Origin of the sequence: Actinophytocola gossypii (genome assembly GCF_025165815.1) — a bacterium.
Classification (GTDB): Bacteria; Actinomycetota; Actinomycetes; order Mycobacteriales; family Pseudonocardiaceae; genus Actinophytocola; species Actinophytocola gossypii.
Map to the genome: position 1 here is coordinate 1 of NZ_JAFFZE010000020.1, position 83970 is coordinate 83970.

The window sequence follows — 83970 nt, forward strand, 5'->3', positions numbered from 1 at the left end:
GGGGGGTGGTTGTGTGTGCGGGGGGGGCCGGCGCGCCCGCCCCCACGGCCGGAACGCGGTTACCTCGGGCGCAGGGTCGTCGACCAGAGCGATTCGCCGCGGCCGTCGCGCAGGTGCACGGTCAGGTCGCCGGTGCCGCCGTCCACGTCGACCTCGCCGAAGTGCTGGTAACCCTCCAGCGGCGACAGGTTCGCCCTCGGCGGCGCGTGCGTGAACACCGCCTCCGGCCCGAACGTCGGGTCGAGCGTGTTCGGCCCGAACGCGCCCGCGTGCAGCGGCCCGGACACGAACTCCCAGAACGGGTCGAAGTCGGTGAAGGCCGCGCGGTCGGGGGAGTAGTGGTGCGCGGCCGTGTAGTGCACGTCCGCGGTCAGCCACACCACGTTGCGCACCCGCCGGCGGGCCAGCGCCCGCAGCACCCCGGCCAGCTCGTGCTCCCGGCCGCCGGGCGCGCCGGGCAGGCCGTTGGCTACGCCCTCGATGTCCGTACCGTCCGGCACGGTCAGCCCGATCGGCAGGTCGGCCGCCACGATCTTCCAGGTCGCCGAGCTGCGGGCCAGCCCGTGCTCCAGCCAGCGGGCCTGCCGGGCGCCGAGCACCACCCCCGGCTCGGTCCGGGACGAGGTGTTGGCGTCCTTGTACGACCGCATGTCCAGCACGAACACCTCGACGTGCCGGCCGTACCGGAAGCTGCGGTACACCCGCCCGTCGACCGCGCGGCGCCGGTCGATCGGCTGCCACTCGTGGAACGCCCGGAACGCGCGCGCGGCCAGCACGTCCACCCGCTTCTCGGTGTACTCGGGCAGGTCCAGGATCTCGCCGGGGTACCAGTTGTTGGTGACCTCGTGGTCGTCCCACTGCACCACCGACGGCACCCGCGCGGCGAACTCCCGCACGTTCTCGTCGAGCAGGTTGTAGGCGAACTGGCCGCGGTACTCGTCCAGGGTCTCGGCGACCTTGGTCTTCGCCTCGGTCACGACGTTGCGCCACACCCGGCCGTCGGGCAGCGTGACCGACTCGGCCAGCGGGCCGTCGGAGTACACGGTGTCGCCGCTGTGCAGGAAGAAGTCCGGGCGGCGGGCGAGCATGGACCGGTAGGCGGTCATCCCGCCGATGTCCGGGTTGATGCCCCAGCCCTGCCCGGCGACGTCCCCGGACCAGGTGAACCGCACGTCCGCGCGGCCGACCGGGGCGGTGCGGAACGAGCCGACCAGCGGCTCACCGCGGCCCCGCCCGTCGAGGTCCTCGGCGACGACCCGGTAGTGCACCTCGCAGCCGGGCGGCAGGTGGTCGAGCCGCAGCCGGCCGGTGCCGTCGGTGTCCGGGGTGAGGACCGGGCCACGCAGCCGGCGGGCGTGCCGGAAGGAGGGGTCCCGGGACACCTCGACCAGCATCCGCGCCGGCCGGTCGGCCCTGGTCCACAGGATCGCGCCGTGGCTGGTCACGTCGCCGGTCTGCACCCCGTGGGTGAGCACCGGCCGCCCGCGGCGCGCGAACGCCACCCCCGGCCCGACCAGTCCGGTGGCCGCCACGCCGACGGCCCCCGCACCTCCGGCGCGCAGCAGCGTCCGCCGGGTCAACCCTCGCTCGTTGGTCATGCCGCGTTTCTAGCGCGCATCGGCGACGCGCGGAACAACGCCGGCTGACCAGCGGGCGAACCGCCTACAGCGCGCCACCGGCCGCGCGCGGGGCCAGCGGGTCGTTGCCCTCGTCGCCGACGGTCTCGCGGGCCAGGTAGTTCTCGATGTCGAACAGGTTGCCGTTGGCCCGGCGGACCACGTTGAGCAGCGTGGTCATCTGGGCCACCTCCTCGACCTGCTCCTTGAGGAACCACTGCATGAACTGCTCGCCCTTGTAGTCGTCCTCGTCGCGGGCGGTCTTGGCGAGCTTGATGATCTGCTCGGTGACCTCCTTCTCCTGCGTGAGCGCCAGCTCGATCAGGTCGGCGGCGGCGGAGAAGTCGTTGCGGACGTCGTCGATGCCGGGAATGGTCACCGGAACGTCGTTGTCGAGCAGGTACTGCACGATCATCATCGCGTGGTTCCGCTCTTCCAGCGACTGGCGGTAGAAGTGCTTGGCGAGACGGGGCAGGTCCTGCCCGTCGAACCACACCGCCAGCGCCACGTACTGCTGTGATGCGTTGAACTCGTGCCGAACCTGCTCGGACAGCATGGAATGGAACTTCGAAAGGTTGCTCGTCTTCGCCATGAATTTCATAATACCCAAGAATAGATGCGACTGCCATTCCGTGCAATTTTAGGCAAGGCATCTCTAATGCAATTCAGGTAAGGCATTCCTAAATCGATGGTTCTGCGTTACGCTCCAGCTCTGTCTGTGTGTAATTACCCAACTACAACAGCAGGGAGGAAGCACATGGCAGTCTTGCGTCGGTCCGCGCTGGTCGCCCTCGCGACCGGTGCGCTCCTGCTGGCCGGCGGCGCCACCGCGAGCGCGGACAGCGAGCGGTGCACCTCGGGCAGCGGCTGTGCCGGCCGGGTCACCTTCCAGTCCTACGGGGAGGTGTTCAAGGTCTACGACCAGGACCCCGACGGCCACTCCGCGGTGGCCATGTACTGGCTGCCGGACGGGTCCGGCCCGCACCTGATCTGGAACCCGAACGGCAACGGCAGCACCGTCACCGCGAACCTCGAGTTCGCCGAGGGCAGCTGGGTCACCTACCGCGCCTGCCTCGGCGAACACGGCCCCAAGGAGATCCTGCAGAACACCTGCGGCCCCACCATCACCGACCTCGCCTGAGGAGGCGGTCCTCATGACCAAGCTGAACCGAAGGCTGTTCATCGTCTCCGGCCTCGCCGCCGCCGGGGCGGTCACGGTGCCCAACCTGGCCGGCGCGGCCTCGTCCCGCCCGCGAGCCGCCGCCGGCGACCCGTTCGGGCTCGGCGTCGCGTCCGGCGAGCCGCGGTCCGACGGCATGGTGCTCTGGACCCGGCTCGCGCCAAAGCCACTGGACATCGGCGGCGGGATGGGCGACCGGACGGTGGCCGTGGAGTGGGAGGTCGCCACCGACGAGGCGTTCGGCAACGTCGTCGCGAGCGGCACCGAGCAGGCGGTCCCCGGCGAGGGGCACAGCGTGCACGCGGAGCCGAAGGGGCTCCAGGCGGGCGCGGAGTTCTTCTACCGCTTCCGCGCCGACGGGTTCATCTCACCGGTCGGTCGCACCCGCAGCGCGCCCGCGGCCGGCTCGACGCCGTCGAGCGTGAAGTTCACGATGGCGTCCTGCCAGCACTTCGAGGAGGGCTGGTACCACGCGCACCACTTCATGGCCCAGGACGACCCGGACCTGGTGCTGTTCCTCGGCGACTACATGTACGAGAAGCAGTCCGGCCGGGACGACACCGTCCGCGGCTACGTCGACTTCGACGAGGTGGACAACCTCGCCGAGTACCGCCTGCGGTACGCCCAGACCAAGCTCGACCCCGGCCTCAAGGCCGCGCACGCCGCGGCGCCCTGGCTGGTGGTGTTCGACGACCACGAGCTGGCGAACAACTGGTGGGGCGACGGTTCCGGCTGGCCGGCGACCCGCAAGCAGGCCTCGTTCCAGGCGTACTGGGAGAACATGCCGCTGCCCAAGGCGATGAAGCCGACGTCGCCGGCGATCCCGCTGTACCGCCGGTTCCAGTGGGGCACACTCGCCCGCTTCCACATGATGGACACCCGGCAGTACCGGTGGAAGCAGGCCCCGAGCGCCGACTGCGACGAGATCCGCCGCGAGGACCGCACGCTGACCGGGGCCGCGCAGGAGCAGTGGCTGCTCGACGGCCTCGCGCAGGGCGGTACCCGCTGGGACCTGTTGGGACAGCAGGTGTTCTTCGCCTCCCGGGACGACGACGGCGCGGAGTCCACCTGCGACCTGAGCGAGGACTCGTGGGACGGCTACCAGGCGTCGAGGCGGCGGATCACCCAGGGCTGGGTGGACCGGCAGGTGCGCAACCCGGTGGTGCTCACCGGTGACGTGCACCGGCACTGGGCGAACTCGCTGCGGCTGGACTACTTCGACACCGACTCGCCGTACGTCGGGGCCGAGCTGGTGACGTCGTCGGTCACCTCCGGCGGCGACCCGGGGTCCAGCGACCCGCCGCCGGACTACGTGGAAAACGGCCCGCACCTGAACTACGTCGGCAACCAGCGCGGCTACGTGCGGGTGACGGCGAACGCCTCCGAGCTGTCCGCCGAGTTCATGCGGGTGTCGTCGGTGTCGGCGCCGGACCCGGTTGACGTCACGCTGGGCGTGCACGAGCGGTTCACCGTGCTGGACGGCGTACCCGGCCTGCGGTAAAGGCGTTGCGACCGGGGTGCCGGCCATCGACGATATGGGGATGGCCGGCACCCACGTCTTCCCCGACGACGTCCCGATCCTCACCGACGGCGAGGTGACCCTGCGCGCCCACGCGTTGTCCGATGTGGACACGCTGATGGGTCAGTGCACCGACCCGCTGAGCATCCGCTGGACCACGGTCCCGGTGCCGTACTCCCGCGACGACGCCGTGCACTTCGTGACGAAGATCGTCCCGGCGTGCTGGACCGACGGCAGCGAGCTGGCGTTCGCCGTCGAGGCCCCGCACGCCGACGGCGTCCGCCGGTTCGGCGGCACGGTGAGCCTGCGCATCCGAGGTGACGACGTCGCGGAGGTCGCGTTCGGCCTGCATCCGGGCGTGCGCGGCCGGGGGGTCGGCGCGACCGCCGTCCGGCTGCTTGCCCGCTGGGGGTTCGAGACCCAGGGCCTGCAGGTGATCACCTGGTACGCCGAGGTCGGCAACTGGGCCTCCCGCCGGGTCGCGTGGGCGAGCGGCTTCAGCTTCGACGGCACGGTCCCCGCCCTGTTGCTGCAACGCGGCGAGCGCAAGGACGCCTGGGTGGGTTCCGTCCGCCTCGGCGAGGAGCTGGCGCCCCGGCACGAGTGGATCTCACCCCCGGCGCTGGAGACCGACCGCCTCCGGCTGCGCCCGTTCGCCGACGCCGACGCCGACCGCTTCGCCGAACTGCTGCGGGACGAGCGGTCCCGCCACTTCAGCGGCCGGGTCGCAGCGGTGCGGGCGCTGCGCTCCGGCGCGGAGGCGCTGCACCGGGTTCGGGAGGCCTGCGCCGCCGGGGAGCGCTACGAGTGGGCGATCGCCGACCGGACGACCGACCGCCTCGTCGGCCACCTCCAGCTGCACGACCTCGGCGGCGTCGACGACACGGAGGCCAAGCCCGCCTACAAGATCCACCCCGACTCCCGCGGCCGCGGCTACCTGACCGAGGCCCTGACCGCGATGACCGAGTGGACGTTCCGGCCGACGGCCGACGGCGGCCTCGGCCTACGCCGGGTCTCCCTGCTGACCGCGGCGAGCAACACCGCCTCCCGGTACGCGGCCGAACGCGCAGGCTACGTCCACATCGCCACCGAGCCGGACGCGTTCCCCATCGGCGACACCGACTTCGACGCCATGGCCATCTACCACCGCCTCAACCCCGACTGGCGACTTTCGCCGGCATGAAAGCACGCCGAAAGCGGCGGCGGCATCGTTCTCCCGGCACCATCGATGACCGAGGGGAACCCGAGAGATGCGAACGATCACCTATCGAGTGGGCACCATGCTGGCCGGGGCGGCCGCCGTGCTGGCCCTCGCGGGCTGCGGCGACGACGACCCGCCCGCGCCGCCGGACCTGCCCGACATGGAGATGCCCACCCTGAGGCAGACCGAGCCGCTGGGCGGGGACGGGGCGGACGGGCCGCCGGAGCCGCCCGACCCCGACGACGGGCCCACCCTGAACCAGACCAGGCCGCTGGACGGTCCCTGATCCTCAGAGCGCGGCGCGGGTGATCGGGCAGGACATGCACCGGGGGCCGCCCCGGCCGCTGCCCAGCTCCGAGCCGCTCATCCGGAGCACCTCGACGCCGGCGGCCTCGAGCCGCTCGTTGGTCTCCACGTTGCGCTCGTAGGCGACCACCACGCCGGGGGCGACGGCGAGCGTGTTGTTGCCGTCGTCCCACTGCTCGCGTTCGGCGGTCACCGGGTCGAGGCCGGTGTCGATCACCCGCAGCCGGTCGATGCCCATGGCCTCGGCGGCGGCGTCCAGGAACGGCACCGGTCCGGACACCGCGACGCCGCCGTCGGTGCCGGGGCGCAGCGGGTAGGCGACCAGCGTGTCCCGCACCGCCGGGTACATCACGACGGCGTCCCGGTCGACCATCGTGCACACGGTGTCCAGGTGCATCGTCGCCCGGTCCTGCACGATCGGCACCGCCAGCACCGTGTGCGCCAGCCCGTCGGCGAACACCGACCGGGCCAGCGACTCCGCGCCCGCGGGGGTGGTGCGCTCGCCGACGCCGATCGCGAGCACGCCGGGGGCCAGCAGCAGCACGTCGCCGCCCTCGACCGGCGCGGAGTGCGCCCCGTACGCGCGACCGGCGGCCCGGAACCTCGGGTGGTAGGCGTAGATCAGGTCCAGCAGCGCGGTCTCCCGGTTCCGCGCCGGCATCGCCAGCGACGCGATCGCCACCCGGTTGCCGATCCACACCGACGAGTCGCGGGTGAACAGCAGGTTCGGCAGCGGGTCGACCACGAAGTCGTGCGGGTGGTGCATCCGACGCACCAGCGACGCGCCTTCGGCGGCCGGCAGCTCCTCGAACGTCATGCCGGCGGTCAGCACGTCCGCGAGGCCGGCGGCGTCCAGCCCGGACAGGTGCGAGCCGAGCGCGTCGGCCAGCTCGTGCCCGACCCGGCGGCGGTCCACGGCGGTGTCGGCGGCCGCGGCGTGCGCGCGCTCGTCGGTCAGGGCGGTGACCAGGGCGTCGGCCAGCAGCATCACCTCGACGTCCCGGGACACGAGCGTCTCGGCGAACGCGTCGTGCTCCTCCTGGGCGCGGTCGACCCACGGGATGCTGTCGAACAGGAGCTGGTCGTTGTTGCGCGGGGTCAGCCGCTTGAGCTCTGCGCCCGGCCGGTGCAGCAGGACCGCGCGCAGCGGCCCCACCTCGCTGTCCACCCTGGGGGCCGGCAGGTCGTGCGCGGCCAGGTCGGATGCTGGTTGTGCGGTCGTCACCCGGCGAGCGTACCTAGGCCTCCGGCAGCGGAGGCCGGTCGCCGGTCAGCAGCGGGGCCAGCAGATCACCGTGTGCCTCGACCCGTTCCAGCACGTCGTCGCTGGTGAAGACCAGGTCGTTGGGATGGCGGCAGGCCGCGACCTCGTCCCAGGTGATCGGGGTCGACACGGTCGGCGCCTCCCGGCCGCGCAGCGAGTAGGGCGCGATCGTGGTCTTGTACCGGTTGTTCTGGCTCCAGTCGATGAACACCTTGCGCGGGCGCAGGTCCTTCGCCATCCGGGCGACGACGAGCTTCGGGTCCTCGCGCGCCAGGTGCTCGGCGACCGCCTTCGCGTACTCCGAGGTGCGTTCCGCGGCGGTGGTGGTGATCGGCGCGTACAGCTGCATGCCCTTCGAGCCGCTGGTCTTGGCGACCGAGGTCAGGCCGTGGCCGGCGAGGACGTCCCGCAGCAGCAGCGCCACCCGGCAGCACTCGACGATGGTGGCCGGCGGGCCGGGGTCGAGGTCGAACACCAGCAGGTCGGGGGTGCGCCGCTCGCCGTCGGCGTCGACGGTCCACTGCGGGATGTGCAGCTCAAGGGCGGCCATGTTGGCCGACCAGACCAGCGACGGCAGGTCGGCGAGCACCACGAAGTCCAGCGTCTCGTTGCCCCGGGTGCTGCCCGGCGTCTCCACCCGCACCTGCCGGATCCACTCCGGCGCGTGCCGGGCGGCGTTCTTCTCGTAGAACGGCTGCCCGGTCACCCCGTCCGGCCAGCGCCGCAGGGTCACCGGGCGGTCCCGCAGGTGGGGAAGCAGCACGGGCGCGATCCGGCTGTAGTAGTCGATCACCCGAGCCTTGCTGAACCCGGCCTCCGGGTACAGCACCTTGTCCAGGTTGGACAGCCGCAGCCGCCTGCCCTCGACCTCCACCAGCACGTTCTGCGGCCGGGGCTCGCCGTCGTCCACGTCCTCTTCGACCATCGGTGGCTCCTCGGGCTCGGCGTCCGGCAGTGGCTCCGGCTCCAGGTCGGCGCGGTCCTTGTCCGACCGCAGCCCACGCCAGGAGGGTGCCCGCAGCCGGCCGTCCGGGGTCCAGTTGCGGAACTCGACCTCGCCGACCACCTCGGGGGACACCCAGGTCGCGCCCTTCGCCCGGTCGCGCGGCACCTCGTCGGCGAACGGCGAGCCGTCCCGGACCAGTGGTGTGAGCCTGCGCAGCAGCGCGTCCAGCGCCTCGTCGGTGAACCCGGTACCGACCTGGCCGACGTAACGCACGCCGCCGTCGGTCGGCACGCCCAGCATCAGCGATCCGATCATCCCCGAGCGCCGGCCCTCACCCGGCCGCCACCCGCCGATGAGCACCTCGAGCGTGAGCACCTCGGTGATCTTCACCCAGTCGGCGGACCGTCGGCCGGGGTAGTACCGGGACGACCGCCGCTTGGCGATCACGCCCTCCAGCTCCTGGTCGTGCGCGGTCTCCACCACCGCCGGACCGTCGCCGACGAAGCTCGGCGAGGTGTTCCAGTGCGGCCCGCGCAGCTCCAGTGCCTCCAGCAGCTCCCGCCGCTGGGCGTAGGGCAGGTCCAGGCAGGAGTGCCCGTCGAGGTGGAGGACGTCGAAGACCAGGTAGGTGACCGGCACGGCGTTCGCGAGGTTGCGGGCCTGCCGGTCGTTCTGCACGTGCATGCGCTGCTGGAGCGCGGGGAAGCTCGGCCGCCCGTCGACCATGGCGACGATCTCCCCGTCCAGCCACACCTGGGTGGCGCCGAGCTCCTCGCCGAGCAGCCGCAGCTCCGGGTAGGTGACGGTGATGTCGTTGCCCTTGCGGGAGTGCAGCGTCAGCCGGCCGCCCTCGACCCTGGCCAGCGCGCGCACCCCGTCCCACTTGAACTCGTAGGCCCAGTCGTCCGGGTCGTCCGCGGTGGGCAGCGTCCCCGGCGAGGCCAGCATCGGCTCGACCAGCTCCGGCAGCCGCGTGAACGTCGGGTCCGCGGGCGGCTCCGAGCGCCGGACCATCCAGTCCTTGCCGTCGCGGCCGCTGCGGAAGAACGTGTACCGGCCGCGGGCACGCTCGCCGTGGAACACCACCGCGACCTCGCGATCGGACCACTTCAGGGTCTCGTACCGCCCCCGGTCCCAGATGAACATCCGCCCGCCGCCGTACTCACCCTTCGGGATCGTCCCGGAGAACGTGGCGTACTCCATCGGGTGATCCTCGGTGTGCACCGCCAGCCGGATGTCGCCTGGCACGTCCGGGAGCCCCTTCGGCACCGCCCAGGACACCAGCACCCCGTCCCGTTCCAGCCGGACGTCCCAGTGCAGCCGGGTCGCGTGGTGCTCCTGGATGACGAACGTGTCGTCGTTGCCGGTCGGCAGGGCGCCCTCGGCCGGCACGGGCTCCGGGGTGCGTCCCGGATCGCGCTTCCTGCGGTACTCGTCGAGGTCGCCCATCGGGATCCATCGTGCCCTAAGGCAGCCAGCCGAGGTGATCGCGCAACAACGCGTACCCCACGAAGGCGACCACGTCGATCAGCGTGTGGGCGACCACCAGCGGCCAGAGCCGGTTGGTGCGCTGCCAGTACCGCCCGTACACCAGGCCCATCACGACGTTCCCCAGGAACCCGCCGAACCCCTGGTACAGGTGGTAGGACCCCCGAACCACGGCCGCGAGGACGAGCGAGGCGTTCTCACCGAACCCCAACTGCCGCAACCGCGTGAGCACGTACCCGACGACGAGCACCTCCTCCGCCCACGCGTTCGCGGCCGCGGCGATCGTCAGCACGATCGGCCGCCACCAGCTGTCGTCCAACGTCGACGGCAGCACGGTGAGGTTCGCCCCCACCGCCCTGGCGAGGAAGTAGAACCCGAGCCCGGGCACCCCGATCAACGCGGCGAGCCCCGCACCGGCGAGCACGTCCTTCCCCCGACGCTCCCGGTCCAGCCCGATCTCCCGCAGCCGGATCCCGGTCCGCCACAGCAGGTAGACCCCGAGCGCACCCCAGGCGAACAGCTGGGCGGCCCCCAGCAGCTGCCGCAACAGGTCCAGCAGCCCCAGCTCCGCCTGCGGCACGTTGATCGCGACCCGTTGCTCGCTCAGCGGCTCCGGCCGCAACAGCGAGTCGAGCAGCGACAGCAGGCTCCGCAGCCCCGCGAGCCCGAGCGTCACGGTGAACACGATCACCAGCTCGACGACGATCGCCCGCCGCTCACGCGGATCGGCGACCGGTGTCGTCGGCCGCACGGGTGCCAGCCAGGCTCGCAACGTGTTCACCGGCCGCACGCTACCGGGCGTCGTAGAGTGGTCGGGTGCCGAGAATCGCCACCACCGACCGGGTGGACCGCCCCGCCATGGAGGACTTCGTCCGCCCCCGCCACCACGCCGTCCTGACCACCACCCGCGCCGACGGCACCCCCCAGCTGTCCCCGGTGACGTGCGGCCTGGACACCGAGGGTCGCCTGGTCGTCGCGACCTACCCGCAGCGCGCCAAGACCCGCAACGTCCGCCGTACCCCCACCGTCTCGGCCCTGATCCTCTCCGACGACTTCGACGGCGCCTGGGTCCAGCTGGACGGCACCGCCGAGGTCGTCGACCTCCCCGACGCCGTGGAACCCCTGGTCGACTACTTCCGCGTCATCTCCGGCGAACACCCCGACTGGGACGAGTACCGCGAGGCCATGCGCCGCCAGGGCAAGTGCCTGATCCGCGTCACCATCACCCGCTGGGGCCCCATCGCCACCGGCGGCTTCCCACCCGAGCTGGCCTGATCAGGGCTGCCCGCCCGGGGTCGCGGCGAGGAACGGGCAGCCGACCATCCGGCGCAGTTCGACGGACAGCTCCCGCTGGGTCGTGATCGGGCGTTCGAACGCCAGGCGCACGTCGTGGTCGCCGTCGATCAGTTCCACGCGGAGGCGCAGGCCGAGGCGGTCCAGGCCGAGCGGTCGCAGGTCACCGCCGCGCAGGTCCGCTGGCAGGTGGCGGCGCAGGGTGTGCAGCACGTCGGTGTGCGACAGCTCCAGGTGCCGCAGCCAGCCCGCCTCCTGGTGGCAGAACGGGTCCGGCTCCGCCTCGGCGAACGCGGCCGGGGTCAGCGGGTGGGTGCCGTCCGGGTCGGCCACCACCATGGACAGCGGCTCCATCGTCAGCATCGTCGCGCCGTGGCCCAGGTCCAGCAGCCGCGGGTCGGGCTTCTCGGCGGCCAGTTCGACGGCCCTGGCCCGCGCGTCCGGCTCGGGCAGCGCCGCCAGCCGGCCGGTGATCCACAGCAGCCCGCGGGCCGGCTCGCGCAGTGGCACCGGGGCCAGGTCGACCAGCTCGACCACGGTCACCTCGCCGGCCAGCGGGTGCCCGTCGGGCAGCAGGACCGTCACCGTCGCGTCCGCGTGCACGTGGTGCAGCAGCGGCGCGACCCGCTCCTGTTGTCCGGGCGGCAACAGGGTCGCGGGTCCGCGCGCGGCGATGGTCCTGGCGCGCTCGTCGGCGCCGGGGATCGGCGGTCGGTCCGTCACGTCACTTAGGCTAACCTAAGTTCGGTCAACAGGTGAAGAGGCACAGCTGGTAGTTCGCCCGGTACGTGGTCGCGGCCGACGGCGCCACGATGTTGTGACTGCGCGCCCCGCCGTCCGACCAGTTCGCGAACCGGAACCGCAGCCCCAGCAACAGCCGCTGCGGGGTCGGCGCCACGATCGAGTTGTTCGACCCCACGATCAGCGTCCTGGTGAACGGCGCCGTGCCGGTCACCGTACCCACCGTCAGCTCCGCGCCGCTTGGACTCGACGTGAACGTCAGCTCCACCGTCCTCGGGTCCAGGCGCACGGTCGCCGAACCCGTGTTGCCGTCCGAGTCGGTCGCGGTCAGCGTCAGGTCCAGGTACGACGGGTACTCGTGGTCGGGCGCCACGAAGCTGCCGGACGCCACCCCGTCGAAGGACTGCACGTCGTGCTCGTGGCAGTTCGTCGGCGACGTGCAGTGCTGCAGCGTCAGCTGCCAGTGCAGCGCCGAGGCCGGCAGGTCGCCGTCCTGCGCGTCGCCCGCCCGGCCGGAGAACGGCACGGTCTGGCCGACGGCCCACCGCAGCGCCGTGGTCGGGTCGTCGATCGTGACCACCGGGTCCTGGCTCGGCGGGTCGCCGACGGTGATCCGCACCGTGTCGGTGTCGCTCAGCCCGTCCTCGTCGGTCACCCGCAGGCTCACGTCGACGGCCTGCTGGCTGACGTACGTCCACTGCGGCTGCGGCGACGTCGAGTCGTCGTGGGCGCCGTCGCCGTCGAGGTCCCAGGCGTAGGTCAGGGTGTCGCCGGCGTCCGGGTCCGACGAGCCGAGGCCGTTGAAGGTCACCGCGAGCGGCGCTGCGCCGGAGGTCGGGTCGGCCGTGGCGACGGCGGTCGGGGCGCGGTTCGAGCCGGTCGGGTAGCTCACCCGGCGCAGCTCGCCCGCGCCGAGCGCGATGTAGTACAGGTCGCCGCCCGGGCCGGTCAGCACCTGTACCGGGATGTTCACGCCGGTCACGAACGGCACGATCCGGTTCGGGTCGGGCAGCCCGTTCGCGCCGGTCTGCATGGCCCAGATGCAGCCGCGGGAGCTGTCGGAGAAGAACAGCGCGCCGTCGTACGCGGACGGGTAGCCGCTGTCGGTCTCGAACGCGATGCCGCTGATGGACGAGCCGCCGGTCGGGCAGCCGTCGCCGGGCACCACCCGGTCGGCGTGCCGGTAGGCGTGGTACGGCGCGGTCTGCCCGCCGCCCGCGTACAGCGACTCGCACAGGGCGAGGTTCGGGCCGTCGTAGCCGGACTGCCGCCCGGTGCCCTCGAAGCACGGCCAGCCGAAGTTCTCCGCCACGCCGTCGGTGGCGTCCGGGATCCGGTTGATCTCCTCCCACACGTTCCACCCGACGTCGCCGGCCCAGATCTCGTCGGTGCCGGGGCGGAACGCGAACCGGAACTGGTTGCGCATGCCGTAGGCGACCACCCGGCGCGCGTTCGGGTCGGGGTGGCCGGCGAACGGGTTGCCGGGCATCGCGGCGCCGGTGTCCGGGTCGATCCGGCTGATCGTGCCGTCCAGCGAGACCGGCTCGCCGGCCGGGCGGCGGACCGACTGCGACCGCAGCGCGCCACCCCTGGCGTCCGGCGGCGACAGGTTCACCCCGGCCGGGCTCGGCGGGTCGGCGCACGGGTTGCCGCGCTGGCCCCAGTCGGCGAAGTTGAAGCTGGCGCCGTCGCCGCCGCCGACGTAGAGGGCGCCGTCCGGGCCGAACGCCACGGTGCCGATCGAGTGGCTCGGGTACTGCTGGCACCAGTCGGTGAGCAGCACCTGCTCGCCGCCGGTGGCCACGCCGTTCGCGCCGATCGTCAGCCGGGACAGTCTGCCGGTGACCACGCAGCCGTCCTCGGTCGCGCCGGGCGGGCTCGGGCACTGGTCACCCCAGCGGGGCGCGGTGCCGCCCGGCATGGCGTCGTGGGTGTAGAGCACGTACAGGTACGGCCGGGTGGGGTACTGCGGGTCGACGGCCAGGCCGAGCAGGCCGCGGTCCCAGAAGTCCTGCACCTGGGGCCGCAGGTCGGCGGTGACCGCCGCGGTGGTGTCCGCGATCGAGTCGAACGTCTTGACCAAGCCGCGCTTCTCGGTGACGAACAGCCTGCCGTCGGGCGCGAACGCCGCGTTGGTCGGGTTGGACAGGCCGCTGATCACGACGGTGTCGGTGAACCCGGGTGGGACCGCGGCGACCGCGGTGGTGGTGGACACCGCGGTGGTGACGAAGCCCGCGGCCAGGCAGACCGCGAGTGGCCCGGCCAGGCGGGCACGAAGTAACGGACGACGCAACGGACGACCCCTATCCAGACTGCCCCGACCGGGTGAACTTGTCCGGAGCATCGGTGCGGGCTAGCCGCCTGTTATCACTGGATCGGGTCGAAACATGACAATCGCGTGGATCTCACCCGTTCGGGCCGCGACCGGACCAGGACCAGGCGTACCCGGGGTCCTCGCAGTCGGCGGCGGCCTCGCCGAGGTCGAGCGGGCGGAACGTGTCGACCATGACCGCGGTCTCGTCGAACCGCTCCGCGCCGAGCGACGCCTCCGCCGCGCCCGGCTGCGGGCCGTGGGTGAACCCGGACGGGTGCAGCGACAGCGAGCCGAGCCCGATGCCGGAGCCCTTGCGTGCCTCGTAGTCCCCGCCGACGTAGAACATCAGCTCGTCGGAGTCGACGTTGGCGTGGTTGTAGGGCACCGGGACCGCGAGCGGGTGGTAGTCGACCTTGCGCGGGCAGAACGAACAGACGACGAAGTTCGGGCCCTCGAACGTCTGGTGCACCGGCGGCGGCTGGTGCACCCGGCCGGTGATCGGCTCGAAGTCGCGGATGTTGAACACCCACGGGTACAGGCAGCCGTCCCAGCCGACCACGTCGAACGGGTGGTTGGCGTAGGTCATCCTGGTCAGCCCGGCGCGGTGCCGGACCAGTACGGGCACGTCCGTGCCGTCGGCCAGCAGCGGCTCGCCGGGCCCGCGCAGGTCGCGCTCGCAGTAGGGGGAGTGCTCGAGGAACTGGCCCTTGGCCGACAGGTACCGCTTCGGCGGGCCGATGTGCCCGGTGGCCTCCAGGACGTAGAGCCGCGTCTCGCCGTGCGGGAGCACCCGGTAGGTCGTCGACGTCGGGACCACCACGTAGTCACCCTCGGCGACGTCGAGGGTGCCGTACACCGTCTCGACGGTCGCCGAACCGGTCTGCACGTACAGCAGCTCGTCACCGGCGGCGTTGCGGTACAGCGGGCTCGGCGCGGTCGCCACCGCGAACGCGATGGTCACGTCGTTGTTGCCGAACAGCGTGCGCCGCCCGGTCACCGCGTCGGCGTCGCCGTTCGCCTTGAGGTCCTGGCTGCGGAAGTGCCTCGGTTTGAGCGGGTGGTTCGGCGTGAGGGGGCCGCGATGGTCCGGCACGACCTCGGCGTTCACGATCGCGGTCGGCAGATGGCGGTGGTAGAGCAGGGCCGAGTCGGAGGAGAAACCCTCCACGCCCATCAGCTCCTCGGCGTAGAGCCCACCCTCCGGGGAGCGGAACTGCGTGTGCCGCTTTCGGGGGATCTCTCCGACGCTGCGGTAGTAAGGCATCGCCCCTCCGAGTGTCCGCATGTCGAACGTCTTTGTTCAGTTGCCGATACGCTACTAGCGTGTCAGCCGTGTCAAGCGCCGCACCCGTGCCCCCGCAAGGTCAACGCGATGTTCCTCCCCTACTCGCGCGACTCGTCGACGACGCCGCTCTGTTCCCGCCGGGCAATGCCGCCATGCCCGAAGCCGTGCGGATGCACCTGGACGGGAGAACCAACGACCGGTCCGATCTGGTCGGGTTGTTCCTGTGCCCGGCGTCCCGGCTGCCGGAGCTGATCACCGACCTGATCAAGGTGAAGCCGCCGCGCCCGGTGGAGCTCTCGCTGGTCATCGACACCGGCCTGGGCGGGGTGCCCAAGGCGCTGTCCATCGTCGAGTCCCGCGCGGAGCTGCTGGCGCTGCGGATGGTGGAGATGCCCGCGCCGACCGACGTGGACGAGGTGTGGCTGGAGCGGGTGTCGGAGTTCGTGCCGGAGGACGTGATCCGGGTGATCGAGCCCCGGCGCGGCGGGGTTGGCTGGCTGGACGGCCTCCAGCGGGTGATCGAGCACGGCAGCTGGCCCAAGATCCGCTGTGGTGGGCTGTCCCAGGAGAACTTCCCGACCACCGGCGAGGTCGCCGACTTCCTGTCGGTGATCAGTGCCGGCAACGCGTCGTTCAAGGCCACCGCCGGCCTGCACAACGCCGTCCGGCACACCGACGACGGGACCGGGTTCACCCACCACGGGTTCCTGAACCTGCTGGTCGCGACCGCCCGGGTGAACGCAACCGGCGGCGTCGGCCCGGAGGTGCACGAGGCCCTGGAGTCCACCGACGGCAAGGCGCTGGCCGCCGAGGCCCAGGCCCTGACCGAGGACGAGCAGCTCGCGGTCCGCGCGATGTTCGCCTCCTACGGCTCCTGCTCGCTGACCGACCCGGTGACCGACCTCGAGGAACTCGGACTGCTGTGAGCGAAGTGACGGAGCGTCCACCGGCTGGACTGAGGAGCGCGCGCAGGCGCGCCAGCGCCGAGCACGTGACGAGGGAAGCCGGTGGGTAGCGGAGGAACGCAGCGAACCATGAATTCAGCTACCTGGATCGAGGACCCCGCCTTCACGCGGGACCGGCCGTTCGGGCCGCAGACGTTGCCGTACGGGGTCGTCGACGACGGCTCCGGGCCGCGGGTCGCGGTGCGGGTGGGGGACCACGCGCTGCCGTTGGCCTCGGTCGCCGGTGCGCTGGGGGAGCTGGCCGACCTGGTCACCGGTACCTCCCTGGACCCGCTGCTCGCCGCGAGCCGCGCGGAGTGGAGCGCGCTGCGGGCCCGGCTCACCGAGCTGGTCACCTCGGCCGACCGCCCGGCCGGCGCGGAGCTGGTGCCGCTCGCGGGGGTGCGCGCGCTGCTCCCGTTCACCGTCGCCGACTACGTGGACTTCTACTCCTCCCGGCACCACGCGGAGAACGTCGGCCGCATCATGCGCCCGGACTCCGACCCGCTGCTGCCGAACTGGACCCACCTGCCGGTCGGCTACCACGGCCGCGCCGGCACGGTCGTCGTCTCCGGCACCGACGTGGTCCGCCCGCACGGCCAGCGCCGGGGCGACCCGCTGCCGAAGTTCGGGCCGTCGGGCCGGCTGGACATCGAGGCCGAGGTCGGCTTCGTCTGCGGCGGCCCGGTCACCGCCCGGGTGCCCACCTCGGACGTCGCCGAGCACGTGTTCGGCGTCGTGCTGGTCAACGACTGGTCCGCGCGCGACATCCAGGGCTGGGAGTACCAACCGCTCGGCCCGTTCCTCGGCAAGTCGTTCGCCACCTCGGTGTCGGCCTGGGTGACCCCGCTCGAAGCGCTGGCCGGCGCCCGCGTTCCGGTGCCCGACCCCGGGCACCCCCGGCTGCCGTACCTGGTCGAGGACCAGCCGTGGGGCCTGGACCTGCGGCTCGAGGTGACCTGGAACGGCACCGTCGTCACCCGGCCCCGGTTCGCCCACATGGCGTACTCGTGCGCCCAGCAGCTCGCGCACCTGACCGTCAACGGCGCCACCGTGCGCCCGGGCGACCTGTTCGCGTCCGGCACCGTGTCCGGGCCGGAGCGGGAACGGCTCGGCTGCTTCCTGGAGCTGTCCTGGGGCGGCCGCGAGCCGATCGCCCTGGCCGACGGCGTGACCCGCACGTTCCTGGAGGACGGCGACACCGTCGTCATCACCGCGACCGCCCCCGGGGCGGACGGCTCCGTCGTCGGCCTCGCCGAGGTCGCCGGCACCGTGCTCCCGGCGGACGAATAGCCGCTCGTGTCCAGACCCACCCGGCCGATCCCCTCCACCCCGCGCCCACCGGCAGCGGGGTCGTCCTCCCATGGCCGGGAGAGCTCGCTGACCCTCGACCGCGGCCTCGCGCTGCTCCAGGCCGTCGCCGACGCCGAGTCCGAGGCCCCGACGATCAGCGAGCTGGCCACGGCGATCGGCGCCAGCCGCGCGGCCGTGTACCGGCTGCTGGTGCCGCTGGCCGAGCGCGGCCTGGTCCGCCGGGACGGCTCGAAGGTCCGCCTAGGCCTTGGCCTGCTCCGGCTGGCCGCCCGGGTGACCCCGCAGCTGCGGCTGGCCGCGCTGCCCGCCCTGCGCGAGCTGGCCGAGGCCGTCGGCGCCACCGCCCACCTGACCGTGGCCGACGGCGACGAGGCCCAGGCCATCGCCGTGATCGAACCGTCCTGGACGACCTACCACGTCGCCTACCGCGTCGGCACCCGCCACTCGCTCGGCCGAGGCGCCGCCGGCAAGGCCATCGGCCTACGCGACGAGCACCCCGGCTGGATCGCCACCACCGGCGAGCTCCAGGACGGCGCCTCCGGCATCGCCGCCCCCGTCCGCGGCGTTCCCGGCCTGCGCGCCAGTGTCGGCGTGGTCAGCTTCCACGCCCTGGACGGCGACGTCGTCGGCCCCCTCGTCCGCACCGCCGCCGTCGCGGTCGCCGACGCCCTCCGCTAGGCGGCTTTCACCATCTCGGTCAGCACCTCGTCCAGCGGCGTCGCGGTGAGCCCGAACGTGCGAGTGGTCAGCGCCGTACCCATGACCGCCGGACGCTGGTAGAGGTACTGCATCTCCGGAACCTCGGCCATGATCGGGTCGGTCCGCGCCGCCTCCTGCAGGGCCAGGGCCGACATCGGCACCAGCTCCGGTTCCGGCAGACCGGCCAGCTCCGCCATCCGGTTCACCACGTTCCGCAGTGGCGCGTCGGACATCGCCGGCGGGTGCCACGCGCGGCCCCACGCGCGCTCGTGCCGGACGATCGTCGCGATCGCCCGGCCGGCATCCCTGCGCCAACCGCCCCTGGCCTATCTGACGTGGTGGCGGATGACCACCGCCGCCCGCCTGCTCCGCGAGTCCGACGCGCCGTTGCGAACGGTCGCCGCCCGGTGCGGCTACAGCTCGGAGTTCGCCTTCGCGAAGGCGTTCAAGCGCGAGTACGGCCTCGCCCCTGGGCAGTACCGGCGCGCTACCTAGGCCGTCGCGCCAGCGCCCGGTCGAGTGCGTGGCGGGCCCGCTCCACCCGGCGCGCCTCGTACGCGATCGGGAAGTACCGCAGCCGCTCCGGCAGCAGCGGCACCACCCGGCCGACCACCCGGCCCAGTCGCCGCAGCCGGCGCTCGTCGGCGTCCGTCCAGGTCAGGCCGAGGATCTCCCGCGCCCGCGGCGGCAGCGTGCCGACCGTGACGAAGTGCTGCAGCCGACCCGGCAGGTACGCCAGCGCCCGCCACACCGGCCGCAGCACCCCCGGCCACCCGGGCGGTGGCGGGATCCGGCGGGTGGCCCGCAGGAACTCGTACGCCGTCGGGTGCGCGACCAGCGTGTGGGCCAGCACGTCGTCGAACCGGGCGCGGTAGGACTCGTAGGTCGGCGGGATCTCCTTCTCGGCCACGTGCAGGTTCCGCATCAGCTGCCGGACCTCCGCGTAGAACGCCGCCGCCTCGTCGGGGCGCGGCGGGCGGCGGGAGAAGTACCTGGCCGACGTCTCGTACGCGTAGGGCGCGGTCAGGATGATCCACGCCCACGGCCCGGACGCCAGCGCCGAGTGGGTCACCCCGTCCGGTCCGGTGGCCCGCAGCGGCGCGTGCATCGCCCGCAGCCGGTCGCCCTCGGCCAGCGCCGCCTCGCCGCCGTACACCCAGGTCATCACCGACGCGATGCTCCGCCTGGCCCGCCCGATCGCGTCCGTGCGGAACACCGAGTGCTCGCCGACCACCGCGCCAACCGCCGGGTGCATCACCTGCAGCGCGAACGCCGCCCCGGTGGTCAGCGAGAACGTGACCAGGCCGGTCTCCGCCCACAGCCGGCTCCCCGGCTCGATCGGCCGCCGCGTCACCCGTTCAGGTTAGAAGACCACCTGCCCCAGCGCGAACACCGCGAACCCGGCGAACACCACCCCGGCGACCCGCTGCACCAGGTGCGGCTTGATCCGCTCCCGGATCTTCGCGCCGAGCAGCACCGCGATCCCGGCCACCGCGGCCAGCGCCAGCCACGCACCGAGCCCGACCCACACCGGCGCGGAGAACCGCGCGGACAGCGCCGCGGTCGCGAACTGCGACGCGTCACCCCACTCGGCGGCGAACAGCACCCCGAACGACGTCAGCGCCGCCCGTACGAACGACACCGTCCCCGGCCCGGCGCCGTCCACCGAGGAGTCCGCGTCGTGGTCCTTGCCGAAGCCCTCGCGCAGCAGCAGCACCGCACCCAGCCCGAACAGCACCGCGACCACGCCGGCCACGACCTTGTCCGGCAGCAGGGTGAGCACGCCGCCGAACGCGGCGGCGATCACGCACTGGATCGCGAACGCGGCCGTGACGCCGACGAACACCGGCAGCGGGCGGTACCGCGTGGTGAGAATGAGCGTCGCCACCATCGTCTTGTCCGGCAGCTCGACCACGAAGACCAGGCCGAAGGCCGTCAACAGGGCGATCAGTGTGGGGTCCACCAGGTTCCTCTCCGTCCCAACCCGGACGGAGGCAGCACGACCCCGACCGGGCATGCCTACTACCCGGCCGGAGGTCTCGTTCGCCCGCTGACAAGCGGGTGAGGCGCCGGACCCGGAACGGGTCAGTATGTCGACGCACTCGCCGGATGGCCGAAGCCATACGCGGGAACTACTCCCCTCAGGCGCCACCATTGTAACGGGGGACCAAGGTCCCGGAGGTCCGGGACCGGCGGACCTGCCGCGGACACCCCCTCGGGCGGGACCGTGGGTACGTGGACGTACTGGATCTCGCGCGCTGGCAGTTCGGCATCACCACCGTCTACCACTTCCTGATGGTGCCGCTGACGATCGGCCTTTCGCTGCTGGTCGCGTGCATGCAGACGGCGTGGGTGCGTACCGGGAACCGGCGCTACCTGGCGATGACGAAGTTCTGGGGCAAGCTGCTGCTGATCAACTTCGCGATGGGCGTGGTCACCGGGATCGTCCAGGAGTTCCAGTTCGGCATGGCCTGGAGCGAGTACTCCCGGTTCGTCGGCGACGTGTTCGGGGCGCCGCTGGCGATGGAGGGGCTGGTCGCGTTCTTCGTCGAGTCCACCTTCCTGGGGCTGTGGATCTTCGGCTGGGACCGGCTGTCCAAGCGGGCGCACCTGGCCTGCGTGTGGGCGTTCTCGCTGGCCACCGTGGCGTCGGCGTACTTCATCCTGTCGGCGAACTCGTGGATGCAGCACCCGGTCGGGGTGGAGCTGGTGGACGGGCGGCCGCGGCTGACCTCGATCTGGGAGGTGCTGACGAACTCGACGGTGCTGGTGGCGTTCCCGCACGCGATCGCCGGCGCGCTCGCGGTGGCCGGCGCGTTCCTGGTCGGCATCGCGGCCTGGCACCTGTGGCGGCGGCGGGACGGTGCGCACGACGACGTGTGGCGGTCGTCGCTGCGGCTGGGGACCGTGGTCGGGGTGCTGGCGTTCGGCGGCCTGGCGATCAGCGGGGACCTGCAGTCGAAGCTGATGTTCGACCAGCAGCCGATGAAGATGGCGGCGGCGGAGGCGCTGTGCCACACCGAGCGGCCGGCCGGCTTCTCGGTGTTCGCGGTCGGCGACCTGGCCGGCCAGGACTGCGAGAACGTCACCTCGATCACCGTGCCGGCCCTGCTGTCGTTCCTGGCCAACGGCGACTTCGACTCTGAGGTGACCGGGATCCAGGACCTGGTGGAGCGGTACCGGGCCGAGTACGGCGAGTTCTACCCGGTCGACGAGCGGTTGGGTGAGCTGTCCGGGCAGCCGATCGACTACGTGCCGAACCTGCCGGTCACCTACTGGGGCTTCCGGCTGATGATCGCGTTCGGCGCGGCGGGCGCCGCGGTCGGCGTGGTGGTGTGGTGGCTGACCCGGCGCGGCCGGGTACCGGAGTCGCGGTGGTTCCCCCGGCTCGCGCTGGCCGGGATCGCGGCGCCGTTCCTGGGCAACAGCTTCGGCTGGATCTTCACCGAGATGGGCCGGCAGCCGTTCGTCGTCGCGCCCAATCCGTCCGGTGTCGACGGTGTGTGGATGTTCACCGCGCAGGCCGTGTCCGGGCTGACCGTTGGCGAGGTGCTGACCTCGCTGATCGCGCTGACGCTGGTGTACGGGGTGCTCGCGGTGGTGGAGGTGGTGCTGATCCGCCGGTACGTGCGCGGCGGGGTGGCGGCCGTGCTCCCACCCCCCGAGCCGGAGAAGACCGCCGAGGACGACGCCGAGGACGACGACGTGCTGTCGTTCGCCTACTGATCGGGGAGTTCGATGGACCTGGCGACCGTGTGGTTCGTGCTGATCGCCCTGCTGTGGCTGGGCTACCTGTTCCTGGAGGGCTTCGACTTCGGCGTCGGCATGCTGCTGCGCGTACTCGGCCGCGACGAGCCGAGCCGGCGGGTGCTGCTGAACACCATCGGCCCGGTGTGGGACGGCAACGAGGTGTGGCTGATCGTGGCCGTCGGCGGGACGTTCGCGGCGTTCCCCGGCTGGTACGCGGGCCTGTTCAGCGCGGCGTACCTGCCGGTGCTGCTGGTGCTGCTGGCGCTGATCGGGCGCGGGGTGGCGTTGGAGTACCGGGGCAAGGTCGACACCGTGCGCTGGCGGGCCGGCTGGGACACGGTGCTCGTGGCCGGTTCGGCGGTCGCCGCGCTGGGGGTGGGGCTGCTGCTGTCGTGGAACGTGCTCGGCCTCCCGATCGACGCGAACGGCGACCGGGTCGGTTCGCCGTTCGCCGCGTTCCGCTGGGACACCCTGATCGGCGCGTTCGCGGTCGCCGGCTTCGCGGTGGTGCACGGCGCGGCGTTCGTGGCGTTGAAGACCGAGGGCGAGGTGCGGGCGCTGGCGCGCTCGCTGGCGCTGCGGATCGCGCCGCTGGCCCTGGCGCCGCTGGGGTTGACGCTGCTGATGGTGCAGCTGCGCGAGGGCTCCGCGTGGACGTGGCTGCCGCTCCTGGTGGCCTTCACGGCCGCGGTCGGAGCGTGGACGCGCCTGGCCGCCGGTCGTGAGGGGCAGGCGTTCGCCCTGCTCGGGGTGGTGATCGCGGCGACCGTGGCGACCTGGTTCGGCGCACTGCACCCGAACGTGCTCCCGTCCACAGTGGACCCGATGTTCTCGTTGACCATCGCGGACACGGCGTCCAGCCCGTACACGCTCACCGTGCTGTCGTGGGTCGCGGCGTTCGGCACCCCGGCGGTCCTGGTCTACCAGGGCTGGACGTACTGGGTGTTCCGCCGCCGCATCGGCACCCGCCACATCCCCTCGGTGCGTGTCCCGTGATGAATGGGTCGCTCCGCTCATCCGCTAAGGCGCCGTCTTCCCTCGTCACGTGCTCGGCGCTGGCGCGCCTGCGCGCGCTCCTCAGTCCAGACGGCACCCGCTCCTTCGCTCCCGCTCCCGTGAAACGACCCGGCCCGCTCGGCGCGTTGTGGCTGTCCGGCGCGGCGCGTCGAGCACTCGCCGGCTGCGGGGTGCTGGCGGTGCTCCATGCCGCGGCGCTGGTGGCGCAGTCCTGGGCGCTGGCAACGGTTCTGGCCGACGTCGTGCTGCGGACCGGTGCCCCGGTCGGCGGGCGGCTGGGGGTGCTCGCCGGCGCGGTCGCCGTCCGCGCGGCGCTCGGCTGGGCCACCCAGGTCGTCGCCGCCCGCGCCGCGGCCGGCGCCAAGGAGGAACTCCGCGCGATCCTGCTCGACCGCGCGCTCGCCGCCGGTCCGGAGTGGACGGTCGAGTACGGCCCGGCCGAGCTGACCACCCTCGCCACCCGCGGCCTGGACGCCCTGGACGACTACTTCACCGTCTACCTGCCCGCCCTGGTGAACGCCGCGGTCCTCCCGCTCGGCGTCGGCGCGGTGTTCCTGCTGACCGACTGGCCGTCGGCGCTCGTCGTCGCGCTGACCCTGCCGCTGGTGCCGCTCTTCGCCGTCCTGATCGGCCTGCACACCCGGGACCGGGTCGCCGCCGCGGCCGACAGCACCGCCCGGCTGTCCGGCCGGTTCCTGGAACTGGTCCGCGCCCTGCCGGTACTGACCGCGTTCCGCCGCGCCGCCGCCCAGGCCGACGTCGTCCGCACGGTCTCCGACGCCCACCGCCGGGCCACCATGGACACCCTGCGGGTGGCGTTCGCCTCCGCCCTGGTCCTGGAACTGGTCGCCACCCTGTCCGTGGCCCTGGTCGCGGTCGTGATCGGCCTCCGCCTCGTCTCCGGCGACCTGGCCCTCGCGGTCGGCCTGTTCGTCCTGATCCTGGCCCCCGAGTGCTACCTCCCCCTGCGCACCGCCGGCGCCGCCCACCACGCCAGCGAGAACGGCCTGGAAGCCGCCCGCCGCGTCGCCGACCTCCCCACCCCACCCGCACAACCCACCCGCGAGCCCCCGCACGGCGACATCGTCGTCCAGAACCTGCGCGTCCGCCGCCGAACCACCTTCGCCCCCGACGGCCTCACGTTCACCGCCCGCCCCGGCACCATCACGCACCTGACCACCCCCAGCGGCACCGGCAAGTCCACCGCCCTGGCCGTCCTCCTCGGCTACGTCGAGCCGACCGCCGGCACCGTCCACATCGCCGGCACCCCCCTCGCCGACCTCGACCCAGACGCCTGGCGCCGCCACCTCGCCTGGGTCCCCCAACACCCCACCCTCACCGCCCCCACCGTCCGAGCCGAACTGGCCCAACTCCGCGAGTCGTACGCTCCCGTCGCGCGAGTCGTACCTTCCCGTCCCGCGAGTCGTACCTTCCCGGACGAGCTGGCCGACGTCACCGCCCAGGTCGCCGCCGAGCACCTCCTCGACCGCCCCACCGCCGCCCTCTCCGCGGGCGAACGCCAACGCGTGGCCGTCGCTCGCGCCCTGCTCCGGCTCCGGCTCGGCGCCACCGTGCTCCTGCTGGACGAGCCGACCGCCCACCTCGACGCGGCCACCGCCGGCACCGTCATGGCCGCGATCGAGCGCGCCGCCGCCGACGGCGCCACCGTCATCCTCGCCAGCCACCACACCATCCAACCCACGCCGGACGCCCCCGCCCCGGCCCCGCGCACCCGGCACACCGCGCCGGCCGAACCCCGCGGCACCCGCCTGCGCGCCCTGCTCACCCCCCGGCTCCTCGCCGGCGCGGCCCTCGGCGCGGCCGCCCTCGTCGCCGGCGTGGCGCTGACCGTGACGTCCGCGTGGCTGATCGCCAAGGCCGCGCACCAGCCCCCGATCCTGACCCTGTCCGTGGCCGTCGTCGGCGTCCGCACCTTCGGCCTGGCCCGCGCCGTGCTCCGCTACGCCGAACGCCTGGTCACCCACGACGCGGCGTTCCGCGCGGCCGGCGAGCACCGGGTCCGTCTCTGGCACCGCCTCGCGCCGGCCCAGCGTGCCGACGGCCTGGCCCACGACGTCGACACCGTCCGCGACCTGACCCCGCGCGTCCTCACCCCGCCCCTGGTGGCGGGCCTGGTGATCGTGGCGGCCGTGGGCGTCCAGCTGGTGATCCTGCCGGCGGCGGCGCTCACGCTCGTCATCGCGGTCGCGGCGGCCGGACTGGGTGCACCGGCCGTCGCGCTCGCGCTCGACCGGCGGGCCGGTACCAAGCAGGCAGCCGCCCGCCGGAGCCTGGCCCAGGGCGTCCACACGCTGCTCGCCTCGGCCGCCGAGCTGATCGCGTTCGGCACCCACCGCGGGCACCGCGCCACCCTGGCCGACACCGACGCCGCCCTCGGCCGCACCGCCCGCCGCGAGGCCCTCGGCGCCGGTGCCGCCACGCTCGTGATCACCCTCGCCACCGGGGCCGCGGCCGTGGCCGGCACGATCCTGGCCGCCGCCGCGGTCGCCGACGGCACCCTCGACCCGCTGCTCGCCCCCGTCCCGGCCCTGCTGCCCCTGGCCATGGCCGAGGTGCTCGCGCTCCTCCCACCAGCCGCCCAACACCGCGACGCCCTGACAGCGGCCCTCGCCCGCCTCGACCAGAAGCCCTGGCGGCGCCCGGAGATCACCGGCTCCGACCTCGCACTGCGCGACGTCGACGCCCGCTGGCCCGGCGCCGCCGAACCGGTCCTGCGCGGCGTCACCCTCGACATCCCCCGCGGCACCCACGTCGCCGTCACCGGCCCGTCCGGCGCCGGCAAGTCGACCCTGCTGGCCCTGCTCCTCGGCCTGCTGCCCGCCGAACGCGGCACCGTCCACGCCCCCGCGAGCGTCGCCTGGTGCCCGCAGGACCCGATGCTCGTCGCCACCACCGTCCGGGAGAACCTCCGCCTCGCCGACCCGCACGCGACCGACGAGCGCCTCGCGCACGCCCTCCGCCAAGCCGCCCTACCCCACTGGACCAGCCGCCTCGACACCCACCTGGCCGGCGGCGCCGCCACCACCTCCGGCGGCGAGGCCAACCGCCTGGCCCTGGCCCGCGCCCTGCTCGCCGACGCCGACGTCCTCCTGCTCGACGAGCCCACCGCGCACCTCGACGGCCCGACCGCCCGCACCGTGCTGGCGAACCTCCGCGCCACCGGCCGCACGATCGTGCACGTCACCCACCGCCCCGAGGAGGCCGCCGACGCGGACGTGGTCCTCGACATCGACGCCGCCGGCCGCGTGCACACCGTCGCTCGACGCTGAAGTGGGTAGGTTCGCGGAGGTGGAACCCGACCTGGCCGCCCGTGCCCTCGGCGCCGCGACCGAGATCGCCACCGCCGCCCTCTCCGGCGACGACCCCGAGGCGGTCCTGCGCCTGGTCGTCCAGCGCGCGGCGGACCTCGCCCAGGCCGACCTGGGCCTGGTGATGGCCCGCGCCGACGACGGCACCCTCACGGTCGAGGCCGCCCACGGCACCGACGACGTACGCGTCACCAACCCCGTCGGCCTGGTCCTGTCCGCGCGTTCCTCCGCCGCGAGGGTCGCCCGCAGCGGTGTGGCCCTCACCGTCGACGACGTCTGGGCCGACCCCCGCACGGCCCCGTTCGTTCCGCGCGAGCTGCGGGTCTACGGCCCGTTCGCGGCCGCGCCGTTCGGCACCGCGCAACGCAGGCTCGGCGCGCTGACCGTCTACCGACACCGAGGCGCCCGCCCGTTCGAACCAGCCGCGATCGACCTGCTCTCCGCGTTCGCCGCCCAGGCCGGCCTGGTCATCGTGCTGTCCGAAGGCGCCACCGCCCGAGCGAGGATCGCCCTCTACCAGGAACGCGAACGCATCGCCCGCGACCTGCACGACGTGATCGTGCAGCGCCTCTACGCCGCCGGCATGCAGCTGGACCTGCTGGCCCGCCGCCCGGCCAGGAAACTGGCCCGCTCCGACGCCACCCGCCTCGCCGAAGCGGTGGACCAGCTCGACGCCTCCATCGCCGACGTCCGCGCCGTCGTCCGCGCCCTCCGCACCCCCGAGCCGGACGCCACCGGTACGGATCTGGCCGAGTCCGTCCGAGGCGAGGTGGCCATCGCCGGCGAACTGCTCGGCTTCCCACCCACCCTGCGCATGGACGGCGACCTCACCGATGTTCCGGCCGACCTCGCCGACCACACCCGCGCCGCCCTGCGCGAGGCACTGTCCAACGTGGTCAGACACTCCGGCGCCACCCACGTCGAAGTCCACATCGGACGCGACCGCGACCTCACCCTCACCGTCACCGACGACGGCTGCGGCATCCCAGAAGGCGTCACCCACCGCGGCCTCAAACACCTCCAAGAACGCGCCACCCAGGCAGGCGGCCGCTGCCAGATCGCCTCCTCCTCCCGCCGAGGCACCACCGTCACCTGGTCCGCCCCGTTGGAGTGAACCCCAGGTGACGTGATGTCGAGTTGGCCGTATCCGGTCAGGACCCTCCCGCTCCAACAGCGACGTCGCCAGCCTGTGTCTGTCGGACGCGATGTGGGAGGGACTTGCCATGGGGGCGAACGCAGACCGGATGCACATGGATGTCGACGCGGTCCTGCATCACATGGCACAGGTCGCGGACGTCGGGCAGGAGATCGCGACGGCGTGGGCCGTACGGCGCCAGGAGTTGGAGGCACTCGAACCAGGCATCGGTTCAGGGGTGATCGGGTCCGCCATTCGGGCCGCCTACCGCGTCCCCAGCCAGCAGGTGAGCGACGCCGTGACGAAGATCCCCGAGTTGTACGCCGCGATGTCGGAGGCGGGCAGGTCGGCGGTGAACGAGTACGTAGCCGCCGACCAGGCTGGTGCGGCCGGCATCGCCAAGGCGACGCCCGACGTCGACCCGAGAACGCTCTGATGGCGGTCGCCGAGCCTCCGTCCGACTTCGGCTTCTGGCCCAAGGTTCGAGCGTTGTCGGGCTGGCCGGACACCGACGAGACATCGCTGGGTGCGATGTCCGCGGCGTGGGCGGGAGGTGCGGGCGGGCTGGAACAGGCGGCGAGCGTGAACTTCGATGGCGTCCAGAACTCGTGGGACGACGCCGTCGGCCGGAGTTTCGCCTCGGAAATGAGGGGAATCTCCGGAACGGTCGATGGCCACGCGCAGGACATGCGCCAGTTGGAGACCTACACCGACGACGCCGAGGCCGTGGTCCTGCAGACCAAGGTCGAGATCAACGACGTCATTCGGTCGATGGCCCCGACCTACGGTGCGATGGAGTTTCTGCCCCCGGGGATACGTCAGGCCGTGCAGCCGGCCTGGATCGTGGCCGCCGCCCGGATCGTCATCAAGCTGATCGAGAGGGCGGCTCGTTGGCTGTCGAGAGGCCCGAAGGTCAAGGACCGCGCACCGCGACCTCCGGCCACACCGACAGCCCCGCGACTGACGCCCAAGCAGCTCGACGACGCGATCACCTACGCCAAACGCCCGGCGAAACTGGACCACGTCTTCGTGCCCAAGCACAAGCTCGACGCTTTCGTGCAGCAGTCCGGTGGGCGGGAAGCGGCGATGGAACGGATCATGCGTAGCCTTGACCCGCCGCCCGGGCCCGGAATCTTCGAGGTGCAGCGCGACATCGGCGGACACCTGATCACGATCCGCGGCTTCGTGGTCGACGGCGTACCCAAGATTGGAACGGCATTCATCCCATGACCACCGCCCCCGGACGTCCGCTCAGGGACCGCGAACGTCGTGTCGCGGCCAAGATCCTGTCCGCCGCAGCGGGCACGGACGAACTCGTTGCTCAGCTCCCGGTCGCCCGGGTCCGTTCAGGCGCGGTCACCTTCCTGAACCTGGCCGTGCCGGCCGAGGTGCCCCACGCCAGCGTCCCCGACGGACCGCTCCCGGTATCCGCCGTAGTGAACGACCCGGACGGACACCCTCTAGGCGAGATCATCGTGTGGGTCGAGGGCGGTTTGCTCTCCGCGCTGGAGTACGCGTGGGTGACCGACGAGGAGCCAGGCGAATGGCCGGCCCCCGAGCACGTCTCCACCTCGGGTCAGAGCGGTCCGTAACACAGAACCGGCCGCGGCCGGTTCGAGCGGCGAGTGCCACGGCGGGCGCAGAGCGGTTGGGATCCGCAGTGGTAGGGCTGGCCCCACCACGGATCTCCTGGTTCGCACCAGTGTTTTCGGGAGGTGGAGGGGCGAGGCTTGTTCTCGTGCGACACACGAACGAGAACCACCCGAGCGCGGTCGTCCAGTTGAACGACGTGCGCAGGACCTACGGCGGCAAGCGCACCAGCGTGGCCGCCCTCGACGGCGTCACCGCGGGCTTCGGCCGCGCCAGCTTCACGGCGGTGATGGGGCCCTCCGGCTCCGGCAAGAGCACCTTCCTGCACTGCGCCGCCGGCCTCGACCGGCCGACCGGCGGCAGTGTCCTGATCGAGGGCCAGGACCTCGGCGAGCTGTCCGAGGTCGAGCTGACCCGCCTGCGCCGCGAGCGCGTCGGGTTCGTGTTCCAGGCCTTCAACCTGCTGCCCGCGCTCACCGTGCAGGACAACGTCACCCTGCCACTGCGGCTCGCCGGGCGGCGGCCGAAGCCGGCGCTGGTGCGGCAGGTCCTCGACCAGGTCGGGCTCGGTGAGCGGCGCAAGCACCTGCCGGCCGAGCTCTCCGGCGGCCAGCAGCAGCGGGTCGCCATCGCCCGCGCGCTGGTCACCCGGCCGGCGGTGCTGTTCGCCGACGAACCGACCGGCGCCCTCGACACGCACACCGCGCGGGACGTCCTCGGCCTGCTGCGGGGCTCGGTCGACCACGCCGGGCAGACCGTCGTCATGGTCACCCACGATCCGGTCGCCGCCTCCTACGCCGACCGCGTGGTGTTCCTCGCCGACGGGCGGCTCGTCGGCGAGCTGCCGAACCCGACCGCGGAGGCCGTCGCCGAGCGGATGACGCACCTCGGCGCCTGGGCCGAGCGCACCGCCACCGGGGTGTACTGATGCTCCGGCTCGCCTTGCGCACGTTGCGCTTCCGCAAGGGCGCGTTCCTCGCGACCTTCCTCGCCATGACGTTCGGCGCCGTGATCGTGCTGGCCTGCGGCGGCCTGATGGAGACCGGCATCCGCTCCGAGGTCCCCGCCCAGCGGCTCGCCGGCGTCCCGATCGTCGTCACCGCCGGGCAGTCCTACCAGCTGCCCAAGGAGAACCCGGACGACCCGGAGGAGGACGTCATGTCCGGCGTGCTCGCCGAACGCGTCCGCCTCGACACCGACTTGCTGTCCTCTGTGGACTCCGTGCCGGGGGTCGCGAACGCGGTCGGCGACGTCACCTTCCCGACCGAGGTGGCCGGCGCGCCGGTCGAGGCGCACGGGTGGGCCGCCGCTCCACCGGACCTGCGCACCGGCGAGGCCCCGGGGCGGGGCGAGGTCGTGCTCGCCGGGGACCACCGCGTCGGCGACGAGGTCGAGGTCGTCGTGCACGGGCGGGCGGAGACCTTCACCGTGTCCGGGATCGTCGACGGCGGGATGTACTTCGCGGACCCGGACGCCCGCCGGCTCGCCGGTCACCCGGACACCGTGGACGCGTTCGCGCTGCGCACCGAACCCGGCGCGGACGTCGGCCAGGTGGCCGCCGCGGTCGACGAGGCGTTGCGCGGCTCGGGCGCGGTCGTGCGTACCGGCGACGAGCGGGGCGTGGCCGAGTTCCCCGAGGCGGTGGCCGGCGGCGAGAACCTGATCGTGCTGGCCGGTGTGTTCGGCGGACTGTCGATCAGCGTCGCGCTGTTCGTCGTGGCGACCACGCTCGGCCTGTCGATCCAGCAGCGTGCCCGCGAGCTGGCGCTGCTGCGCGCCATCGGCACCACCCCAGGACAGCTGCGCCGGATGGTGCTCGGCGAGGCGGTGGTGACCTCGCTGTTCGCGACCGCGTTCGGCGTGCTGCTCGGTGTCCTGTTCGGACAGTGGCTGTTCGACCGGCTCGCCGACGCCGGCGTGGTGCCCCGGGAGATGGTGTTCCACCTCGGCTGGATCCCGATGATCGTCGCCGTCGGGTCGGCGCTGCTGATCACCCTCGCCGCCGCGTGGGTCGCCGGGCGGCGCGCGGCCCGGGCGCGGCCGACCGAGGCCCTGGTCGAGGCGGGGATCCAGCGGCGGTGGCTGTCGCCGGTGCGGCTGATCCTGGCACTGCTCAGCTTCGGCGGCGGGATCGCGCTGTTCGTGGTGACGATCGCGGTGATGACCGGGCCGATCGCGGCGAGCACGGCCGGGCCCGCGGTACTGCTGTGGGCGATCGGGCTCGCGCTGATCGGGCCGGGCATCACCCGGGTGATGCTGGCGGTGTTCCGCGGCCCGGTGCGCGCGGTCACCGGCGTCGGCGGCTACCTGGCGACGCTGAACGCCCGCACCAGGACCGTCCGGATGGCCGCCGTGGTCACCCCGATCATGCTGGTCACCGGTGTCTCGACGGCCAACATCTACCTGCAGACGACCACGGTCGAGGTCGCCAACGAGGCGTACGCGGAGAGCCTGCGCGCCGACCTGGTGCTGCGCTCGGCCACCGGCGGGCTGCCGACCGACCTGGTCGAGGACGTGCGTGCCGTGCCGGGCGTGGCCGCCGCGTCGGAGTTCGCCAGCACGACCGCCTACGTCGCCGCCCCGTACGACGACTCGCAGACCGAGGAGGGCTGGCCGGTGCAGGGCGTCAGCGCCGACGGCGCCGGCGAGACCACCTCGGTCGCCCTCACCGAGGGCTCGCTGGCCGACCTGCGTGGCGACACGATCGCGCTGCCCGTCGACCACGCCGCCGAGTTGGGCCGGGGCATCGGTGACGAGATCACCATGACCATGGGCGACGGCGCCGAGGTCGACGTGCGGATCGTCGGCCTGTACCCGGCCCGTGAGGGCTTCGCGACGCTGCTGATGCCCGCCGACCTGGTCGCCGAGCACACCACGTCCGGCCTGCCGGCCCAGATCCTGGTCCGCACGGCCGACGGCGCATCGACCGACGCCGTGTCCTCGGCGCTGGCCGGACTCGCCCCCGGGGTGGCCGTCGCCGGGCGCGACGCGCTGACGTCGGACTACGCCGAACAGCAGGAGCTCGGCGCGTTGATCAACTACCTGATGGCCGGGATGATCATCGCCTACACCGCGATCTCCATGGTCAACACCCTGGTGATGTCCACGTCCGCGCGCCGCCGCGAGTTCGGCCTGCAACGCCTGACCGGCTCCACCCGGGCCCAGGTGCTGCGGATGATGGGCGTCGAGGCCCTGATGCTGGCCGTGATCGGCGTCGTCCTCGGCACCGTCGTCACGGCGGCCACGGTGATGCCGTTCACCATCGTCACCGACGGCTCGCTGTTGCCGTCCGGTCCACTGTGGATCTACCTGTCCATCGTCGGCGCCACCACGGTGCTGACCCTCGGCGCCACCCTGTTGACCACCTGGCTCTCGCTGCGCCCCCGTCCCGCGGAGGCGGCCGTCGCACCAGCGTGAGCCGGGCCGGCGGAGGGGCGCCCACGACTCCGGTCGCGGGCGCCCCTTCCGTTCGTCGGGCAGTGCGCGCGGGGCGGCACGCCGTCACCGCTACGCTTCCGCGCGTGACCAATCGCCGGTGGGTACCGGAGTGGTGGAGCAGGTCCAGTGTCACGGTCCGGGATCTCCCGCTCGCGTTGCTGCTCCTCGCGATGTCGTTCGTGCCGACGTTCCAGAGCCACGGAACGCAGCTCGGCGGGCTGCCCCACCGCGCGTTCGACGCGCTGGCCGTGGTCGCGGTCGCCCTCCAGTGCCTCCCGCTCGCCGGACGCCGCCGCTGGCCGCTCGGGTGCCTGGCGCTGGCGTCGGCCGGCTTCGCGGTCGACCAGCTGCTCGGCTACCACTCGCTCGGCGGCACCGGGTTCGCCATCCTGCTGCTGAGTGCCGGGGCGCACCTGGGCCACCACCGCCGGACCACCGCGATCGCCCTCACCGCGGCGTACCTGCCGCTGGTGGCCGCGCTCGTCCTGCTCGGCGGGACCGAGAAGCCGGACGGGTACGTGACGTTCTACCTGGCGTCCGCCCTGGTGTGGGCGATCGGGACGTGGCTGCGCGGCACCCGCGCCGCGGAGGCCGACCGCCGCCGCCGGGTCGCCGAGGAGACCCGCGCCGCCGAACGTGCCAGGATCGCCCGCGAACTGCACGACGTCGTGGCCCACCACGTGACCGCGATGGTCATGCAGGCCGAGGCGGCGCGGTACCTGACCGACGCGCCGGACCGGGTCGACGCGGCCCTGTCCTCGGTCACCGACTCCGGCCGCCGGGCGATCACCGACCTGCGGCACCTGCTCCAGATGATCAACCCCGACCACGGCACGGGGACGGCCGCCCCGCTCAGCGCCCTCGTGGAGCAGACCCGCCAGGCCGGCCAGCCGGTGGACTTCACCGAGAACGGCACCCCGGCGGCGTCCACCGGCGACGTCGACCTCGTGGTCTACCGGGTGGTGCAGGAGTCCCTGACGAACGCGCTCAAGTACGCCCACGGCAGCCGCACCTCGGTCCGGGTGGACCACGGCGAAACGGAGGTCACCGTGCGGATCAGCACGGACGGTTCCGGTGCACGGGCCGGTTTCCCCGTCGGAAGCGGCCGCGGCCTCGCCGGCCTGCGCGAACGCGTCGACGTACTCGGCGGCGAGTTCAGCGCGAGCCCGCGGACCGACGGCGGCTTCGTCGTACACGCCCGAGTACCGGCCGGGATCTCGTCGTGAGCGCACCGACGCGGGTGCTGGTGTGCGACGACCAGTTGCTGGTCCGCGCCGGGCTGGTGACGATCATCGACGCCCAGCCGGACCTCGAGGTGGTCGGCGAGTGCGGTGACGGGCAGGCCGCCGTCGACCTCGCCGGCCGGTTGCGCCCGGACGTCGTGGTGATGGACGTGCGGATGCCGGTACTCGACGGCATCGAGGCCACCCGCAGGCTCGCCGGTGCCGGAGTGGAGCGGCCAGGCAAGGTGCTCGTACTGACGACGTTCAACCTGGACGAGTACGTCTACGAGGCGCTGCGCGCGGGGGCGAGCGGGTTCCTGCTCAAGGACGCCCCGCCGCCCCAGCTCCTGCACGGCGTGCGGACCGTGGCCACCGGCGCGGCGCTGCTCGCCCCCGAGGTGACGCGCCAGCTCGTGGGCCGGTACGCCGCCCGGATCCGGCCGGCGGAGGACGACCACCCGGACGACATCCCGGTGACCCCGCGCGAGCTGGAGGTGCTCCGCCTCATCGCGGACGGGCGCTCCAACAGCGAGATCGCCGCGACCCTGCTGATCAGCCAGGAGACCGTGAAGACGTTCGTCTCCCGCATCCTCACCAAGCTCGGGCTCCGGGACCGGGTCCAGGCGGTCGTCTACGCCTACCGCCGGGGCCTCGTGACCTGACGGTCGCTCAGCCCTGCTCCGCGACCTGCCCGGCCACCTTCTGGATCTTCTCGACGACCAGGTCGGGCGCGTCCCGGTAGACGTGGTGCCCGCTGCCCTCGGCGGTGCTCAGGTTGCTGTCGCTGGAGAGCGCGAGCCACTTGCGCTGGCCGTCGGCCCAGGCCTGCTCCAGTCCCGGCCCGTACTCGGGCACGCCCTGCGCGAGGTACTGCTGCCCGTGCTGGATCACCTCGACCGGGACGTCCCCGGCGGACCGGACCTCGCCGTCGGTGATCTTGAGCAGTTCCGGGTTCTGCCCGTCGAATCCCGCCAGATTGCCGTCCCGCAGCTGCACCGCCGGCCCGGTGGCCGACTCGGGGATCTCCCGGAGCAGGTCCGCGCGCTGGGTCGGGGAGGTGGCGTCCATCAGCACCAGACCAGCGACCCGGTCCTGGTGCTCCGGGGCGTACCGCCCGATGATCAGCCCGCCGAGCGAGTGCCCGGCGAGCACGGCCGGCGCGTCCCCGGCGACCTCGTCGAGCACCGCGGTCAGCACGTTCCCGGTGGTCTCCATGGTCTGCGGTCCGTCGGGCTTGTCGCTGGCGCCGGCGCCGAGCCGGTCGTAGGAGCAGACCCGGTTCTCCGCGCTCAGGGCCTCCTGGATGCCGGCCAGATCCTCGACGTCGTCACCCCCGCCGTGCAGCAGCACGACGACCGGCTCGCCCTCGGCCGCCTCCCCCGAGCAGGACACGTTCACCGACTTGCCGTCGACGTCGATCTTCTTGGTCCCGGTGAAGACGTCCTCCTGGTTCGCGGTCGTATCCGCCCCGCCCACCGACGATCCCTCACAGCCGACGAGCGCGACACTGACGGCGCAGCACAGCGCGAACACAGCAGACGTCCTGCGATGGCGGATCACAAAGCCCTCCTGGGGTGAAGCAAGTTCGGAACAGGGAAAGAGGAACCCGGCGTAGGTGCAACAGGCCCCTTCGACTACGCCGAACGCTACTGATCCGATACCCCGAAATCGTCACCACGAGGTGGACACCCGCACGTAGCTCTCACGGGGGACAGGCGGCCGCCCGCTCCTGCGCGGCCAGCAACTCGTCCCCGTGCTCGGCCGTCCACCGGGCGAGTGCGCGCATCGGTCCGTCGACCAGGCTCGCGCCGAGCGCGGTGAGCCGGTACTCGACACGCGGCGGCGCGGCGCGATAGCTGAGGCGTTCGACCAGGCCGTTGGCGACCAGTCGACGCAGGGTCTCGGTCAGTACCTTGTCGCTGAGACCGCCGACCGCACCGAGCAACTCGACCCGCCGCCGCGGTCCGGTGTGCAGCCCGGCGAGCACGACCGGGTCCCAGGTGTGGGCGAACAGGTCGGTCGTCGACCGCAACCGGCAGTCCGCGAGCATCTCCACGCAGGGGCCGCTTGGGTCATCCGCCATGCCGCCATTTTCGCGCGCCGTTCCCTACCGGTTGGTGGGTATCGGAATTCCTACGGTGGCCCCATGCGAATCGGAACCTGGGCACCGGCAACCTCGCCACCGCACTGGGTGCGGCGTGGGGCCGGGCCGGGCACGAGGTGTTGGTGGGCGGGCGGTCACCGGACAAGGCGGCGACCGCGGCCACCCGAATGGGCGGGCGGGCCGTGACCCCGGCCGAGGCGGTCGCCGGTCGGGACGCGGTGCTGGTCGCCGTCTCCTGGCAGGGGCTGCCGCACATCCTGAACGACGCCGGAGCGGCGGGTGGTTCGCTCGCCGGTACCCCGCTGATCGACCCCACCAACGCCGTCGAACACGGCGTCGGCGAGCTGGTCACCGCGGACCGACGGGCGATCGCCGAGCACATCGCGGACTGGGCACCCGGTGCCCAGGTGGTGAAGGCGTTCCACATGTTCCCGGCCGACCAGTGGCGGGAAGGGGCCGAACCGGTGACGGTCGTGCTGGCCGGTGACGACGAGAACGCGTTGCGGGTCACCTCCCGCCTGGTCACCGACGTGGGCGCGCGGCCGGCCGTGCTCGGACCCCTGCGGCGAGCCCGTCAGCTCGAGGAGGTCGCCGGGTTCACGATCGGGCTCGCGTTCTCGGGCGTCGACCCGAACGCCGCCGTTCCCCGGGTACCCACGAGCTGAGCGCGGCGAAGGGGCGCCCCCGCCTCCGGTCGTGGACGCCCCTTCGCCCGCCGGGTCACCCCATGTCCTCGGCCTCGACGATCTGCCGGATCTCGACCTCGACCTCCATCGTGGCGAACAGGTCGAGGTACTCCTTGGCGAACTCCACCGCCTCCGCCCGGTCCTTGGCGTTGATCAGCGCGAAGCCACCGATGACCTCCTTGGCCTCGGTGAACGGGCCGTCGGTCACTCTGGTGTCGCCGTCGACGGGCTTGCGCACCAGCGCGCCCTTCTCCGACGGGTGCACGCCCTCACCGCTGATCAGGATGCCCTTCTCGGCCGACGCCTGGATGAACGCGCCCATCCGCGCGACGAACTCGGGGTTCGGGTTCCACGCCTCGGCGTTGCGCTCGTCGAGCCGGTGCATCATCAGAAACCGCATGGTCGCTCCTGGGTCCATGGCTGGGGTCCGGTGTGTCGATCCGGACGCGATGACCAGCCTTCACCGACGCGTCGGACGGCGGCGGGTCCGATCGACACGCGCGCCCGAGAATTTTCAGGTGCGTGGTTCTCGCCGGGCGAACCAGGCCACCGCCTGGGTGCGGCGCTCCATCCCGAGCTTCGCCAGCACCGAGGTCACGTAGTTCTTCACCGTCTTCTCCGCCAGGAACAGGCGCTCGGCGATCTGCCGGTTGGTCAGCCCCTCGCCGACCAGCTCCAGCACCTTCCGCTCCCGCTCGGTCAGCGCCGACAGCTCGTCCGGCTCGGCATGGGATTCGGCATCCCGGCGCATCCGGTCCAGGACGCGCGCGGTGGTCACCGGGTCGAGCAGCGACCGGCCGGCCGCCACCTCGCGCACCGCGTCGACCAGGTCCTGGCCGCGCACCTGCTTGAGCAGGTACCCGGACGCCCCGGCCGCGATCGCCTCCACCAGCGCCCGCTTGTCGTCGAACGCGGTCAGCACCAGGCACTTCGGCGCCGGTTCCCGCTCGCGCAGCGCGCGGCACAGCGACACCCCGTCGCCGTCCGGCAGCCGCACGTCGACCACCACCACGTCCGGCCGGGTCGCGCCGACGCGGACCAGCGCCTCCTCGACCCCACCCGCCTCGGCGACCACCTCGATCCCCGGTTCGCCGTCGAGCAGGTCCCGCAGCCCGCGCCGGACCACCTCGTGGTCGTCGATCAGGGCCACCCGCACCGCCATGCCCCAAGACTATTGCGTGGCCACCCCCAGCAGCCCGTGCAGCTTGCCGACCGCGCCCCGGTTGCCGTCCAGCTCGACCACCTCGTTGCCGGCCCGGCGCCACAGCCAGCGCAGCGCCGCGTCCGCCGAACCCCGAACCACCGCCTCCGCGTCGGCCTGGCCTCGTTCCACCGTCACCACGTCCGGGCCGAGCCGCACCAGCCAGCTCGCCTCCGGCACGTCGATCCGCACGGTGTCGCCGTCGCAGCTCGCCAGCTGGTCGGCGAGGTACTCCGGGTACTCCGAGGCGGCGAACGCGAGCATGCACACCAACACCTCATCGATGCCCGGCACCGCCAGCTCGGCCGGGATCGGCTCGGGAGTCACGCCGGCCGCCAGCTCGGCGTCGACCCGGTGGATCACCGTCTCGAACGCCATCCGCCGCATCCAGAACCCGACGGTCTGGTCCGGGGTGTACCAGATCACCGAGTGGTCCGCCGGCTCGCGGACGGCGAACTCCGACGTCAGCTCCCGGTAGGCGCCGTCGAGCGCGGCCAGCGGGTCCCGGCCGAGGTCCGGCGGCCACGGCTCCGGCTCCGCGCCCCGGCGCATGGTCTCGGTCTTGTGCAGGTACACCTCGGCGACGTGCCCGGCCAGGTCGGCGCCGGTCCAGCCGGGGCAGCTCGGCACCGGCTCGCCGAGCGCGCCGGCGACCACCGATCGCAGCCGGCGGTGGTCGGCGTCCAGGTAGTCGAGGTAGGTCTTGTCGTCCACGCGGCAAGCCAACCACGGGGCGCCGACAGCTCAGAGCTTGCGCAGCCGGACCCGGCTGATCCGGTGGTCGGCGTCCTTGCGCAGCACCAGCGTGGCGCGCGGGCGGGTCGGCAGGATGTTGTGCACCAGGTTCGGCTCGTTGATCTCCTGCCACAGCCGGGTCGCCTCCGCGCTCGCCGCCTCGTCGGACAGCGTCGCGAAGTGGTGGAAGTGCGAGCCGGGGTCGGTGAACGCGGTGTCCCGCAGCGTGCGGAACCGCTCGACGTACCAGCGGGCGATGTCCTCGGTGTGCGCGTCGACGTAGACGGAGAAGTCGAACAGGTCGGCCACCGTCAGCCCGTGGCCCGGCAGCAGCACGTTGAGGCCCTCGACGATGAGGATGTCCGGCTTGCGCACAACCTGCGTCTCGCCGGGCACGATGTCGTACGCCAGGTGGGAGTACACCGGCGCGGACACCTCGGGCGCGCCGGACTTCACGTCGGAGACGAACCGCAGCAGGCCGCGCCGGTCGTAGCTCTCCGGGAAGCCCTTGCGGTGCATGATTCCGCGGCGGGTCAGCTCGGCCTTGGTCAGCAGGAACCCGTCGGTGGTGACCAGGTCGACGTGCGGGTGGTCCGGCCAGCGGGCCAGCAGCGTGCGCAGCAGCCGCGCGGTGGTGGACTTGCCGACCGCGACACTGCCCGCGATCCCGATCACGAACGGCACCTTGCGGTCCGCGTCCGGGTCGTCGCCGAGGAACGACGTGGTGTCCTCGTACAGCCGCTGCCGCGCGGCGACCCGCAGGCTGATCAGCCGGGACAGCGGCAGGTAGACGTCGACGACCTCCTCCAGGTCGACCGGGTCGCCCAGGCCGCGCAGCGCCACCAGCTCGTCCAGCGTGAGCGTCAGCGGCGTCGCCCGGCGCAGCTCCCGCCACTGCTCGCGGCGCAGCTCGACATAGGGGCTCAGGTCGCGCGCTCGCTGGTGGGTGGCCCGCACGCCTTGAAACGTTAGGCGGTCGTGGCAGCGTGGGCACTGTGACTCGTGTGACTCCGTACACGTTCCGGCGGCTGACCCCCGCCGACAAACCCGAGGTGACCCGCCTGCTGGTGCGCGAGTGGGGCGCGGTCGAGGTCGTCGCGCTGGCGCTCGGCGGCCTGGTCGACGCCAGCGCGCTGCCTGGCTGGCTGGCCGAGCGGGACGGCGAGGTCGCCGGCCTGCTGACCTACCGGACCATCGGCACGAGCGCGGACCTGGTCACGATCAACGCGTTCGCCGGCGGCGGGGTCGGTGCGGGGCTGCTGGCGGCACTGGTGGACGACCTGCGCCGGACCGGCGGCACGCGGCTGACGGTGACCACGACCAACGACAACACCCGCGCGCTGCGCTTCTACCAGCGCGCCGGGTTCCGGCTGGCCGCGCTGCGGGTGGACGCGGTCGCCGAGGCCCGGCGGATCAAACCCGGCATCCCGGAGTTGGGCGACGACGGTATCCCCATCCGGGACGAGATCGAACTGGTCATGGAAGTCCGGTGATCAGCGGTTCGCCGACTCCGGGCTCGTTCAGCGCAGGCCGCGCGGATCGAACACCTCGTCCCACGCGGCCATCACCTGCCGCGCGCAGTTCCTCGGCGGCACCCCGCCGACGCCGGTGCCCAGGCCAGGCAGCGCGATCGTGCGCACCACGCGCCGCACCGGGCGCTCGTCCTCCAGCCGGCCGCCACGCCACAGGTGGAACACCGCCCTGGCCGCCAGGTACGGGTGCACGGTGTCCGGCGGCAGCACCTCGCCCGGCTCACGCATCGTCGGCGCGCTGATCAGCCACGCGGGCGCCGGCTCGCCGGTCGGCACGACCAGCGCCTGACCGACCGGCAGCTCGCCGCCGTGGTAGGCGAGTACCGCACTGCGCACGTGCTGCTCGACCGCCGGGAACGCCCGCGCGTACACCGCGTCGATGCCACCGCGCATCAACCCGAACGAGTTGGCCGGGCTGACCACCGCCTCGGCGTCGATGTCCAGCACCGACCCCCGGTGCACCTCGACGTCGGAACGCCCCGCCACGGCCTCGGTCCAGGCGTTCGCCAGCGGCTCGTCGACGGCGCACAGCACCAGCCGCAGTGGTTCCTGGCCCCCCAGCTCTCCGGTCGCGATGCCCGCGGTGTCAGCTCCCGAATCGGCGGTCACGGCCCCCAGCATGGCACCTCGGGGGCACCGGGCGTAACCGCACTCCCCGAACTGGTGGTACCCCATAGTGGCGCTCGCGCAAGGCGTTCACCCACCGCGACCACACGGCCTTCGGCCGATCGGCGGGAGCCACCTGCGTAGGCTCATCCCGTGCCGAGCATCGCCTACTTCGGACCCCGGGGAACCTTCTCCGAACAGGCCGCCCGCGTCCACGCCGGCGCCGACGACACGCTGGAGCCGATGCGCACGGTCCCGGCCGCGCTCGCCGCGGTCCGCGCCGGCGAGGCCGACCTCGCCTGCGTGCCGGTGGAGAACTCCGTCGAGGGCGCCGTGTCGGCCACCATGGACGCGCTCGCGGTCGACGAGCCGCTGGTCGCCGTCGCCGAGGTGGTGCTGCCGGTGCGGTTCTCCGTGCTGGTCCGCCCGAACCTCACCGCCGACCGGGTGCGCACGGTCGCCAGCCACCCGCACGCGCTGGCCCAGGTCCAGGGCTGGCTCGCCGCGAACCTCCCGGACGCCGCGCAGACCGCCGCCAACTCCACCGCCGCCGCCGCGGTCGGCGTGCTGGACGGCAGCTGGGACGCCGCGGTCACCGCGCCCGTCGCCGCCACCCACTACCCGCTGGACGTCCTCGCCACCGGCATCGCCGACGTCGAGGGCGCGGTGACCCGGTTCCTGCTGCTGCGCCACCCCGGCACGCTGCCCGGCCCGACCGGCTCGGACCGCACCTCGATCGTGGTCACCGCGGCCGCCGAGCGCACCGGCGTGCTCGCCGAGCTGCTCACCGAGCTCGCGCTGCGCGGCATCAACCTCAGCCGCATCGAGTCCCGCCCGCTGAAGGGCAGGCTCGGCCAGTACCGCTTCTACCTGGACTTCGACGGGCACGTGCACGAGCAGCGGGTCGGCGACGCGCTCGCCGCGCTGCACCGCCGCTGCCAGCACGTCCGCTTCCTCGGCTCCTACCCCAGGGCGGAACCGAGCCCGACCTCGACCGCCGCGGCGGCCGGCAACACCGACGCCGACTACGCCGCGGCCGGCGAGTGGCTGGCCGCCGTCCGCAACGGAACCGGCGGATAATTCGCGCGGCGTTGTCGTCCCCGCGCTCTAGGCTGCCCGCATGACAGCAGCGGTGCGCGCGGAGGGGCTGGTGAAGACCTACGGGTCCACCCGCGCCCTCGACGGCGTCGACCTGGAGATTCCGACCGGTACCGTGCTGGGCCTGCTCGGGCCGAACGGCGCCGGCAAGACCACGGCGGTCCGGATCCTCACCACCCTGCTGCGCCCGGACGCCGGCCGTGCCTGGGTCGCGGGGCACGACGTGCTCGCCGACCCGGACGCGGTACGCCGCGCGATCGGGCTGTCCGGCCAGTACGCCGCCGTCGACGAGCAGCTCACCGGCTTCGAGAACCTCTACCTGGTCGGCCGGCTCTACGGGAAGAACAAGACCGACGCGCGGGCGAGGGCGACCGAGCTGATCAACCGGTTCCGGCTCGACGACGCCGCCGGCCGTCCGGCGAAGACCTACTCCGGTGGCATGCGCAGGCGGCTCGACCTGGCCGGCGCGCTGGTCGCCGAACCGGCCGTGGTGCTGCTCGACGAGCCGACCACCGGCCTCGACCCGCGCGGCCGCCTGGACACCTGGGCGGTGATCGGCGAGCTGGTCGCCGACGGCGCCACCGTGCTGCTCACCACCCAGTACCTGGAGGAGGCCGACCAGCTGGCCGACACGATCCTGGTCATCGACCACGGCCGGGTCATCGCCAGCGGCACCGCCGACCAGCTCAAGACCGAGGTCGGCGGCGAACGGCTGGAGATCGTGGTCGGGGAACCGGCGGAGTTGCCCCTCACCGCGCGCGTGCTGGCCGACGTCGGCGCCGGCGAACCGAGCGTCGACGAGCAGCACCGGCGGGTGCGGGTGCTGGTCGACGCGGGCACCAAGTCGCTGATCGAGGCGCTGCGCCGGCTCGACGGCGAGGGGGTCGCGGTGCTCGACGTGAGCCTGCACCGGCCGACGCTCGACGACGTGTTCCTGTCGCTCACCGGGCATGCCGCGGAGGAAGAATGACCGTCCTGACCCAGGGCATTCGCGACGGCGGGATCATCGCCTGGCGCAACCTGCTCAACGCGCGGCGCAACATCGACTGGCTGTTCGCCGCGGTCGTCCAGCCGATCATGTTCGTGCTGCTGTTCGCCTACGTGTTCGGCGGCGCGCTCGGCGGCGGGGAGTACCGCGAGTTCCTGATCGCCGGGATCTTCGTGCAGACCATCGCGTTCAACTCGGCGTTCACCGTCATCGGGCTGTGCAACGACCTGCAGAAGGGCATCATCGACCGGTTCCGCTCGCTGCCGATGTCGCGGCTCGCGGTGCTGCTCGGGCGCACCACCTCGGACCTGGTGGTCAGCTCGCTGGCGCTGCTGATCATGTCGCTGTGCGGGCTGCTGGTCGGCTGGCGGATCCGCGGCAGCCTGCTGGACGCGGTGCTGGCGTACCTGTTGCTGCTGCTGTTCGGGTTCGCGATGTCGTGGATCGGCGCGCTGATCGGGCTGTCCGCGCCGAGCGTGGAGGTGGCGCAGAGCGCGGGGCTGATGTGGCTGTTCCCGCTGTCGTTCATCTCCTCGGCGTTCGTCGGCGCGGGCACGATGCCGGGGCCGCTGAAGACGATCGCGGAGTGGAACCCGTTCACCGCGGTGATCCAGTCGGTGCGGGACCTGTTCGGCAACGAAGCGCCGCCCGGGATGGCGCCGCCGGAGGGCTGGCCGGCGGACAACGCGGTGCTCTACGCGCTGGTGTCGTCGCTGGTGATCCTGGCGGTGTTCGTGCCGTGGTCGGTGGCCAAGTACCGGCGGGTGGCCAGCAAGTAGTCCCGTTTTTCTTTTGCCGGACACGGGTAGTCCTGGTTGGCAGGCAACCACTGAGGGGGGTCATCCGTCCTCTCAGTAACCAGCTCCACTGGTTTCGGGGCCAGGACTGGAGGCGAAAAGCCATGCGCAACAGGATGATGGTCGTCGGCGGGGTCGCGCTCGCGATGCTGGCGGTCGGCTGTGACACCACGTCGAACGATGCGGCGAGCCCGCCGGTGCCGACGATCAGCGATGCCGCCGGGGCGACATCCACCACCGCACCGACCAGCGAGGCGCCCACCTCGACGAGAGAACCGGCGAAGGAACCCGCCACCCCGGCGCCCGCTCCGGCGACCCGGGAACCGGTGAAGGAGCCCGCGAGCCCGCGCGAGTGCCAGACCAGCGAGCTGAAGCTGAGCCTGGGCAGCGGCCAGGGCGCGGCCGGCACGGTCTACCGCCCGCTGCGGTTCACCAACGTCGGCGACCGCACCTGCGTCATCCAGGGCTTCCCCGGGGTGTCGTACGTGACCGGCGACGACGGCCGCCAGGTCGGCCCGGCCGCCTACCGCGTCGGCACCAAGGGTCCGGCGATCTCGCTGGCGCCCGGCGCGACCGTGCACGCCCCGGTCGGGTTCACCCAGGTCGGCAACTACGACCCGGCGGAGTGCCGGCCGACGCACGTGCGCGGCCTGCGGGTGTACCCGCCGCACGAGTACGACTCGATGTTCCTGCCCGCGCCGGGCACCGGCTGCGCCGGCGACCCGCCGGGGCACCAGCTGGTGGTGAAGACGGTCACCCGTTAGTGCCGTTCATCAGCCCGGTGCGCCACGCCCACGCGGCCACCTCGACGCGGTTGCGGGCACCGACCTTCGCCTGCACCGCGGCGAGGTGCGTCTTCACCGTGGACAGCGACAGGTAGAGCTCCTCGCCGATCTCGGTGTTGGTCAGCCCGCGCGCGGTCGCGCGCACCACGTCCAGCTCCCGCTCGGTCAGCGGCTCGGCCGGGGCCTCGGTGGCGGCGGGTGCCGGGGCGCTGCGGGCGAAGTGCCGCAGCAGCCGCACGGTGATCTGCGGCGACACCAGCGCGTCGCCGCGGTCCGCCGCCCGCACCGCCTCCAGCAGCAGCGCCGGCCCGGCGTCCTTGAGCAGGAACCCGTTGGCGCCGTTGGTCAGCGCGGCGTTGACGTACTCGTCCAGGTCGAACGTGGTGACCACGACGACCTTCAGCGGGTCGGCCACCCCCGGCCCGGCCAGCGCCCGGGTGACCTCCAGCCCGTCCATCCCGGGCATCCGGATGTCGAGCAGGCACACGTCCGGGCGCAGCTCGCGGGCCCTGGACACCGCCGACACCCCGTCCGGCACGTCCGCGACGACCTCCATGTCGTCCTGGGTCTCCAGGATCATCCGGAACCCCGCCCGGACCATCTCCTGGTCGTCCGCGATCAACACCCTGATCATGTGGCGTCCTTCCCCCGAACCGGTAGCCATGCCTCCACCGACCAGCCGACGTAGCCGCTCGGACCGGCCTCGAACCGGCCGCCGAGCAGCTCCACCCGCTCCCGCATGCCGACCAGACCGTAGCCACCCGAACCACCGGCGGGTTTCACCGGCCGCCGCGCGCCGTCGTCGACCACCCTGATGTGCAGTGTCTCGCCGAGCCGCGCCACCCGGACCCGCACCTCGGTGGCGTCCGGCGCGTGCTTGCCGACGTTGGTCAGCGACTCCTGCACCAGCCGCAGCACCGACCGGCCGACCTCGTGCGGCAGCTCCTCCGGCAGGTCGAGGTCCAGCGCGATCGGCGGCCCCGCGTAGTTGTCGACCAGCGCGGCCAGGTCGGCACGCAGGTCGGTGGTGGCCTGACCGGTGGCGGCGGGGTCGGCGGTGGCCGCGGTGCCGTCGCGGAGGCTGCCGACGAGCGTGCGCATCGCGGTCAGCGCCTCGGTGCCGCTGTACTCGATCTTCTCCAGCGCGGTGACCGCGACGCCCGGGTTCTTCGCCGCGACCAGCAGCGCGGCCTGCGCCTGCACGACGATCCCGGTGACGTGGTGGGCGACCACGTCGTGCAGCTCGCGGGCCAGCGCCATCCGCTCGCCCTGCTGCGCGGAGTTCACCGCCGCCCGCACGGTCTGGTTCCGCTCGCGGTCGCGGGCCCGGAAGTACCAGCCGGTGACGATCGCGACCCCGAGCAGGAACAGCAGCAGGAGCACGCTGCTGGAGTTGGTGACGAACATCGGCGAGCGAATCCCCAGCGCGAACCCGTTGGCCACGACCAGCGCGAGCGTGCTCCAGACCGCGTCCCGGCGCGAGGCCTGGCGCACCACGTACGCGACCAGCGCCATGCTGGCCGCGAGGTTGGTCAGCGTCATCGGCTGGTCCGAGGTGGCGGACAGCCCGGTGATCAGCGGCAGTCCGGCGATCACGCCGGCCGCGATCAGGGCGTTGCGCTGTGGGTTCCTCGGGGCGAAGAACGCGCACACGCCGGCGATCACGCCGCTGAACACGCCGGGGAGACCGTCGCTGCCGGACGGGGGGAGCTCGAACAGGGCGACGACCGCGAGTGCGACGGCGAGCGGCCACTGCTTGCGGACCAGGGTGTTCATCTCGGTCTCGACCCGCTGGCCGCCGGCGCGCCGCAGGTACACGCCGACCGCGATGGCGGCACCCAGCAGGAAGAACCCGAGCATGCCGGTCACGGCCAGGTCGCGGGCGCCGAGCGTGAGGCCCGGGTCGCAGAAGTAGACGTGGCAGCTGCGCAGGCCACGGACCACGACGGCGGCGAGGCAGCCGACGACCAGTGCCGCCGTGCACGCGGTCGCGGCGACCGGCGTGCCCCGCCAGACGACGAAGACGGTCAGCACCGTGCCGGCGACCATCTCGGTGAGCGTGATGTTGGTCAGCCCGATCGACCGGATGTACAGCTCGGCCGACGCGATCAGCGCCGACGACAGCAGCAGCGTCAGGACGCCGAGCAGGGCGCCGACGACCGGCCGGGTGAGCGCGAGGAAGGCGCACAGCGCGATCAGGGCCGAGCCGGGCAGCACCAGCACGTTGCGGGCCCCGCCGTAGGACTCGATCGCGATGAACGCGTCGAGCACGAACGCCACGCCCAGGATCGCGGCCAGCCAGCGGTGTGGCACCGGCATCGGTGTCATGCCCCGAAAGGTATTGGACCGGACGTTCCGGCGCCTCGGCCGACCGGCGGCGGCGGGTCGGCCGATCGGCCAGGGGCGGCGGCTCGCCCGGTGGCCGGTCGGCCGGCGCGGGCCACCCGGTCGACCGATCCGCCGGGCGCCCTCCGCGAGCGAAGCTGTGACCAGCACGTTCAACGGAGGTGGGAGAAATGGTTCAGGCGGTTCTCTTGTGGGCCGGAGTGGTCGTGGGGCTCGGACTGATGCTGGTGATGGCCCTCGGCCCGGTGATCGTGGAGGCCGACGCGCGGCGCTACGAGCGGCGGCACGACCAGCGGCGGGTGGCCCGCCGGGAGGCGGCGAAGGCGGCGGTGGAGGACCCGGCCGCGTCGGCCCCGGTGGTGCGGCACGCGGCCTGAGGCTCAGGTCGAGGTGGCGAGCACCGTGGACACCAGGCCGGGGAACCTCGTGTCCAGCTCGTCCAGGCGCAGGGTGTTCATCCGCTGCCGGCCGTCGTCGTACTGGCGGATGATGCCGGCCCGGCGCAGGGCGCGGAAGTGGTGGCTGAGCGTGGAGGCGGCGACCGGGAGGCCGAAGGTGCCGCAGGCCCGGTCGCCGTCCGCGATCAGCATGCGCACGATCGTGCGTCGGGTCGGGTCGGCGAGGGCGCGCAGGACGTCGTCCAGCTCGACCTCGGCGATCTCCGGGTGGGACACCGACGCCCACCGGCCGATCGGCACGGCGGCTCCCTTCCTGACAACCTTCTCAGGACTTTTCGACAACTAACGAAGACTGTACGCCCCGACGGGACTATTCGACATGTATCGAAAACACCCCGTTGGAGGTAGCACGTGCGTATCCGACTCCTCGCCGGCGCCGGCCTGGCCGCCGCCGCGCTCGTCCTGACCGCCGTCCCCGCGACGGCCGGTCCCGAACCCGCGCCGCACCCGGCGCCGCACGGCCCGCAGCGGCCCTACGAGCCGGACGTGCCCGGACCGGTCAACTACGAGGGCGGCGACGCGACCGTCACCCGGGACGGCGGCTCCCGGCTCGGCGTCGAGATCTCCTTCGACACCCACCGGTACACCGACACCGGCGAGAAACCGGCGGCGCCGAGGGAGTTCGTGTTCCTGTTCGACCGGTCGATCCGGTTCAACACCTGGGCGTTCCCGACCTGCGCCAGGTCGACCATCGAGGCGGGCGGCATCGAGGCCTGCCCGGCCGGCTCGCGGGTCGGCAGCGGCCGGGCGGTGATGTACGGCGGCGGCACCGCCGAGGTCGCGGTGTTCAACACGAAGTACCGCAACGGCATGCGCGGCGTCCTGATCACGATCCCGGCCACCGGCGCGATCCTGGAGAACACGCTGGAGCGGGTCACCGGCGACTACCGCCGCGACTACCGGTGGGGCCTGCACGAGATCATCCAGCCCGACGGAACGCCGCCCACGGAGCGCGGCTCGACCAGCGAGTTCGACATCACGTTCGGCGCCACCCGGCACGGCCGGAGCTTCGTGGTGAGCACCGAGCGGCCCGGCCGGGAGCTGTCCATCGGCGTGTGGAGCCACTACGTGACCGGGCAGGTCACGCTGCACGAGGGACGCACCCCGCGGCCGTAGCGCTCGGGCCGCGCCGCGCGGTGGGCGGTCAGCCGACCACCGCGCGGCGCAGCCGGCTCAGCGCCCGGTGCTGGGCCACCCGGACCGCGTCCGGGGTGGTGCCGACCGCGGCGGCGGTCTCCTGGGCGCTCATGCCGAGCGCCACCCGCATCACCAGGATCTCCCGCTGGCGGGGGAGCAGCGTGCGCAGCAGGTCACCGGTGTGCTCGACCAGTTCGCGGCGCAGCGCGATCTCCTCGGGGCTCTCCTCGACCTCGGGCGGCTCCGGGGTCGACGCAGTCGGCAGCGTCCGGTCCCGCGCGGCCGCCCGGTGCACGTCGGCGACCTTGTGCGCGGCGACGCCGAAGACGAACGACAGGAACGGCCGGCCGAGGTGGCGGTAGGTGGGCAGGGCGCGGAACACGGCCAGGCACACCTCCTGCGCCACGTCGTCGGGCGAGGTGATCCGGCGGACCCGGCCGAGCTTGCTCCGGCAGTACCGGACCGTGATCGGGCGCAGGTAGGCGAGTAGCTCGCCGGTCGCGGCCGGGTCGCCGGCGGAGGCGGCCGCGGCGACGGCGTCCACGTTCTCCCGGGAGACGGGCGGGTTCCACGGGGTGGCCAGGGGTTCGGCAACGCACGACATCGGCGCCTCCATGGTGCGGCTCACACCAAGAGAGGGCGCTCGACCGGTACGGATACACCGATCGTGTGATGCGTTCGGCCCGTGGCCGGATGGCTACCGTGAGCGGCCGGGAACCAGCACGTCGACCCGGACGAGGTGGTGGTCGGAGGCGTCGTTCAGCCGGGCGAGCGGGGAGTGCGCGGTCGGCCAGAACACCGCGCTGCCGGTGGGGATCAGGCCCCGGGACGGCAGTACGTAGTCGACCCGGAGGTTGCCCGGTGCCTCGTCGTTGAAGTCGGCGGTGTCGAAGTACGGGTTGCTCTCGTGGCCGGTGTTGGCGCCGCCCTGCTCGCGCGCGGCGAGGTACCCGCCGAGGCTGCCCGGGTGCGGGTCGATCACCCGCGGGGCGTCGAGCAGCCGGTCGATGGCGCCGGGCACGCTGTCGCCGTCGCGCGGGTCGGAGTTGTTGTCACCGGCGACGACGAACCGCTCGCTCGGGCGCAGGCCGCCGCGCCGGCCCTGGTCGTCGTAGATGTAGCGGCCCTTGCCCGGGGTGACGTAGTCGGCCCAGAACCGGATCTCGTCGTGGTTGCGGGTGCCGTTGCGGTCCTCGGCGCCGTCGAAGGTGGGCGGGGTCGGGTGGGAGACCAGGAAGTGCACGTCGCCGCGGCCGACCCGGATCGGCACGTCCCAGTGCGACTTGGAGGACAGGCGCAGCACGTCGAGGATCTCGGGGGAGTACCAGTCGTGCGGGGTCGGGGTGGCGGGGTCGTCGGGGAGCATGGCGCCCGGCATGTCGGCCCAGCGGAAGTGCTGGAACGTGCGGACCCGGTCGGTGTCGATCGGGTACTTGGAGAGCACGAGCATCCCGTACTGGCCCTCGAACAGGCCGAACCCGTGCGCGTCGTCGCCGGTACCGGTGCGCCCGTCCCGGTTCAGGTCGAACCCGGTGGGCACGCCGGTGTTGGACGGCGCGATGAACGCGTGCGGGTAGTGGATCGGGCGGGCGCCGTGCTGGCCGCGCTCGAGGTAGTTGTCGCGGAACAGGGCGACGGCCTCGGGGGCGTAGTCGAACTCGTTGATGAGCAGGACGTCCGGCCGGTTGCGCTGGATGACCTCGGCGACCTCGCGGGCCTGCGGGTCGTCCGGGGTGGCGAGGTCGGCGACGAGCTCCCCGACGGCGCCGCGGTTGAGCGAGGCGTTGTAGGTGGCGAACCGCAGCTCGGCGAGCCCGTGCCTGGTCGCACGATCGGCCGGGTCGGCCTGCGCGGCCGGGGCGGTGAGCACGCCGGCGGCGAGGGCCAGCGCGGGGACGAGCAACAGGCGGGCGCGGGTCATGTGGATACCTCCGAAGGTCGGCGCGCCACCCTGGCATGCCGTGACCACGAACGGGTGATCTGAGAGTGAACACCGTGGTGCCCGCGTTGACCACCCCCGAACGGATAGCGTGGGTTCGTGGAGGACGAGGTCCGGCGGCCGAAGAGCGAGGCGACGCGCACGCTGATCGTGGAGACGGCGTTGCGGCTGTTCCAGGAGCACGGGTACGCCAAGACGACGATGCGGGCGATCGCGAAGGAGGCCGGGGTATCGGTCGGCAACGCGTACTACTACTTCAGCTCGAAGGAACAGCTGGTCCAGGGGTTCTACGACCGGATAACGGAGCTGCACGAGCAGGCGTGCGAGGAGGCGTTGCGCACCGAGCGGGAGTTCGCGCCCCGGCTGCGGGCGGTGATGCACGGGTGGATCGACGTGGCGGCGCCGTACCACGAGTTCGGCAAGCAGTTCTTCGTGAACGCGGCGGATCCGGAGAGCCCGCTGAGCCCGTTCTCGACGGAGTCGAGCCCGGCGCGGGAGTCGCAGATCGCGCTGCACCGGCGGGTGCTGGACGGGTCGACGGTGAAGGTGGACACGGGGCTGCGGCCGGAGCTGCCGGAGCTGTTGTGGCTGTACGAGATGGGCGTGGTGCTGTTCTGGGTGCACGACCGGTCGCCGGGATGCCGGCGGACCAGGTTGTTGGTGGACCGCACGGTGCCGTTGATCGATCGGGTGATCGGCCTGTCGAGGCTGCGGTTGCTGCGCCCGGTGACCAGGGAGATCGTGCAGCTGGTCGGTGACCTGACCCGGCCGGACCTTGACAGCGAGGAGCCGAGACGGGAACCTGGGTAACTGTTACGCGAGGTAACACTTACTCGGGAGGTCCCAGGATGGCCCGCGCGCTGCAACCGAAGGACCGAGAGGTCACCGCCGAGCGGCTGCTCGACTCGTCGGCCAGGAACTCGTACTCGCCGGACATCGATGTCGACTGGACGGCGCCGCTGCACGAGGGCAAGGCGTTCATGCCCTTCGAGCGGGTGTCGCTGTACGGCACCGAGCTGTGGGAGCGGTTGACGCCGGAACAGCGGGTGGAGCTGTCGAAGCACGAGATCGCGAGCATGGCGAGCGTGGGGCTGTGGTTCGAGATCGTGCTGATGCAGCTGTTGGCGCGGTACGTGTACGACCTGGACCCGAGGACGGCGCACGCGCAGTACGCGCTGACGGAGCTGGGGGACGAGACCCGGCACTCGATCATGTTCGCGAAGGCGGTCAGCAAGACGGGCGCGCCCGCGTACGGCCCGAACCGGATCACTCGGGCGCTCGGCCGCTGGTTCGGCGGCCTGGCCAGCGGTCCGCCGATGTTCGCCTCGGTGCTGGTGGCGGAGGAGACCACGGACCGCGTCCAACGCGCGATGATGGATGACCCCGAGATCCAGCCGATGATCCGGATGGTGAACCGGATCCACGTGATCGAGGAGGCCCGGCACGTCCGGTTCGCACGCGAGGAGGTCGTGCGCGGCCTCAAGGGCGTCGGTCGCCTGCGCCTGGAGTTCTACCGCCTGGTGACCGCGTTGACCGCGTACGCGGTGGTCGACTGCATGATCCACCCCAAGGTGTACGCGGCGGTGGGCATCGACCCCCGCGAGGGCCGGCGGGTGGCGTTGGCGAACCCGCACCACCAGGAACATCGCCGCTGGATGTCGGAGAAGGTCGTGGAGTTCCTGACCGAGGTAGGCCTCATCGGCGGCCCGAGCAAGCGCATCTGGAAGCGCGGATATCTGCTTTGAGCGGGTCCTAGTCTGAGGCCATGGCACCCACCACGGTCCCCGGCAAGCACGTCGACATCCGTCTGTGGACCCGACCAGAAACGGTCGAGGACCAGGCGATGCGGCAGCTGCACAACATCGCCGCGCTTCCGTGGACGTTCAAGCACGTAGCCGTGATGCCCGACGTGCACTACGGCAAGGGCGCGACCGTAGGTTCGGTAATCGCCATGCGAGACGCGGTATCCCCCGCGGCGGTAGGCGTCGACATCGGCTGCGGCATGACCGCCGTACGAACGTCGTTGCACGCCGAGGACCTCCCCGAGGATCTCAGTCGTATCCGGTCCACCATGGAGGCCGCGGTCCCCGTGGGTCGCGCCCAACACAAGGCGAGCGCGTTCACCGGCCGCGACGCCGACGACTGGGACACGTTCTGGCGCCGTTTCGACGACCTGACCCCCGCGGTGAAAGCGAACGCGGGCCGAGCCCTGCACCAGATGGGCACCCTGGGCGGCGGCAACCACTTCATCGAGATCTGCCTGGACACGAAGAAGCAGGTCTGGGTAATGCTCCACTCCGGCTCCCGCGGCATCGGGAACTTGTTGGCGCAACACCACATCGAGGTGGCGCAGAGCCTGGCGCACAACCAGGAGCTGCCCGACCCAGACCTGGCCGTCTTCCTGGCCGGAACCCCGCAGATGACGGCGTACCGCCACGACCTGTATTGGGCCCAGGACTACGCCCGCCGCAACCGAGCCGTGATGACACGCCTGGTCTGCGACGTACTCCGTCGCCGGTTCCCCCAGGTGACGTTCGACGATCCCATCAGCGCCCACCACAACTATGTGTCCGAGGAAACCCACTTCGGCGAGGAGGTGCTGGTGACCCGCAAAGGCGCGATCCGAGCCGGCAACGGTGACCTGGGCATCATTCCCGGCTCAATGGGAACAGGCTCGTACATAGTCCGAGGCCTGGGAAACCCCGATTCGTTCGAGTCGGCGTCCCACGGCGCCGGCAGACGAATGTCCCGCAACAAGGCCCGCAAACACTTCACAGAAGCCGACCTGGCGGCACAGACGGCAGGCGTCGAATGCCGCAAGGACGCAGGTGTAGTGGACGAGATCCCAGGCGCCTACAAGGACATCGACGAGGTCATCGCGAACCAGCAGGACCTCGTGGAAGTGGTGGCCAAACTGAATCAGGTGGTCTGCGTCAAAGGCTGACCCAGCCCTCCCCAGCGTCCCCAACCCCCCCGACCACAAAGCCCCTTCGACGGACGCCGGCACGCCCACCGCTGGCTCCGTCGATGCTTGCGTGCCAGCTTGCGTCGATGGCTTGCGTTGCCGGCTTGCGTTGCCGGTCGCGTTACCGGCTTTGCGTCGATGGCTTCCGTCGACTCGTCTGGCTACCCGCCACCATGCCGAAACCCGCCGCCCAACCCACCAGTCCGCCCACCGCTCCACCGGACCTGAAGCAAGCCGCCAATCAGCCAAGCCGCACGACACGTTTGACGATCGTCCCAGCGACCCGCCGCCATGATGCCTGACAGCTCTGCCTGTCCGACGCCCCGACGCCCCGACGCCCGATGCCCCGCCGTCGGATGCTCCGCCGCCGGATGCTCCGCCGCCCGAAGGCTCGCCGCCCGACGGCCCGCCGCCCGACGGCCCGCCGTCGGATGCTCCGCCGTCGGATGCTCCGCCGCCCGACGCACCGCCGCCCGACGCACCGCCGCGCGATGCCGTCGCGCGACGGCACCGGTTGCCCGACCCCGACGGTCCGGTCTCTCCGGTCGGCCCGGCGTGTCAGGTCTTCTTCCAGAAGGTGCTGCGGGGCGGTGGCTTTGGCCTGGACACCGTGTACAGCGTTGCGAGGGCCATGTACCAGAGGGAGTCGGCCATGTTCGGGTTGTCGGTCGGTTCGGAAATGTCTTTCGCCAGAACGGTCATGGAGTGGCACGCGGTCTCTCGCTCGCCCGTGCGCCGCCAGTGGTCGAGGAGGGGTTTGATCCGTTCGGCGAGTTCTCCGAGGATCGTGAGACGCGTCCAGACGTCCTTGTCGTCCGCGTCCATCAGCTTCCTGAGTTCGGCTTCGGCGAAGACGGCCAGGGCCGGGGGTTTCGGCTCGGGCGGCGATGTGATCGGGAACTGTGGTTCCTCGATCGAAGGCAACGCGAACTCCCGAACAGAGGGGGACGCTGGCGGCGGGGGTGCTTGTGGCGTGCGCCTGCGTTTCGGCTGGTTTACCTTGCCGAATCCGGTACCCGGGGCGGATGCCCGGAAGGTGCCGCCCGCCGACTCGACGGCCATCCGGCTGGCGGCGAACGGCATCGCTCGAGCTGCCATCGGCTGCGTCCCTCCGAAGACCGCCCCGGGTGGTTCCCAACCGCTGGGGAGGTCGACAGGTTGGGTCACGCGGTGAACCTCTCCGCCTTCGTTCACCACTCGCTGATCGACCGCGACGAACGCGGTGAAGCGGGACAACACCCCGAACCGCAGCGAGGTGTCGACGATGCGCTTCTCCAATGCCGCGTGGTCGTCGCCGCCGACGACATAGCGGTCCTCCAGGTCGCGGAGCCGCGCCCGCGCCCACAGCGCGGCCAGACCCGGATTATCGCTTCGACCTGCGGCGACCGTGGCGCGCCAGTCGCTACCGGAGACCGTGATCGAGCCGGCCGGTGCACCGGTGTAGCGGCCGGTGATCACAGCGGGAGCACCCTCGAACAGATCGGGCAGGGGGGCGGGGGCGACGGATTCGGTGTCGATCACCAGGCCGTCCGGAGCGAGCCGAAGGTCGGTGACGACGGGAGCGGTGATGCGGCGATGTATCTGGGTCATCACCTCGTCCAGGCGGTCCTCGGACTCGACCAGTTCGTAGCGGCCCTTCGAACCCGCCAACCGTTGCAGGAACGCCTCGTTGACGGCCCGGTCGATGCCGACCGTGTGCACCCGAACGTTCGTGAGCGCGGGGGACAGGTCGCGCAGTAGCTGGTCCTCGTTGCCCACCTGCCCGTCGGTGACCAGTACGAGGACCCGGTCGCGATCGGCAGCGGAGTCGGCGAGCATGGCGCCGGCCCTCGTCAGTGGCTCGAGCATCTGGGTGCCGCCCCTGGCGTCCACACCGGACAGGAACTCGACCGCGCGAAACCTGTTGTGGTCGTTCGCGTCCACCAGCGCCTCGGGCAGCGACGGTGGTGTGGTGACGGTGTTGTCGAACGCCAAGGCCGCGAACCGGTCGTCGGTGCCGAGCGTGTCGACGATGCGCGCCGCGGCTCGTCGTGCGGCGACCATCTTCCAACCACCCATCGAACCCGAGCGGTCGAGGACGAGCACGACGTCACGGTGGCGTGCCGCGGTCGACCTCGCCGGCGGCAGAACGGTCACCGCGAACGTGCCACCCGCGCTCTCGTCGTCCGGGTCGTCCGGCCGCACGACCAAGGAGGTGCGGATCGCGGACGAGTCCGCGAAGCGCAGGCGTAGCAGGAAGTCCCGGTCGGCGCGCTCACCCGGATCGAGTCGTACTCGCAGGCCCGTCGGACTGTCGTCCGTCGTGGCCGTGGCGTGCAGGCTCGTTGCGACACCGGCCAGCGGCAGGCCGGCCGGATCGACATCGACCGCGACGGACAGCCGCACCGGGTTCGGGAAGCCCGGCAGCAGGATCGGCGGACTGATCCGGGAGGCGTCCGGAACGGCGTCGGTGTCCGGTGCCACGCCGTCACCAACCTGACCGCCGCCGATCGGCTCGCCGGGGATGAACCGCGGCGCGACAACGAGCGGGAACCGGAACGTAGCGGCGTCGTCCTCGTAGGACAGTGAGCCGGCGAGCGTGAGGTGCACGGCGACCCGCTCGCCCGGCATGATGTTGCCGACCCGCATGGTGAACACGCCGGGCCGCTCCTCCTCGGCGATCGAGGCGCGCTTGCCCTCGGTGACGGCCTCGTCGTAGTCGGCTCTGGCCTGTTCCCGTTCCTTCAGCAGCCCGTCGACCGTGTGCCCGTCCGCCTCCATGCGCAGCGCGGTGACCGCGGCCCGCGGCGGCAGGGGAAAGATGTAGGTGGCTTCCAACGGCCTGTCGTGCGGGTTGTGGAAGCCCTGGGTGAGTTCGATGCTCGAGGCCAACCCGGTGATCGCGGCTCGAACGTCGATCGTGTCGAGCGGCAGGTTGCCCTCGTCGGTTCGAAGGCAGCCGACACCGTCGTCCTCGGCGGGACGAGCCGGCACCTCGGCCAGGTCCATGAGGTCGACGCGCGTGTTCATCGGCGTTCCTTTCCGGGTGATGGCGCAAGACCCATACGGTCCAGCAGGTCGAGCAGTGGTGCGGCGGCCGCCTCGATGGCGGCGAGCTCGGCGGCGTCCGGCGACCGGGTTGCGGCGTTCAACACGACAGTGACACTGTCACCCAGGCGGAGGCCGTGGATCGGTGATGCGACAGTGTTCGCCTCACTGTCAGTGATCTTTGCAGTAATACTGTCGGTTGTGTTCGCACCGTCCGTGTGGGCGGCCGCACGCCAGAACCCCTCGGCGCGGACCGGACGCGCTGACCAGGCGACGTCCATGCGCGGTACCTGGGCGAGGTCTGCCAGTTGGTCGTTGGTGGCGCCGAGGAGTCGCTCCTGGATCTCCGCCAGCGTGTGCCCCTCCGCCTGCAGTCGCTTCACCGCAGCGAGTTGCAGCAGGTGGCGGTGGCCGTACAGGGCTGTACGGCCACGCGTGTCGACCGGCCGGTCCACCAGCCCGATGGTGGTGTACCACCGGATGGTTCGGCCGCTGGGCAGCTCCCGCACCCGGCCGTTGGTCTGGCCGTCGTAGTTGTCCGACAGCAGTTCCGCGACACGGTCCGGGAGCTGCTCGAGGGTCCACAGCTCTTCGGTCATGCACCCATCTTGACAGTTTTGGATGACAGTGTCAAGGTTGCAGTATGAACGCCTCAGCCCCAGCCCAGCTCATGCAACCGCGCGTCGTCGATGCCGAAGTGGTGCGCGATCTCGTGCACGACCGTGATCGCGACCTCCTCCACCACGTCGTCCTCGGTCTCACAGATGTCGAGGATCGCCTCGCGATAGATGGTGATGCGGTCCGGAAGCACCCCGCCGTAGGTCGACGTCCGTTCCGTCAGCGCGATCCCGTGATAGAGCCCGAGCAACGAAGGCTGCTCGGGATCCCGGTCCTCCACCAGCACGACCACGTTGTCCATCGCGGCGGCGAACTCTTTCGGGACCAGGTCAAGCGCGTCGCCGACGAGTTCTTCGAACCGCCGACGGGACATCTCGACGGGCAACGCGTCACCCGCCGGGCTTCGACGGTGGCGGCGCGCTGGACGCCGTCGACGGAGGCAACGGCGCGGCCTCCACGCTGCCCTGGATCGGGCGCAGTTGACCGTTCGGCTCGCGGGCGCCGACCTTGCAGTTCACCCGGTACGAGCCGGCCAGCCAGCTCTCCTTCTTCAACGTGTCCGAGTAGAGCGACAACTCAAGCGCATTCAGGTCCGCGTTGCCGGTGTACTTGTTGGTCTCCGGCGGGCACAGGTCGACCAGCTTCTCGCGCTGCGCGGCCTCGCTCGGGTACGTCTTGGGATCGAATGTCTTGCTCAGGTCGACCACGGCCACCACCTCGTACGCATGGAACTCTTCGCAGGGGACGGGGTCGCCAACCCCGCCGTCGACCAGGGCGAAGCAGGTTCCGGGCTCGTGCACGTTGGACTGGTCCTGCTCGGCGGCAGCGCCAGTAGTCGGCAGGAGGCGTTCACCCGACGGGGTGACTCGCTGGAGGCCGCAGCGCAGGCGCCGGTCGCCGTTGCGCCACTGCTCGGCGCTCGGCTTCAACGCGCCGGCGGTGTACTTGCCGAACGGATCCAGAGTGCCACCCAGGTACTCGGCAGCTTCCGCCGTGCACCTCTCGGTGACGATCTTCTGCCACTCCTGCTCGGCGGGCGGCGGAGAGTTCGGCCCGTACTTACCGCCGATCTCGACGTTGTTGGTGACCTCGAACGTGTGCGGTTGCTCGCACGACACCCGACGCATGTTCTGCGGCTTGTCGTGCGGCCAGTCCAGGCACGTGCCGCTCGGCGAGTCGAACGCCTCGGCCGCTTCCTGCGCCGCGGGGTCGACCGTGCCCTCGACCGACACCGGCCAGGAGAACAGCATGCTCCCACTGAGCACGGCCAGCGCTCCGATGAACGCGCCGGCCATGACCAGGCGGGTACGCATGGTGCTCCCCCGAGCGCCCATCAGATCTCGGCGAGGGGACACGCTGCGTCAGCTGCGGGTCGCGTCGCGGTCACAGCAGTCATGGTCGGTCGGCAGCTCGCATCGGTCACGCCCTCGCCACCTCCTCTCGATATACGTATACCTCGCGTTCAACGCGGATGTGGCTCTGAACGCGAAGGTTAGCGGGTTCACCGGCGCCGTGTACGACATCGGGTCGCCCGCGGCGTGGTGGGGAAAGTATCGCCGCCAGGTGTTGAGTGGGCGAGTCGCGGCGCACATGAACAAAGTCGATTCGGACGAAGACCAGACGGACGGAGGTGGCAGTACATCCATACCCAGTGACACGTGTGTGAGATGGGCGAGCGGCACCCAGTCGCCGCCCCAAAGGGTCGCGGCCATGCACACTGACGGGTGCGCGCCAACCTGTACGTCGACGGTGCCCTGAAGGGTGCGCGCCAGGCTGTACGTCAACGGTGCCCTGAAGGGTGCGCGTTGAGGGTGCGCGCTGAAGGGCGCGCTGGCGGCGCGCACACCAGCTCAACGTCGACGGTGCCGTGACGGTGCACGCGGTGGTGCGTGTGAGGCTGTACGTCGACGGTGCGCCTGAGGGTGCGGGCTGTTCCGCCAGCGGGCCGACCACCACCACAGAACCGCGCGGACGGTGGTCCGCTCCAGTGACGCGATTCTCTGGCACGACCGCACAGGAAGCGCTGGACGTTGCGGGTACGACTCGTGCAGTTGAACCGAAGCCGTCGCAATCGAACCGAAGCCGTCTCCGGGCCGGCGTGAGCACCTACTGCGCAAGGTGCTGAGGCAAAGCTGCCTGGGCTGACCATTGCATCCTCGCCGCGGTTGCGCAGTATCTCGGCATCTTGTGGTGGTACACCCGGCGAGCCGGCCCGCCCGCGACTCCTTGGGCACACGGCCGTCCTGCGGGTACGTGACACCGGGAAAGCCGCGCATCCGTGGGTGGAACCACAGTGCCAGCGCTGAAGGATCCTGCCGGCGGATACGCTCCGGCGATGATCGACCTGAAAACACTTCGTGAGGACCCGGAGGCGGTGCGCGCGTCCCAGCGCCGTCGTGGTGAGGACGAACGGTTGGTCGACGAACTGCGGGCGGCCGACGAGCGGCGCAGAGCCGCGGTGGCCAGGGCTGACAGCCTCCGCGCGGAGCAGAAGCAGCTGGGCAGGCAGGTCGGCAAGGCCCGGGGCGAGGAGCGCGACCGGCTGCTCGCGCAGGGCAAGGAACTCGCGGCCGACGTGCGTGCCGCCGAGGCCGAACAGGCCGAGGCGGAGACCGACCTGACCGAGCGGCACACGCTTGTGCCCAACCTCGTCCATCCCGCGGTGCCCGCGGGCGGCGAGGACGACTACGTGGTGCTCAAGGAGGTGGGTACGCCACAGACCTTCGACTTCGAACCGGCCGACCATCTCGACCTGGGCGTGCGGCTCGGTGCCCTGGACATCGAGCGTGGTGCGAAGGTGTCCGGCGCCCGGTTCTACTTCCTGACCGGCGTCGGCGCCCAGTTGCAGCTCGCGCTGCTCAACTTGGCCGCCGCGCAGGCCACGGCGAGCGGGTTCACCCTGATGATCCCGCCGGTGCTGGTCCGGCCGGAGATCATGGCCGGCACCGGGTTCCTCGGCGCGCACGCCGGCGAGGTCTACCGGCTCGCCGAGGACGACCTGTACCTGGTCGGGACGTCGGAGGTGCCGCTGGCCGGCTACCACGCCGACGAGATCCTCGACCTGTCAGCCGGACCGCTCCGGTACGCGGGCTGGTCCTCGTGCTTCCGGCGTGAGGCGGGCTCGTACGGCAAGGACACGCGCGGAATCATCCGCGTGCACCAGTTCGACAAGGTCGAGATGTTCGTCTACTGCCGTCCGCAGGACGCCGAGGCCGAGCACGCGCGACTGCTCGCCTGGGAGGAGGAGATGCTCGCGAAGATCGAGGTGCCGTACCGCGTCATCGACGTGGCCGGTGGCGACCTCGGCACCAGCGCGTCCCGCAAGTTCGACTGCGAGGCGTGGGTGCCGAGCCAGGGCCGCTACCGCGAGCTCACGTCGACGTCGAACTGCACCACGTTCCAGGCCAGGCGCCTGTCCGTGCGCTACCGCGACGAGGACAACCGCCCGCGCACCGCCGCCACGCTCAACGGCACGCTGGCGACCACCCGCTGGCTCGTCGCCCTCCTGGAGAACCACCAGCAGGCCGACGGCTCGGTCAAGGTGCCGGCCGCCCTGCGGCCCTTCCTCGGACGCGACGTACTCACGCCCTGAGTTCGCGCCGCGCCCAAGTCCGGTGCTCGCCGGCCGCGTCTGTGCCCGCGCCCATGCCCTGGCCGTGCCTGCGGCCCACCGTGCCCATGCGCTGGCCGTGCCTGTGGCCCACCGCGCAGGCAGGGACATGGGTCTCAAATGGCTCGCCTTCCGAGGCCACGCGCTCGTACCCTGCCCCGGTGCATCGGTTGTTTCCGGTAACCCCACCACCCCGCGGCTGAGCGGGGCGTCGCTGACGGCGTGGCCACCAGCCACGCCTGCTTGACGCTGCTCGGCTGAACGCCCCGCAGACGAAGACATCGCACTCTTCTGACGCTGGGAGCGTTCCCTTGCTCGCACTACCGATCGATCACGCACGCACGTCCACCCTCCTGCTCGCCCTCGCCGGTGTCCTCTGGGGTACCGGCGGCCTCGCCGGTGACCTCCTCCAGGACGCCGGTCGGCTCGATCCCGTTCCGGTCGCCACCTACCGGTTGCTGGTCGGCGGTCTGCTCGCCACCGCGGTGACCGTCGCGCTCGGGCAGGTCCGGCACCTGCGCGGGCCGCGCGCCCGGCGCCGGCTCCTGGTCACCGGTCTCCTGCTCGCCGAGTTCCAAGCCGCCTACCAGATCGCCGTGGAACGGGTGTCGGTCAGCTTGGCGACCTTGGTCACCATCGGGTGCGTGCCCGTCTTCGTCGCGGCGGGCACCGCGTGGCGGGAGCGTCGGCTGCCTGCGCCGCGCACCCTGACCGCCATCGGCACGTCGCTGGTGGGGCTCGCGTTGCTGTCCGGGTCACCGGTGGCGAACGGCGACGGCTGGCAAACCGTGAGCGGCGTGGGTGCGGCGCTTTTGGCTGGTGCCGGTTTCGCGACGCTCACGCTCGTCACCGCGCGTCCGATCGCCGGGCAGGCCGCGATCACGTCGGTCGGGCTGCTGGTCGGCGGGGTGATGCTGACGCCGTTCGCGCTGGGGTACGGGATGGGGCTGCCGGTCACCGCCGAGGTGCTGGTTCTGACCGGCTACCTCGGGGTCGTGCCGACCGCTGTCGCTTATGGGGCTTATGTCCTCGGGCTGCGGCATGCGACGGCGACCGCGGCGGCGTTGGCGACCATGTTGGAACCGTTGACCGCCACGTTGCTCGCGGTCGCCTTTCACGGCGAGACGCTGACGGCGGCCGGGTTCGCAGGTGCGGCGCTGATCGGCGGGGCGGTGGCACTCGCGCCTGCGGACGGGAAAACGGGCTAGCCGACCTGGTCGGCGACGTACCTGGCGATCTCCAACGCGCTGGTCGCGGCGGGGGACGGGGCGTTCAGCACGTGCACCTGGTTCTCCGCCGTCTCGATGAGGAAGTCGTGCACGAGGGTGCCGTCCGGAAGGAGGGCCTGGGCGCGGACACCCGCCGCCGACCGCACCAGGTCGGCGCGGGTGACCGCGGGGACCAGGCGGGCCAGGCTCGCGGCGAAGCGGCGGCGGGACACCGACCGCACCACCTCGTCGACGGCGGTACGCGGGTACCTGCGCGCCAGGCGCCACAGGCCGGGGAACCGCGCGACCTCCGCCACGTCCCGCCACGACACGTCCCGCCACCGGTAACCCTCGCGGCGCAGCGCCAGCACCGCGTTCGGCCCGGCGTGCACCGAGCCGTCGAGCATCCGGGTCAGGTGCACGCCGAGGAACGGGAGCGTCGGATCCGGCACGGGGTAGACCAGACCGCGTACCAGGTGCGACGCCGACTCCCGGAGCGTGAAGTACTCGCCGCGGAACGGGACGATCCGGGCGCGCGGTGACACCCCGGCCAGCCGCGCCACCCGGTCACTGTGCAGGCCCGCGCAGTTCACCAGCGCGTCCGCGCGGACCACGTCGGTGCCGGTGGCCAGCTCCACGCCGCCCCGGGCGCCCCGGCGGATCGCCAGGGCCGGGGTGCCCAGGCGGAGGGTGGCGCCGGCCGTCTCCAGGTCGCCGACCATGGCCCGGCAGACCGCGGGGAAGTCGATGATCGCGGTCGACTCGACGCGGAGGGCGGCCACGCAGGCCACCTCGGGTTCGTAGGCGTGCGCTTCGGCCGGTTCGACGAGCTTGGCCGGCACGCCGTTGGCCTCGGCGCGGGCGGCCAGGGCGTGCAGGCGCGGCACCTCCTCCGCGCTCGTCGCGACCACGAGCTTGCCGCAGACCTCGACCGGAACGCCGCGCTCGCGGGCGTACGCCACGATCGACCGGTTCCCCGCCACCGACATCCTGGCCTTGAACGACCCCGGCTCGTAGTACAGCCCGGCGTGCACCACGTTCGAGTTGTGGCCGGTCTGGTGCGCGGCCCACTCCGGCTCCTTCTCCAGCACCGTCACCCGGTCGCCCCGGGCGGTCAGCTCGCGAGCCACCGCCAGTCCCAGGATCCCGCCACCCACCACCGCTACGTGTCGCACGAGCAGTGAGGCTACTGCCGCCCGATCCCGAGGGTGCTCCGCCGCGGCAGCATTCCGGTACCGACCACCGCCATCGTCACGGGTCCGGCCAGCCGGGCCAGCCGGGCGACCGACTCCGTGCCCACCGCGCGGTAGGGACCGGCGGCCAGTTCGTCGGTGAGGTGTTCCACCGACTCGCGGCCGGCGTGGCCCGCCTCGGTGGCGGTGCCGTCCCCGTTCACCCAGCCTCGGGCGGCCAGCCGGTCACGTGCCGCGGCCCAGGCCTCGTCCGGCCAGCCGCGGCTGGCGAACACCTCCACCGGCGCCGCGCCGACGGCGGCGAACGACACCAGCGACTCCACGGGATCCAGGCCGGCGGCCAGCAGCGCCGCCACGTGCCCGTCGCCGCGGTGTTCGCGCAGGATCGTGGTCGCCTGCCACAGCACCAGGTGCGGCTCGTCCGGCCAGCCAAGGTCGGCGTTCGCGGCGGCCAGCGGACGCCCCGCGGTGTTCGCCGCCTCGGTCAGGCGGCGGGCCAGGGTCGCGGCCTCCGCGACGTCCGGGTCGTGCACGCGATCGCCGAGCACGGTCCGCAGTGCGCGGTCGACGGCCGACCCGCGGGCGGTGAGCACCTTGTCCGGCGAGGCGACCCGCCACACCGCCGGCACGTGCTCGCGCACCCGCTGGGGCGCGAAGCTGTGGAAGGTGGCCGTCACCAGCTCCGGCCCGGCCAGCCCGAGCGGCGCGGCCCGCCACGCGAAGTAGCTCGCCCACCTCGGCTCCACCGCGTGGCCCAGCTCGGCGGCCTGCTCGAACGCCTCGGGCGCGTAGTACAGCGTCGCGTGGATCGGCTCGAGCAGCTGCCACATGCGGCGTACCAGGTCAAGTTCCATGTCCCCACCCCTTCTTGTCAGTGACAAGATAGCGGCGCGACGCCGATTTAGCCACTGACTAGATAGGCTGGGGCGGTGACCTACCACCACGGCGATCTGCGGCGCGTGCTGCTGGACACCGCGCTCGGGCTGATCGCCGAGCGCGGTCCGAACGCGGTCAGCCTGCGTGACCTCGCCCGCGCGGCCGGGGTCTCACACGCCGCGCCCGCACACCACTTCGGCGACAAGGCCGGCCTGTTCACCGCGATCGCCGTCCAGGGCCAGCGGCTGCTCGCCGACGCGCTCGCCGAGGAACTCGACCTGCGCCGGCTCGGGGCGACCTACGTGCGGTTCGCCACCGAGCACGCCTCGCACTTCGAGATCATGTTCCGCCCGGACCTGTACCACCGCGACGACCCCGAGCTGGTCGCCGCCAAGGCCCGCACCAGCGACCTGCTCCGCGCCGCGATCCCCGGCGACGGCCGCGACGCCGACCGGCGGGTACTCGCCGCCTGGTCGATCGCGCACGGGTTCGCCACCCTGCTCCGCTCCGGCAACCTCGACCACCTGGTCGGGGACGGGGACGCCGAGGCGGAGTTCGCCGAGGTCGCGGAGCTGTTGGACCTGCCGGGGCCGACGCCTACTTGACCAGCTCGTCGGCCTTGGCGCGAACCGGTTCCTCGGCCTTCGGCTGCTCGGCGGTCGGGATCCCGAGCACGCCGGTGAACATGCTGAACATGATCGTTTGGAAGCCGAGTACCAGCCCGAGCACCGCGGGGATCGCGGTACGCACGGTCTGCCCGCCGTCCATCGCACCGAAGTCGGCGCCGCCCCACCGGATCACCTGCGCCACCGTGACCAGGACACCGGCGAGGAAGATGACGATCCCCAGGATGAGGCCGCGTTCCACGGTCAGCCGTTGGACGAAGTGGCGATACCGTTGGCTCATCGGCAGCAGCCCCTCGCGGGCGCCGAACAGCTTGGTCATCACCGAGAAAAGCACCGCCTGGTACCCGAGGATCGCGAACCCGGCGGCGTAGATCATGGTGCCGATGTCGAAGCCGACCGAGCCGACGGTGATCGGGCCGATCAGCAGCGCCAGGGACGCGAGCAGGCCGAGACCGAACGCGGCCAGGCCGGGGTAGAGGAACAGCCAGCGCGGGCTGTAGATGAGCAGGAAGCGCAGGTGCCGCCACCCGTCCCGCCAGCTGCGCAGGTGCGGCGGGCGGCTGCGGCCGTCCTTCTTCAACGTCGTCGGCACCTCGGAGATCCGCAGGCCCGACATGCAGGACTTGACGACCACCTCGCTGGCGAACTCCATGCCGGTGGTGTGCAGGCCGATTCGCATGATCGCCTCGCGGCGGAAACCACGCAGCCCGCAGTGGAAATCGCCGACCGGTGCCTTGAAGAACAGCTTGCCCACCGCGGAGAGCACCGGATTGCCGAGGTACTTGTGCAGCGGCGGCATGGCGTCCGGCTCGATCCCGCCCTTGAACCGGTTGCCCATCACCAGTTCCGCGCCCTTGCGCAGCTCCGCCACGAACGGGTCGAGATTGGCGAAGTCGTAGCTGTCGTCCGCGTCGCCCATGATCACGTAGGTGCCGCGCGCCGCCCGGATTCCACCCATCAGTGCGCTGCCGTAGCCCTTGGCCGTCACGTTGACGACCCGCGCACCGAGCTTCCTGGCGATTTCCTGCGAACCGTCCGTGCTCCCGTTGTCGGCGATCACCACTTCGCCGACGACGCCCGACCGGTCGAGGTAGCCCTGCGCCTTTTCGATACAGGTCGCCAGGGTCTCCGCCTCGTTCAGGCACGGCATGACGATGGAGAGCTCACAGGAATCGTGCTTGTTTTCCATGGGTTTCCGTTCAGGGCGGCGGCACCGAATTCGATGGCTCAGGTTACCGGGGCGGTCTCCGTGCGGCGCATGCGGACGTACAGCGCGGCACCGCCCGCCGAAGCGAGGTCGACGATGGTGAACATCAGCCGGGACACGACCGCGAGCGTGAACGCCGGTCCCGACGGCAGCACGGTGGCCAGCACGGCGACGATCACGACCTCGCGGGCGCCGATGCCGGACGGCAGGAAGAACGCGAGCAGACCGGCGGTCATCGCGAGGCTCATCGCGCCGATGCAGAGCAGGAGCCCGTCGAACCCGATCGGGCCGATCGCGGTGCTGAGCAGCCACAGGTGCAGCCCCAGCAGCACGTAGGTGCCCGCACTGAGCCCGAGGGCGAGCAGGATCGCCGGCGCGGTCAGCGGCCGCTCCAGCGGCGGCCGGCGCAACGTGCGCAGACCACGGGAGACGATCCAGGTCAGCGGCTTCGGGTGCAGCAGCACGAGGCCGGCCGGCAGCAGCACGAACAGCCACAGGTACTCCTGGTGTCCGGCCAGGATCGACGGCAGCGCCAGCGCCCCGGTGAGCAGCGAGGCGACCACCCCGAGCCCGGCGGTCACGATCGAGGCGGTGAACGCGCGCACCCGGGTGACGCCGACCGCCTTGGCGAGCTCCATCTGCACGAGGAACGCCCACACCGAGCCCGGGACGTACTTCCCGAGCTGGCCGACCAGATAGATCATCGACGCGTCGCGGATGGCGACCTGGCCGCCGGCGTCGCGCAGCACCGCGTGCCAGATGACCGGGCCGAGACCGATGGCGGCGAACACCGACGCGAACGACAGCGCCACCGACGTCCACGGCAGCGAGGTCAGCGTGTCCTGCACGTCGGGCCACTGCACGACGAGCTGGTAGATCGCCCCGGCGAGGACGGCGAGGACGAGCACCCGCCGCAGCCACTTGACGACGACCGCCCGGCGCCCGCGCGCCGCTGGTTCGGCCGCGGCCGCGCCGGGATCGGTTGCTTCGGTCATGGCGGCCTTCCGGGATGGGTCCCGGCCGCACGGCAGCGCAGCACGTCGCAGGCCCGGGACGACGGCCAGGCTACCAAGCGCGGTCGGCCGGGCCCGGACGGTGGTGTGCCCGGCCGTTCCCCCGGTTGGGTACCGTTTCCGGACGTGACCAGCGGTGCGGACAGCCAACCCGATATCGACATCATGGTTCCCGCGTTCGGCGACGGCGAACTCGTCCGGGAGACCGTGCGCAGCGTCCTCGACCAGCGGGATCCGCACTGGCGGCTGACGGTCATCGACGACGGTGTCGGGGGCGGCGTCGGGGGCGAGCTCGGCGACTGGATCGCCGGCCTCGGGGACGACCGGATCCGCTACCTCGCGAACCCGACCAGGCTCGGGATCAACCGCAACTTCCAGCGCTGCACCGACGAGTCGAGCGCCGACCTGGTCGTCCTGCTCGGCTCGGACGACCGCCTGCTGCCGGACTTCGTCGGCCGGGTCCGTGACGTCGCGGCCCGCTGCCCGGACGCGGCGTTCATCCACACCGGCGCCCGCGTGATCGGGGACGACGGCGAGCCGGTCAGCCCGCTCGTCGACCGGGTGAAGAAGCTGACCATGCCGGGCCTGAGCGCCGAGGACCGCGAGCGCGGCTGGCGCCTGATCGGTGGCGAGGAACTGGCCGCGTCACTGCTCGGCGGCAACTGGATGTACTTCCCCAGCGTGGCGTTCCGGGGTGACGCGCTGCGCCGGCACGGGTTCCGCGAGGGCTACGACATCGTCCTCGACCTCGACGTCTACCTGCGCATCCTGGTCGAGGGCGGGCAGGTCGTGCTGTTCGCCGAGCCGGGCATCGAGTACCGCCGGCACGCGGCCAGCCTCTCCTCGGCGCAGGCGGACACCGGCTCACGCTTCGACGAGGAGCGCGCCTACTTCGCCGAGGCGGCCGAGATGATGGCCGCGGCCGGCTGGTCCCGCGCCGCGCGTGCCGCCCGCCTGCACTGGACCTCCCGGATGCACGCGGTGGTGAAGCTGCCCGGTCTGCTGGCCGCACGCCGCTGGGGGCACGCCGGGGCGATGCTCCGCGGTGCCCTGGCCACGAAGCCCCCGAAGCCCCCGGAGCGCACGCCCGCCGATCGGTAGCGGTCAGCCGTCGGCCGCGGCGTTCGACGTCTCGCCGGTGTCCGGGCGCAGGCGGTAGATGACGAAGTCCTCGTTCTCGTAGACCCGGGTCAGCGCGTCCACCCGGTCCAGGTCCCGCAGGCCCGGCTGCCGCTCCGCCCACCTCCGCAGGAAGCCCTGCCCGATCGCCACCCACCGGACGTCCAGCCGCTCGACGGCCGCGCGTACCTCGGGGTTGGTGTCGTACTCGTCGAACTTCCGCGCCAGCAGCCTCGCGTCCGGGCCGGTCAGCGTCGCGTCGTAGTGACCGGCGACGGGATGCACGCCGGCCACCGCGTACATCCACACCGAGCCGTCACCGCGGTCGTTGAGCACCCGCTCGTCCGGTCCGACGAGCTTCGCGAGCTCCCGGTAGCCCTCGACCTCGGCCGCGGACACCGCCTTGCCCGGGGTGGCGTTGAGCGTCATCCTGGTCTGGTTGCGGTCGACGTAGAACCCGCCGGTCAGCACGGCGAACGCGCCGAGCACCAGCACGGCCGAGGTCAACCCGGCCACGGCCGGCCGGCCGGCGACCCGCACCCGGGACGCGGCCGCCGAGATCCAGCCGCCGACGACCCGCTGGGTCTCCGCGACGCCGTGCGCGACGATCACCGCGAGCGGGATCGCGGCGAGGGCGATCAGCCGCCAGCGGTCGTTCCACCACGGCCGGGTGAGGTCGTCCGCCCACGACTGGTCGTAGGCGGCCGCGACCACGAACAGCATGCCGAACCCGGCCGCCGTGATGCCGACCCAACGCAGGTCGCCGAGCCGGCGGAAGAACGCGAGTCCCACGGCCAGCGCGGCGGCGAACCACCACTCGGGGAACGGGATGTGGTGCTGGAAGATCAGCAGGTTGCCGACCGCCTGGCCGATCGTGTGCGTCGCCTTCCAGTCCACCCCCTCCACGTCCGCGCTGCTGCCGAGGGCCGCCATCAGCTGCAGTACCGCCAGCGCGGCGGCCACCACCGCGAACGGCACCAGGGTGACCACGTCCCGGCCGATCGCCCGCGGCGCGCGCCACCAGCGCACGGCGAGCGCGCAGAGGGTGAACAGCGGGACGTTGAACGTCGCCGAGGAATGCACCGTGATGATGCCGGCACCGGCGAACGCCACCACGAATCCGGGCAGCAGCGCCTGCCGCCAGCCGTGCCGCGCGCGCACGTCGAGCAGGTCCAGGATGAGCACCACCAGCAGCGGGGTGAACGCGACACCGGTGGCGAACGGCAACAGCGGGCCGCGCCAGAGCATGTCGTAGACGCTGGTGATGCCGACGATCACCAGCGCGGTGGTGCCGGCGAGGACCGCCCGGCCGCCGAACCGGCGCACGACGGCGACCATCACCAGCGCGATGAGCGCGGGGATCAGCACGGTGTGCGCGTTCAGCACGGCCACGATCGACGCGCCGGACATCGTGTAGACCAGCGTGGCGATCAGGTGGTACGCGTTCGGGTAGAAGACGCCGGTGTCCGACTCGAACCAGTTGAGCTGGCTCGCCGAGTACAAACCGGACTCGCCGGTGTCGGCGGTCCACCGGATGTTGTTGGCGTGCCAGGCGGCGTCCCAGTCCTGGGGGATCGTGGACAGGCCGCCCATGCCGCCCGCGACGGCGGCGATCGACACGACGAGCGCGGCGGCCACGCAGGCCGCCACCCCGAGCTGGGCCCGCCACGGCCACACCGAGCCGGCGGTGAACGGCAGTCCTCGGCCGCGTGCCAGCCGCACGCCGGCGATCACCACGGCGAACAGCGCCAGCGCGCCGAGGAACGTCCACACCGACCACGAGATGCCGAGCGCGTTCGCCCACGGTCCGGCGAGGCCGGCGACCGTGTACGTGAGCAACGGCGCTGCGGCCGCGAGCGTCCAGCCGCGGATGCCCGCGAGCGTCCCGAGCAGAGTGCCCGGAACCCACAGGACCGCCACGTACAACAGGATCAGGCCGACGTCACCCAACGAGAGGACCACAGGCGAACCATAGCGAGGGTCGGCAGGTCACCCCGGGGTCGGGTGAAACACCGTCACCCGTTCAGGCGATGTCGATGCGGGGGGTTCGACACGTCGAGACGGCGCCCTCGTAGGAGGAACGTGCGCAGGAGCATCGTGGTGCTCGCAGTACTGGCGCTGGTGGGCGGATTCGCCTCGGCCGGGCAGCGGGCGGACGTGCCGGAACCGGCACCGGTGGCCGCCGAGACCGGGTCGTCGTTCACGCCCGTGACACCGGTCCGCGTGCTCGACACCCGCACCGGCACGGGGACCCCGGTCGGCCCGCGCGGCACGATCACCCTCGGACTGACGTCGCGGGTGCCGGCCGGCGCCACCGCGGTCGTGCTGAACGTGACCGGAACCGGGGCGACCGCGGCCACGCACGTGACCGCCTTCCCCTCGGGCACCACCCGGCCGAACGCGTCCAACCTGAACCTGGCCGCCGGCGACACCCGCCCGGTGCTCACCACGGTCGCGCTCGGCGCCGACCGCGCCGTGAGCCTGTACAACCACAACGGCCGCGTCCACCTGCTCGCCGACCTCGCCGGCTACTACGCGCCCGGCTCCGGCGCGAAGTACACGCCGCTGTCACCCACCCGGGTGCTGGACACGCGGCAGGCCGACGACATCCCCGCGCTCGGCCACGGCGCCACCCAGGTCGTCGACCTGAGCGGGCACGTGCCGGCGTCGGCCACCGCGGTCACGCTGAACCTCACCGGTGTCGGGTCGACCGCGATCACCTACGTCACCGCCTGGCCGACCGGCCGGGCCAGGCCGGACGCCTCGAACCTGAACCTCCCGGTCGGCAGCATCCGGCCCAACCTGGTCACCGTCGCGCTCGGCACCGACCGCACGATCAGCCTGTTCAACCACGTCGGCCGGGTCGACGCGCTGGTGGACCTCGTCGGCTTCTACACCCCCGAGTACGGCGCCACGTTCGTGCCGGTGAACCCGGTCCGGGTGCTCGACACCCGCGCCGGCACCGGCACCACCGCCGCCGGGGCGATCGCGCCCAACAGCCGGATCCCGGTCCTCCCCGGCACCCACGTCCCGGCCGACGCGACGGCCGCGCTGCTCAACGTCACCGGCGTCGAGGCGTCCCGCGTGACGTACGTGTCGGTGTGGTCGCCGGACGGCCGGGCGGACGACGCGGTGTCCACGCTCAACCTGGGGCGCGGCGAGACCGCCGCCAACCTCGCCGCGGTCACCCTGTCCACGATGGCGGGGATCTCCGCCTACAACCACCAGGGCAGCACGCACCTGATCGGCGACCTCGCGGGTGTGTTCGTCACCCCCGGCGCGGCGTGCCCGTACCGCTGCGCCCACACCTGGGGCGGCAACGAGGCCTGGGCGCTCGGTACCGGGGAGCGGGTGCCGTCGTCGGCCACGCCGGCGCCGGTCGTCGGGCTGTCCGGGGTGCTCGCGCTCGCCGGCGGCGGAGCCAACCGGTACGCGCTGCGCGAGGACGGCACCGTGTGGGCGTGGGGCCAGAACGTGTTCGGTCAGCTCGGTGGGGACTGGCGCGCGATCGGCTGGTCGGCGGTGCCCGCGCCGGTGCCGGGGCTGACCGACGTCACCGCGATCGCCGCGGGCGTGTACCACGTGCTCGCGCTGCGCGCGGACGGCACGGTCTGGGCGTGGGGCGTCAACCACGAGGGCGGCCTCGGGAACGGCACGGCCGGCTCGGACACGCCGGTGCGGGTGTCCGGGCTGACCGGCGTGACCGCGATCGCGGCCGGCGACCACGGCGGGTACGCGCTGCGCTCGGACGGCACGGTGTGGGCCTGGGGCAGCAACGCCAACGGCGCCCTCGGCGACGCCTCCCTGGCCGAGTACGCGCAGACGCCCGTGCGGGTGTCCGGGCTGACCGGGATCACCGCGATCGCCGGCGGCGGCTACGGCGGCTACGCCGTGCGCGGCGACGGCACCCTGTGGTCGTGGGGCTCGAACCGCGCGGGTGAGCTGGGCGACGGCACCAGGTGCGACCCTCGCGGCGGCAACGGGTGCCTGTCGCGGATCCCGGTGCGGGTGTCGGGCCTGACCGAGGTCACCGACGTCGCCGGCAGCCCGTTCACCACCGGCTCCACCGCGTACGCCGTCACCGACGACGGCACGGCCTGGACCTGGGGCGACGGCCCCGGCACGAACGTTCCCACGCGGGTGCCCGGCCTGGCCGACGTCACCGACGTCGCCGCCGGCCTCCACACCGGCTACGCCCGCACCGCCGACGGGTCCGCCTGGGCCTGGGGCCAGGGCACCGACGGCGCGTTGGGCAACGGCTCCGACGCCGACTCGACCGTGCCGGTGCGGGTCCACCTCACCGGCGTCACCGACATCTCCGCCGCCGGCGCGCTCGTCGCCACTCGGTAGAAAACCAAATAGCGAAAGGACACCGACCCGTGCCGCTCCGCAGATCGGTCGTACTGCTCACCGCCGCTGCCGCCGCGCTCACCCTCAGCTCCACCGCGACGGCCGAGCCGGCGCCCCAGCCCCAGGCCGAAGCCCAGCCCGCCATGCCGGAGCGGCCACGGGTGTCCAAGACCGACGCGCAGCGGACCATGGCGCGGGAGCGGGGCAAGGAGACCGCACCGGCGGCCAGGACCGCCGCCGCCGATGTCCGGGCAGCCGCCAGCTCGGCCGGCTCGGTCTACACGCCGGTGACCCAGGTCCGCGTGCTCGACACCCGCAACGGCATCGGCGCGCCAAGCGCCCCGCTGGGCGCCGGCGGCACGCTCACCCTCGACCTGTCCTCGCGGGTCCCGGCGGACGCCACCGCGGTCGTGCTGAACGTGACCGGCGTGTCCCCGACCCGCAACACGTACCTCACCGTCTGGCCCGCCGGCCAGAGCCGCCCCAACGCCTCCAACCTCAACGTGAGCATCGGGGAGACCCGGCCGAACGCGGTGACCGCGGCCCTCGGCGACGGCGCCGCCCTGCGGGTCTTCAACAACGCCGGCACCACCCACGTGCTCGCCGACCTCGCGGGCTACTACGCGCCGGGCGACGGCTCCCGGTTCACCTCGACCGACCCGGCCCGTGTACTCGACACCCGCTCCTCCGGCGGCGCGCTCGGCCCGCGGAGCACCCGCACGGTCAACCTGTCCGGCCGGGTGCCCGCGTCCGCCACCGCCGTCACCCTGAACCTGACCGGCGTGGGCGCCACCGTCGACACCTACGTCACCGCCTGGCCGACCGGGCAGTCGCGCCCCAACGCCTCCGCACTGAACCTCACCCGAGGCGCGACCACCCCGAACCAGGTGACCGTCGCGCTCGGCGGCAACCGCACGGTGAGCCTCTACAACCACTCCGGCAGCGTGCACCTGCTCGCCGACCTCGCCGGCTACTACGCCACCGACCGAGGCGACTCCTTCTACCAGCTCACCCCGCTGCGGATGTTCGACACGCGCCGGGACGCCACTCCGCTGCCCGGCGGCTACTACCAGGAGATCCCGCTCGACCCGCTGCTGCCGGCCTCGGCGAACGCGGTCGTGTTCAACCTGACCGGCACCAACGTGACCGCGGCGAACACGTACCTCACCGCCTACCCGGAAGGGAACATCGTGCCGAACGCGTCCAACCTGAACCTGGTGCGCGGGCAGACCTCGGCGAACCTGGTCACCGTGGCGCTCAGCGCGGACGACGGCTTCAACGTGTACAACCACCAGGGCGAGGTCGACTTCCTGACCGACGTGGCCGGCTACTTCGCGCCCGCGCCCCCGCCCTGCACCACCGACTGCGTGCACAGCTGGGGCGACAACGAGTTCGCCCTGCTCGGCGTCGGCACCACCGGCGGCACGTCCGGCGAGCCGGGCCGGATCGACGGCCTGTCCGGGATCACCGAGGTCACCGGTGGCGAACTCAACGCGTACGCGCTGCGCGACGACGGCGCCGTCTACTCCTGGGGCCTCGACGACCTCGCCGGCCTCGGCACCGGCGAGCCGTACGGCCTGTCGACCGTGCCGGTGCGGGTGAACAACCTGTCCGGCGTCACCGACATCGCGGCCGGCCTGTTCGCCGCCTACGCGGTCGACAGCCAGGGCAACGCGTGGGCCTGGGGCGACAACTTCAACGGCGCCCTCGGCGACGGCACCATGACCGAACGGCGCTCCCCGGTGCGGGTGCAGGGCCTGTCCGGCGACGTCGTCCAGGTCGCCGGCGGCTACGACACCGGCTACGCGCTGCTCGCCGACGGCACCGTGTGGGTCTGGGGCACCAACGGCGGCTCGTTCGGCAACGGCGAGTACGGCACCGGCTGCGACCAGCTCCCCGCCGGTCCCGGCTGCCGCACGCTCACTCCGATCCAGGTGCCCGGCCTGACCGACGTCACCTCGATCGCCGCCACCCGGTCCGGCACGTTCGCGGTCAAGGACGATGGCAGCGTCTGGGCGTGGGGCTTCAACGACGTCGGCCAGCTCGGCCTCGGCACCGTGGGCGGGCCGGCCTGCCAGGACGACATCTTCGCGCCGAACTGCCTGGTGCTCTCGCCGACCCGGATCGACGGCCTGAGCGGGGTTGCCGAGATCGCGCACGGAAGCCAGTCGGCGACCTACGCCCGCACCACCGACGGCACCGTGCTGTCCTGGGGCTTCAACGCCGACGGCCAGCTCGGCGACGGCACCACGGGCGAGAACTGCACCGATCCCGGAGTGCCGAACTGCGTCCGGACCTCGCCCGCCCCGGTGCCTGGCCTGACCGGGGTCACCGACCTCGCGGCCGGGGCCCAGCACGCGCTGGCCCTGCGCTCGGACGGCAGCGTGGTGGCCTGGGGGATGAACAACTTCCACCAGGTCAACGGCGGATCACCGGTGGTGGACACGCCGGTACAGGTCGCCGTCCCGGGGTCGGCTACCACGGTCGGAGCCAGCGGTTGGAGCTCCTACGCCGTGTCGTGACCTAACGGTGATCACACGTCCGCTCGCGGGTACTCTCGGGCGGCAGACGTCGATGGCCCAGAGCTGGGCGCCGCCCCTGGAGGACTGAACTCGAATGCTCGGCAGCACCCCGACCACGAGCGACGCGGACACCGCCGAGTCGGCGGCCGACCCGGACGAACGGCTCACCGAGCACGTCCCCAGCGGCCGCCTGGTGGCCCAGCGGGGCCTGTTCCGCGGGCCCGACCCGGTGTGCCCGGACGACCTGTACGCGCGGGTCGTCCGGGGCGGCGCGGTGCGCGACCGGCAGCGGCTGGTCGTGCACCCGGGCTCCGAGGTCACGATGGACACCTACTTCGGCCGCTTCCCGGCCAGCTACTGGCAGCGCTGGACCGTGGTGGACCAGGTGGACGTCGAGGTCACCGCCTCCGGCACCGGGCAGGTCGCGCTGATCGCCTCCGACATCGACGGCGAGCTGCGCACCATCGCCGTGCACGACCTGTCCGGCCAGGGCGACCAGGTCACCCTGACCGCCGCGCTGGACAAGTTCGTCGACGGCGGCTTCCTGTGGGTCAGGTTCACCACCGACGACGCGGAGCTGACCGTCGAGCGGCTGCGCTGGACGGTCGCCCCGCCGAAGCGGCTGCGCCCGACCGCCGTGGTCATCTGCACGTTCAACCGGGCCGACGACTGCACCAAGACGCTCCAGTCGCTGGCCGCCGACCAGGAGGCCCTGGAGGTCCTGGACGCCGTCTACGTGACCGACCAGGGCTCGGACACCGTCGAGTCCCGCCCGGCCTTCCCGGAGATCCAGCAGGGCCTCGGCGGGCGGCTGCGGTACCTGCGCCAGCCCAACCTCGGCGGCGCGGGCGGCTTCGGCCGGGGCATGTACGAGGTCACCCGCCCCGGCCAGGCCGAGCACGCCAACCTGCTGTTCATGGACGACGACGTGCTCTGCGAGCCGGAGATCGCCGTCCGGCTCACCGCGTTCGCCAACCGCACCCCGTCGCCGACCATCGTCGGCGGGCAGATGCTGCGGCTGCTGCACCCGACCCGGCTGCTGGCCGGGGCGGAGTACGCCGACTTCGCCCAGCTCGTGCCGGGCAAGGTGGTCCGCAACGCGCTGGACGACGTCGACCTGACCGTCGAGGAGGTGGACGCCACCGGCACGCCCACCGGCCACGTCAACCGCGGCGACAAGCGGGTCGACGCCGACTACAACGCCTGGTGGTCCTGTCTGATCCCGGCCGAGGTGGTCGCCGCGATCGGGCTGCCGATGCCGCTGTTCTTCCAGTGGGACGACGTGGAGTACGGCTACCGCGCGCGGGCCAAGGGCTTCCCGACCGTCACCCTTCCCGGAGCCGGCCTGTGGCACGCCGACTTCGACTGGAAGGACCTCGACAAGTGGAACGAGTACTTCGCGGTCCGCAACGGCATGATCGTCAGCGCGCTGCACGCCGAGATCGACCCGAAGCAGATCGCCAGGGTGCTGACCTCCCGGATCTCCCGCTACCTGCTGTCCATGCAGTACGGCCTGGCCGCCACGCTGATCAAGGCGGCCGAGGACTTCCTCGCCGGCCCGGAGTTCCTCGCTGACGGCGGGGCCAGCGCGGCCAAGGAGGTCTTCGCGCTGCGTGCCGACTACCCGGACACGATCATGCACAAGGCGTCCGACGTGCCGGGGATCCGGACCGGCACGATCAAGCAGGTCCAGGCGGGCCCGAAGCCGAGCAACAACCGGCTGACCCTGCTCAAGCGGCTCGCCTACCTGGCGATGGACCGCAGCGTGCACCCGATCGGCGCGGTGTCGAAGAAGGACGCCACCTGGTGGCACGTCTCCCAGTTCGACACCGCCGTGGTCACCGACGGCTCGCAGGAGGGCGTCCGCGTCCGCCGCCGCGACCGGGAGCTGACCATCCGGCTCGCCAAGCAGGCCGCCAAGGCCGTCCGCCGGGTGATCGCCGAGATGCCCCGCCTGCGCGAGGAGTACCGCGCCGCCGTCCCCCAGCTCACCAGCCGGGAGAACTGGCGCCGCCTCTACGACATCGACTGAGGTGCGGTGCGGGACGCCTTCGCCCGGTGCGGCGAAGGCGTCCCGCCCGCCTACCGATCGTCTCTGGACCGCACGATCAGGTCGGCCAGCAGCGCCATCGACCCGATGATCAGCGACGTGACCAGCACCAGCATCGCGTTGCTGGTCACCCGGAAGTCGTAGCGGATGACGTCCACGATGCCCTTCGCCGCGCCCGCGACGAACATCGTGAGCGCCAGCGGCATCAGCACCTTGATCGGGTTGAAGTACATGACCATCCGCAGCACCTGCAGGATGTACCGGTAGGCGTCCTTGACGAAGTGGAACTTCGACACCCCGGCCCGCTTCGCGTAGTCGATGGCCAGGTAGTCCACCGGGTGCTGGTTGGACAGGAACGACATCGTGATCGTGGTGACGCAGGAGAACCCGGGCGGCAGCAGCCGCAGGTAGGGCAGCGACACGTCGCGCCGGAACGCGCGCAGGCCGGAGTTCAGGTCCGGGATCTTCGTGCCGGCGAGCAGTTCCGCGATCTTGCGGATGACGAACTTCGCCGGCACCCGGAGGAACTTGTGCGTGCCCTGCTCGGAGGTGCGTGCCCCGACGACCTGGTCGGTGTCCGGATTGTCGTGCAAGTACTGAATGAATTCCGGAATTCGCTCGTTCGGGTACGTCATGTCGGCGTCGGTCCACACCACGATCCGCCCGTAGGCCTCTCTGGTGCCGATCCGCCGAGCCGTGCCGGAGCCGCCGTTGCGGCGGAACGGCATCAGCCGCATGTTCGGGAACTGCGGCAGCGCCTCCTCCAACACCTTGAGCGTGTCGTCGGTCGACTTGTCGTCGATGACCAGCAGTTCGTAGGACATGCCGCTGGCGTCCATCGCGCCGGAGATCCGCTTGATCTCGTCCAGCACGTGCTCCTGCTCGTTGTAGCAGGGGAGCACGATCGTGGCGTCCAGCGTGTTCTCGCCGCCCCCACCAGGAGGCGTCGCGCCGAAACTCGTGTACTGGCTCGCGTTCACCGCGTGGACAATAGCGGAGCGTTCCACTACCCGGAAAAGGTCCGCCACACAGGGGTGGTCGGCCGACCGTTACCATGCCGACATCAGCACGGTCGGGAACGACACGGCCGGCGCCCCCAGCGTTCCACCCCATGAAGACCGATCGGCGAGGACGACGCATGGCTTCCCTGGATTCCACCGAGGGCGAGGAGTACACCGAACGGCTCCAGCGGCTCGGGACACCGCTGTGGAAGCGGGTGCTCGACGTGCAGCGGCCCTACCGGTGGAACATCCGGCGGCTCTTCGGCGACCGCGAGGTGCTCGACGTCGGCTGCGGCATCGGCCGGTGCCTGTCCCACCTCGCCCCGCGCGGCGTCGGCGTGGACCACAACCCGCACTCGGTCGCGCTCTGCCGGAGCAACGGGCTGACCGCGTTCACCACCGAGGAGTTCGGCGAGTCCGAGTACGCCAAGCCCGGCCGGTTCGGCGGGATGCTGGCCGCGCACCTGGTCGAACACATGCCGCACGCGGACGCGATCAAGATCCTCCAGGGCTACCTGGACTACCTGGCGCCGGACGCGCGCCTGGTGCTGATCTGCCCGCAGGAGCGCGGCTACCGCAGCGACAGCACGCACGTCGAGTTCGCCGACTTCGACGCGCTCACCGACGTCGCCCACCAGCTCGGTTTCACCAGGACCCGCCGGCAGTCGTTCCCGCTGCCCCGGCCCGCGGGCAAGGTGTTCCTGTACAACGAGTTTGTTCTAGTCGCCGACCGCAGCGCGTAGCCGGACCCCCAGGAGGAGCAGAACAGTGGCCCAGCAGGCGAGCAGGAAACCCGCCAGCCCAGACGCCGACCGCGTGCTGCAGCGGGTGATCCTGCCGAGGGACACCGACCCGCTCGACGTGCGCCCGCTCTACCTCGACGAGCCGGAGAACGTGCACAGCCACGTCGCCGCCCGTCGCGAGGTCGAGGTGCCGGCGTCGGCCAGGGTGTCGTTCGCCTCCTACTTCAACGCCTTCCCGGCGAGCTACTGGAAGCGCTGGACCACCATCCAGGACGTGACCCTGCGGCTGACCGTGCGCGGCGCCGGCCGGGTCGAGGTGTACCGGTCCAAGCCGAACGGCGACATCATCCACCTCAAGGGCACCCCGGTGCACGCCGAGAACGAGTGGCAGGTGCTGGAGTTCAGGCTCACCCTGACGCCGTTCGAGGACGGCGGCTGGCTGTGGTTCGACGTGTTCACCGAGAACGTGCCGATGACCGTCCGCGAGGCGGTCTGGCTGGCCGACGAGGCGCTGCCGAAGAAGAAGATCGCGGTCGGCATCACCACGTTCAACCGGCTCGACGACTGCGTGGCGTCGCTGCTCGCGCTCGGCGAGGACCCGGCCGTGCTGGACATCGTCAGCAAGGTCTTCGTCGCCGACCAGGGCACCCGCAAGATCCGCGAGCACGAGAAGTTCGCCGACGCCAAGAAGGTGCTGGGGGAGCGGCTCGAGGTCATCGAGCAGGGCAACCTCGGCGGCTCCGGCGGCTTCACCCGGGCGCTGTACGAGTCCATCGAGCACACCCAGCCGGGCACCGTCGACCAGATCCTGCTGCTCGACGACGACATCGCGCTGGAGCCGGACTCGATCCTTCGCTCCAACATGTTCGCCCGCGCCGCGGCCAAGCCGGTGATCGTCGGCAGCCAGATGCTGAACCTGCAGGCCAGGTCCCGGCTGCACACCATGGGCGAGGTCGTCGACCTGGCCGCGTGCGTCTGGCGCAAGGCGCCTGGCGCGGTGGTCAACCACGACTTCGGCGCCCACTCGCTGCGCGAGACCCGGGCGCTGCACCGGCGCATCGACGCCACCTACAACGGCTGGTGGATGTGCCTGTTCCCGCGCGAGGTCGTGGAGAAGGTCGGGCTGCCGCTGCCGCTGTTCATCAAGTGCGACGACGCGGAGTACTCGCTGCGCGCGCTGGCGAAGGACATCCCGACGGTCACGCTGCCCGGCTCGGCGGTCTGGCACGAGCCGTGGACCGACAAGAACGACACCAAGGACTGGACGGTCTACTTCCACCTGCGGAACCGGCTGATCATGGCCGCCCTGCACAGCCCGTACGACATGCGCAAGACGCTGGTCGCGCAGGGCGCGCGGGTGGCGTTCCGCAGGCTGATGTCGATGGAGTACTCGACGCTCGCGCTGGAGATGAAGGCCGTCGAGGACTTCATGGCCGGCCCGGACCGGCTGTTCGAGTCCCTCTCGTCCGGCCTGGCCGACGTGCAGGCGCTGCGCAAGCAGTACACCGACGCCCAGTTCCAGCCGTCGGCCAGGGAGTTCCCGCCGCCGACGATGGACATGGTGCGGGCCGAGGAGATGCTGCGCCCGCCGGTGCACCCGGCGAAGGTCGCGCTGCGGGCCGGCAAGGCGATCGTGCACAACCTGCGGGCCCCCGACCCGGGGACCACCGAGCGGCCGCAGGTGAACATCCCGGCCAACAACGCGCTGTGGTTCCTGCTCGGCAACCTCGACTCGGCCACGGTGTCCAACGCCGACGGCAGCGGGGTGGCGTTCCGGCGGCGTGACCCGAAGGTGTTCCGCGAGCTGGCGACCAAGGTCGCGCAGAACTGGCGGCGGCTGTCCCAGGAGTGGCCGAAGCTGGCCGAGCAGTACAAGGCGGCGATGCCGGAGCTGACCTCGGTCGAGTCGTGGCGGAAGGTCTACGGCCAGTAGACGCGGAGAGGGCCACCTGGGCGGACGCCCTGGTGGCCCTCTCTAGTGAAGCAGGTGTACGAGATCAGATGCCGCGCACGCCGGTCGCCTGCGGGCCCTTCTGGCCCTGGCCGATCTCGAACTCCACGCGCTGGTTCTCGTCCAGGCTGCGGAAGCCGTTGCCCTGAATCTCCGAGTAGTGGACGAAGACGTCAGCGCTGCCGTCGTCCGGCGCGATGAAGCCAAAGCCCTTCTCGGAGTTGAACCACTTCACAGTTCCCTGTGCCACTACGTTCTCCTGAACAGCGTATTGCCGGCCGCCGCGGTTGCGACGACCTTGGCCGGTTCCAGACGGCGACTCAACCTGGAGCTAACCCGCGCGCCCGCAACAACCTCTTGCGAGCGTGATCTATCACGAACTCAAGAAATCACGACCAGGACACAGTCAACCACACCGAAGCCACTCCGCGCGATAGAAGGGTTGCGGGCAAACGGGTGCTGGTGGACGCTCGTAAGGGTGAGCGAGCTCGCCAGTCAACAGCCCCGATCAATCGCACTCGACCTGGACGACGCCGGGGTCTCCCCCGACCTCCCCCGACCCTCCCACCAGGAGGATCAGGTCTACGGCGTCCCTTATCGCCCGGTCGAGTTCCGCGACGACGACCTCCCGACCGCCCTCGAACGGGCCGGCGCGTGGCTGCGCCGGACCCAGGACTGGCTCGGCGAACCGGTCGACGTGATCGCCATCCACCTCGACTACGACGACGGCGGCGACGCCCCCTACTACGACGTCAAGCTGCTCTGCAACGAGGAGGACCTGGCCGGCGCGCCGATCGCGCTGCGAGCAGCGGGTAAGGACGCCTCCTAGCCGGCCCCTTTTCAGCCCCGGGGCGTGGCCTGGGCGACCAGCGTGGCCCGCCGGGCCCAGACGTCCGCCCAGGCCCCGTCCCACCGCAACACCGCGACGGCCGACGTCGTCAGCTCCACCGCCTGCCCGGACACCTCCTCGACCAGCTCGGTTAGCCCGGGGTTGTGCCCGACCAGCGCGGTGGTGCCGACGTCGTCGGCCACCTCGTCGAGCACCGACATCAGCGCGCTCGGCTCGGCGGCGTAGACCCGCTGCTCGTACCGAACCGGCGGCGCCGGCTCCAACGCGGCCGAGGCCAGCCGCCAGGTCTGCCGCGCCCGAGCCGCCGACGAGCAGACCACGAGCCCGATCCCGTCGACGTTGTCCCGCAGCCACGCGCCCAGCGCGGGCGCGTCCCGCCGCCCCCGCTCGTTCAACGGCCGGTCGTGGTCCTCCACTCCGACGTCCCAGTCCGACTTCGCATGCCGCACGACGACCAGCGTCCGCTCCATGCTCCCACCCTGCCACGCCCCCGCGCTCCCGCAATGCCCTGAAGGTGACCTTCAGAGCTTTCAGAACCAGCGTTCGAGGACCTGGGCGACGCCGTCGTCGGAGTTGGGGGCGGTGACCTCGTCGGCGGCGGCCAGGACGTCGTCGTTGGCGTTGGCCATGGCGACGCCGTGTCCTACCCAGCGGAGCATCGGCAGGTCGTTGGGCATGTCGCCGAACGCGACCACGCGTTCGGGCCGCACGGACAGCAGGTCGCACACCTCGGCCAGGCCGGACGCCTTGGTCACGCCGGCCGCGGAGAGCTCGATCAGGCCCCGGTTCGTCGAGTAGGTGATCTCGATCCCCGCGCCGGACAGCACCTCGGCGGCGGCCTCGGCCATCTGTCGGCTGGTCAGCTTCCCGTGCCGGATCAGCAGTTTCACCGCCGGATGCCCCAGCACCTCGGCGACCGGGACGTCGTTGGTCTCGCCGTCCAGCTCGCCCATCGGGTTGCCCCACGGGTTGCGGAAGCCGGCCTCGGTGACGAACGGCGCCAACCCGTCGGCGACCCGCTCGGCCGCCAGCCGCACGTCGGGCAGCACCCGCCGCACGGCGTCGGCGACGTCGTGCAGGCGCACCGGGTCGAGGTCGGTCGACGAGATCACCCGATCGGCGCCGATGTCGTACACGGTCGCGCCGTTCGCGCACACCGCGTACCCGGTCAGGCCTGCGGCGTCGGCGACCGACGGGATCCAGCGCGGCGGCCGGCCGCTGACCAGCACGAACGGCACGTCTGAGCCGGTCACCTTGGCGATCGCCCGTTCGGTGCGCGGGGTGATCCGCTCCATCGGGTCGAGCAGGGTGCCGTCCACGTCCGAGGCCACCAGATCGGGTCTGTCCACGCCGCCATCATTCCTGCCCGTACCGGGCCGGTTCACACTACGGTGCGTTCTGTGAGTTACCCACCACAGCCGGGTTACTACCCGTCGCAACCCGGGTACGGTCCGTACCGGCCGGCGGGCCCGGGGACCGCGCCCGCCTACCTCGCGGCCGGGCTGTTCCTCCTCGCCGGCATCCTCGCCCTGGTGACCGCGATCGTCGGGATGAGCGGCGACTCCTCGGACAACCCGGACCTCATGGCCGCGCTGATCGGCCTCGCGTTCAGCGGCGACCTGACCGGCAACCGGGACTTCGCGATCTCCTTCACGATGAGCGTGGCGTGCACGACGATCACGTTCGCGCTGCTCCTGTTCACCCGGATGGAGTGGGTGCGCTGGGTCCTGGCGTTCGTCGGCGCGATCACCGTGCTGTACTACATCTACGGGATCATCTGGCTGCTCAGCCACGACGCCGGCGAGGTGATCGCCATGGTCGTGGTCTCGTGGCTGCTGTGGACCGCCGCGACGGTCGTCGTACTGCTCCCGCACACCCGCCGGGCGATGCGCGACTACCAGCGCAAACTCGCCCAGCACGGTTATCCACATGGTTATCCACAGCAGCCGCCGCCGATGGGGTACCGGCCGTACTGATCGGCTAGCGTGGATCGGGTGCGCGTCGGCATCGTGATCCTCCCCGAGTACCGGTGGCTGCTCGCCGAGCCGAAGTGGCGGGCCGCCGAGACCTACGGCTTCGACCACGCCTGGACCTACGACCACATCGGCTGGCGGTCGCTGGTCGACGGCCCGTGGTTCGACGCGGTGCCGACGCTGACCGCGGCGGCCATGGTGACCAGGCGGATCCGGCTGGGCACGCTGGTCGCCTCGCCGAACTTCCGGCACCCGGTGCCGTTCGCCCGCAGCCTGCTCGCGCTCGACGACGTGTCCAACGGCCGGATGATCCTGGGTGTCGGCGCCGGCACCCCGGCGGGCTACGACAACCACGTGCTCGGCGGCGAGCCGCTGGCGCCCGGGCCGAGGGTGGAGCGCTTCGGCGAGTTCGTCACCCAGCTCGACGCGCTGCTCACCAACGAACGCACCACGATCCACGGCGAGCACTACCGCGCGGTCGACGCCCGGTCCGCGCCCGGCTGCGTCCAGCACCCCCGGCTGCCGTTCGTGATCGCCGCCAACGGCCCGCGCACGATGCGTCTGGCCGCCCGGTTCGGTGAGGGCTGGGTCACCACCGGCAAGCCCGCCGACGACCTCGACGCCTGGTGGTCGGGCGTCGCGGAACTGGCCAGAACGTTCGACGACATCACCGGTGAGCGCCCGGTCGACCGGTACCTCAGCCTCGACTCCGCGCCGGTGTTCTCCCTGTCCAGCGTGGACTGCTTCGGCGACGCGATGGGCCGCGCGCGGGAACTCGGCTTCACCGACGTCGTCTGCCACTGGCCCCGCCCGGACGGCGTCTACGCGGGCCGGCTGAACGTCCTGGAACGGGTCGCCGCGGAAATTCTGCCCTACCGATGAGTAAGTGACGCGGCGCACGGAACGGGTCCGGGAACCGGCGCGTCAGTATTGGCGAGGCGCAAGCCGGAGGGAACAAAAAGGGGATTCCGAGGGGGAACCCGTAACAGGGTAGGGGTGGGGGGCCCACCCCCCGGGGGGGGGCGGGGGGGGGGCCCCGCCCCGGCCCGGGGCGCCCCCGTCAT

At 72.1% G+C, this 83970-nt stretch carries 78 protein-coding genes and 1 pseudogene; 43 read left to right on the forward strand and 36 right to left on the reverse strand.

Features of this window, described 5'->3' with window-relative positions; translation table 11 throughout:
* Positions 1-59: 59 nt before the first annotated feature.
* On the reverse strand, positions 60-1598 hold the full coding sequence (locus JT362_RS26410; RefSeq protein ID WP_260194476.1) for an alkaline phosphatase D family protein: 1539 nt from the start codon (positions 1596-1598) through the stop codon (positions 60-62).
* Between the two features lie 64 nt (positions 1599-1662).
* On the reverse strand, positions 1663-2208 hold the full coding sequence (locus JT362_RS26415) for a ferritin (RefSeq protein WP_260194477.1): 546 nt from the start codon (positions 2206-2208) through the stop codon (positions 1663-1665).
* Positions 2209-2373: 165 nt separating this feature from the next.
* Between JT362_RS26415 and JT362_RS26420 the strand changes: the two genes are divergently transcribed.
* The 4 genes from JT362_RS26420 to JT362_RS26435 all read left to right on the forward strand — a co-directional run bounded on the left by JT362_RS26420 (position 2374) and on the right by JT362_RS26435 (position 5802).
* Positions 2374-2757, forward strand: a complete 384-nt coding sequence (locus JT362_RS26420; RefSeq protein WP_260194478.1) for a hypothetical protein — start codon at positions 2374-2376, stop codon at positions 2755-2757.
* Between the two features lie 13 nt (positions 2758-2770).
* Positions 2771-4297, forward strand: a complete 1527-nt coding sequence (locus tag JT362_RS26425) for an alkaline phosphatase D family protein (protein WP_260194479.1) — start codon at positions 2771-2773, stop codon at positions 4295-4297.
* 40 nt (positions 4298-4337) lie between these two features.
* Positions 4338-5498, forward strand: coding sequence for a GNAT family N-acetyltransferase (locus JT362_RS26430; RefSeq protein WP_260194480.1), 1161 nt, complete (start codon positions 4338-4340; stop codon positions 5496-5498).
* Between the two features lie 67 nt (positions 5499-5565).
* Complete coding sequence (locus JT362_RS26435) at positions 5566-5802, forward strand: hypothetical protein (protein ID WP_260194482.1); 237 nt, start codon at positions 5566-5568, stop codon at positions 5800-5802.
* A 3-nt stretch (positions 5803-5805) separates the two neighbouring features.
* Here JT362_RS26435 and JT362_RS26440 read toward each other — a convergent pair whose 3' ends face one another.
* The 3 genes from JT362_RS26440 to JT362_RS26450 form a co-directional block, all read right to left on the reverse strand.
* On the reverse strand, positions 5806-6990 hold the full coding sequence (locus tag JT362_RS26440) for an arginine deiminase (protein ID WP_260194551.1): 1185 nt from the start codon (positions 6988-6990) through the stop codon (positions 5806-5808).
* 70 nt (positions 6991-7060) lie between these two features.
* A complete protein-coding gene (gene ligD, locus JT362_RS26445; protein ID WP_260194483.1) occupies positions 7061-9481 on the reverse strand; it encodes a DNA ligase D in 2421 nt (806 codons plus the stop codon).
* Positions 9482-9497: 16 nt separating this feature from the next.
* Positions 9498-10301, reverse strand: coding sequence for a CPBP family intramembrane glutamic endopeptidase (locus JT362_RS26450; protein WP_260194484.1), 804 nt, complete (start codon positions 10299-10301; stop codon positions 9498-9500).
* Positions 10302-10336: 35 nt separating this feature from the next.
* On the opposite strand from JT362_RS26450, the gene JT362_RS26455 reads away from it, so the two are divergent.
* Positions 10337-10795, forward strand: coding sequence for a PPOX class F420-dependent oxidoreductase (locus tag JT362_RS26455; protein WP_260194485.1), 459 nt, complete (start codon positions 10337-10339; stop codon positions 10793-10795).
* Here JT362_RS26455 and JT362_RS26460 read toward each other — a convergent pair whose 3' ends face one another.
* The 3 genes from JT362_RS26460 to JT362_RS26470 all read right to left on the reverse strand — a co-directional run bounded on the left by JT362_RS26460 (position 10796) and on the right by JT362_RS26470 (position 15132).
* On the reverse strand, positions 10796-11536 hold the full coding sequence (locus JT362_RS26460; RefSeq protein ID WP_260194486.1) for a DUF2470 domain-containing protein: 741 nt from the start codon (positions 11534-11536) through the stop codon (positions 10796-10798).
* Between the two features lie 25 nt (positions 11537-11561).
* The gene (locus JT362_RS26465; RefSeq protein WP_260194487.1) at positions 11562-13847 is read right to left on the reverse strand and encodes a PQQ-dependent sugar dehydrogenase; all 2286 of its coding nucleotides are present in this window, start codon (positions 13845-13847) and stop codon (positions 11562-11564) included.
* Positions 13848-13959: 112 nt separating this feature from the next.
* Positions 13960-15132, reverse strand: a complete 1173-nt coding sequence (locus JT362_RS26470) for a homogentisate 1,2-dioxygenase (RefSeq protein WP_260194488.1) — start codon at positions 15130-15132, stop codon at positions 13960-13962.
* Positions 15133-15305: 173 nt separating this feature from the next.
* On the opposite strand from JT362_RS26470, the gene JT362_RS26475 reads away from it, so the two are divergent.
* The 3 genes from JT362_RS26475 to JT362_RS26485 all read left to right on the forward strand — a co-directional run bounded on the left by JT362_RS26475 (position 15306) and on the right by JT362_RS26485 (position 18089).
* Complete coding sequence (locus tag JT362_RS26475; protein ID WP_260194489.1) at positions 15306-16079, forward strand: hypothetical protein; 774 nt, start codon at positions 15306-15308, stop codon at positions 16077-16079.
* Positions 16080-16187: 108 nt separating this feature from the next.
* The gene (gene fahA, locus JT362_RS26480; RefSeq protein ID WP_260194490.1) at positions 16188-17390 is read left to right on the forward strand and encodes a fumarylacetoacetase; all 1203 of its coding nucleotides are present in this window, start codon (positions 16188-16190) and stop codon (positions 17388-17390) included.
* A gap of 27 nt (positions 17391-17417) precedes the next feature.
* Positions 17418-18089 carry a helix-turn-helix domain-containing protein gene (locus JT362_RS26485; protein ID WP_260194552.1) on the forward strand — a complete coding sequence of 224 codons (672 nt, stop codon included), beginning with the start codon at positions 17418-17420 and terminating at the stop codon, positions 18087-18089.
* Here the strand turns inward: JT362_RS26485 and JT362_RS26490 are convergent.
* On the reverse strand, positions 18086-18343 hold the full coding sequence (locus tag JT362_RS26490; RefSeq protein WP_260194556.1) for a Rossmann-fold NAD(P)-binding domain-containing protein: 258 nt from the start codon (positions 18341-18343) through the stop codon (positions 18086-18088). The two genes, JT362_RS26485 and JT362_RS26490, sit on opposite strands and share 4 nt — an antisense overlap.
* Before the next feature lie 79 nt (positions 18344-18422).
* Here JT362_RS26490 and JT362_RS26495 point away from each other — a divergent pair.
* Positions 18423-18605: pseudogene (locus JT362_RS26495) on the forward strand (helix-turn-helix transcriptional regulator); the annotation flags it as partial.
* On the opposite strand, the gene JT362_RS26500 reads toward JT362_RS26495, so the two are convergent.
* On the reverse strand, positions 18598-19464 hold the full coding sequence (locus tag JT362_RS26500) for an oxygenase MpaB family protein (protein ID WP_260194491.1): 867 nt from the start codon (positions 19462-19464) through the stop codon (positions 18598-18600). The pseudogene JT362_RS26495 and the gene JT362_RS26500 overlap by 8 nt on opposite strands.
* 9 nt (positions 19465-19473) lie before the next feature.
* Positions 19474-20061, reverse strand: a complete 588-nt coding sequence (locus JT362_RS26505) for a TMEM165/GDT1 family protein (protein ID WP_260194555.1) — start codon at positions 20059-20061, stop codon at positions 19474-19476.
* A 284-nt stretch (positions 20062-20345) separates the two neighbouring features.
* Between JT362_RS26505 and JT362_RS26510 the strand changes: the two genes are divergently transcribed.
* The 11 genes from JT362_RS26510 to JT362_RS26560 all read left to right on the forward strand — a co-directional run bounded on the left by JT362_RS26510 (position 20346) and on the right by JT362_RS26560 (position 34254).
* The gene (locus JT362_RS26510; RefSeq protein WP_260194492.1) at positions 20346-21836 is read left to right on the forward strand and encodes a cytochrome ubiquinol oxidase subunit I; all 1491 of its coding nucleotides are present in this window, start codon (positions 20346-20348) and stop codon (positions 21834-21836) included.
* 12 nt (positions 21837-21848) lie between these two features.
* The gene (gene cydB / locus JT362_RS26515; protein WP_260194493.1) at positions 21849-22856 is read left to right on the forward strand and encodes a cytochrome d ubiquinol oxidase subunit II; all 1008 of its coding nucleotides are present in this window, start codon (positions 21849-21851) and stop codon (positions 22854-22856) included.
* Positions 22857-22975: 119 nt separating this feature from the next.
* Complete coding sequence (gene cydD, locus JT362_RS26520) at positions 22976-26167, forward strand: thiol reductant ABC exporter subunit CydD (protein ID WP_260194494.1); 3192 nt, start codon at positions 22976-22978, stop codon at positions 26165-26167.
* Positions 26168-26186: 19 nt separating this feature from the next.
* Positions 26187-27320, forward strand: a complete 1134-nt coding sequence (locus JT362_RS26525; RefSeq protein ID WP_260194495.1) for a GAF domain-containing sensor histidine kinase — start codon at positions 26187-26189, stop codon at positions 27318-27320.
* 109 nt (positions 27321-27429) lie between these two features.
* Complete coding sequence (locus JT362_RS26530; protein ID WP_260194496.1) at positions 27430-27777, forward strand: hypothetical protein; 348 nt, start codon at positions 27430-27432, stop codon at positions 27775-27777.
* The gene (locus JT362_RS26535) at positions 27777-28571 is read left to right on the forward strand and encodes a WXG100-like domain-containing protein (RefSeq protein WP_260194497.1); all 795 of its coding nucleotides are present in this window, start codon (positions 27777-27779) and stop codon (positions 28569-28571) included. The genes JT362_RS26530 and JT362_RS26535 overlap by 1 nt, the downstream gene beginning before the upstream one ends.
* On the forward strand, positions 28568-28933 hold the full coding sequence (locus tag JT362_RS26540; RefSeq protein WP_260194498.1) for a hypothetical protein: 366 nt from the start codon (positions 28568-28570) through the stop codon (positions 28931-28933). Before JT362_RS26535 ends, JT362_RS26540 begins: the two co-directional genes overlap by 4 nt.
* Before the next feature lie 146 nt (positions 28934-29079).
* A complete protein-coding gene (locus JT362_RS26545; RefSeq protein WP_260194499.1) occupies positions 29080-29859 on the forward strand; it encodes an ABC transporter ATP-binding protein in 780 nt (259 codons plus the stop codon).
* Positions 29859-32348, forward strand: coding sequence for an ABC transporter permease (locus JT362_RS26550; RefSeq protein ID WP_260194500.1), 2490 nt, complete (start codon positions 29859-29861; stop codon positions 32346-32348). Before JT362_RS26545 ends, JT362_RS26550 begins: the two co-directional genes overlap by 1 nt.
* A gap of 104 nt (positions 32349-32452) precedes the next feature.
* Positions 32453-33595 carry a sensor histidine kinase gene (locus JT362_RS26555; RefSeq protein WP_260194501.1) on the forward strand — a complete coding sequence of 381 codons (1143 nt, stop codon included), beginning with the start codon at positions 32453-32455 and terminating at the stop codon, positions 33593-33595.
* The gene (locus JT362_RS26560; protein WP_260194502.1) at positions 33592-34254 is read left to right on the forward strand and encodes a response regulator; all 663 of its coding nucleotides are present in this window, start codon (positions 33592-33594) and stop codon (positions 34252-34254) included. The genes JT362_RS26555 and JT362_RS26560 overlap by 4 nt, the downstream gene beginning before the upstream one ends.
* Before the next feature lie 7 nt (positions 34255-34261).
* Here JT362_RS26560 and JT362_RS26565 read toward each other — a convergent pair whose 3' ends face one another.
* Together JT362_RS26565 and JT362_RS26570 are read right to left on the reverse strand one after the other, a co-directional pair.
* Positions 34262-35068, reverse strand: coding sequence for an alpha/beta fold hydrolase (locus JT362_RS26565; protein WP_260194503.1), 807 nt, complete (start codon positions 35066-35068; stop codon positions 34262-34264).
* Between the two features lie 226 nt (positions 35069-35294).
* Positions 35295-35675, reverse strand: coding sequence for a winged helix-turn-helix transcriptional regulator (locus JT362_RS26570; protein WP_260194504.1), 381 nt, complete (start codon positions 35673-35675; stop codon positions 35295-35297).
* 137 nt (positions 35676-35812) lie between these two features.
* On the opposite strand from JT362_RS26570, the gene JT362_RS26575 reads away from it, so the two are divergent.
* On the forward strand, positions 35813-36361 hold the full coding sequence (locus JT362_RS26575) for an NADPH-dependent F420 reductase (protein WP_260194505.1): 549 nt from the start codon (positions 35813-35815) through the stop codon (positions 36359-36361).
* A gap of 55 nt (positions 36362-36416) precedes the next feature.
* On the opposite strand, the gene JT362_RS26580 is transcribed toward JT362_RS26575, so the two are convergent.
* The 4 genes from JT362_RS26580 to coaA all read right to left on the reverse strand — a co-directional run bounded on the left by JT362_RS26580 (position 36417) and on the right by coaA (position 39275).
* The gene (locus tag JT362_RS26580; RefSeq protein ID WP_260194506.1) at positions 36417-36782 is read right to left on the reverse strand and encodes a YciI family protein; all 366 of its coding nucleotides are present in this window, start codon (positions 36780-36782) and stop codon (positions 36417-36419) included.
* 114 nt (positions 36783-36896) lie between these two features.
* A complete protein-coding gene (locus tag JT362_RS26585) occupies positions 36897-37544 on the reverse strand; it encodes a response regulator (protein WP_260194507.1) in 648 nt (215 codons plus the stop codon).
* Positions 37545-37553: 9 nt separating this feature from the next.
* Entirely contained in the window at positions 37554-38297 is a 744-nt protein-coding gene (locus JT362_RS26590; protein WP_260194508.1) for a maleylpyruvate isomerase family mycothiol-dependent enzyme, read from the reverse strand.
* A gap of 30 nt (positions 38298-38327) precedes the next feature.
* Positions 38328-39275 (reverse strand): type I pantothenate kinase, encoded by a 948-nt coding sequence (gene coaA, locus JT362_RS26595; RefSeq protein ID WP_260194509.1) that lies wholly within the window; start codon positions 39273-39275, stop codon positions 38328-38330.
* 38 nt (positions 39276-39313) lie between these two features.
* Between coaA and JT362_RS26600 the strand changes: the two genes are divergently transcribed.
* Positions 39314-39811 carry a GNAT family N-acetyltransferase gene (locus tag JT362_RS26600; protein ID WP_260194510.1) on the forward strand — a complete coding sequence of 166 codons (498 nt, stop codon included), beginning with the start codon at positions 39314-39316 and terminating at the stop codon, positions 39809-39811.
* Positions 39812-39838: 27 nt separating this feature from the next.
* On the opposite strand, the gene JT362_RS26605 is transcribed toward JT362_RS26600, so the two are convergent.
* Positions 39839-40459: a macro domain-containing protein gene (locus JT362_RS26605; protein ID WP_260194511.1), complete on the reverse strand. Its 621-nt coding sequence runs from the start codon at positions 40457-40459 to the stop codon at positions 39839-39841.
* Between the two features lie 150 nt (positions 40460-40609).
* On the opposite strand from JT362_RS26605, the gene pheA reads away from it, so the two are divergent.
* From pheA to JT362_RS26625, 4 genes are all read left to right on the forward strand, one after another.
* Entirely contained in the window at positions 40610-41536 is a 927-nt protein-coding gene (pheA, locus tag JT362_RS26610) for a prephenate dehydratase (protein WP_260194512.1), read from the forward strand.
* Between the two features lie 40 nt (positions 41537-41576).
* A complete protein-coding gene (locus JT362_RS26615; protein ID WP_260194513.1) occupies positions 41577-42524 on the forward strand; it encodes an ATP-binding cassette domain-containing protein in 948 nt (315 codons plus the stop codon).
* A complete protein-coding gene (locus JT362_RS26620) occupies positions 42521-43321 on the forward strand; it encodes an ABC transporter permease (RefSeq protein ID WP_260194514.1) in 801 nt (266 codons plus the stop codon). Before JT362_RS26615 ends, JT362_RS26620 begins: the two co-directional genes overlap by 4 nt.
* 122 nt (positions 43322-43443) lie before the next feature.
* Positions 43444-44103 (forward strand): DUF4232 domain-containing protein, encoded by a 660-nt coding sequence (locus tag JT362_RS26625; RefSeq protein ID WP_260194515.1) that lies wholly within the window; start codon positions 43444-43446, stop codon positions 44101-44103.
* Here the strand turns inward: JT362_RS26625 and JT362_RS26630 are convergent.
* Together JT362_RS26630 and JT362_RS26635 are read right to left on the reverse strand one after the other, a co-directional pair.
* Positions 44093-44758, reverse strand: coding sequence for a response regulator (locus JT362_RS26630; protein ID WP_260194516.1), 666 nt, complete (start codon positions 44756-44758; stop codon positions 44093-44095). The two genes, JT362_RS26625 and JT362_RS26630, sit on opposite strands and share 11 nt — an antisense overlap.
* Positions 44755-46452 (reverse strand): sensor histidine kinase, encoded by a 1698-nt coding sequence (locus tag JT362_RS26635; RefSeq protein ID WP_260194517.1) that lies wholly within the window; start codon positions 46450-46452, stop codon positions 44755-44757. The genes JT362_RS26630 and JT362_RS26635 overlap by 4 nt, the downstream gene beginning before the upstream one ends.
* 188 nt (positions 46453-46640) lie before the next feature.
* On the opposite strand from JT362_RS26635, the gene JT362_RS26640 reads away from it, so the two are divergent.
* Positions 46641-46847: a hypothetical protein gene (locus tag JT362_RS26640; RefSeq protein ID WP_260194518.1), complete on the forward strand. Its 207-nt coding sequence runs from the start codon at positions 46641-46643 to the stop codon at positions 46845-46847.
* Positions 46848-46850: 3 nt separating this feature from the next.
* Here the strand turns inward: JT362_RS26640 and JT362_RS26645 are convergent, their stop codons facing one another.
* Positions 46851-47168 carry an ArsR/SmtB family transcription factor gene (locus tag JT362_RS26645; RefSeq protein ID WP_260194519.1) on the reverse strand — a complete coding sequence of 106 codons (318 nt, stop codon included), beginning with the start codon at positions 47166-47168 and terminating at the stop codon, positions 46851-46853.
* 111 nt (positions 47169-47279) lie between these two features.
* Here JT362_RS26645 and JT362_RS26650 point away from each other — a divergent pair, with 111 nt between their 5' ends.
* Positions 47280-48044: a hypothetical protein gene (locus tag JT362_RS26650; protein ID WP_260194520.1), complete on the forward strand. Its 765-nt coding sequence runs from the start codon at positions 47280-47282 to the stop codon at positions 48042-48044.
* Positions 48045-48072: 28 nt separating this feature from the next.
* Here the strand turns inward: JT362_RS26650 and shbA are convergent, their stop codons facing one another.
* Positions 48073-48669, reverse strand: a complete 597-nt coding sequence (gene shbA, locus JT362_RS26655; protein WP_260194521.1) for an RNA polymerase sigma factor ShbA — start codon at positions 48667-48669, stop codon at positions 48073-48075.
* Positions 48670-48762: 93 nt separating this feature from the next.
* On the reverse strand, positions 48763-49986 hold the full coding sequence (locus JT362_RS26660; protein ID WP_260194522.1) for an endonuclease/exonuclease/phosphatase family protein: 1224 nt from the start codon (positions 49984-49986) through the stop codon (positions 48763-48765).
* Positions 49987-50103: 117 nt separating this feature from the next.
* On the opposite strand from JT362_RS26660, the gene JT362_RS26665 reads away from it, so the two are divergent.
* The 3 genes from JT362_RS26665 to JT362_RS26675 are packed head-to-tail and all read left to right on the forward strand — an operon-like array spanning position 50104 to position 52948.
* The gene (locus JT362_RS26665; RefSeq protein WP_260194523.1) at positions 50104-50814 is read left to right on the forward strand and encodes a TetR/AcrR family transcriptional regulator; all 711 of its coding nucleotides are present in this window, start codon (positions 50104-50106) and stop codon (positions 50812-50814) included.
* A gap of 38 nt (positions 50815-50852) precedes the next feature.
* Positions 50853-51749, forward strand: a complete 897-nt coding sequence (locus JT362_RS26670; RefSeq protein ID WP_260194524.1) for an AurF N-oxygenase family protein — start codon at positions 50853-50855, stop codon at positions 51747-51749.
* A 20-nt stretch (positions 51750-51769) separates the two neighbouring features.
* The gene (locus JT362_RS26675) at positions 51770-52948 is read left to right on the forward strand and encodes an RtcB family protein (RefSeq protein WP_260194525.1); all 1179 of its coding nucleotides are present in this window, start codon (positions 51770-51772) and stop codon (positions 52946-52948) included.
* A gap of 579 nt (positions 52949-53527) precedes the next feature.
* Here the strand turns inward: JT362_RS26675 and JT362_RS26680 are convergent.
* Genes JT362_RS26680 through JT362_RS26695 form a run of 4 tightly spaced genes read right to left on the reverse strand, consistent with a single transcriptional unit; the run spans position 53528 to position 57927 of the window.
* The gene (locus JT362_RS26680; protein ID WP_260194526.1) at positions 53528-55978 is read right to left on the reverse strand and encodes a VIT domain-containing protein; all 2451 of its coding nucleotides are present in this window, start codon (positions 55976-55978) and stop codon (positions 53528-53530) included.
* A complete protein-coding gene (locus JT362_RS26685; protein ID WP_260194527.1) occupies positions 55975-56595 on the reverse strand; it encodes a helix-turn-helix domain-containing protein in 621 nt (206 codons plus the stop codon). The genes JT362_RS26680 and JT362_RS26685 overlap by 4 nt, the downstream gene beginning before the upstream one ends.
* 53 nt (positions 56596-56648) lie before the next feature.
* Positions 56649-56999 carry a metallopeptidase family protein gene (locus JT362_RS26690; RefSeq protein WP_260194528.1) on the reverse strand — a complete coding sequence of 117 codons (351 nt, stop codon included), beginning with the start codon at positions 56997-56999 and terminating at the stop codon, positions 56649-56651.
* Positions 57000-57003: 4 nt separating this feature from the next.
* Positions 57004-57927: a septum formation family protein gene (locus JT362_RS26695; RefSeq protein ID WP_260194529.1), complete on the reverse strand. Its 924-nt coding sequence runs from the start codon at positions 57925-57927 to the stop codon at positions 57004-57006.
* A 1022-nt stretch (positions 57928-58949) separates the two neighbouring features.
* Here JT362_RS26695 and serS point away from each other — a divergent pair.
* Together serS and JT362_RS26705 are read left to right on the forward strand one after the other, a co-directional pair.
* Positions 58950-60206, forward strand: a complete 1257-nt coding sequence (gene serS, locus JT362_RS26700) for a serine--tRNA ligase (RefSeq protein ID WP_260194530.1) — start codon at positions 58950-58952, stop codon at positions 60204-60206.
* Positions 60207-60535: 329 nt separating this feature from the next.
* Positions 60536-61432: a DMT family transporter gene (locus tag JT362_RS26705; RefSeq protein ID WP_260194531.1), complete on the forward strand. Its 897-nt coding sequence runs from the start codon at positions 60536-60538 to the stop codon at positions 61430-61432.
* Here JT362_RS26705 and lhgD read toward each other — a convergent pair.
* Both lhgD and JT362_RS26715 read right to left on the reverse strand, forming a co-directional pair.
* Positions 61429-62607, reverse strand: a complete 1179-nt coding sequence (gene lhgD, locus JT362_RS26710; protein ID WP_260194532.1) for an L-2-hydroxyglutarate dehydrogenase — start codon at positions 62605-62607, stop codon at positions 61429-61431. The two genes, JT362_RS26705 and lhgD, sit on opposite strands and share 4 nt — an antisense overlap.
* Before the next feature lie 11 nt (positions 62608-62618).
* Positions 62619-63479, reverse strand: a complete 861-nt coding sequence (locus tag JT362_RS26715) for an SCO6745 family protein (RefSeq protein ID WP_260194533.1) — start codon at positions 63477-63479, stop codon at positions 62619-62621.
* A 75-nt stretch (positions 63480-63554) separates the two neighbouring features.
* Between JT362_RS26715 and JT362_RS26720 the strand changes: the two genes are divergently transcribed.
* The gene (locus JT362_RS26720) at positions 63555-64106 is read left to right on the forward strand and encodes a TetR/AcrR family transcriptional regulator (protein WP_260194534.1); all 552 of its coding nucleotides are present in this window, start codon (positions 63555-63557) and stop codon (positions 64104-64106) included.
* Here the strand turns inward: JT362_RS26720 and JT362_RS26725 are convergent.
* Both JT362_RS26725 and JT362_RS26730 read right to left on the reverse strand, forming a co-directional pair.
* Positions 64099-65316 carry a glycosyltransferase family 2 protein gene (locus JT362_RS26725; RefSeq protein WP_260194535.1) on the reverse strand — a complete coding sequence of 406 codons (1218 nt, stop codon included), beginning with the start codon at positions 65314-65316 and terminating at the stop codon, positions 64099-64101. The genes JT362_RS26720 and JT362_RS26725 overlap by 8 nt on opposite strands.
* Before the next feature lie 38 nt (positions 65317-65354).
* Positions 65355-66329, reverse strand: a complete 975-nt coding sequence (locus JT362_RS26730) for a lysylphosphatidylglycerol synthase domain-containing protein (RefSeq protein ID WP_260194536.1) — start codon at positions 66327-66329, stop codon at positions 65355-65357.
* Positions 66330-66473: 144 nt separating this feature from the next.
* Between JT362_RS26730 and JT362_RS26735 the strand changes: the two genes are divergently transcribed.
* Entirely contained in the window at positions 66474-67448 is a 975-nt protein-coding gene (locus JT362_RS26735) for a glycosyltransferase (protein WP_260194537.1), read from the forward strand.
* Between the two features lie 3 nt (positions 67449-67451).
* Here the strand turns inward: JT362_RS26735 and JT362_RS26740 are convergent, their stop codons facing one another.
* A complete protein-coding gene (locus tag JT362_RS26740) occupies positions 67452-69428 on the reverse strand; it encodes a DUF6541 family protein (protein WP_260194538.1) in 1977 nt (658 codons plus the stop codon).
* Between the two features lie 120 nt (positions 69429-69548).
* Here JT362_RS26740 and JT362_RS26745 point away from each other — a divergent pair, with 120 nt between their 5' ends.
* The 3 genes from JT362_RS26745 (at position 69549) to JT362_RS26755 (ending at position 76370) form a co-directional block, all read left to right on the forward strand.
* Complete coding sequence (locus JT362_RS26745) at positions 69549-71816, forward strand: RCC1 domain-containing protein (RefSeq protein WP_260194539.1); 2268 nt, start codon at positions 69549-69551, stop codon at positions 71814-71816.
* Positions 71817-71845: 29 nt separating this feature from the next.
* Positions 71846-74338: an RCC1 domain-containing protein gene (locus JT362_RS26750; protein WP_260194540.1), complete on the forward strand. Its 2493-nt coding sequence runs from the start codon at positions 71846-71848 to the stop codon at positions 74336-74338.
* A gap of 94 nt (positions 74339-74432) precedes the next feature.
* On the forward strand, positions 74433-76370 hold the full coding sequence (locus tag JT362_RS26755; protein WP_260194541.1) for a glycosyltransferase: 1938 nt from the start codon (positions 74433-74435) through the stop codon (positions 76368-76370).
* Between the two features lie 50 nt (positions 76371-76420).
* On the opposite strand, the gene JT362_RS26760 is transcribed toward JT362_RS26755, so the two are convergent.
* The gene (locus JT362_RS26760; RefSeq protein WP_260194542.1) at positions 76421-77368 is read right to left on the reverse strand and encodes a glycosyltransferase family 2 protein; all 948 of its coding nucleotides are present in this window, start codon (positions 77366-77368) and stop codon (positions 76421-76423) included.
* 158 nt (positions 77369-77526) lie between these two features.
* On the opposite strand from JT362_RS26760, the gene JT362_RS26765 reads away from it, so the two are divergent.
* Both JT362_RS26765 and JT362_RS26770 read left to right on the forward strand, forming a co-directional pair.
* Positions 77527-78132 (forward strand): class I SAM-dependent methyltransferase, encoded by a 606-nt coding sequence (locus tag JT362_RS26765; RefSeq protein WP_260194543.1) that lies wholly within the window; start codon positions 77527-77529, stop codon positions 78130-78132.
* Positions 78133-78157: 25 nt separating this feature from the next.
* Complete coding sequence (locus JT362_RS26770) at positions 78158-80065, forward strand: glycosyltransferase (protein ID WP_260194544.1); 1908 nt, start codon at positions 78158-78160, stop codon at positions 80063-80065.
* Between the two features lie 64 nt (positions 80066-80129).
* Here the strand turns inward: JT362_RS26770 and JT362_RS26775 are convergent, their stop codons facing one another.
* Positions 80130-80333, reverse strand: coding sequence for a cold-shock protein (locus tag JT362_RS26775; RefSeq protein ID WP_260194545.1), 204 nt, complete (start codon positions 80331-80333; stop codon positions 80130-80132).
* Positions 80334-80561: 228 nt separating this feature from the next.
* Here JT362_RS26775 and JT362_RS26780 point away from each other — a divergent pair, with 228 nt between their 5' ends.
* Entirely contained in the window at positions 80562-80912 is a 351-nt protein-coding gene (locus JT362_RS26780; RefSeq protein WP_260194546.1) for a hypothetical protein, read from the forward strand.
* Positions 80913-80923: 11 nt separating this feature from the next.
* Here JT362_RS26780 and JT362_RS26785 read toward each other — a convergent pair whose 3' ends face one another.
* Entirely contained in the window at positions 80924-81403 is a 480-nt protein-coding gene (locus tag JT362_RS26785) for a SixA phosphatase family protein (RefSeq protein ID WP_260194547.1), read from the reverse strand.
* Positions 81404-81463: 60 nt separating this feature from the next.
* The gene (locus tag JT362_RS26790; RefSeq protein WP_260194548.1) at positions 81464-82282 is read right to left on the reverse strand and encodes an HAD family hydrolase; all 819 of its coding nucleotides are present in this window, start codon (positions 82280-82282) and stop codon (positions 81464-81466) included.
* 51 nt (positions 82283-82333) lie between these two features.
* Here JT362_RS26790 and JT362_RS26795 point away from each other — a divergent pair, with 51 nt between their 5' ends.
* Both JT362_RS26795 and JT362_RS26800 read left to right on the forward strand, forming a co-directional pair.
* On the forward strand, positions 82334-82909 hold the full coding sequence (locus JT362_RS26795; protein WP_260194549.1) for a hypothetical protein: 576 nt from the start codon (positions 82334-82336) through the stop codon (positions 82907-82909).
* Positions 82910-82927: 18 nt separating this feature from the next.
* Positions 82928-83788 carry an LLM class flavin-dependent oxidoreductase gene (locus JT362_RS26800; protein WP_260194550.1) on the forward strand — a complete coding sequence of 287 codons (861 nt, stop codon included), beginning with the start codon at positions 82928-82930 and terminating at the stop codon, positions 83786-83788.
* The last annotated feature ends 182 nt before the right edge of the window (positions 83789-83970 follow it).

What these genes read in the sequence shown, in the direction of transcription:
- JT362_RS26685 (WP_260194527.1), bottom strand. Translation starts at nt 56,595, where the DNA reads ATGACCGAAGAGCTGTGGACCCTCGAGCAGCTCCCGGACCGTGTCGCG.
- JT362_RS26490 (WP_260194556.1), bottom strand. Translation starts at nt 18,343, where the DNA reads ATGTCCGACGCGCCACTGCGGAACGTGGTGAACCGGATGGCGGAGCTG.
- JT362_RS26415 (WP_260194477.1), bottom strand. Translation starts at nt 2,208, where the DNA reads ATGGCGAAGACGAGCAACCTTTCGAAGTTCCATTCCATGCTGTCCGAG.
- JT362_RS26680 (WP_260194526.1), bottom strand. Translation starts at nt 55,978, where the DNA reads ATGAACACGCGCGTCGACCTCATGGACCTGGCCGAGGTGCCGGCTCGT.
- JT362_RS26580 (WP_260194506.1), bottom strand. Translation starts at nt 36,782, where the DNA reads ATGCGGTTTCTGATGATGCACCGGCTCGACGAGCGCAACGCCGAGGCG.
- JT362_RS26550 (WP_260194500.1), top strand. Translation starts at nt 29,859, where the DNA reads ATGCTCCGGCTCGCCTTGCGCACGTTGCGCTTCCGCAAGGGCGCGTTC.
- JT362_RS26540 (WP_260194498.1), top strand. Translation starts at nt 28,568, where the DNA reads ATGACCACCGCCCCCGGACGTCCGCTCAGGGACCGCGAACGTCGTGTC.
- JT362_RS26660 (WP_260194522.1), bottom strand. Translation starts at nt 49,986, where the DNA reads ATGACCCGCGCCCGCCTGTTGCTCGTCCCCGCGCTGGCCCTCGCCGCC.
- shbA (WP_260194521.1), bottom strand. Translation starts at nt 48,669, where the DNA reads ATGTCGTGCGTTGCCGAACCCCTGGCCACCCCGTGGAACCCGCCCGTC.
- JT362_RS26420 (WP_260194478.1), top strand. Translation starts at nt 2,374, where the DNA reads ATGGCAGTCTTGCGTCGGTCCGCGCTGGTCGCCCTCGCGACCGGTGCG.
- JT362_RS26730 (WP_260194536.1), bottom strand. Translation starts at nt 66,329, where the DNA reads ATGACCGAAGCAACCGATCCCGGCGCGGCCGCGGCCGAACCAGCGGCG.
- JT362_RS26755 (WP_260194541.1), top strand. Translation starts at nt 74,433, where the DNA reads ATGCTCGGCAGCACCCCGACCACGAGCGACGCGGACACCGCCGAGTCG.
- JT362_RS26670 (WP_260194524.1), top strand. Translation starts at nt 50,853, where the DNA reads ATGGCCCGCGCGCTGCAACCGAAGGACCGAGAGGTCACCGCCGAGCGG.
- JT362_RS26635 (WP_260194517.1), bottom strand. Translation starts at nt 46,452, where the DNA reads ATGACACCGATGCCGGTGCCACACCGCTGGCTGGCCGCGATCCTGGGC.
- JT362_RS26470 (WP_260194488.1), bottom strand. Translation starts at nt 15,132, where the DNA reads ATGCCTTACTACCGCAGCGTCGGAGAGATCCCCCGAAAGCGGCACACG.
- JT362_RS26630 (WP_260194516.1), bottom strand. Translation starts at nt 44,758, where the DNA reads ATGATCAGGGTGTTGATCGCGGACGACCAGGAGATGGTCCGGGCGGGG.
- JT362_RS26475 (WP_260194489.1), top strand. Translation starts at nt 15,306, where the DNA reads ATGCCCGAAGCCGTGCGGATGCACCTGGACGGGAGAACCAACGACCGG.
- JT362_RS26640 (WP_260194518.1), top strand. Translation starts at nt 46,641, where the DNA reads ATGGTTCAGGCGGTTCTCTTGTGGGCCGGAGTGGTCGTGGGGCTCGGA.
- JT362_RS26410 (WP_260194476.1), bottom strand. Translation starts at nt 1,598, where the DNA reads ATGACCAACGAGCGAGGGTTGACCCGGCGGACGCTGCTGCGCGCCGGA.
- JT362_RS26625 (WP_260194515.1), top strand. Translation starts at nt 43,444, where the DNA reads ATGCGCAACAGGATGATGGTCGTCGGCGGGGTCGCGCTCGCGATGCTG.
- ligD (WP_260194483.1), bottom strand. Translation starts at nt 9,481, where the DNA reads ATGGGCGACCTCGACGAGTACCGCAGGAAGCGCGATCCGGGACGCACC.
- JT362_RS26675 (WP_260194525.1), top strand. Translation starts at nt 51,770, where the DNA reads ATGGCACCCACCACGGTCCCCGGCAAGCACGTCGACATCCGTCTGTGG.
- JT362_RS26715 (WP_260194533.1), bottom strand. Translation starts at nt 63,479, where the DNA reads ATGGAACTTGACCTGGTACGCCGCATGTGGCAGCTGCTCGAGCCGATC.
- JT362_RS26530 (WP_260194496.1), top strand. Translation starts at nt 27,430, where the DNA reads ATGGGGGCGAACGCAGACCGGATGCACATGGATGTCGACGCGGTCCTG.
- JT362_RS26425 (WP_260194479.1), top strand. Translation starts at nt 2,771, where the DNA reads ATGACCAAGCTGAACCGAAGGCTGTTCATCGTCTCCGGCCTCGCCGCC.
- JT362_RS26570 (WP_260194504.1), bottom strand. Translation starts at nt 35,675, where the DNA reads ATGGCGGATGACCCAAGCGGCCCCTGCGTGGAGATGCTCGCGGACTGC.
- JT362_RS26785 (WP_260194547.1), bottom strand. Translation starts at nt 81,403, where the DNA reads ATGGAGCGGACGCTGGTCGTCGTGCGGCATGCGAAGTCGGACTGGGAC.
- JT362_RS26765 (WP_260194543.1), top strand. Translation starts at nt 77,527, where the DNA reads ATGGCTTCCCTGGATTCCACCGAGGGCGAGGAGTACACCGAACGGCTC.
- serS (WP_260194530.1), top strand. Translation starts at nt 58,950, where the DNA reads ATGATCGACCTGAAAACACTTCGTGAGGACCCGGAGGCGGTGCGCGCG.
- JT362_RS26430 (WP_260194480.1), top strand. Translation starts at nt 4,338, where the DNA reads ATGGCCGGCACCCACGTCTTCCCCGACGACGTCCCGATCCTCACCGAC.
- JT362_RS26585 (WP_260194507.1), bottom strand. Translation starts at nt 37,544, where the DNA reads ATGGCGGTGCGGGTGGCCCTGATCGACGACCACGAGGTGGTCCGGCGC.
- JT362_RS26695 (WP_260194529.1), bottom strand. Translation starts at nt 57,927, where the DNA reads ATGCGTACCCGCCTGGTCATGGCCGGCGCGTTCATCGGAGCGCTGGCC.
- fahA (WP_260194490.1), top strand. Translation starts at nt 16,188, where the DNA reads ATGAATTCAGCTACCTGGATCGAGGACCCCGCCTTCACGCGGGACCGG.
- cydB (WP_260194493.1), top strand. Translation starts at nt 21,849, where the DNA reads ATGGACCTGGCGACCGTGTGGTTCGTGCTGATCGCCCTGCTGTGGCTG.
- JT362_RS26535 (WP_260194497.1), top strand. Translation starts at nt 27,777, where the DNA reads ATGGCGGTCGCCGAGCCTCCGTCCGACTTCGGCTTCTGGCCCAAGGTT.
- JT362_RS26615 (WP_260194513.1), top strand. Translation starts at nt 41,577, where the DNA reads ATGACAGCAGCGGTGCGCGCGGAGGGGCTGGTGAAGACCTACGGGTCC.
- JT362_RS26620 (WP_260194514.1), top strand. Translation starts at nt 42,521, where the DNA reads ATGACCGTCCTGACCCAGGGCATTCGCGACGGCGGGATCATCGCCTGG.
- JT362_RS26435 (WP_260194482.1), top strand. Translation starts at nt 5,566, where the DNA reads ATGCGAACGATCACCTATCGAGTGGGCACCATGCTGGCCGGGGCGGCC.
- JT362_RS26725 (WP_260194535.1), bottom strand. Translation starts at nt 65,316, where the DNA reads ATGGAAAACAAGCACGATTCCTGTGAGCTCTCCATCGTCATGCCGTGC.